A 97329-nucleotide genomic window follows, 5' to 3' on the forward strand; every position below is an offset into this window, starting at 1 on the left:
CCCCCCCCCCCCCCCCCCCCCCCCCCCCCCCCCCCCCCCCCCCCCCCCCCCCCCCCCCCCCACGGGTCGGCGGCCATCGTCCCTGTCCCCCACCGAGACACGAAGGTCTCCATGTTTCCCGCCGCTCCAGAGCAGGCCCCTCCGTCCCGTCCCCAGCGAGCCGCCCGGCCCGGAACGGAGGGCGGAACTGGGCGCCGTCGCGCCCCGAGCGGGCTGTTCGAACCCGTGCAGCTCATCCGTTCCTTCCCCGAGGCGCTGCGCAAGCTGCACCCTCGGGTCCTGATCAGAAACCCGGTGCTCTTCGTCGTCTCCGTCGGCGCGGTCCTCACCACGCTGTCCGCGCTGCTGCACCCGACCGTCTTCACCTGGGTGATCAGCCTCTGGCTGTGGCTAACGGTGATCTTCGCCAACCTCGCCGAGGCGGTCGCCGAAGGCCGCGGCAAGGCCCAGGCCGAGTCGCTGCGCAGGGCACGCACGGACACGGTGGCGCTGCGGCTTCTGCACTGGAGCTACGGCACCGATCCGCGCATCGCCCGCACCGAGGCCGTCGCAGCCACCGACCTCAAACCACTCGACGTCGTCCTGGTCGAGGCGGGCGATTTGATCCCGGCGGACGGCGACGTCATCGACGGTGTGGCGGCGGTCGACGAGTCCGCGGTGACCGGCGAGTCGGCCCCGGTCATCCGGGAGGCGGGCGGCGACCGCAGCGGTGTCACAGGCGGTACGACGGTTCTGTCCGACCGCATCCTCGTCCGGGTCAGCGCCCGGCCCGGGCACAGCTTCCTGGACCGGATGATCGCCCTGGTCGAGGGTGCGGCCCGGCAGAAGACGCCGAACGAGATCGCCCTGAACATCCTGCTGGCCTCGCTCACGATCGTCTTCATCCTGATCGTGGTCACCCTGCAGCCCATGGCCGCGTACGCGAACGCGGCCCAGTCGACGACCGTGCTGGTGGCACTCCTCGTCACCCTCATCCCGACCACGATCGGTGCCCTGCTCTCGGCCATCGGCATCGCGGGCATGGACCGCCTGGTGCAGCGCAACGTGCTCGCCATGTCGGGCCGCGCGGTCGAGGCGGCCGGTGACGTGAACACCCTGCTGCTGGACAAGACCGGCACCATCACCCTCGGCAACCGCGAGGCTGCCGCCTTCGTCCCCCTGCCCGGCATCGACCCACGCCAGCTCGCGGACGCCGCCCAGTTGTCGTCGCTGGCCGACGAGACGCCGGAGGGACGCTCCGTCGTCGTCCTGGCGAAGAAGGAGTACGGGCTGCGGGAGCCCGCCGAGGGCGAGTTGACGAATGCGCGCTGGGTGGCGTTCAGCGCACAGACCCGGATGAGCGGCGTCGATCTGCGCTGGGACAACGGCGCGGTGTGCGCGATCCGCAAGGGCGCCGCCCAGCAGGTCATCGAGTGGGTCCAGATGTACGGCGGCCAAGTCCCGTCCGAGGCACGGCACTTCGCCGACTCGGTCGCCGCCTCGGGCGGCACCCCGCTCCTGGTGGCGGTGCACGACTGGGACGGGCCCCGGGTACTCGGCCTGATCCACCTGAAGGACGTGGTCAAGGACGGCATCCGCGAGCGCTTCGCCGAACTGCGCCGCATGGGCATCCGCACTGTCATGGTCACCGGCGACAACCCGTTGACGGCGAAGGCGATCGCCCAGGAGGCGGGCTTGGACGACTACCTTGCCGAGGCGACTCCCGAGGACAAACTCGCGCTGATCCGACGTGAGCAGGCCGGCGGCAAGCTGGTCGCGATGACCGGTGACGGCACCAACGACGCCCCGGCGCTGGCCCAGGCGGACGTCGGCGTGGCGATGAACACCGGGACGTCGGCCGCCAAGGAGGCCGGCAACATGGTCGACCTCGACTCCAACCCGACCAAGCTGATCGAGATCGTGGAGATCGGCAAACAGCTCCTCATCACCCGGGGCGCGTTGACGACGTTCTCGATCACCAACGACGTGGCGAAGTACTTCGCGATCATCCCGGCGATGTTCACGAGCGCCTACCCGGGCCTGGATGCGCTGAACATCATGGGCCTGCACAGCCCGACCTCAGCGATCACTTCGGCGATCATCTTCAACGCCCTGATCATCGTGGCGCTCATCCCCCTCGCCCTGCGCGGCGTCCGCTACACCCCGTCCTCCGCGCACGACCTGCTGCGCCGCAACCTGCTCCTGTACGGCCTCGGCGGACTGGCGCTGCCCTTCGTGGGCATCAAGCTGATCGACCTGCTGATCTCGGGGGTGCCCGGCCTTGGCTGAACCGCGCCCGGTGGCATGGCTCGCCCGTCAAGGTCCCGTAAGCGCACGTCAGGAGCCCGTCAGAGAACGGGATTCCGGCTTGCCGGTGCCGTGCCGAACCGCTTCCATGGAATACGTGAACAGCGCCTGGCTTCTCTTCGACCGGCCGCCGAGTCCCGCTCGGCCGCTGAGTCGTGCGCCGCGCTGTCCGGAAGCGCCCGCCTCTCGCTGACGCGCTCTCCGTGACCCGAGGGGCGCCGTGATCCCCATCCGGCGCCCCTCGTCTTTCCTTTCTCACCGCATGCCCACCGCCCCGCCGGGGCCACTGGGCATGCCCGCAACCCCGGATGGGATCATGCCCGAGTCCACCCTTTCATCCCTTTCTGGCCGCACCGTCCTGGTCACCGGCGCCACCTCCGGCATCGGCTACGAGACCGCCCGGCACCTCGTCGAGCGAGGCGCCACCGTGCTGCTGCACGGACGTACCGCCGAGGAGGCCCTCACAGCCGCCGACCGCCTCGCGGCGACAGCGGGGATCGACGCCCCGCAACTGCGCGCGTACGGCGCGGACTTCGCCCGCCTCGACGAGGTCGAGACCCTCGCCCACAAGGTCGTCGCCGAACACCCGCACCTGGACGTGCTGGTCAACAACGCGGGCATGGCCGCGCCCGAGCGGCACACCGTGACCGCCGACGGCAACGAGATCGCCTTCCAGGTCAACTTCCTCGCCCACTACCTCCTGACCTGCCTGCTGGAGCCGGCGCTGACCAGCGACCCGGGCGGCCGTGTGGTCAACGTGTCGTCGGCGTTGCACCGCACGGCCTCGATCCAGTGGGCCGACCCCAACCGCGCCCGCCGCTACTCCCGGCTCGCCGCCTACGCCCAGTCCCAGCTCGCCCTCACGGTGTTCGCGGCCGACCCGCGCGTGACCGCGGTCTCCGTCCACCCCGGCGTCTGCGACACCGCCCTGCTCCCGCTCTACGCCCACGAGGGCACCTCGCCCGCCGAGGGCGCCGCCCACCTGGTCCGGCTGTGCGACCCGGCGGTCGAGATCGTCAACGGCGCCTACTACGACCGCGACCAGCGGGTCGAGCCGGCCCCGGCCGCCACCGAGGACCGCACGGTCAGGCGCCTCAACAAGCTGGCTGACCTGCTGGTCGGCCGTACCGCTTGAACATCGATCCACAGCAGGGGAGTTGATGCGCATGTCGAAGCGCGCTCGCAAGAAGAAGGACCGCCGCAAGAAGAAGTCCAACCACGGCAGCAAGGCCGGCCAGCACTGACTGAGCACGGCGGAGCGGGTCGGGCGAACAGCAAGGCTCCTCACTCGACCCGCCCCGCCCTCACTCCCTATTCCCCCCCGAGGCACCGATGATCGAAATCCTCCCCCGTGACCTGCCCGCTCCCAGCCGGTGGTTCCCCACGGGTTCCCCGGGCCCCACCGCCATCGCCGAGCACGTGCTGACCACGGGCAACGGCCGCTGGTGGGCCGACCGCCCCGTCGAGCCGCGCGTCATCGCCGCATCCTGCGCCGGTCACGTCGTGCTGCGCGGCGTGCCCGACGCGCTGGCACCGCAGACGCTGGCGCCCCTGGCCGACAGCCGCGTCGACGCGCCGTCCCGCTTTCTGCCGGCGCTGGACTCCGCCTTCGAACGCCTCACCCCTTGGGAGCGCATGACCTGGACCCTCCAGGCCGAACCGCTGCCCGCCAAGCTCCCGATGAGCGTGACCGTAAGGCGCTTGGAGGCCACGGACACCGAGGCGGTGCACGTGCTGGAGCCGGAGGCGTCCTGGCTCTCGGCGAGCTGGGGCGGACCGCGTGGGCTCGCCGTCGGCGGACACGCCTGGGCGGCCGTCAGCCGGACCGGCCGGATCCTGGCGGTGGCATGTACCTACTTCCGCGGCACCCGCTACGAGGACGTGGCGGTCTACACCGTCCCCGACCGCAGACGCCACCACCTCGCCCTCGCCTGCGTCACCTCGCTCTGCGCGGACATCACGGCACGGGGTCACCTCCCCAGCTGGAGCTGCTCGGTCCACAGCCGCGCCGACCGCCTCCTCGCCTGGACGGCGGGCTTCCGCCTGGTCCACGAATACGTCCACTACGCGGTCGGGAGCCCCGTCGTACGCGATCGCCCACTCAACGCATGGGAACCATCCGAGGCAGGCAGAGAACCGACATGACCAGAACCCCGCTGTTCGCCCTCCGCATCCTCGACGGCCGCCACGAGATGACCGTCACCCGGCTCAAACGCGCGGACGACTCTTTCACCCTGCACTACACGGTCACGCCCCCGCTGCCCGATTCCGGCAGCGAGCCACCCCTCGTCCCGGTCCTGGAAGCCCGGGACGACCTGGACAACACCTACGACGACCGCGGCGGCGCCTACGGCACGGCCCCGGCAGCGATAGGCGGGCTGGCGGCCCCTCGTGTCTCGCCGTCGGCGGGTGGGGTGCGGCTGCAACCGGGTGAGGCCAGATCCAGTGAGTCAGCAGCTCCAGAACTTCGACTCCGCAATCCACGAGGAGCGTGCGGCCCTGTTTCGAGAAGGGCCGGCTCTGCTTGCTGATGCTCCGCCGGAACGGCGCGCCCTGCTGGAGGAGTGGCATACGCATCGGGCCATCCGGCCTCTCAAGCGCCGTCGCTTCCCAAGCTGCGAGCGCGAGTTCGATTCTCGTCGCTGGCTATTGCTCGAGAGTCGGGGCGGTGTGGGGAGGCAGGGCCGTGGCTCGCTCACGGGCCTGGATGGCTTCTGGTTCGGCGTCGGCTTGTTCGTAGGCGTCGGCGGCGGCGAGCCAGTGGTGTCGGGCCTGGTCGAGGTGGCCGGCGTTCTCGTGGGCGTGGGCGAGGTGTTGGTGGGTGGTGCCGATGGTGTGCCAGTCCTCGAACTCGTGCTGGATGGTGAGGGCTTTGGTGTAGGCGTCGACGGCTTCGGCGGTGTTGCCGGTGGCCTGCAGTGCGATGCCGGTGTTGCGCCAGGCCTTGGCTTCGCGGTCACGGTTACCGGCTGTGCGGAACAGTTTCCGTGCCCGGGTGTGGGCGTCGATGGCGTCGTGAGGGCGGCCAAGGTCCATCAGGGCGAATCCGGTGTTGTTGAAGACGTAGGCCTGCCCATTGCTGTCGCTGAGGGCACGAAACAGCTCGCCCGCCTGTTCCAGGACAGGAAGTGCCTCACTGGGGCGGCCTGCGACACGCAGTGCGGAGCCGAGGAAGTTCCAGGCGAAGGCCTCTCCGGTCCGGTCGCCGACTGCTGCCAGCAGGTCGCGGGCACGGGTGAGCGCATCGATGGCTTCGACCGGCCGGTCCGCCGAGCGCAGCGCCAGGCCGAGGTAGTTGCAGGCTTCGGCTTCGGCCGCGCGGTCGCCGATAAGGCGGGCCGTGTCCTGTGTGTGGCGGCTGACGGTGACGAAGTCGTCGTAGTAGCGGCGGAAGTACAGGTAGGTGCCCAGCAGCAGGCCCAGCCGGACCAGGAGGGTGCCGTGGCGTGCCTGCGCCGTGCCGTGCATCGTGGCCAGCAGATTCGCCCGCTCGGTGTCGAGCCAGGCGATGGCCTGCGCCCGGCTGCTGAACACCTGTTGGGACACGGGCGTGTCTGTCCACCAGCGGACCAGGTCGACGGCGGCGGCCGTGCGGTGAACGTAGTGCTCCAGCACTCGCTCCCGGGCGGCCGCGGCCTCTTCGGCCAGGACGTCATTGCTCTCGGCAACCTGGGCCGCGTAGTCCCTCACGAGATCGTGCATGCGCCATCGGTGCCGGCTGCTGCCGCGCTGTATGAGATGCGCGCGCTCCAGCGCAGCGAGGTCTGCGCGCGGCGAGTCGGCTTCGCCCAGCAGCGCGGTGATGGCCTCAAGGCCGGTCTCCGGCCCCGGCGCGAGCGCCAACAGCCGCAGTAGCCTGGCCTGCTGGGCCGGAAGAGCGCGATAGGAAAGCTCGAAGGTGGCCCGCACGCTGCGCTCCCCGTCATCCAGTTGGTCCAGAAGGCTGCGCGACGCGGTCAGGTCGCGGCCGAACTCACTCAGGGACATGCTGTGGTCCGCGATCAGCAGGGCCGCGGCGATCTGCAGGGCAAGCGGCAGGCAGCCGCACAGCGCGGCCAGTGCGGATGCCTGCGAGGCATGGCCCGCCATCCGCGCATCGGCGGGATCTGCCGCATGCAGTGCGCGGTCGAGCAGTTCGCAGGCGCCCTGCGTCGACAGTTCGTCCAAGGCGAGCAGGCGAGCGCCCAGGGTGGGGAATTTGTGTCGTGACGTGGTCAGCATGCGGTGGCGAGAGTCGCCGGGCAGCAGCGGTCGCACCTGGCTGACCGACGAGGCGTTGTCCGCCACCACCAGTACCGGTCCGCTCTCCCGCGCGCGACGGGCGAGCGCCGCGCGGTAGAACGCGGAACGTTCCTCCGCTTGTACCGGGATGTGCTCCGGCCGGGTGCCCAGCGCCCGCAGCAACAACTGCAACGCTTCATCGGCGCCGATCGGCGACTCGTCGTAGCCGTGCAGATCGACAAAGAGCGTGCCGCCCGGAAACCACCCCCGAGCCCGGGCCTCATGGGCGGCCTCCACCGCGAGGGCTGTCTTGCCGATGCCACCCAACCCCGACACCGCGGCTACCAGCACGGCCTGAGGCCCCGGCTGCACAGGATCCAAGGCCTCCAGGAGCCTGCGCAGTTCGTCATCGCGGCCGGTGAAGCCAACCGTCCTGGCAGGCAGAGAATCGACAGCAGTGGGCGCAGGCACATACGGCTGATAGTCGGCCCTGCCGATCACCGGCCCTGTGAACTGCCCGCCTCTGAAGTCGAAATGGTCGTCGTACTCGACACTCATCACGCCCCCCGGCACCCCCGACTGCCTCCACGGTACGCCGACGCGTGTCGATGCCCGAGTGAGATCCAGGACCGCGCGCAGCATCCCTCGCCACCTTGCGGGCCTCCAGGGTGACCACATCTGCGATGTGGACGTCAACGTCCAGGGCCGAGCGGGTCCCCGAAGACGACCTTGTGTTCCAGGCACGGAACAGCAGCAGGCCGGCTGCGGCACAGCACCCGAGTACAGCGACCAGTTGACCCTCAGCAGCCCTCAATGGCCGGCTGACCAGGCCAGCGTGGATGATCTGCGACCAGACACTGACCATCCCCTCCTACCGGCTCCAGTAGCTGTAGCAGGGCAAGGACCCGAACGCGGGCGGCGACTACAACAGCCTGCCGTGGCGGCTCGGCCTGGCCGCTCCCCTGCAGGTGGCCGAGACGAGCAGGGCGAATCCGAGCGCGAAGCCCAGCATGGTGTACACCCCGCGCGGCCAGAAGATGTGGCTGTCGATGAAGGACCAGCCGGAGACGAGGAGCACGGCTGTGCCGGGCAGAACCCGGAGGCCGTGTCGGGGAAACAGTGCCACCGCGGTGGCCAGCACGGCGGCGATGAGGGCGTAGGCGCCCACCTGGCCGAGCGCCTCACCAATGTCGTAGAGCGGATGTTTCAGCGGTCCCAGTTGCGCGGTCTCGTGGGCGTGTTCGACGGTGGTTCCGGCGGCTATGCCGGCGACGGCGTCGAGCCCGGTGTAGAAGGCCGCGTAGACGAAGGCGGCCACCCAGGCCACCACTGTGGCCACGCCGGCGAGGTCTCGGCGGGGGCGCTGCCACAGAGGTACCAGGAGTCCGATCGTGAGCAGTGGGAAGACCGGCAGGAGCGCGATGTGCAACTGCGTCCAGTCCGCGGCCGTCGCCCGGGAGAGTCCGTGAGGGTGGGCGAGGCCGACCGCGGCAAGGAGCAGCGGCACGGCCGTGACAAGACAGGTCCGCCGAAAGGTCGCCATGCGGTGATCGTAGGGAGGCGCAGGATCGGATCCGGGCTCTCGTGCGGCCACGTAAGGGGTTCGTAAGGTGGCGGGAGGGTGAGCGAAGAGTCCCGTGCGCTGTGCTCGGCGTCGGTCTTGCGCCCGGGCCTGTCCGCGGTGTGCGATGGCCGCGGACAGGCCCGGTCTGGGCGGACCTGCTCAGCTCAGCAGGGTCACTGGCAGGTCTTGCCGGTGTTGATGCACTCGACCATCTGGTTCATGAGCTGCTCGTCGAAGACGTTGACGAAGTCGCCGTGGTCGGTGATCGGCTTGTGCAGCTGCTCGGGGAACCCGTCCACGGAGAAGAACGGGCGCGACTGGCCGTTGTCGTTCAGGCTGGGCGCGTCCACGTCGTACACCAGGCGTTGCACCAGCTGCGGGATGGCCTGGAAGCCGTTCGGGCAGGCTCCGGTGCGCGGGTCGGCGAACGCAACGTGGTCGCGGTGGTTGGCGCTGTCGATGTTCTGGCCGTCCCAGCAGCTCTGGAACTTGGACGTGCGCACCACGCTGCTGCCCTCTGGACAGATCGGGTACTTGTCCGTCAGCTGCCGGTCCTCGAAGCCGGTGCAGCTCCACGCGGCGTTGGCATTGGCCGTTCCGTTGGTGAAGGCCTTGGCGTCTCCGGTGATGATGCGCAGGAACTTGGGCATCGCCACGACCTGGCTGCTCGGGTTGCCGACATACTCCAGAGTGACCTCTGAGGCGGTGAGGATCTTGCCGACGTTGCCTTCCGCGCCACCGCCGGGCTGGTTGGCGTCGAACTCCTGGGTGCCGTCCTGCAGGCGGAGGACCGGCCAGTAGTACGACGACTTGTCACCCTGGTTCTGGCAGGTGGTCTCTCCGGCCGCGAAGTCCTGGTTGTCGGCGAAGGCGTCGTTCGCCTGGTTGCCCACGTAGTCGTGTGTGTGGTGCGCCCCATTGTCCACACCGGGAGCGACGATGATGTTGTCGGAGTTGTAGAGCTTGTTCTCGTTCACGCCGCAGTCGGTGGTGAACTTCCCGAGCGAGGCGTTCTGCTGCTTCTCAGGGCTGCTGACGTTGGGCTGAACGGTGGTGATGTCCACGAAGTCGGAGGCGGCCGGACCATTGCCGGCAGGACCGTTGCCGGCCTGACCACCGCCGGCGTTCTCCCCCTGCCCGTTCCCTTGGTCCTCACCGTTTCCCTGGTTCTGGCCCTGGCCGTTCTGGCCCCCGCCGCCCTCACCGGTGCCGGAGGCCCGGAGCGTGCAGGCGGCGAGGGACTCCAGTCCCTGCGGCCGGTCGGCCACCCGGCCGATGGCGATCGCGATGCGGTCGATGGTCGCGGTCCGCTTGGCCTTCAACGGGCCCATGACCGCGTTGTCGGCGAAGCCGGCGTCCTGCTGTATGGCCCGGGTCGAGTTCTGCAACCGCTGGTAGGCCTCCGCGACTTGCTGGTCCAGCTGTGCGAGTTCCCGGTCGACCTCCGCCCTTGCCCGGTCGGGCACCTGCCGCAGCCGGGTACCGACGTCGGGACAGTCGATGGTGGCGGCCCCCGCCGCCATGGCTTGGCCGATTCGATCCTGGGGCGAGCTCTTGGTGGTGTTGCCGCCTCCGCTCTCACCGGCCTGGGCGTACACATTCGCGACTATCAGCCCTCCTGCCCCCAGGGCCGTCGCCGCCACCGCGGCAACAGCCCGGCGGGTCGTCTTCGATCGCTTGCGTGTGTTGCGTCGCATGGGGACTCCTCCGAGTTCTCCGATTCAAGTGCCGCTTCAGTGCTGCTCCTGAGCACCCCGCGGCTGAGCATTCGATGCCGATGCAGCAAAGCCGGACGGCGGGGCGAGGGCGATCACCGCGACCATGACGCGCAGGTCCACCTCGCCGGACTGGGAGACGACGGCCGAATCGGCCCAACGCCGACGCCTCCGGGCGCCGACCGGCAGAACCTGGACGGTCAGCGACAACGCTCCGTGTTTGCGCATGTGGCTGATGACTCCCTCCAGTCCTCAAGTTCCGTCGCTCTACCGCGGCTTCGTGATCAGAGTTACGGACGGGACGCTCACGAAGGCGAGGACTCGGGGGGCGTGTCAGCCTCTCGTAAGGATTGGCAGCGCCGCCCCGTGTGCCACGCCGGGAGAGCGAGCGAACGCGCTCGACGCACCCAGCTCGCGGGAACTCCTGCTTCCCAGCGGGGGTCCGTGGCAGGCGAGGCCGGGGTCACCGATGGTGTTGGCGCCCGGGCCGGAGTTGCCGGCGGGGTCCGGGAGGCGTTCCTCCAGATCGTCGACGCCCTCCGGCTCAGAGGGTCGCGCGCAGATGGCTGACGGCTCCAGCCGTAGATCGTGATCTTGCTGTCGTCGCGGCCCGGTGGAGTGGTCCGTGCGGGGGGGGGATCGTGTCGGCAGAGCACGCATTGCGTGCCGCAGTGCGCTCTGCCGGGGCGGCTACTGCTCGGATGGCGACTGTGTGAATCTCAGGATATTGCCGTACGGATCGATGACCTGCAGTGTCGGCCCTCCGGGCGCGTCCGGATCGATACCGGGACGTACCGGCACATCCGGTCGGGCGAGCAATTCCTTGTGCAGGGCGGACACATCGCGCACCGGGATCCAGACCACGCTGTTGAGGGCGCCGTCGCCGTGGTGTTCGGAGAGGTGCAGCACGGCTGACGAGCGCGATACCTCACGTACAGTGGCATCCCGGGCTCGAACCGGTGCTCCCGGTCCAGGGCGAAGCCCAGGTAGTCGAGGTGGAACGGCAGTGCCTGTGCGACTGACATGACGCGCAGGACCGGCACGCCCGGGCTGATGTCCGGCGCGGCAGGGCTCCAGGCGCGGCTCGTCAGGGCGGCGAGCACGTTCCAGTCCTTGGTGCCGAGCTGATGGGCGATCAGTTCGAGCGCGAGGCTGTGCGGGATGTCGACACCCGCTTTGCCGAGGTCTTCGCGCAGGAGCCTGGCGAGCTTCTTGGCCCGGTCAGCGGTAGGGGACGTCATCGCGTCGGCTTTCCACGCGGCCCATCCTGCCGATGCTCGCATTGTCGGCCGGCGCCGCGTTCAGTGAGCCGAGGCGAGGCGACCCACGGTGCATTCACCCAACCTTGAAAGGCGTGAGCGGCCGGCTGCACCAGGCCGCCACCGATCGCACCGGGTGGCCCGACGCGATGGCACCACTGGCGTAGCGCCTCGCCCTCACCTGGTGACTCTGCGGCAGGTCGCGGTTGGGCTTCGTCGAAGAATTCAGCATGTGGCTGGTAGCCCCCCGACACACCGGTCAGGGGGCTTTGGCAGGTTGACCTCAGGGGCGGTACGGCGTGTGGGTGATGGAGGAGATCTTGAGGTAGCGGGCGCCGTCAGGGGTGGCCCAGGTGGAGGAGTCCGGGTTGCCGGGCCAGTCACCGCCGACCGCGATGTTGGCGATGAAGCGCAGGCCCGTCCCGGCCGGAGCCCTGTACCAGGTGGTGCCCGTGATGGCGCCGTCCACGGCGAAGTCGATGTGGTCCGGGAACCAGCTGAACGAGTACGTGTGGTACGAGTTTGTCCAGCCGGAGGAGTTCGTCTTCGAGAACTGCTGCTGGACGTTATTGACGTCGTGGGACGTTTGGTAGACGACGCCCGGGTTCTGTCCCACGATTTCAGCGGCGTCGAACTCCGGCAGCCACGGATTCAGGTACGCCGCCCAGACGGCTGGCAGCAGTCCGCGCCCGTTGGGCATGTTCGCAGTGAAGCTGTATGTGCCGTACCCGTACAGCGCCGTCGACTCCACGCGGCCTGAGTGGTAGACCCCACCCCCGGCGTTGTACGCCTTGATCACCAGAGTGTTGCCCTCGTACCAGACGCAGTCCGGCCGGTACGTCTGCAGCTCGTTGTTGGCGGTCCACCTTCCGTTGATCTTGTTCCAGGAGTTGACGGTCACTGGAGTGCCCCAGGAAGCGGCCCGTGCGGTCTGCGCACCCAGCATCAGTGCGGGGGGTACGGCCAGTGCGGCACCGAGTATGCGTCTGCGGCTCGGCCTGCGAGGTGGGGGGGTCATCGCGGCTCCATTGCTTGGATGAACGAAGGGGGGTGGGAGCGATCCCATGCTCTACCTGTGGCTGGACTGTAGGATTTAGTTCGATCATTGACAAGATGTGCCGCGTAAATAACCGTCCGCCTTTGGAAGTTGAACGAGGCATGTGGCGGCCGATTACACCTATGTCCGACAAGCCCCATGCTCAGGCCGCCGATCCTCCAATTCGAGCCCTACCGCATCGACCCGTCCCAGGCGACTGGAGAGCCTCCACAGTCCGTCTCCTGAGCCGGCGGCGCCCTGGCGTATTCGTCACGAAGGCGCGGTCAGAACCCTCCAGTTGGTCACTTTGAGCATTCCAGTTGACCGCTCGCACAACGGCCCTCGGCTCCCGCAGGGTGACCACACATGCTCGTAGAACCCACGTGCGTCCCCTACCCCAGCGTGAGCATCGCCTCGGCGACCTCGGCGACCCCTGCAGCGGGGATCGCAGTGGCGGCCGCCTCAAGGATGAGCAGACGCGCCCCGGGGATCTCGCGCGCGATTGCCTTGCCCTTGCCGTCGGGGAAGAACCGGTCGCGATGGCCGTGGACGACGAGTGTGGGGACCTCGATCTCGGGCAGACGCTCCCGCCAGCGGGGTTTGCAGTCGAGCTTGGAAAACACCACGCCCAGCTGGTTGGCCATGTGGACGGCGGGGGCGGTGCCGGGCGTGCGGTCCCAGATGCGCGCGGCGAGCGCACGCGCGGCAATGGGGTCGTCGCCGCGGATCTCCGCACCGGCGGCGGCGAACTCCGCCACCGCCTCGCGGTCGCCCCAATCGGGCATCGGAAGCTTGAACAGCCGGCTCATCGTCGCCCGGTCGTGGTCGGGGAGGTCGTCGTCGGGCGGGCCAGGGGCGACCGGGCGGGTGCCCACCAGGGTGAGCGCCGAGAATGCGCCCGGATGGTCGAGCACGGCCACCTGGGCGACCATCCCGCCGACGCCGATCCCCGCAAGGTGCGCGGGTTCCCCGCCGAGCGCGTCGGCAAGGGCCGCCGCGTCGGCAGCGAGGTCGCGCAGGGTGTAGGCGGGCGCCTGTGGATCCGTCGTCGTCGACTCCCCGCTGTCGCGCAGGTCGTAGCGCACCACACGGCGCCCACCGGCCGCCAGGCGCTCGCACAGCGCGTCGGGCCAGGAGAGCATCGTCGTCCCACCCGCGAGCAGGACGAGTGGCGCGTCCTCGTCACCGAACGACTCGATGCCCAAGGCGATCTCATTGGCGTGGACAGTGGTCATCCGATCACCCCAGGACGTCGTAGGTCAGGTGCGTCGCGGTCGATGTCGAGATCACGCTCCGCTGGACCAGCGTGAGCGACGCTCCGCCGGTGAACAGTGGTGTCCCGGCGCCCAGCACGACGGGCGCGAGGTGCAGCGTCAGCGCGTCGACCAGCCCGGCCTCCAGCGCCGAGCGGACCGTGGCGCCCCCGCCCATGAGGATGACGTCGAGGTCCTGGCCGCTGTCCGCCGACGCCGACTCGGCTCGCTCGCGCGCGGCGGTGACGGCGTCGGACAGACCGGTGGTGACGAACGTCCAGTCGAGGTTGGCTGTCCGCACCGAGTCGGGCGGCGAGCTCGTCACGACGACGAACGCGGGCGCGCCGACCTCGCCGGCGCCGTAGCCGACCTTGTCGTCCCAGCCTTTCGGCCCGTCGACCACGTCGAAGAGGTGGCGGCCGAGGACGACGGCGCCCGAGCGGGCGGTCGCCTCGCGCAGGACCCGGCGGTCGTCGGGGTCGTCGGAGAACGCCCACGTGTGCAGGGCCTCGCCGCCGGTGCCCAGACCGTTGAGCGGGCCGGGGTCGGGCCCGGTGACGAAGCCGTCGAGAGAGACCGAGATATCAGCGATGATTCGAGTCATGTCAGGGTAGACCCGACCCGCCACCCAATCTCATCGCTCACACACGAAGCGTGTTCCAGACTCGAACCCGGATGGCACGGCACCCGAAGCGGCATGTCGGGCGTACAGCAGACGTTCGCCCCCGGTGTGCCTCAGAGGCGCATATGTACAGGTCAAAGGGTATGACCACGCCGACGCTCGAACCATGTCAGGCACCCAGGGGAGCGGTGAAGTCGACATCGGCGGCAGGCAGGACACGGATGTTGCGCGCCGGGAAACTGATGTGCCGGTAGATGGCGTTGTGGTGCATGACGGCCCGATCGGACGAGACGAACCCGTCGACGTCCGGACGGGCAGAGGTGGTGTGCCCGTCGGCAACGAGCACCACGTCATAGCCACGGCTGAGTGCCTGCCGTGCGGTCGTGTCCACGCAGAACTCGGTGGCGAACCCGGTGACGACCACCTCGGTGACGTCGAGTGCCGTAAGGAACGGGCCGAGGTCGCTGCCCAGAAAGGCGTCGGCGGTGCCCTTCCGGACGATCTTCTCGCCCTCGCCGGGAGCCAGTTCGGGCACGATCCGCCACGCTTCCGTGCCTGGCTCCAGTCCAGGGCCGTCGTGCTGGACGGTAATGACGGGCACATCGGTGGCCCGAGCGCGTTCCCGGAGCAAGGCGATCGTGGCGACGGTCTCCTTCGGCCGGTGAGAGATGGCCACGGCGGCGTTCTGCATGTCAAGGACGAGGAGCGCGGGTACATGAGGCATAGGGGCACCGTAATGGGGTGCGGATGGGCTGGGCGGGGGACCTCGGCCGGCGCATGTTGCCCCATTGAGTCGTTCGTAGGGTTTCGGATTGAGTCGTTCGTAGGGTTCGGAACACGACGTTCTTCGCAGTGCAGCCTTCCCGCCCCGTGACGAGCGGGTGGCGGGCGGCCCCGCGCACCGCCTGCCCCGGCCGCGCCTTGGGCTCAGCGGCCCATCAGCGGCCGAGTGCGTTCTCCAACTGCTTCTTGCTCATCGAGGACCTGCCGTGGATGTCACGCTTCTTGGCCTCCTGGTACAGCTGATCCTTGGTCGGTCCCTGCGAGCCGCTGTGCGAGCGCTGCCCACCACGCTGGGACGCCGACTTCGGGTCACGGGTCGAGGTTTTGCTCGCGGACTTCGACTCGCCCGACCTGGCCCGTTCCTTGTTGACCGTCCGTGCGGCGATCTCCTTGGCCCGCTTCGTGGACTCCCCGCGTTCCTGAGCACTTTTCTTGACGTGTTCGTACTGGCGCTCCCGCTTGGAGCTCGATCCAGCCGGCATGGTGCCTCTCCTTCCTCACACAGATCTCACGGACCTTGGTGAGGTATCCCCATCGAACCTCACCAGGCAGCGATGGTCAGTCGGTCCTGATCACGGGTGCTCGGTCCGTTGATCCGGGGCACTCCTCCACCTTCGCCGCCGCCCTGTCCTGGAGCGTGGCGCCGCCTTTTTGTGTGACGTTCGGGTCGACGAGTTCCCTGAAGGGCTCATCCGAAGCACACGCACCCGGCGTGCCTTGCGCCGACCTGGGGACCTTTCGACGACCGCTCGGCCGGGTGAGGGAAGAGCGGGGCGCGGTGGGCGCTCGCGTCGGGCTCATTGCGGTGTACTGCGGTAGGAGGTGGACCGATGGCCGGGCGAAGACGCGGTGTGGCGCTGTGTGTCCTGCTGGCCGTCGGCGTCGTCGCGGGCTGCGGCACGGTGCAGGAGCGGCAGGACGACGTACGCGACACCGCGGCCGCGTTCGAGCAGGCCCTCGGTGAAGGGGCATACGACCGTGTGTGCGCCGTTCTCGCGCCGGCGACCGTGGAGGAGTTGGAGCAGTCGGCCGGCAGCCCGTGCCCGCAGGCGGTGAGCGAGGAGTCTCTGGCGCCGGGGGGTGCCGTACGGCGGACGGATGTGTACGGCAACCAGGCACGGGCGGTGCTCTCCTCGGACACCCTGTTCCTGTCCCGCTTCACCGCCGGCTGGAAGGTCGTGGCCGCCGGCTGCGCGCCCCAGCCGCACGAACCGTACCGGTGCCGGATCAAGGGCGGGTGAGCTGGTGAGGGTCATGTTCACTTTGATCGTCGCGATCATTACGGTCGGTCTCGTCTACCTGGCGGCCCTGGGACTGATGCACCGATGACCGAGCACTCGTCCCGGACCACCCCGCCCACCCACCGGGGCCTGCTGGGCTTCGTGCGGGACAACGGGCTCGGGCTCTTCTTCACCATCGCGTTCCTGCTGGCTCTGATCGGTCAGGCGATCGCCGGACACGCCGACTTCAACAACCAGATGGCCACCGACCAGCTCCAGCAGATCTCTCTCGGCAAGTACGTCACCACGTCCGACTTCGCAGTCGACGTGGCCGAGAACTGGCAGTCGGAGTACCTGCAGTTCTTCCTCTATGTAGGCGTGACCGTCTGGCTGCTGCAACGCGGTTCCCCGGAGTCCAAGGAACTACACAAGGGCGGCACAGAGTCCGACGAGGACCAGCTGGTCGGTGAGTACGCCAAGGAGGGCTCGCCCAAGTGGGCCAGGGCCGGCGGATGGCGTCGCGCGGTGTACTCGCACTCCCTGCTGCTGGCCATGGGTACGATCTTCCTGCTGTCCTGGCTGGTCCAGTCGATCACCGGCGTGGCCGCCTACAACGAACAGCGGCTGCGGGAGCTGCAGGCCCCGCTGAGCTGGGCCGACTACCTCGGTGCCGCGGATTTCTGGAACCGCACCCTGCAGAACTGGCAGTCCGAACTGCTCGCCGTCGCCTCAATGGCCGTGCTGTCGATCTACCTGCGGCAACGAGGCTCCCCGGAATCGAAGCCGGTCGGAGCCGCCCACGGCGCCACCGGCGTGGAGGGGTGAGGCTACGGAAGGAAAGTCCGGTGTGCGCCCAATTCACATATGGGGCAGCGCAGGCCCGAATACCTCCGGCGACGACGTGGGGACCGGTCACCCACGGGTACTCGGGAGGCTCAGCGTTGGTGAAAGGTCCGCCGCCCGATGCGCGGAGGGACATTCCATGACTCGGCATGTCAGCGACGTCATGACGAGCGCCCCTACCACCGTCGAACCGCAGACCTCGGTGACGGTCGTGGCTCGGATGATGCGGGACGAGGACATCGGCACCGTACTGGTCACCGAGGGCGAGCGGTTGCGCGGGCTGGTCAGTGACCGCGACCTGGTGGTGCGCGCGATGGCCGAGGGCGGCGATCCCAATGAGACGACGGTGGCCCAGGCGTGCAGCGACGATCTGGTCACATTGGGGCCCGACGACACTCTGGACCGCGCGGTAGAGGTGATGCGCGAGCATGCGGTGCGCCGTGTCCCGGTCGTGGACGAAGGAAGGCACGCGGTGGGCATCGTCTCCATCGGCGACCTGGCCATCGAGCGCGATTTCGGGTCGGCCCTCGGCGACATCAGCGCTGCGAGGCCCAACAGGTGACGCGTCCTCGTCCGGCGTCCGGATGGCGCCTCAATACCCGGAGGCTTCCGAGGGCTCCTGAAGGCCCTAGGTAATCGGACCGGACCTTCCTCCGACACCGAGACGCCGTGGGCGGCGCCCCCCACGGCGTGCGAGAGGGGCGCGCACGATGACGACTCCTGACCCCGAGCCGAAGCGAACCCCGGGACTCGAACCCGGCGGCGAGGTGCCCCCGGGTGAGAACCCGCCCGCCGAAGGAGGCACTTACGGCATCTCGCACCCGGAGCCGCCCGAACTGCGCAAGGGATGGGGGCCCATGCCGCTCGTCCTGATCATGGTCGTGGTGGCGTTGGTCGCGATCGGGCTGATCGCGATGGCAGTGGCCCTGTAACGCCTCCCGCGCGGTACCCGTGACACAGGACGGGCCCTGCCCCGCCAGGACGCAACCGCGGCCGACCGCGAGCCATCGCCCGGGCGCGCCCCGGCACAGGGGCCGGGGCCAACAGCTCCTCCGCTGGCGGTGTACTACACCGTCCGTCACGTCCGTCCCGTCCGTCACGACAAGGCGGACCGTGTGCGTACCCAGGGCCGCCGGTGTGATGCGGCCCGTACTCAGCACGGATCGGCCATTTCGCCGCGTTGCCGAGGAGCCGGTCGGCCCATCGCTCCTGCCGGTGTCCGGTCGCACGGACACCGGACACGGCCTCGCCCGCCGGCCACGGCCTCGCCCGCCGGCCACGGCTCGTCCTCCGGCAAACCGGCGACGGCCTCGTGGCGTACGGCCTGTTGGTGCACCATGTGCACCTCGACGTGCTCGTGCAGAAGCGCAGGTGCCCCTGCGCGGTGGAGGTGACAACGACGTCCGTCAGGCGAACGGGCTGCGCGCCAGCTCGGCGAGCAGCTGGGCCGGGTCCGCGAACACAGCGTCGGCGCCGGCCTCTTCCAGGTCCGCGCGGGGAATGCCGCCGCACAGCAGCGCCACGCACCGCACGCCCGCACGGGTGCCCGCCCGCATGTCCCACACCGTGTCGCCGACGAACACGGCACGCTCCGCCGGTACGCCGGCCAGTTCCAGCGCCCGTTCTACGGGCTCGGGAGCCGGTTTGCCCTCGGAGACGTCGTCAGCGCTCGCTGTCGCCTTGATGGCGTCGTCCGCGTCGATCGCCCGCCGCAGCGCGGACAGTTCGTCGTCGCTCGCCGAGGTGGCGAGGACGACCGTCCAGGCGTCGTCGGCCAGCCTTCGCAGCAGACGGCCCGCGTCCGGCAGCGCGGTCAGCCGCTCGAAGTACTGGGCGTAGAGGACCTTGTGCGCGGTGCTGAGGTCCTCCGCCTCGCCGGGGTCCAGGGCTGATTCTTCTCTTCCGCCGAGCAGACGGGCGACGAGGTCCTCGGATCCGAGCCCGACCGCACGGTGGATGGCGTGCGTCGGCACCCGGTGCCCGGCCCGGCGGAACGCCTCCCACCAGGTGACCACGTGCAGATGATTGGTGTCGACGAGGGTTCCGTCCACGTCGAACAGGGCTGCCCGTTCCATGACACTCAGACCTCTCGTTTCTTCAGCGGCCGCACTGCGGGACCATGGAGGATGCGGCCGTCGGGGGCGAAGCGGGAGCCGTGGCACGGACACTCCCACGCCTGCTCCGCGTGGTTGAAGGCGACGAGGCAGCCGAGGTGGGTGCAGCGGGCCGAGACGGCGTGGAGCTGACCGCTGTCGTCCCGGTGGACGGCGCACTGGTGGCCGCCCACACGCAGCACCTTGCCGTCTCCGGGGGCGAGGTCCTCGGGGGCGGAAGCGGTGACGGGCGGCAGCCGGTCCCCGACGAAGTGCTTGGCCACGTGGGCCTGGTGCTTGAGGAAGGACACGCCTTCGCGGACCACGGAACCCAGTCGCCGCGGGTCGTACAGGCCCGCCCACTCGGGCTCCCGGCCCTCGACGAGGTCGGCGATCAGCCGGCCTGCCATGATGCCGCCGCTCAGGCCCCAGCCGCCGAAGCCGGTGGCCACGTACGTGTGGTGGCTGCCGAGGTGGAGTGGTCCGACGAGAGGTACGGAGTCGGTGGAGACGTTGTCCTGGGTGGCCCAGCGGTGGGTGGGGGTCAGGCCCGGGAAGTGGCTGAGGGCCCAGGCGGCCAGCCGTTCGAAACGTTCCTCGACGTCAGCGATGCCGGGGGCGCCGGGGGTGAAGTGCTCTCCGGTGGCGATCAGCAGACGCTTGCCGTCGGCGTAGGGGGCGCTGCGCACGGACCGGGTGTTCTGCTCGGGCGTGATGTACATCTCGCGGGGTGCCCGGTCCGCGTCGAGGGTGCCCGCGACGACCAGTTCGCGGCGTGGGGAGAGCCGAGTGAAGAACAGGGCCCGGTCGAAGACGGGGTAGTGCGTGGCGACGACGACCTCACGCGCCCGCACCGTGACGCCGGTGTCGGTCGCAAGGACGCAGGGTTCGCCCTCGGTGAGGCCGGTGACGCGTGTCCCCTCGTACACGGCACCGCCGCGGCGACGAAGGTCGTCGGCCACGGCACGCAGGTACTTCACGGGATGGAACTGCGCCTGACCGGTCAGCCGTACCGCACCCGCCACCGGGAAGGGAAGCTCCGTTTCGGTGACGAACTCGGCCGGCAGGCCCGCCTCGCACGCCGCCTCGGCCTCCGCCCGCAGCAGTGTCACGTGCTGCGGATTCTCCGCGTATGTGCAGGCGGCCGCTTGCTCCCACTCGCACTCGATCTCCAGGTCGGCCACGATCTCGGCGGCCCGGCGGATCGCGGTGGACTGCGAGTCGGCATACAGCCGCGCGCCCTCGCGGCCGCGGGTACGGCGCAGGTGGTCGTAGGCCAGGGTGTGCAGCGCGGTCAGCTTGGCCGTCGTGTGGCCGGTGACCCCACAGGCGATCCGGTCCGCCTCCAGTACGGCCACTTCGTGGCCGCGCTCGGCCAGCTCCCAGGCGGTGCTGAGCCCCGCGACGCCGCCACCGATCACCGCGACCTCGACGGCGAGATCCCCGGACGGCGGGAAAGCGGGCTCGCCGCCCGGGGCGCTCTCGATCCAGTACGACCCCCGGAGTGCTTGCTCGGTGTTCATGGCCGCCGAGTTCCCGTCTCGGTGAGGTGACACGCATCGGCATGTTCGAGGCCGACCCGACACTCCCGTCCCTCTTCGGCTCGCTTGCCCAAAATCACGCGCGGGGGCCCGGCACGAACGGGCAACAGCCCCCTCAGTGGCCTTCGGCCTTCCGGTCCGCGGACCTGAGCAGCGTGAGAGGAGCGATCGTGAAGGCTGCCGTTTACGAAGGACCGCGTAGCGTCACCGTCACCGTCAGCGTCAGCGACATGCCGGACGCGAAGATCGAGCACCCCTGCGACATCCTCGTCGTGATCACCACCGCCAACATCTGCGGCTTCGACCTGCACATGTACGAGGGACGTACGTCCATCGAGACGGGCCGCAGCATGGGGCACGAGAACCTCGGCGAGGTCGTGGAGATGGCTCCGCCGTCAGCAAGGTGATTCGCCGGGAGGAGGCCGTACCAGGACGGTCAGGCCGAATACCTGCGCGTTCCGTCCGGCGACTTCAACACTCTGCGTCCGGTTGAGGACGCCACCGAGCGGCAGCCAACGGGCCGGGACGGGGGCTGGACCAAGGGCTGGACCAAGGTGGCCCCGCACCCCGAGGGCCACGGCAGGGACAGCCGGGTCGGACCGCTCCCGCCAGGAGCGGCGCCCAGCTGTCCTGTGCCCCGAAGCGAGGGGCCGGACGGGCCCGTACGGGTACTCGTGCGACACCGCCGCCCGCGGGCGGAGAGAGAAGCGAGAGGGCACGAGCCATGAAGACACCGATGCCGGGCACCCGGCCCCGGATCCGCAGGGTCCGCACGGACCTGCTCGGGATTTACCTCAACGACCATCTGGCAGGTTCCACGGTCGGAGCCGGACGCTCCCTGTTCATGGCCCGATCACATCGCGACCCGCCATACGCGCAACCGCTGCAGCACCTCGCCGACGAGATCGCCGAGGACCGTGCGAGCCTGCTGCGCATCATGCGAAGCCTGGACGTGCCGAAGCGCCGCTACAAGGTCGCGGCAGCCGGCGCGGCCGAGCAACTGGGGCGTCTCAAGAGCAATGGACGCCTGTACCGGCGTTCGCCTCTGACGCTGGTGATCGAACTTGAGTTTCTCCGGCTGGGGGTGAAGGGCAAGGAACTCGGCTGGCGCACGCTGCGCGCCCTGGCCGAGGCGGACGGCCGCATCGACGAGCAGGAGCTCGACGGACTGATCGCACGGGCCGAACAGCAGGTGAACACGCTGGAGGAGCTGCGTGTCAGAGCGGTCCGGGACGTATTGCTCACCGACTGACGCGGAGCGGCGAGACCGACGGGTCGGACGACAGCTTCGGGGAACTCGGCGCATCGACCCCTTTGGAAGAGAGAAGGGACTGAGCACCCCCAACCCTCAGCGAACCGAACACCGACGCAGCGACAAAGGCGGTGCCACACCGCAACGCAGCGGTGAGCTCAAAGCGCGCCAGACCGACGACATGGGCGGCGGCCATGTCCATGGCACGGACAAAGGGAAACAACGGCGGTGGAGAGGCGGCGGAGTGCCCGCCTCCGGACCAGCGTCCCGATCATCCGTGAGGCAGCGGCGCCGCCCGGTCTCTTCGAGAACGGCGAGGAGGAACAGCATGCCGGCCGGATCGAGTTCCAAGCGGGAACGGCAGTACGAACACATCAAGAAGAGCGCCCAGGACCGGGGAGAGTCCGCCGGACGAGCCAAGGAGATCGCCGCGCGGACGGTCAACAAGGAGCGGGCGAGGTCGGGCGAGTCGAAGACCGCGAGCAAGACCTCGACCCGTGACCCCAAGTCCGCGCCCCAGCGCGGCGGGCAGCGCTCGCACAGCGGCGCGCAGGGACCGACCAAGGACCAGCTGTACGAGGAGGCGAAGAAGCGCAATATCGACGGCCGCTCCTCGATGACCAAAAAGCAGCTGCAGAACGCTCTCGGCCGTTGAGGATGAGGCGGATGCGGCCCAAGGTCGACCGGATCGCGCAGCCCTGGGGCGACCGCACCCCCTATGGCCGCGGTGAAGCCTGGCCGGTGCGGGTCGACTCGTATCTGCAGCCCGGCGCCACGGCCGACGCCGTGGAGCGCTGGGTTCCCACCGCCTCTCTGCTGCACTCCAACGGAGACGCGATGGACGTCGCGGTCGCCCATGACCGGATCGTCGGGGTGCGCGGCCGGCCGGACGACCGGGTCAACCACGGCCGGCTCGGACCGAACGACCTGTTCGGCTGGCAAGCCAACCAGGCCGAGGACCGGCTGACCACTCCCCTGGTCCGGGACGGCGGGCGACTGGTGCCCAGCGGCTGGGACACGGCCATGGACCGGATCGCCGCCCGGACCAGAGAGCTGCTGGACGAGAACGGCCCCGGCTGCATCGGCTTCTACACCACCGGCCAGCTGTTCCTGGAGGAGTACTACACCCTGACGGTGGTCGCCCGCGCCGGCATCGGTACCAACCATCTCGACGGCAACACCCGCCTGTGCACCGCCACCGCGGCGGAGGCGCTGAAGGAGACCTTCGGCTGCGACGGCCAGCCCGCCTCCTACACGGACGTCGACCATGCCGACGTCATCGCCCTGTTCGGACACAACATGGCCGAGACCCAGCCGGTGCTGTGGATGCGCGTACTGGACCGCCTGGAGGGAGCCGATCCACCCCGTCTCGTGTGCGTCGACCCACGTCCCACCCCCGTCGCCCGCCGCGCGGCCGTCCACCTCGCAGTCCGCGCGGGGACCAACGTGGCCCTGCTCGACGCCCTGCTGCACGAGATCATCCGCACCGGACGGATCGACCGCGACTTCATCGACGCGCACACCGTCGGTTTCGACGAACTCGCCGAGAGCCTCTCCGACTGCACTCCCGCCTGGGCCGCCGACATACCGCAACTGCTCGCAAGCCTGTGAGCCGGAGCCGCGGAGCGGGGCACTCCTGGGCGACCACTGGGATGGTGTTCAGCCCTGTTCCGGAGGAGCCGGTCACCCGGGGTCACGACAGGGTGCCCTCCTCGCAGACCCGGCGGGCGACCTCGCGGAGCTTGATGCTGTTGAAGAGGTTCAGCGCGCCGAGGTCTTCCTCCTCGGTGAACAGGAAGCCCATCATGCTGCCGATGCCGAGCTTGCGTGCCTGGGGCGCGTAAACGGGCCAGCGCTGGTGCTCGGCGGTGAGGTCGGCGATGCGGAAGACCCGTTCACCTCTACTCATCACGTCTGGACAAGCCTCATACCCGCTCTTCACGCGAGGCTCGCGATCACATCGCAGACGCGGATACCCATCGTGGGCCGGAAGAGACTCCGGTGCTGCTGCGAGCCGGTGGCATCAGGCCCCAGGGCGGGGGTGGTGGTCGTTCGTGAACATCGACCGGCGTGGGTGGAGGCCCTGGCCGCAACAAAGGGGGCCTCGGGCCAGCCGCAGAGCGGCTGGCCGCGACGCCCATCATGGGGAAGGAAAGGCCGAGGCCCCGCTTTGCCGTCGAGGCGCCGACCGGTGGGCCGGAGGGGCCTGGCGGGAGTCTCCCTCCGGCATGTGAAATCAGCCGCTCAAGCGGCTGCGCAGCAACGCCTTCCCCAATTCTGCGCCCTTACGGCTGTCAGCCTGCGCCTTGGTGAACAGCTCGACCAGTTGCTCGTCCTTGGCCCGCTCGGCGTCCTTGATGTAGGTGTCCAGCCGGAGGGCGTTCTCCAGGCAGCTCTCGACGTACCAGAGAAGGTTGTAGTCCTTGTCCTGGGTTCCGGTGATGCCGCCGGTCTCCGTGGCGCTCGCCATCGTCTCATCACTCCGTTCCGTTGTGTCGAAGCGGGCGCTCAGCCCGCTGGCCCTTGTCGTCCGGACTGGTCGTCGAGTACCCCCGTGGGACACGACGACCCTTGGGAACCGGTCACGATGACAATCGCCGCGACCGGTGCGGCACGCCAGAAACGGTGCCTGAATGTCGCCGTACGTCACGACGGGAGCGGAGAGCTCCAAGGAGGCCGCCATGAGGCCGCTGGAGAAGCATGACCTGTGCAGCGGCACGCGCTCGCGATCACGCCATGCCCTTGGCCTCTCCGAGGTGAGCCTTTACGTCCCGCTCGGCGTGCCTGGCAGGCACCGCATCCCCGGCGCTGTTGTGAAGTTCTGCTGCCCTCGCCGCATCCTGGGCCGCGTCCAACTCTTCCTTGATCTCCCTGGCTTGGCTCGCTCCACGACAGTCTGTTCGCGCTGAACCGATCTCGGCCCGGGTCCTCCGGTTGTACCTTGCGGCTGCGTCCGTGTCAGGCCGCTGACCGTCGGCTGCCAGGGCTTTCTCATTGAGCTCGATGGCGGTCTGGATCCTGGAGCGGCAGACAGAATCGGCAGCGCGAGATTGCAGGGGTGCATCCCACGGCTTCACCACCGGCGCGTGGCTCTCGTCCAGCGGAGCCGCGACGGGAGCGTGACTTTCGGATGCCGCAGGTGATGCGGCACCGCCACCTGCGATGGCGACGGCGATTCCGATGGGGAACAGCAGCTTCTTGGCACGTGGCATGGTCATCCTTCTTTGAGACGTAGGCGGAAGGGATCAGGCTCAGGTCGTCCCGCACCGCCAGTAGCCGAAGTCACCCATCTCGCCGCCTGTCGAGATACCCGCGGAGACGCAGATCTTCGCTTCGCGCGTGCGGCGTGTTGACGCCTGCGAAGGCCGGCGAGTTCGCGAGTGCCACGCACGCGACCGCGGCCGCACACGCCCCTAAAACCTTGGTCCGGGTTACGTTCACGCTGATTCCCCTCTGGCAGAAATTGACCGACACAGGAAATGCGAGATTCACCGAATACGCGGCATCCGCTGTGTCATCCACCAGGATCTGACCGAATTACCTTTCGGTCCCGCTCACCGGCGCATGCATTTCACGGTAAGGGGGCAACAGCACGGAGTCGCTAGCGACGAGTACACACACTTGGCAACGCGTCTACTTACTGATCTTCCGCGCAACCCAGAAGACCATCAACCGGGTTGATCCTGCGGGGCCGTTACTGCGACAAAGCCCCTTACTCAAGGTGTGCCACAGCGATGGCGTGTCTGAATTCGCCGCGAAATGAGCACAGCCGCTCGTCGTTGATGCTGCCCGCCGTGTGCTGGCGCCCGGCAGCGGAGATCCTCATAGAAGCGTCTGACCCGCGCCCCTCGTTCCGACTCGGCCGCATCCAAACGGGGTTTTGATGATCGAGAAGGTGTTCCGGAGCGACGACGTTCCGTCGGCCGACCGCTTCGATATCTGGCGCCAACGGCTGAGCAGAGACGTCTCCCCTCTCGGCTCCGTCAGCTACCTGCACCGCATCTTCCAGGGGGAGGGCATCACCGTCTCGTCCTGGATCCGTGAGCAGCGTCTGGCGAACGCCCGCCGCGATCTGGCCGATCCCACGCTGCGCAGCACTCCCATCCACATCATTGTCTCTCGCTGGGGTTTCCCACGAGCCGCGGACTTCAGCCGGGCGTTCCGCAACGCTCACGGCATACCGCCAAAGGATTACCGGGACCACACCTCAACCCGACTCCCACCTCCCGCCCGTGACACTCGCCAGGTAAACCCGCCCCACCGCCACTAGGGCCTGTCCTGCGGATCGTGTGACCGTTCCGGGTTCCGCCTCCTTGGCATGGACGTGGGGCTGGGGATCTATCGAACTCGGAGTGGGCGCGTCTGCGTCCCCATCTACCGAAGTCCGGTCAGCGCGGCGGACGTTGGGGAAGCAATCGCAGGGTGATAGACGGGATCCTCTTCCGGCAGCACACCGGGATGCCGTGGCGGGATCTGCCTACGCGTTTCGGTAAATGGCAGACCGTGTACGAGAGACAGAGACGCTGGTTGGCGGACAGCACCTGGGACAAGGCCTTTGCGACCATCCTGGCCAACGCCCACGCGGAAGGCCGTATCGACTGGTCGATGATGAGCGTGAACTCCACCTCCTGGCCCCGATGAGGGGCTGGGACGCTCACGGGGCAGCCTGACTTGCAAGATCCACCTTGCCAGGGCCAACCGCAAACGGCGCGGGAGCCACGGCAGGCGCCCCACCGGGTTCGACAAGCGTGCCTACGGCTTCAACGACACCGTGACCGTCACACTGATCCGCCTCTGGCTCCGGGCGTAGATCCATTATCCAGGTGCGAACAGGCACCTGTCACCGTCCTCCGGAATGATCTTTACGCCTGATATGCACCTTTAGGGTTGCAGCCGATGAGCACAACGCACCGACGCAACCAAGGAGTCGAGAGTGGAGCACGACGTCGCCGCGCTGACCGTGGAACTCACCGACATGGCCGCGGCCGATCACCAGTCCTCAATCCGCGCGAACAGCGATGACCCGGCCGAGCAGTTGGTGTGGCGCCGGCTGACCGCACGGCACGGCGACCGACTCGGCGAGATCATGAACGAGTACGGCTGGCCGACGGCAGCACTGGTCGGCGAGGAAGCCGCACGCGCAGCGTGGCTGATCGCCCAGCACGCCGACCGGCAGCTCGACGTCCAGCGTCGCGCCCTTCAGCTGATGGAGCAGGCGGTGTCCGCAGGCTCGGCCAGCCCGCGGGAGCTGGCCTTTCTGCGCGACCGCACGCTGGTCAACGAGGGCCGCAAGCAGATCTACGGCACCCAGATCGCCGGCGTGAAGGACGGGGTACCGATCCCCTGGCCCTGTGAAGCGCCGGAGGGCATGGACAGGCTTCGTACGGAAGTCGGCATTGAGCCCTTCGACGAGTACGTCGCCAAGTTCGCCATGCCCTGACGCCCCGAGTCGCGTCCCGCGGATCATTACCCGGGCTCACCTGCGGTTGGCGCAATGATCCGCCGAACAGGCCCTAGTGGCCGACGCCGTTGTTGCATCCCATGGTCGAGCCCATGTGGGTGTCCTGCCCGCCGGCGTTGCCCTCGCCGTTGAGCGCGTTGCCCAGCAGTCCGTTGAGGATGCCGACCTGGCCCAAGACGTCGACGTTCAGGTCGTGCGACTTGCAGTTGGAGCTCTGCAGGGCGCTGAGATGGCCCCCGTCCTTGCCGTCGTGGCCACCCTGGTCGGCAGCGGCGGTGCCGGCGCCTACGAGTCCGACGCTGCTGAGGGCGACCACCAGGACGGCAGCCTTGCGAAGCTTGTGCATGTCATCTCCGGTGAGGTGAGGTGTGGTGAGGAGCGTTCGATCCGTGGCGAATCGACTCCGTACAGTCACGCGATAGGTAATATGAAAAGTGCTGAAATACCCCAGAGACGCGCCACGAGTCGCCGTCAGCGCGTCGAGTTGCACCCGGCTGGATCAGTGATCGCGGGTCCGTACGTGCACATGGCCGGCGAGCGGATAGGAGGGCGGCGCCGCGGGGAGGCGCGCGGCCAGGGCATACCGGCACTTCTGCGCGACGCGGCATGATGCCGTGTTGTCGATCTGATGCAGGAGTTCCAGGCGCGTCAGTGCGGCGTGGGCGGGAGCCGCGGCATGGGGGAACGTTGAGTCGTCGGGGAAAGCCGCGTCATCGGGGAATGCGGCGTCATCGGGGAACGTGGCGAAGGCCCAGTCCGTCAGCGCCTGCAGTGCTCGGGGCGCGATGCCGCGGCCGCGTGCCTGCGCCGCGATCCAGTAGCCGACCTCGGCGGACGAAGTGCCCGGTGTGACGTTCTTGAGGACCACACGCCCCGTCAACTGGCCACCAGGGCCGCCGTTTTGGTACTCGACGACGGCGAATCCGTAGCGGAGCCCCGTCTCCCAGCCCTGTTGCTGCTCCCGAATCCACCGCGCGGCGTCGGCCTCGTCGTGCACGGCTGAGCTCGTCCATCGGCTCAGGGCGTCATTCCGGGCGTCATTCCGGTGGAGCTCGACCAGGGCGGGAGCGTCCGCGGGCTGCCAGGGACGCAGTACGAGAGCGGGGGCGGATTGGGTGGCGGCTGCCTCCAGCCGTACGGCTCGTGCAGTGATCCTGCCCGGTCGTTGTGTCACTGGGCCGACCGTATCCGCAGAGCCGTGACGGACCAGTCGATCACGGGGGCGAGGCGTTCCGGTGCCGGCCAGTCGTTGATCAGCGCGAGCAGTTGGAGGTAGCGGTCCCTGCGTGGATCGCTCGCGGCTTCCAGGCGGTGCAGCAGCCACTGGTGCGGCTCGGCGTCGTCGGGGCGGTCGGAGGTGAGCGCGCAGCGGGCGGTGAGCGCCGCGACGACGGGATCGGCCTCGGGTGACTCAGGGCTGATGCCGCCGGCCACGGCCGCTCCCGCGAGGTCCCGGGCCACGGCGACGATGTCCGGGCGCGGTGGCGTGGGGGCTCTGTCGGGCAGCCGTGCCGCATGCTCCTCGGCCAGGCGCCGCACACTGGCCCGGAAATCCGGGTCCAGGGACAGCTCGGCCAGCTCCACCCACGCCCTGACCTGCTCGTCCGTGGGGCTGTCGGGGAGCTCGGGCGTCATGGAACGCCGGGCCGCTGCGTGCTGAGGGCCCTCGCCGCGGTGGAGGCCCTCGAAGACGGCGTCGAGGAAGCCGTCGATCAGGCGTCGGCGTTCGGCCGCGGACAGCGTGGCCAGGTGGTGCATGAGTTCCATCTCCTCAGGGGTGGGCTCCCGCTCGGCGGCAACCGTCAGCACCGCCCGCCGCAGATGCAGGACTCTGATCTGCGCGTCCAGCGCGGCGGCGTGCTCCGCGGCGACCTCGCCGAGGGTGAGCTCCTGATCCACGACCCGCCGGATCATGTCGAGGCCGAGTCCCAGTTCCCGCAGCGTCCTCACGAGGGCGAGGCGAGCCACGGCATCCGGGGCGTAGCGCCGGTAACCGGCGTCGGTGCGGTCGGCGGGCAGCACGATGCCCCGATCGGAATAGAACCGGATCGTCTTGACCGCCAGCCCGGTTCGCCGGGCCAGCTCACCGATCGAGTAGAGGATGCCGCCGTCCATGAGCCCACCTTCCGGTCTCCCCCTGCGGGAGACTCAAGTGTGCACTCCGGCCAACGGTGAAACCGCAGGTCAGCCGCGTCCGGTCAGATGAGGTCCGCCAGGGCCCGGCCGTCGGTCAGGACGAGGTTTTGCCTGCCGACCTGCCGGCGCATGTACAGCCGGCCGAGATCGCCGATCTTGTCATCGGCGAGCCCGAAGACTTCGCCCCGTCGCAGACCACACCCGGCACCCTCGATGACGACGGCGGTGACAACCACGGCGAGGCGAGGCCGTAGAGCAGGCGCTGTCGGCGCTCCTCCGGCTCCTCGGAGGCCCCCGGCGGACCGGGCCGGGCCCAGGGGGTCGTCGATCGGGCGGAAGACGGCCGCCCGGTCGTCGGGGAACGCGGTTGCTCGTTCCTTGAGGTACCGCCGCACCTGTCACGTCGCCCGCGGCGCACGTCCGTGGTGCGATGGAACCGGGGGCGGAAAGGAGAGCGATCATGCCCGCAGCGAAGCGAACGAGTGCCGCCTCCTCGGCGTCGGTCCGCCCCCTGGTTGAGCCGGATCTGGATCGGGCCGACGAGATCTTCAGGGTTGCCTTCGGGACCTTCCTCGGGGCCCCTGAGCCGGAGACGTTCTTCGGGACCGCCGACTATGTCCGCACTCGCTGGGCGGCAGATCCACACGCGGCCTTCGCAGCGACCGTCGAGGGCGAGGTCGTCGGATCGAACTTCGCCGCCAACTGGGGCAGCGTCGGGTTCTTCGGCCCGCTGACCGTACGTCCGGATCTGTGGGACCAGGGCATCGGCAGGCGCCTCATGGAACCGGTCATGGCCTGCTTCGACACCTGGGAGAACCGCCATCTCGGCCTGTTCACCTTCTCGCACAGTCCCAAGCACCTTGAGCTCTACCGCCGGTACGGTTTCTGGCCCCGATTCCTTACAGCCATCATGAAGAAACAGGTCACCGTCAGTGCCGCGGTCCCCGGCCGAGTGCTGTACGGCGAGCTGACCGCCGCTGAGCGGACCGACGCACTGAGCCTCAGCCGCGCACTGACGGAGGCCGTGTACGAGGGCCTGAGCCTGGAGCACGAGATCATGGCCACACAGGCGCAGGGGCTGGGCGACACCATTCTCATCGAGGGCGCCGACTCCGGCCTCGACGGTCTGGCTGTCTGCCATTGCGGAGCGGGGTCGGAGGCCGGTGAGGACGTGTGCTTCGTCAAATTCGGCGCCGTACGCCCTGGCCCGGACGCCGGGGACCGGTTCGAACGACTGCTGAATGCGTGCGAGCAGCTGGCCACCGAGAAAGGACTGAGGCAATTGGACGCCGGAATGAACCTGGCCCGCCAGGATGCCTACCGGCGCATGGTCCACCGCGGTTTTCGTACCTGGCTGCAAGGCGTGACCATGCACAAGCCCAACGAACCTGGCTACAGCCGCCCGGACGCCTACGTGATCGACGACTGGCGCTGAGTCCACCGCCATACCCGGCATCGGGTCCCCGATGCCGTCAGGAGCCGACTGACACCAGGACTACGCTGAACGACCTGTCGCTGACCGCCCGTCACCCTTCCTACGTGCCGGGGCACCTGGCACCAGCGCTTCCAGGTCTACGGCCGGCACGGCTGGCGTACCTTCCGCGCCGTGGCACCCCGACCGGAGCCGAGGCCCTGGCCGGGGAATCCACGGTCCTGCGCTGTCTGCGCCTCCCAGTCTTTCTTGGGGGGCCGCCCTGCCCCAACGCGGGCACACCGAGACCGTGTTGACGGCCAGATCTCTCTGCCGGCCTTGTGCGGGGAACCGGGCTCACCCTGGCCGACCGTTACGGCGTGTTGGACGCATGTCGTGCTCGACCTGTGGTGACCTCGGCGCGTCTCAGCCCGTCGTCCAGGGGCGGAGCTTTTCGGGGTTGAGCACTGCCCAGATGTGGGTGATCTGATCGCCCGCGATGTCGAACGCGTACACCGCCACGGTGCGGCCGTCTTGCTGAGCGACCAGGCCGGGCCAGCCGTTGACCGTGCGCTCCACGACGGCCAGGCTGCCGGATGCCTTGGCGAAGAGGTCGGTCAGGTAGTGCGCGATCCGCTCGCCGCCTTCGATGGGGTGGAGTGAGGCACGGGTGAGGCCGCCGCCGTCGGCGATCACTGTGGCGTCGGGGTCGAGGAGACCGATGAGGGCACTGATGTCCTTGGCCTGCCACGCCTGTTTGAAGTCCCTGACGATGCCGGCCTGGTGAGCCGCCGGGGCCACCGGCGTCCGGGAGGCGCCGATACGGCGGCGGGCGGAGGAAGCGAGCTGACGGCAGGCCGCGGGGGTGCGGCCGACGATCTCGGCGACTTCCGCGAAGGAGTAGCGGAAGACGTCGTGCAGGATGAACGCGACGCGTTCGGCCGGGGTCATCGATTCGAGCACGACGAGAAAGGCCATGTTGACCGACTCGTCGAGGGTCACCCGGTCGGCCGGGTCGGCCATGGCGCTGCCTGTCGGCCCGGCGGTCCATTGGGTGGTTTCGGGCAGTGGCTCGGGGATCCATTCACCTACGTAACGCTCGCGCCGGGCCCGTGCCGAGCCGAGCAGGTCCAGGCAAATGCGGCCCGCGACCTTCGTCAGCCAGGCGCCGGGGGACTCGATGGCGTCCTGCTGCTCGCGCGACATGGCGTACCAGCGGGCGTAGGTCTCCTGGACGGCGTCCTCGGCTTCCGCCAGGGAGCCCAGCAGCCGGTAGGCGAGATTGATCAGCTGACGCCGCTCGCTCATGATCGCGCTCAGGCTCTGATCGTCTCCGGTGGTCACGGTACGTACACCCCTTGCCCTGCGTCGGTCTGATCTGCACTCACCGGACCGACGAGACAGCGCACCGAAATGTGAGGCCATCGTCTCGCCTGACATTTCAGGGAGCTGCGCCGTCGTACTGCTGACACCGGCACAGCATCCCCGGTGCATGCGAGAGGGAGGAAACGATGAGCGACTTTCAGGCGATCGCGGACCGGGTCGAGATCGAGGCGCTGCGCGGTGAGTTCACCGACGCGGTGATGATGCGTGACTACGACCGTGTCGCGTCGCTGTTCACACCGGACGGCGTGTGGCGGATGCCCGACATCCCCGCCGAGATGTCCGGCCAGGAGCAGATCCGCGCCTGGGGCCGACGGGTACCGGAGTTCGTGGACTTCCTGGTGCAGAACACTCATCCGGGCATGATCCGGCTCGACGGCGACACCGCGTCCGGCCGTGCGTACATGTCCGAGGTCGGGCGCGGCCGCGACGGCCGGTCCGGGGTGAACTACGCCATCTACCACGACCGCTACCAGCGCACTGCGGACGGCTGGAAGTTCACCGAACGCGTCTATGAGATCCGGTACCTCGATGAGAGTCCCCTGACGGGCTCCGTGCCCACGACGCGCGGCGCGGACGCCCGCTGACGGATTCGCCTCACCGCAAACAGAACAAGCCGCACCACAGACAGGACAGGAGAATCGGGCATGATCAGGATTGGCATCATCCTCGGCAGCACCCGCCCGGGCCGCAACGGCGAACAGGTCGCCACGTGGGTCCATGACACCGCATCGCGCCGCACCGACGCCGAGTTCGAGCTGATCGACCTGCGTGACCATCCGCTCCCGCACCTGGACGAGCCGCGGGGGGCCATGCATGGCCACTATCAGCACGCGCACACGCGGGCCTGGCGGCCAGGATCGCTTCGTTCGACGGGTTCGTCATGGTCACCCCCGAGTACAACCGCTCCACTTCCGGCGTGCTCAAGAACGCCCTCGACCACCTCTATGCGGAATGGAACAACAAGGCGGTCGGGTTCGTCTCCTACGTCGTCGTCGGCGGCGCCCGTGCGGCCGAGCAACTACGGCTGATCTGCGGCGCGGTGCAGATGGCCGGCGTCAGCCAGCAGGTCACGCTGTCGCTGATGACCGAGTTCGAGAACTACGCCACCCTCAAGCCGTCCGACCACAGCGCCACCGCTCTGGACACACTGCTGGACCAGATCGTCGCCTGGAGCACGGCACTCGCGCCGCTGCGCGCCGCGTCCCGGGCCGCCGCCTGAACCACGCCCAGGAGCTGCGGTATGGCCCGTGGCGGTCCGCGCCCGGTTCCCCGTCCGGAGCGGGCCGCCGCCGCTGGCTTCCCGGGGCTCTGATTCAGAAAACGGGCTTCAGGAGGCGACCGCATCCCTGAGTTGGCCTCTGGAGCTTCATCAGTCGTCTTCGCGGTCGGCCATGGCTGCCTCATAGGCCTGCAGAGTCTGGACGAACATCTGCCGCTGTTCGGGGGTCAGGGGATTCAGTGCCTGACGCCAGGCATGCGCGCCCCGTGCCAGCCAGCTGTCGATGGTCGGCCGTTTGCTGTCGGTGATGCTGACGATGCGCCGACGCCGGTCCGCTTCGTCCTCGCGCCGCTCCAGGATGCCCTTCCGGCTCAACTCGCCGACCATGAGGCTGACGGTGGTCGGGGCGACCTCCAGACGGGCGGCAAGATCGTTCACGGTCATCGGCCCGTCGAACAGCAGACAGGACAGCAGCGACAGGTGCCGCGGCGCGAGCGACAGCGACTGGAGCTCCTCAGGTACCGGGATCCGCTTCGCGCGTCCAACCATGCGAGGCATCAGGAGCAGCAGCGCCCTGATCGCCTCGTCGACTCCCGGCCCGGGTCCGTTCGGGTTCGTCTTGCGTCGGCCCCGGCCCTCGATTGACATCGACCATCCCTCCATTTACCTTCCATCACAAATATACTTTACTTACAAAGCAACGTCGCCTTCATGGTAGCGAACCATCCGAACGGAGCTGTGATGCCGCACTTCGAGGTACGGATCCACGAAGAGGAGCTCGACGGCGAAGTCGAGCCGAAACTTGTCCTTGCCCTGACCGAGGCGCTGGTCAGGGTGTACGGAGAGCGAGCACGCCCCATGGCGGTGGTTGAGCTGTTCGGTATCCCACGCCACCGCTGGGGCATCGGCGGCGTGCCCGCCACGGTGAACGCACCGATCGTCTCGCTGAACGTGCGTGAAGCGGCATTGAACCTACCGGGTATCGACCAGGCCCCCACACAGCTGATCACGGCTGTCACCGATGCCATGGTCGAGGTCTTCGGCGAATCCGTCCGACGGCATGTGACTGTGTACGTCGTCGGCGTTCCCGCAGGACGCTCCGGCGTCGGCGGCGAAGTCGATCCGCCCCCGGCGAACTGAGCAACAACCGTGCGTCACGTCCGGACCTGTTGCCGCTCGGCTGCGGCCCACGCGTTTGGCCGACGGACCCGGGCAGGCGCACGAACGAGGCCGACAACGGCCGGGATTGACTCCCACCGGCTCGCGCATGCCAAGTCCCAACAGGGCACCGGCTGACCGATCACCAACTGTGCCTACCCCAGCGGGAAAGAGGCCCGCTATCGCCAACGCGTCCCGCCGTGGACCAGCAAGTCGACCGCCAAGACCTGCGCGACGACGGGAAGAGTGGTGAGCAAGTCGGCCTCAGCCTTCTCCACGAGAGCCTCGTCCTGGCCCTGGGCGACGGTCAGATGCGGGACGACGCCGTCGAACTGCCCTCCGAGCAGCGGGTCTTCCGGGCATCGCTCATCACGCACCGCAGGCTCATCCTCCGGGATCCTCACGATCAGCCCCGACTTCCCTGCCTGGAACACCCGCGAGTCGTCGCCCTCCATCGCAACCGTCTATCAGCGGGGCACGATCGCCGGCGACCCGATTGTCACCGCCATTCCAAGCAGGACCGGCACGACCCAACCGCCACCCCGTGGCCCGGGATGAGAACCGAGGCGTCTTCCGGGCCTTCCCGATGCGGGGTTCCACATCGTTACACCTGACTTCCGGGGTCGGCGAACCCTCACACACCCCTTCACCGAAGGTCCGCGCGTCGCTCGGGAGCGGGGCCGCCGAAGCCGGATCAGGGGCGCAGGGTGACGCCGAAACGGGTCTTCATCCGGCGCAGTTCCCACAGCGAGACGGCGGTCACCGACAGCGGCCCGCCCAGTGTGGAGCAGAACTGGACGACGGGCGGGCCCCCCGGCAGGCCGTCGCCGATCAGGCTGAAGGCCGCGAACACCCACACCAGCGTCAGGGTGAGGACGGGCGGCAGCATCGGGTGGACCTGGGCGCTGTTGAAGGCACTGCGGGCCGAGTACAGCGACGCCATGAAGAAGAAGGGAAAGCCCCACACGATCACGATCAGCGAGGCGACGGCCAGGGCGTACTCCCACCAGCTCTTCCCGTCGTCAGCGTCGACGGTCAGGGCCGTGGGGACGAGGATTCCGCTCATCACGACCAACGTCAGCACGTACCAGCCGACCGCCTTGAGCGGAACGCGCAGCCGGGAGCGCAGATGCGGCCTCAGGTGCGGGGGCGCGTAGTAGATGAATCCGATGATGACCAGGGGCGCGGCGATGATCAGCACGAACGGGGCGACGATCAGTTGGGCGGCACCGCCGTACGCCGCGTCCTCCCAGCGGTTCGGGTTCACGTTGTAGGCGAGGATCAGGGCGATGGTGGCGGCGGCACCGAGCACCGTGCGGGCCAGTTGGACGCGGTCCACGATGCGGTCCTCGATCCGGCCGTCCCCCTCCTGCGCGAAGAGCCTGGTGGCAACGCGGTGCGCGGAGCGCAGGATCGCGCCGACGAGCCCGAAGGGAGTGCCGAACGACAGGCAGCCGCGGCGCCGTCGGGCGGCGGGCCTTGTGGGCTGAAGGCCGTAGGGGTACGGAGGCTGGTTCGGGTACGGGCCCGGATTCGGTGGTGGCGGACCGTACGGGCCGCCCTGCGGTGGTCCGTAGGGAGCGCCCCAGCCGCCCTGGCCTCCCGGTCCGTTGCCGCCAGGCTGACCCAGGCCGTTTCCCGGCCCCCATCCCCCCGTAGCCATGCCGCTCCCCGTTCATTCTCGGCCAGTTGCTGTGTGTCCTGTGGTGCCATGGCGCAGTGTAGTGACACTTCGGGTGACGGAGGCCGTGCTCGTTGCCGGTCGTGCCAATTTGCCCGTCGTGCCAGATAGATGCTGCCCGTAAGCCTCCCGCGAAACGTCGAGGCCGGTCAGGGGGCGCCAACCGGGCCAAGGTCGGGGGTGCCGCGGGGTCACCAGTCGTGGTGGCCGGTTCCGACTCGTAGGCGTACCACGACCCGTCCCGTCCCAGGCGGAGTTGGACGTGCCCGCAGCGGTGGGTGAGGTGGTCGCGCCAAGACGGAGGGCCGGCAGGCCGACGGCGAGGAGGAGTCGGCGGGCGCACTGCCCCGAAATCGATGCCATGGCAACCGGATCAAGATGCTCAAGCGTCGGGCAGGCGATGTCCAGGATCTGCGCGTCGTCGTAGGCGACGATGAGGACGCGCCGTTGTTCGTCCCTGCTCTGAGACGCGCACACCTTGAGGGCTCACCTGCCTCGCTTCGTGACCGGACCGAGGGCCTCGGACAGCCCCGCTCCGGCGCTTCCGGCCGCCGGGGCCTGTTCGATGCCGAGCGGACCCAGGGCGTTCTGGACCTGGGCCGTGCACTGCGCGTGGGACTCCTCGTGGTGCGGTCACTCGCTGCAACGGTGATGCCGATGTCCTCGCGCAGTGCCCTGGCCGCGCCCAGCAGCCGCCCGGCCCGCTGATGGTCGCCCGCCGCTGCGGTGATCCAGGCGAGCTGCCGGACCATGTCCGCCACGCCGGTGCTGTCGCGGACGCCCCTAGTGTTTCCACGGCGGACAGGGTCCGCTCCTTGGCCTCGATCTGCTCGCCCAGTTCCCACACGCGCCGGCCCAGCACCCTCAGCAGGCGCGCGCGGGCCCATCGCTCCCCGTGCCGCTCGGTATCGGCCGGCGCCTGCGCAGTGGTCATGGCCGCGCGCGGGGCTGCGCCCAGGGTCTGCGCGATGCCGAGCGCGCACCGCCAGCTCATCTCGCAACTGACACGATCGCCCCGCAACCGTCCGCAGGTACGCTCCTGGCCACCCCGGGCCCAAGTGGAGGTCGACGTGGAACTGTTGCGACCTCGCCCGGGCCCTTGCCGACCTGGTCCGCCACCAGCGCGGATACCTGCTGCTGGAGTGGATCCGGCAGGCCGAGCAGGACGCACAGCGGATCTCGACCGGTTGCCAGGTGGCATCGTGGATCAGCACACCACGGAACGTGCGATGCGGAATCCGACGTCATCGACCCGAAACGTGGGGTGACTGCGGCGCCTTACGGAGGCCCGGCAGCTCCAGTGCTCGTCGAACCAGCCGCCGCCTCGCAGAACTCGGTAGGTGCCGTACACCTCGGCGTCGTAGATGTCCCAGCACCACTCCCACACGTTGCCGAGCATGTCGTGAAAGCCCCAGAGATTGGGGCGCTTGACTCCCACCTCGTGGATGGTCTCCACCGAGTTGCCGCGATGCCAGGCGATCTCGTCGAGGGAGCCATAACGCGGTCCCGCGGTACCGGCCCTGCAGGCGTGCTCCCACTCCGCTTCGGTCGGCAGCCGGTACCCGTCGGCCGCTACGTCCCATTCAATGTCTTCGCCGCCGACCTGCCGGTAGGCGGGCGTGAGCCCCTTGCGCTGCGACAAGGCGTTGCAGAATTGGACCGCGTCCCACCAGGAGACGCCCTCGACGGGCAGGTGGTCCCCGCAGGCGGTGCTTGGACGCTCACCGGTTACGTGTGCGTACAGCACCTGGGTGATGGGGTACGTCGCAAGCTGGTAGGGGTCCAGCTCGACCGCCCAACTCCGCTGTGTCCGCCGGTCCGACAGTGTGACCTGCCCGGCCGGAACCCGGATCATCTCAGGCCCTGCGCTCGCATCCATGAACAGACGATCTTACCGGCGCTTTCACGAAACTGCGGACCGAGCCAAATTCAGGGTTCTGTCAGCGTTCGTGTGAACGACGGCAAGGCCAAGCGTCGGCATCGCCGGGAACCCGCTCGTCATGGGGGATGGGTGCTTACCGGCCGAAGACGTGTCCGTTCCGGGGACAAAGCCGTGTTCGGGCAGGTCAGAGCTGGTGATCGGGGTCGTCTGCTCATGATGGGAGGGCAAGGTTGTGCATGCGGGCGGACGGCCTGGACCGCGTGGTGGAGGCCGTCGCCTTGCTGACGGAAGTCGCGCGGAACCTTGTCATTGCGATCCCGCAGCTGAGATAGACCTCCGTCGCCGAGCACGGTCAGCCCAAAAACCCGGCAATACCAAGGAGATGCCCAGCTCACAGCCCTGTGCGACACGCGGCAGGGGGCGTCCTCCGCCGCGCGGGTGAGGAAGGCGTCCGCGGTGACGCCGTCGCAGACCCGGTTGTCGAAGGTCAAGGAGAGGTGCACGACCTTGCGCACCCTCACCTGCCCAACGGCCACGGGTCGTCAGTCTGCGCAGCTCGTCGGCCAGTTCGCCGGGGGTGAGCAGGTGGGCGTCGCGTGCCACGGGAGTGCGCAGGCGCTGGTCGGTCTGATCTCCGGCGAGACACGCCTGACAGTGCTTTCGGGCATACGCCACGGCCGTCGCGAAGTTCTGCCGATGAACCGAACCTCCGCCGCGACACCACGGCCGACGGATGCTGAACCGCCGCAGCCTTGCGGTGCGTGCCTGGTCTTGGAGCCGGTGGCGGTGGTGCCGCCACCGGCTGGTCGGATCAGCCGCCGGCCGTCCGGACCGGCTCCGCACGCCGGTGTTCATGGGCCTCGGCAAGGAGGAGGTAACTGCCGGCGGTCCAGGTGTAGGCGCGGTCCCTGAGGCCCGTGCCGGTCAGAGCGTCGAAGTTCTCCGCGAAGCCGGAGGTCTCGCACAACGCGCGGAAACGGGCGCTGATCTCGTCCGCGAGCCCGCGGTGGCCGGCGCGGCGCAGGCCGTCCTCGACGAGCACGGTCGATGGCGCCCAGATCGGACCGCGCCAGTAGCCGTCGGAGAGGTAGTGCGGTGAGGTGGGCAGTTCGGTGGCCAGGCCGTGTGGAGTCAGGTGGGCCTCGATCCGGGCGGCCAGTACGCCGCTTACGCCTTCCGGCAGGTGTTCACCCAGCGCGATGGGCATCAGGTCCAGGAGACTGGCGCTGCTCCAGGTGTCCTGGGTGTTGACCGAGCGGGCGACGAACCGGTCGCCGGACCACAGCTCGTTGAGCATCGCCGCCTGTGTCGAGGCGGCCGTCCGCCTCCAGCGGCGGGCGTCACCGTCCAGCCCCAACTCCTGTGCGAGGTGGGCGAGTTCATGGAGCTGCAGAGTCAGAAAGGCGGCCAGGTCGGCGCTGACGATCAGACGTTCGGGGTCGAAGGTGGTGGCGTTGTCCCAGCCGCTGTCGTTGCCGTGCTGGTAGTGGGGCAGGGTGGCGCCGGGGGCGCGCCGGGCGGTGAGCCAGAAGTCCGTCCAGCGGGACAACCTGTCGTATCCCTCGGCCAGTTGCGTCAACGAGAGGGGCGTGGGGAGGCGTCGGCGCAGGTGGCCGAGGGCCCAGCCGTGGATGGGCGGTTTGACGAAGTTGTGCAGGACTTCGGAGTGGGTGACCGAGTCGGGCAGGGCACCGGACTCGTCCTGGTGGTCGAAGGGCAGGGAGAACTGGTCCCAGGCCAGTTCCGGCTGTCCGGGGGCCAGCGCGAGGGCGTTGAAGCAGTGGTCCCAGCTCCACACCTTGTCCATCCAGTGCTTGGACATCAGCACTGCGGACCGGGTCACGAAGCCCTTCGGACGGACGGTCGCCGACCACAGCACATAGGCGGCGAGTTCGGCCGCGGGCGTGGCCGGCGAGCGCCAGGGCGCGACGGTGTCGGTGAAGGCGGCGAAGGCGGCGCGGGCCGTGTCCGCGACTCGGTCGAAGGTCGCCGTGAGGTCGTAGGGACGGCGCGCGGTCTCGTACTCCTCGACCGCGACCTCCCACACTCCGCCGCCGTCGGTGCCGACCGTGACACCGCGGTCACCGCTGCCGAGAGCCTGTGCGCCGGTCGTCTCGGTCACGGTCCCGGACAGTACGGTGAGCCGGTAGCGCCGCCCGGTCTCGTACGAGGTGAACACATACGCAGCGGTGCCGGGTTCACGGTAGAAGTACGTACCGCTGAACGGGGTGAGCGCTCGCGCGGCCGCGAAGACGCCGACGCCGAGGCCGCTCCCCCGAAGGCGTACGGTGTCGGGCGACTCGTAGGCGAGGTCGACCCGCCCGGCCGGGCCGGCCCAGCTGAGCAGGGCCGGTGTCGCCCGAACGCTGGTTTCGGCGCGCCGGCCGGTCGCCGCGTCCAGGGGGACCAGACGCAGGACGGCGTGCATGCCGGTCTGGTGCGAGACCAGGTGGAGGTCCTCCGCGTACGTCTTCTCCGCCACCACGGGCGAGATGTCGAACCAGGAACCGTACGTGCTGAACGGAATGTCGCGGACGGAGAAGGCCGGGCCGGAGCGGGCGGCGGTCATGAAGGGCTACTCGTTTCTTCAACAGGAGGAAGGAAGGAGGCAAGGCGGTGACGTTACGTCGGTCAGTCCTTGACGGCGCCGGCGGTCACGCCGGCGGCGACGTAGCGCTGGGCCAGGACGAGGATGACCGCGGCGGGCAGCGAGGCCACGACGGCGGTGGCCATGATGGAGTTCCACTCCTGGTTGTTGTTGCCGATGTAGTGGTAGATGCCGAGAGTGATCGGCTCGTGGGCGCCGCCGTTGACGAGAGTGCCGGCGAAGACGAAGTCGGACCAGGACCACAGGAACGCGAACAGGGACACCGTGACGACGGCGTTGCGGCTCAACGGCAGCACGATCGACCTGAAGGTGCGCCAGGTTCCGGCACCGTCCATGGTCGCGGCCTGGAGCAGCTCGCCGGGGATGCCGGACATGAACGCGGTGAAGATCAGCACCGCGAACGGGACGGCCAGGGTGGAGTCGGCGACGATCAGACCGGGAACGGACTGGAGCAGGCCGAGCTGGAGGTAGATGGCGTAGAAGCCCATCGCCATGATGATGCCGGGGATCATCTGGGCGGCCAGCAGGACGAAGTTCAGGATACCGCCACCGCGCGGCCGCAGCTTGGCCAGTGCGTAGCCGGCCGGTGCGGCCAGGGCCACGGTCAGGACGACGGTGCCCAGGCCGGTCAGGAGGCTGGTGCCGAGGTAGGGCAACTGCTCGTCCAGTACCGTGCGGTAGCCCTCCAGGGTGCCGTGGGCGGGGATCAGCTCCGGTGGGCTCTTGCGCATGTCCTGTTCGGGGGTGAGGGACACGTTGAGCATCCAGTAGACCGGGAAGAGCATGATCGCGGTCAGCAGGACACCGACGGCCGTCTTCCACCCCGTACGGCTGGCGCGTCGGTTCAGGACCAGCTGCGGACTCGTCATGACAGCGCCTGCTTTCTCTGCACCCGGAGGTAGACCAGACCGAAGACCAGGGCGGCGACCACGAGCAGGTTGCCGACGGCCGCACCGGGGCCGAAGGCGGGCACCAGGTTGCCGAAGCCGAGGTGGTAGGACCAGGTGGCGAAGGTGGTGGACGAGTCCGCCGGGCCGCCCTTGGTCATGATCCAGATGATGTCGAAGACCTTGAGCGTGTAGATCAGCCCGAGGAGCAGGGTGATCGCGGAGACCGGGCGCAGCAGCGGGAACGTGATGCGCCAGAAACGCTGCCAGGCGTTCGCCCCGTCGAGGGCGGCCGCTTCGTACAGGCTCCCGGGGATCGACTGGAGGCCGCTGTAGAGCACGACAAGGTTGAACGGTACGCCGATCCAGATGTTCGCGATGATCACCGAGGTCAGCGACCAGTCAGGTGAGGTCAGCCAGTTCACCGGGCCGATCCCGACCGCACCCAGGGCGGCGTTGACGATCCCGGAGTCGCTGTTGAGCATCCACGACCACGTCGACGCCGACACGATCAACGGCAACAGCCACGGCACCAGGAACAGCGCCCGCAGCGTCGCCGACAACCGGAAATGCTGGTGGAAGAAGACCGCGAGGGCGAGCCCGATGCCGTACTGCAGGACCAGGCACACGACCGTGAACACCACCGTGTGCTGCAGGGCGGGGGTGAAGGTGGGGTCGTCGAGGACCTTCTGGTAGTTCTCCAGTCCGGTGAAGGGTGCGTCGCCCTGGACGAAGGAGCGGACCGTGTAGTTGCGCAGGCTCAGGTCGATGTTGCGGTACAGCGGATAGGCGTAGAACAGGACGAGGTAGAGGGTCACCGGGGCCAGGAAGGCCCAGGCGGCCCACTGCGGAGAGGTCGGACGGCGTCGTGCTCGCGCGGGGGCCGGGGGCGGGTCGGGGATGGCCGCCCCGCTCCGGGCGCGCGCGGACCGGCGGTCCGGCAGTTTTGTCGTGTGGTTCATCTGTGGACCGGAAATCTCTGGCTACTTGGCGGCGGACTGGGCCTTGCCCAGCGCGTCCTCGGGCGAGGCGGCCCCGCTGAGGGCAGACTGCACGGCCTTCCACAACTGCTCGGAAATCTTGGGGTACTTGGTGCCCAGATCGTCGCTCGTGCGCCCCTTGGCCGCCTTGACCGCGTCCGCCCACGGCTTCAACTCCGCGTTCGCCGCCACCTGCTTGTCCTGCACCTCGCCGGTAGGAGCCACGTACGACAAGATGGTGTCGGTGTCGTACAGGTTCTGGCTGCTGGTCAGGCAGGACACCAGCTTCTGGGAGGTGGCGTAGCGGCCGCTGTCGCCCTGGGCGGGCAGGGTGACGAACTCACCGCCGGTCGGGGCGGCCGCGCTGCCGCCGGCGGCGCCGGGTATGGGCAGGACGCCGTAGTCGAAGCCGGCCTTCTTCGCGTTCGCGAGCTGCCAGGTGCCGTTCTCCGCGAACGCGTAGTCACCGCTCGCGAACTCCTGCCAGCTGGTCGTCTGGGTGTTGTTGATGACGGAGTTCGGGGCGTAGCCCTTCTTCAGCCAGTCCTGCCACAGGGACAACGCGGAGACGCCCTGGGCGGAGTCGAGTTCGGTCAGCTTGGCGCCCGATCCCCAGAACCACGGCAGGAACTGGAAGCTGCCCTCCTCCGTCCCGATCGCCGAGAACGTGACGCCCTTCTTCCCCGCCTTCTTCACCTTCGCCAGCGCCGCCGTGAGCGACTTCCAGTCCTTGACCGAGGCGATGTCCACCCCGGCCTCCTTCAGCACTTCCTTGTTGTAGTAGAGGGCGAGCGTGTTGGCGCCGATCGGCGTGCCGTACGTCTTCCCACCCGCCTGGCCGGCCGCGAGCAGGTTGGGGTCGACCTTCGAGGTGTCCAGCTTGTTGTCGTCGGTCGTGGTGAGTACTCCGGCCTCGGCCAGGGTCGACACCACCGGGTTGTCGACGATGAGAACGTCCGCGGAGTTGTCCTGCTGCGCGGCCAGCAGCGCCTTGTTGGCCAGGTCACTGGTGTCGAACGCGGTCCGCTTGACCTTCACCCCCGCCTTGGTGCCGCAGGCGTCCAGCAGCTTCGCCCAGGCCGAGCTCTTGTCGAACTGGGGGTACGGGTCCCAGATGGTGTACGTGCCGCTGTCCGCACCCTTGGTGTCGCTACTTCCGGAGCCGGAGCCGCAGGCGGTGATGCTGGTGGCGACAGCCAGTGCGGTCAGGGCTGCGGCGGTCGGACGGCGCCGTCTGGAGAAGTTGCTCATCGTGAGTTCCTCTGTTTTTGGCATGCGGGTGCCGAGGGCACGGTTACTGAGGGGCGGGCACACCGAACTGCGCTGAACCGAACTACGCCGAGGTGCGCTTCGAACATTCGGCGGACCGAGATGAGAGAGCGGGGTTTTCCGCCGGGCGTGGTGAGGTGTCAGAACGACGTATCGGGCCGGGTGTTGATGGTGGGTGTGGCTCCGGCGGGCCCGGTGCTGGCCCGCAACGAGATCGGCGGCGTGAGCAGGTGGTGCCGGGCAGGCGCCTCAGGATGGTCGAGCCGTTCGACGAGCAGGTCGACGGCACGCCGGCCCATCTCCTCCGCCGGCACGTCGGCCGCGGTGAGCTGCGGGGTCACCGTCTCCGCCCACCGGCTCGCCACCACCCCGGTGACCGAGAAGTCGCGCGGCACATGGCGGCCCGCCATGGCCAGACCACGGTAAATGCCGCCCAGGGCCGCCTCGTTCAGCGTGACCAGGGCCGTGGTGGCCGGGTCGTCGTGCAGAATCCGTTCCACGCAGGTCTGGCCCGAGGCGGCGTCGTCCCCACAGCAGTACGTCCGGACCGTCAGCCCCCGCTCGGCCGCCGCCTTCGTGAATCCGTCCAGGCCACGGTGCGCGGACTCGTAACCGGACCGCAGCAGTTTCTCGGGACGGTTGACGAGAGCGACCCGGCGGTGGCCGAGATCCGCCAGGTGGTGAACGCACGCCGCCGCCAGCGCGGTGTGGTCCAGGCCCACCCACCAACCGTCCTCGGAATGAGCCGTACGGCCGATGGCGACGGACGGGAAGCCCAGCGCGGCCAGATGGTCCACCCGGTCGTCCTCCAGTCTGATCTCCATCAGGATCGCGCCGTCGACCCGCCGCTCCCCCAGCAACCGCTGGAAGGAACGGTCACTGTCCACGCCGCTCGGTGACAGCAGCACGTCGTAGTCGTGGGCCGCGGCGGCCTCGACGACACTGCCGATGAAATCCAGCTGCATCCCGGTGTAGTGGTTGCCGGCCGGCGGGAAGACGAGGCCGATCGTGCTGGTCCGTCCGTTGGCCAGGGCACGGGCGCTGGCGCTGGGCCGGTAACCCAGCTCGTCGACGACCTGCTGGATCTTCCGACGCGTGTCCTCGGACACGGGGCGCTTGCCGCTCAGCGCATAGGACACGGTGCTCCGCGAGACACCGGCCCTGCGGGCGATTTCACCGATGTTCACGGCGACTCCTTGCTCGAACCGGTTCGACACCCGGAGACAGAAGCGTCTGTCGGTCGTGCGGATGCGGGGTGGGCTGAGGGGCGACCCCGGCCTGTCGAACCGGTTCGCGTAAAGGACGCTAGGAACTGCCCGTACGTCTGTCAACACTTCCGACCCATTCCCTCGACGCCGGCAAGGATCCCCGAGACCTTGCGTCCGGGGGATTGCTGGCCCGGTTTCTCCAGTGCTAGCTTCGCCGAACCGGTTCGATGAAGTGATCCTTCCGGCAGCGAAGCGCCGATTTCCCGATTTCCCGGCAGCACAGGGGTCGCCATTCTCGCTCGCCTCGAAATTGCCCTTGCCGCCGGAGTCCGGGATCGAACCGGTTCGAGTTGCCCGCCTCAGAGCCTTCGTACTCAGACCGGCACGTGGACGAGGCGTCGACCGAGGTGGGCCGACAAGGACCCGTTACTCAAGGATTGAGGACGCAATCCATGCCATCCGCTGACAGATCCGCCCGGCGCCGAGCCCCGGCCGCCGTGGCCGTCGCTCTCGGCGCGGGCCTGCTGACCGCACCCGCAGTCCCGGCGCAGGCGGCCGACGCGCCCCGGCCGACCGCGCGCTACACGTTCGACCAGGACGATCTCGCCTCCGGCAGGATCACCGACAGCTCCGGACACGGTCTGACGGCGACCCTGGTGAACGGCTCCACCGCCCAGTTCGTGGCGGGCACGGACGGTGGCAAGGCCCTGGCCCTGCCCGGTGGGGCGCCCACCTCCGACGGTGCGTACGTCCGGCTGCCCCGCGAAGTGATCGGTGACGCGACCGACCTGACGGTCTCCGCCCGCGTGAAGTGGAGCGGCGACAAGGCGTCCTGGCAGCGGATCTTCGATCTCGGTACCAGCACCACCAAGTACCTCTTCAGTACCCCGTACAACGGCGACGGGCTGTTCCAGACGTCCGTGACCACTGGCGGAGGCGGAGCGGAGACGCAGGTCCGCGGCTACGCGATGCTTCCCTCGGACGCGTGGCGGACGGTCACCGTCACGCTCGACACCGGCGCCGGCCGGCTCACCACCTACCTCGACGGAGTGGCGATCGCCTCCGCCGCGACCGGCATCAAGGCCAAGGAGCTGCTGGAGGGTTCGGCCACGGCCGCCGGTTACATCGGCAAGTCCTTCTGGCCCGACCCGCTGCTCAAGGGCGCGGTCGACGACTTCACCGTGTGGCATTCGGCGCTGAGCGCGGAGCAGGTGGCCGGTACGGTCGGGACCGTGCCGACCGTCCAGGAACTCTCGAAGACGTCCTTCGACGTCCGTACCACGGCAGGGACCGCCCCGTCCCTGCCGGGCGCCGTCCGCTCCTCGTTCTCCGACGGCTACGACCGCGACACACCGATCACCTGGGATGCCGTACCGGCCGAGAAGTACGCGAAGCCGGGGACGTTCACCGTGGCCGGAACGGCGGCCGGGCGGGCCGTGAAGGCGACCGTCACCGTGGTCCGCGAGGGACAGCTCACCGTCGACCTCGGCTCGGACACCGGCGCGTTCCACGGCGGCGCCTCCGGCACTCTCTATGGCGTGTACGGACCGGACGTCCCCACGAACAACCTCATCGAGGGCATGGGCCTGCGCACGGTCTCGACGAAGGCGCAGGACGGCCCGCAGCACCAGGGGGCCGACGCGCTGGAGGTGGTCAAGCCACTGGCTGACTCCACCAACGGTGATGTCTACATCTACATGACCGACATCCACCGCGGCTTCCCCTACCAGTGGCCCGGCGACACCCCCGCGGAGAAGCTCAAGCTCTACAAGGAGAAGCTCGCCAAGCAGGTCGACCAGGTCCTGAAGCTGCCGAAGGAGTACCAGGACAACATCGTCTTCGTGCCGTTCAACGAGCCCGAGGGCAACATGTTCGGCACCGGTGAGTGGAGCTACAACAAGGTCAGCTGGCTGAACGACCCCGACGACTTCTTCGCCGCCTGGGACGACGCCTACAAGCTCATCAAGGGACGGATGCCAAACGCCCGTATAGCCGGCCCCAACACCAGCGTGCTCTACGACCAGGTGAAGGGCTTCCTCACCCACACCCTCGCCGCGGGCACGCTGCCCGACGTGATCACCTGGCACGAGCTGAGCCACCCGGAAGCGGTGCGCGAGAGCGTCGTCAAGTACCGGGCGTGGGAGAAGGACCTGTTCAAGGGCACCGACCGCGAGGGCACCCGACTCCCCATCAACATCAACGAGTACGCCTTCAACTACCACACCTCCGTCCCCGGCCAGATGATCCAGTGGGTGTCCGCGATCGAGGAGTCCAAGGTCGACGCCGACATCGCCTACTGGAACATCGACGGCAACCTCTCCGACTCCGCGGTGCAGTCCAACCGCGGCAACGGCCAGTGGTGGCTGCTCCACTCGTACGCCTCGATGAGCGGCCACACGGTGAAGGTGGCTCCGCCGTTCCCCGGCGAGAACTACACCATGCAGGGTGTCGCCACGCTCGACGCGAAGAAGAGGCAGTCCCGGCTGATCTTCGGCGGCTCCACCGGCAAGGGCCACATCACCTTCGCGGGTGTCCCCAAGAAGGTCTTCGGGGACCGCGTGCACGCCTGGGTGCGCGAGATCGACTGGAGCGGACAGGTCGGCGACAACTCCGGACCGAAGCTGCTGACGGAGACGAACCTGAAGGTCAGTGACGACGGCAAGGTCGTCATCGACTTCGGCGACGGCGCGCTGCCGAAGCTGAAGGAGTCCTCGGCCTACGAGATCGTCCTCAGCCCGGCCGGAAAGGCGAAGGGCACGCAGTCGCCGCCGGTCCGCTGGCAGGGGTCGTACGAAGCGGAGGACGCCGCCCACTCCGGGTCCGGCTACACGAAGAACGGCCCCGAGGGCTCGCCGCGCGACGTGTCGAAGTTCTACACCTCCGGCGGCTACGACGTGGGTGGCCTGCGCACCGGCTCGGACGTCACGCTCGACTTCACCGTCGACGTGCCCGAGGACGGCACCTACGACCTGAGCGCCTTCGCGAACTCCCTCAACACCTTCGACAAGGTGAAGGAGCAGGGCCCCACCAACGTCTTCCTGCGTGTGGACGGCAATGCGGACAGCGAGCAGGAGCTGTACCTGCCGCTCGGCTACAAGTGGGTGGTGTGGGACCACACCGACACCAAGGTGAAGCTCACCAAGGGCAAGCACACGCTGACGCTCGCCGCGAAGAGCCTCGACGGCAAGCGGGCCACGAACGGCGACGCCATCGTCGACCGGCTCACCCTCTCCCTCCCCGAGGCTTCGGCCGACACCCAGGTGTACGAGGGCGAACTGGCCTGGCTGGGCGGCGGTGCACAGCCGGTCTACGACCTGCCGAAGGAGTCGGCGACCGGCTCGGGCGCAGCCCGGCTCGCCAAGGGCCAGACCGCCACGTTCTGGGTCTACTCACCGGCCGATCGCGAGGCCACCCTCAGCGTCGACACACTCGGCGGCACGGGCGCCCGGCTCTCCGCCAACGGGCGCGAGGTCCTGCGCCTGGCGAAGGACAGGAGCAGCGTGGCGGTCTCCCTCTCGGGCGGCGTCAACAAGGTGACGTTGACCGGGGGTTCGTCCACCACCCTCGTCGACCGCCTCACGGTCACACCCACCGAGGGCACCCTGCCGGTACGTACGTACGAGGCGGGCGACGCCGAACTCGCGGGCTCGGCCACGCTCACCCCCCTCACCCTGGCGACCGGCGGCACGGCGATCACCGGCATCGGCGGCGACCCCGGCAATGGCAACACCGCGACGTTCACCGTCGCCGCGGACCGGGACGGCCTGTACGCGCTGCGCATCCGCTACTCCAACCCCGAGCAGGCCGAGGCCACCCACTACAACCCGGATCCGCTCGCCCGCCACGCCGACATCACGGTCAACGGCGGTGAGACGCGGCGCGTCGGCTTCCCGCACAGCTTCCACCAGAACAACTTCTGGGAGCTGACCGTTCCGGTCCAGCTGAAGAAGGGACAGAACACCATCGCCTTCCGCTCCGAGGAACTGCCGAACTTCGACGGCACCACCTACGCCTCGGACACCTTCCCCGGTGTACCGCTCCGCTCCCGCTACGCACCGCTGATCGACCAGATCACCGTCGCCCCTTATGCGCGCGAGGTGCGCTGAGATGATCACCACCGGCGGCAACGTGCCGCGCGCGGACGCCGGGTAGCAGGGCATCGCGTCCCACCCCGTCCGGCAGACACACGCCCACTTCGCCGCCGGCGCCGCAAGGAGACGCCCGGGTTCGTCATGGTCGACGGATCCGGGCGCCTTCCTGCTCGCGCGCCCGATGCTGCAGGTCAACCCGAGGATGGCGTCCCGGCTTTCCGAGATCGAAAGAGATCTGATGTTCCGTCGGAAACGTGCGGAAGAGGAGCGATGGCTGGGTGAGACCGAGGGGATCGACATGACCCCGACGTTCGTCCGCAGCAAGCCGGCCGACGTCGCGCGGCTCACCAGCCGACCGCCGGTAGCCCTCGGATTCCCGACTCCCGGAACCCGCCGCCAATGACCGCATGAAGCGGGGATGCGCAGTGGCGGGCGACGTGCCGAACGTCGGCGGCAGATGCCGCCAGGAACAGCCGCTGGTCAGCGCGTACACCACTGCCGTGAACACGGCCCGCCCGTCACACGGAGCGGTCCCAGCATCTTGCGGACGAGCAGCGAACGACGACAGCAACGGGGCGGCCAGCTCCCAGAGTTCATCAGGAACCGGACCCTTCGATAGATCAGCGCCCGCGACCGGCATCATGCCGCACGAACATCAAGTCACGTGAGACAACCTCTAAGCCTTGATTGATGCGGCCGACCTGGCGGCCTGCTCGATCTTCGCGCAGTAGGCTGCACGGGCTTCCTCGTCGATCTGCTGCTCGTTCTCGGCGCGCACGCCGGTCCGGCCGTCGAGGCCCTCACGCAGGATATCGGCGTGCCCGGCATGCCGGATGGACTCGCCGAGGACATGGACCATGATGGCGAACAGGTTCGTGTTGGGATAAGGCTCCGGCCACCACGGCACGTGGCCGGGGGCGTCGAGGGGAAGCTCGTTGATCGTCGCGTCCGAGTGTTCCCACGTGCGCCGGTAGAACCCGATGATCTGATCGCGGGTCTCGTCCTCGGCCGCCCACTGATCGCTGCCGTCGGAGTCCTGCCACCGGGACAGCGATTCCGGGGAAGGGCGGTCGAAGACCTCGCCGAAGTACCTGGCCTCGACGGTGGCCACGTGTTTGACCAGGCCGAGGAGATTGGTCCCGGTCGCCGTCAATGGTCGGCGGGCGTCGTATTCGGACAAGCCGTCGAGTTTCCAGAGCAGCGCCTCGCGGTCCCGCCGCAGTCTCCCGTGCAGGTTGTCCTTCGCGAATTCATCGATCATGCGGCATGAGCCTGCCATGGGCTGCTCGTGGTCTCAAGATCCCGTACGCGGTCCGCAACGCCTGGCAGAGCCGAGGCCTGGCCATGGGCCGCCGCCCTGACCTGCCTCAAGAAGCTCGCGATACTTGCCACGTGAGACAACCTCTGAACAGTCTCCTACGTCGTGAGCCCGAAGAGGTGTTGTGAGAATTGCGCTAGTAGCGAGGCCGAGGCTGCGGTAATCGGACAGCCAGAACAGCTCGCTCTATGCCCAGCGGCATCGCCCTGACCGTTTCGCTGGACTCGGCCTCTTTCCGGGCGATGCCCAATCCGACCCGCTTCCGTCGAAGCCCTGTCCGCAGATCTGCGCGGTCGTGTGATCGGCTGCGTGAAGGAGCTGTGCTTGAAAAGGCTCGCACCACAGGGCCTCAGGGGCCGCCGCACTCGCGGCAAGCCTTCAGCCATCCCGAGGTGTCCGTGACATCACCCCTGGCTGACAGTCCATGTAATCGGGCCAGGGCCACTGCGCACCCCGTGTTCAGGGCATCAATGGCGGCGGTCTCATCCGGTGTCAGCGCGAGGCCGAAGACGTCGAGGTTCTCGGCCATGCGTACGGCGTGGACTGGCCTCGGGACAGCGGACAGACCGTGCTCGACGTGCCAGCGCAGGATCACCTGGGCCGACGCCCTGCCATACCTCGCGGCCATTTCGGTGACCACCGGCTGGGGCGCGCGTCTTTCGCCGAGCCGGAGCTGCTCTCGGATCAGGCCAAGAGATCCACCGGCTGCGGCAGCCCTCATCGCCACAGCCTCGCCGCTGGCGGGAGTGGGCCAGTCCATGGACGGATTCGCAGACCAGGCGAGCGCGGATGACCTCGTCGTCGGTGAGCAGGTCGGGCGGGCGCGTCCGGCCAGTGCAGACCCTCCTCGGGCATGCAGATGCACGCGCAAGGCTGTCTCCTCCTGCGCGAACAGTCAGGTGCGTATCCGGCCGTTGGCGCCGTAAGGCGGCTGCGGTCGCAGGCCTCGCAGAACGGGCGGGTGACGGAGGCGACGACGCCGACGCGGTGCGGGCCGCCCTCGACGACCCAGCGCTCGGCGAGGGCTGATCTCCACTCGTCCGTGCACCTCGGATTCAGGTCGAAGCGGGTGCGCAGCGAGGCCTGGATGTCACCCGCGGTCACCACGCCTTCGCGCTTCCAGCCGTGCTGGGCGTCCAGGTGCATCTGCTTGATGAAGCGCAGTTCGTAGTCGTGTTCCACCGCCCAGGCGACGAGGTCTGGGGCCTCGCCTTCGTTCAGCCCCGGCCGGGTGGGGCTTGGCCAGCCAGTGCAGAGCCCCCTCGGGCATGCACTGCTTACATCGCGGATTGCAACGGTCGGTCAGCGAGACCCTCAGGTCGGTGGCCACTCGGCCGTAGATGTCGATGAGGACGTGGGCCCCTCCCGCGCAGCGGATGGCCTGCTGCGAGAGGCAGTTGACCTTTCACAGGGCGAAGTGGATAGTGTCACTATCCAAGTTGCGGCGGACAGCCGGCGCTGTCGGCGTGCCCAGAGGGGCGGCGCCGCCGCAAAGCGGCGACTGCCGAGTTCGGGGAGCGTATGACAGAGCCGGGGCAGGGCAGCGGTCAGAGTGGGCACGGAGCCCGGCAACCGGGCAAGGGTCCGGACATTGAAAGGCCGTACGGGCCGCCGCCGGGTGACCCGTGGCCGGGAACCCCAGCATCGCCGGACCGACCACCTTTCTTGGACGGGCAGTTCCCTCCGCCACCACATCCGCCGATGCCCAGCCACTCCCCTGGGCCTGTCCCGCGGCGCAGGCGCCTGTTACTGCTTGGCGCAGGCGCCGGAGGACTCGTCCTCGCCCTGCTCGCCGGGCTGCTGTTCCTGGGCGGCGACGACAGCGAGAGCCCGGTCGCCGACGGCAAGAAGTCCGCGAAGGTCGACCCTCGGACGCTCCAGCCCTACCGCCTCGCCCTCGCCGGCCTCGCCGCTGCCCCCGGGCTGCGCTACAAGGACGACGTGCCCGGCGGCATGATGAAGCGCGAGGTCACCGTCACTGCCGCGGGCAGTCGCTTCGGCAGCAGCGGCTTCAGGCGAGACGAACTCGACCGAGAGATACTCAGCGTCGGTGGCAAGACCTTCACCCGCTGGCGCGTGGACCCCGCTGCCACGAACGGCGCCAAGAAGCCGAGCATCTGGGATGCCGGAGAGGGCCCGGACTCCGCACTCACCGACGAGCTGACCAAGCACCGGCCCGCGCCATCGGAATTGGCGAACCAGTTCTTCGCGGCCCTGGGCGAACTTGAGGACAAGCCCCCCGCCGACGGCTACCGCTCCAGTTCTCGCACCGTGGACGGCGCCGAAGCGCAGGCCCTCGACACGCCGGCCGGACGGCTCGTCATCACCCGCAAGGAGCCCTACCGGGTGCTGAGGCTGGAGCCTCCGAGCGGGTTCGTGCCCGGCGCGGCATCCTCCACGTCCGTGGATCGAGCGTCATACACGACCGCGCGCATGGCGGCCGACGACGACGGTGGCCAGAGCGAGGGACCCTTCGATGGCGCGGACACCCTGGCCCTGGACGTGGAACCGGTCACGGAATCCGACGCCCCCGCCATGTACGACACCCTTGAGGAGCAGACCAAGGAACTTGGCAAGGCGGGCGACAGCGGCATCTCCTTCGCACTGAACGGCTCCGGCACCGTCCAGTGCAGCTCCGGCGGCTGCACCGCCACCGGCAACTTCTCCGGACAGATCACCAGCGACGCCAAGTCCCGGCTGGTGAGCGGCCAGGTCACCGCCGTGATGACCTCCACCTTCAGCATCGACGGGCAGTCCGGTGGCAGTTGCACAAGCGCCGCCGGCACCTTCCCGGTCAGTGGCTCCACTGTCTCCGGCAGCCTCACCTGCTCCAGCCCCGGCGCCGGCGCAACCTTCGCCTCTGTCGAGTCCCGCAAGAAAGCCGAAGCCCAGGCCCGCTCCCGCGCCAGCGGCGGACGCCCCGTGCAGTACTCGATTCCGCTGAGTGCCAACTCACTGATCAGCGCTCGCGCGCTCGCAACGGTCGAGGTGAAAAGGCTGGTCCAGCGGGTAGGCAAGGAGCGCAACCGGCCCGAGTGCTCGACCTCGCACAGCTTCCCGGCCGGCACCCCGGTGCTGCTCGCGGACGGCTCCCGGCGGCCCATCGAGGACGTCAGCCCCGGCGACCTCGTCATGTCCACCGATCCGGTACGGGATCTCCGTGGAGCGCAGCGGGTGACCCGGCAGATCGTCACCAGCACCGACAAGGACTTCACCAGGCTCGAACTCACCACCGAGGACGGCCCCGCGACCGTCACGGTGACCGACAACCACCCCTTCTGGTCGCGAACGGCGAGCCGTTGGAAGAACGCGTCGCAACTGCGGGCCGGTGAGAAGCTGGCAGGGGTCGGCACATCCCCCGAGGTCACCGCGACAGCCGATCTCAAGGGCACCCGGCCGACGTACGACCTGACCGTCGAGTACATCCACACGTACTATGTATTCGCTGGACAGACGCCGGTTCTGGTTCATAACAGTGGAGGATGCCTTCCTCCCCTCCGGGACTGGCACAGTCAGCGGTTCCAGTTCGGGAATCATTCCTTCTTGCTCGATAAGAAGGGAATGGAACACATCCTCACTCGCCATCACCCGAAGTATTGGGATGGCTCCGTGAAGAAGAACCAGTCCTTCTTTGATTCGGGCATGAGTGTTGCTGACGTCCAGGGTGCCATCGGTCAAGTTATGCGCCAGAACCGCGATACTCTTCTTCGGCGAGGCAGTCAGGGCATGTACCAGATTTACGGGAACGTCAACGGAATCGATTACGTGCTCGGCATGAACAGAGGCCGAGTGGGCCAGTTCTATCGGAAATAACAATCATTGAAGGACCTTGAGTGTGGTTGAGATCGAGACGTTCCTGAAGGGTGCGGACGGCACGTTCGTGCAGGTGGAAGCCTGCCGTACCCCACCGCCCGACCTGGACTACATCGAAGGTGCCATTCGGCTGACCGTTGACGGATCGGAAGTCATCGGCACTGAAGAGTGGGACTACGTCGACCAGCTCTGGTGTTACATTGCCGAGATGGTGACGAAAACGCAGTCGTCAGGATATGCGGAGACATACTTCCCGGACCAGCCGATCAAGCTCTCTTTCCAGGTCACAGGGTCACGTGTCTCAGTGGCTGCCAAAATTGGCGACGAAGTCAAGACTGCGAACGCCCCGTACGAGGAATTCCTGAAGGCTGTCAAAGCGGCTGGGGCGACCTTCTTCGCGAAGATGTCCGAGCTGGCCCCGTCCAATTCATATATTGAGGCACAACGGGGACTGTCAGCTTAACCATCCGAGGACAACGTCAGTGGACGACGTCGACACGGGTCCGCTTTCGGAATCAGCCGGCTGGGCATGGGCCGCCTGCCGCACTCGTGGCGCTGCACCGACTCGGCCGCCGGTGAAGTGTCCGGGGAACGCTTCGGACCGGGACCACAGAAAGCGGCGCATGTCCGGGGGCCCGGAGTGCGCCGAGCGGCGCCGCCCGTGTCCGTCGGCAGGCGCGTCCGGGAAAAAGTGGCAGGCAGCCACCACGGCACACCTCAAAACGTTTCTTTCCATGCACACACATCCGGGGCGCAGAACAATCGCAGCGTCAAGAACGGCCGCAGGGGAACGGCGCACAACCCCACGAAATGGAAGTTTGCATATTATCTGAGCTTCTCAAACGCTCTTGCCATGGGCTCACGTTCTGCAGCTAGCTGGGTGCTGCGTCCACTTCCTGGCCCGGGTTCCCGATGAACCGTGGGCCGTCAGGGAGGTGGGCGAGAAACCCGCACGTCAGGAGTGGTCATGAAGAAGGCATATGAGGCGCCGACGCTCGTCCGGCTCGGTACTTTCCGGAAGGAGACGGGGCTCCTCGGGAGCGCCGGCAACGACCGGCTGATCCTGAGCAAGAACTGACGACCGACGGTCCTTGACTCGACGTCATGACTGAACTGCACGAAAGTGCGGGGACGGGCCCCGGCGACGCGCACTTCGTGGTCTTCACCGACCATGCGGACGCGGCCGCCGTGGCCCGCTCCTTCGCCCGCCCCGGAAGCCGGAGCCTCGCCCATGCGTCAGGCCGGCCCTGGCTGGTCGGCCACTGGCACGACGACGAAGTCGTCACGGCGCACGTCGGCACCGCCGCTCTTGCCGTCGTCGGCTGCTGCCCCATCGACGCCGACGAACTACGGCGCCGGGCAGCACGGTTGCGTGATCTCGCGGAGCTCGACGCTCTGGCCCGGTCCCTGCCCGGCAGCTTCCACCTCGTCGGCGCTCTCGACGGACAGATCAGGATTCAGGGCACGGCCTCCGGACTGCGGCTCGTGTTCCACGCGGAGTTCGACGGCGTACGGGTGGCCGCCACCCGTGCCGACACGCTCGCCGCCGTCCTGGGCCTCGACCCCGACGTCGAGGAGTTGGCGGTGAGGCTGTTGTGGCCCGCCCCGTACCCGCTGTTCGAGACGTCCCTGTGGCGAGCGGTCTCCGCTGTGCCTCCACAGGACGCCCTGGTCATCGCCGCGGACGGGCGTACCGTTCGGCACACCCGGTGGTGGACGCCACCGCAGCCGGTCCGGCCGCTCGCCGAAGCGGCGCCCCTGATCCGGACAGCGCTTCAAGAGGCCGTGGACGCACGCACGCAGCAAGGCGGCGTCGTGAGCTGCGACTTGTCCGGCGGCCTGGACTCGACCTCCGTCTGCTTCCTGGCCGACCGCTCCCCCGCCCGTGTGGTGGCCAGCACGTGGCCGGGACGCGATCCGGCGGACACCGACCTGCACTGGGCCCGGCGAGCGATCGGGCACCTACCGGACGTCGAGCACGTGGTCTGGGATGCCGACGCCTCGCCACTGGTCTACGAGGACCTGCTCGGCATCGACGACCTCCTCGACGAGCCCACCATCGGCGTCATGGACCGCTCCCGGGTCCTGCACCATCTGCCCGGACTCGCCGAACGCGGCAGCAGGTTGCACCTGACCGGCATCGGCGGCGACCACGTGGCATGGTGCTCCGAGGCGTACTACCACCGGCTGCTGCGCACCCGTCCACTGTCCGCCCTGCGTCAGTTGCGCGGCTTCCGGGCGCTATGGCAGTGGCCGCTCGGCGATACGGTCCGCGCGCTCGCCGACTCCCGGCCGTACCGGAAGTGGCTGGCCGACGCGTCCGGGCAGCTGCGTGGCCCGTTGCCCTCGTCCGTCGCGACGGGGCTCGGCTGGGGCATGGCCCCGCGTCTGTTCGACTGGGTGACCCCCGAGGCGGAGCGGATGGCCCGCCGGGCACTGCTCGACGCCGCGGCGACGGCCGCGCCCCTGCATCCGGACCGTGGCCTGCACAGCGACCTGGAACAGATCCGCTCGTGTACCCGCGTCATCCGGCAGTGGGATCGAATGGCGGCGCGCGTCGGCCTGCCGATGGCCTCGCCCTTCCTCGACGACCGCGTCATCGAGGCATGTCTGGCCGTACGTCCGGACGAGCGCGTCACGCCCTGGCGGTACAAGCCCGTACTGAGCACCGCGATGCGCGGGATCGTGCCCGAGGACTGCCTGCGGCGGAGCAACAAGGCCACGGCCTCCATGGACGCCTCCAACGGACTGCGCGAACACCGGGCCGACCTGCTGGCCCTGTGGGAGGACTCGCGACTGGAGGCGCTGGGCCTGGTGGACGGCGCCGAACTGCGCCGCCTCGCCCGGCGCCCCGCCTCCAAGGGGCTGTCCGACGCCATCCTCTACTCCACGATCGCCGCCGAGGTGTGGCTGCGGGGAATCGCCCGCGACCACACCCGTGTCCCACGCCCCTGACCCGATCCCCGCTCCAGACAACGTCAGACACGTCAGAAAGGCCCTCACATGGCCCTGCGGTTCGTCGACACCATCTCTACGGCCGAGACCGACTACGGCACGGTGCTGCTGGACGAACGCGCCGGCGAATACTGGGAGTTGAATCCGACGGCCACCTTGGTGGTACGGACGCTCCTTGACGGCGGCGAGGAGTCGGAGGCGGCCGCCGCCCTGGTCCGGGAGTTCGACATCGACCAGGGACAGGCCCTGCAGGACGTCGAAGCGCTCGTACGGCAGCTGCGCAGTTCGGGGCTCGCCTCATGACGACACCCAGCGCCCTCGAACGGCCCACGGACGTGCCCCTGTCCCGACGCCTGGCCGCCCGCCTCGTTCTGCTCCCCGCCGTCGCCCTCGCTCTCCTGCCGCCCCGCCGTATCCGCACCGTGCTCGGCATCCTGCGGCGCGGTGCCACGCCCGCCACCACCGCGCAGGCTCAGAACGCGCGCGACGCCATGTGCGCGGCCAGCCTGCACTGTGCCGGGCCCAAGGGGTGCTTGCCGCGCTCCCTGGGAGCGGCACTGCTGTGCCGGCTCGGCGGGACCTGGCCGACCTGGTGCACCGGCGTACGCGTTGTCCCACCCTTCACCGCGCATGCCTGGATCGAGGCGGAAGGCCGTTCCGTCGGCGAGGGTGTGCCGGAGGGCTACTTCGCGCCGCTGGTGACCGTCGGCCCGCCGCCACGACCGACGGACCGATGACCGGCAGCACAGCGCCGGAAGACGGCCGGGCCGCGGTCGCCGACGGCAACGGCAACGGCAACGGCAACGGCAACGGCAACGGCAACGGCAACGGCAACAACAAGTCCACCCGGGCGGCGGTGGTCACGATGTACCGGCTCACCGCCGGGCACCGGAGCGCCATCGCCGTCGCCATCGCACTGACCCTCGCGGCCTCCGCCCTGGGGCTGGCCCAACCACTCGTCGCCAAGCACGTCGTGGACGCGAGCAGCCGCGGGCTGATCATCTGGCCGCTGCTGGCGCTCCTCGGTGCGCTGTTCGTCGCCGAAGCGGCGACGGGATCCGTGGGGCGCTTCCTGCTGGAGCGGATGGGCGAAGGCATCGTGCGGCAGCTCCGGCACGGGCTGGTGGGCCGACTGCTCCGGCTGGAGATGAGGGAATACGGCCGACACCGGGGCGGCGACCTCATCTCCCGGGTGACGACCGACACCACCGTGCTCCGGGAGGTCGTGTCGCAGGCACTCGTCGATCTGGTGACGGGAAGCCTTGTCGCCGCCGGGGCGGTCGTCCTCATGGCCTGGCTCGACCCCCTGCTGCTCCTCCTGGTCGCCGTCACCGTGGCCGGCGCGGCCCTGATCGTCGCCTCACTGCTCACAGGCATCCGATGCGCGTCCGAACGCATGCAGGACTCGGTCGGTGCCGTCGGCGCCGACCTCGGGCGCGCCCTCGATGCCCTGCCGATGGTCCGCGTGCACCGTGCCGAGGAGCGCGAGGCGGCGGGCATCGGCGCACGTGTCGAGGCGGCTTACAGCGCGGGGGTACGCACCGCGAAGCTCGCCTCGGTGATGAGCCCCGCTGTGGAACTCGCCGTGCAGGGCTCCTTCCTCATCGTGCTGGTGGTGGGCGGCCTGCGCGTGGGCGGCCACGCCGGCTCCCTCGGCGACCTCGTCGCCTTCCTGCTGTACGCCTCGTACCTCGTCCTGCCGTTGTCGTCCGTCTTCCGTGCCGTGAGCCTCATTCAGCGCGGAATGGGCGCCTACCAGCGCATCGAAGAGGCCCTGTGTCTGCCCGTGGAGCCGACCGCACCGCTGGTGCCGACGGTCCACGCACTCACGCCGCCGCTGACAGGTCCGCTTGCCACCCCTGACCAGCCCGCCCTCGCCCTGCACGACGTCCGCTTCGGCTACGACCCGCAACGGCCGGTCCTGCGCGGCGTGTCGTTCACCGTGGCACACCGTCAGCACGTCGCCTTGGTGGGCCGGTCGGGAGCCGGCAAGAGCACGGTGTTCGCCCTGGTGGCGAGGTTCTACGAGCCGGACGCCGGGACCGTGTTCTTCGACGGGCGGCCCGCCACCGGACTCACCCGAGACGCCTGCCGCCGACGCATCGCCGTCGTCGACCAGAACGCCCACGTCGTCCACGGCACCCTGCGCGACAACATCGCCTACGCCGCGCCCGATGCCACGGAGGCCGAGATCCGGCGCGTCATGGAACTGGCCCGGCTGGAAGAGGTCGTCGACCGGTTGCCCGGCGGTCTGGCGGCCGCCGTCGGCGAACACGGCAGCACCCTCTCCGGCGGTGAACGCCAACGCGTCGCCATCGCCCGCGCGTTGCTGGCGCGCCCCTCATTGCTCCTGCTGGACGAGCCCACCTCCCACCTTGACGCGATCAATGAGTCGGCGCTCATCAGCGTCATGAAGGATGTCGCCCAGGAGTGCGCCGTGCTGGTCATCGCGCACCGCCTGTCCACCGTGCAGCACGCCGACCACATCGTCGTGCTGCACGACGGCCGCACAGCCGCCGGCGGACGCCACGAGGAGTTGCTGGCCGACAGCCCCCTCTATCGGGAGCTGGCCGCGAGCCAGATGCTCCGTCCGGGCGGGGGCCCCGCGAGCGGCGAGGGCGCGGGAGCGACCGGTTGATGCAGCATCACCTCAGATCGGCGCCGATAGGTCGCCGCGAACGTGGCGGACCTGAGCGAGTTCACGGGCACGGAGCACCAGCCGCCCGCGGGGGTCGAACTGGTTGCCTGCTCCCTCTGCAAGAACACTGACCACTTGACGGTCACAGGCCGTTGGGACAACCCACTGACCTTCACATGCTCCCGCTGTGACACCACCACCGTCTTCGATGAGCCTCACAAGAACCGTGGCCAGGACGTCGGCCGCAACCTCATGCGGCGGCTGGTCCTCACTGAGGCCGACCCTGACTCCCGGGCCCGCAGTCTGCTGCAGCACGTGAATGCCTTCCACGACAGCGAGCGCCAGCGGCGCGAGTACGGCTGCTATCGGGGACCCTACGGGGGCAAGTTCGGATCTCAGAGCGCGTCAGTCTGGAGGCCGGCGTTGCACGTCAACACGCACTATCTCGATGTTCACGTCCACCGACAGCACTGCGATGTCCACGATCGACGGGAACCGTGTCACACAAGTTGAGCCAGAACCCGAGTTGCGACGGCACCTGCACGCCTCACCGAGCAGCGCGTGGTTGGCGGCGTGTTCGAGGTTCATGAGCAATGACAGCGGCCGTGGGGCGGCTGACCTGGATTCGCATCCTCTGTTTCGAGGGCTGTGCTCGATCACAGCCTGGTGGCCAGCCAGGTCGTCACGGCCGCGGCGGCGATGAGCCCGACGTTGAGTGCGATCCGGCGGTCTTCGCCGGTCAGGTGCACGGCGATCGCACCGGCCTGCAAGAGGACGAAGCCGCTGGCCGCGGCCAGCGCAAGCGAGGGTGCGATGCCGGTCAGCGGTGGCAGGACCAGGCCGATCGCGCCGAGTATTTCGACGGTCCCCAGCGTCCTGAGGGCGGGCAAGGGTATGCGGTCGACCCAGGCCATCATCGGGCGGAGTTGATCGCGGCCGCGGATCACTTTCAGCGTGCCTGCGTAGACGTAGAACAGGGCGAGCAGTCCCGCGACGATCCAGTATGCGAGGTTCATGACTTCCGTTCATGGGTCACCGGTTCCCGGGAACCTGTCGATTGCGTCGACGGCCAGAAGAGCCCGTGAGAAGGCCCGGTCCGTCGTCCGCGGGGGCCGGACCCGCCGAAAGACGGGCGCGCCACGGCCCCGCCGGCCGGCCACGGGCCCGCGGCCGAAAGGAGGGCGGCCGGGCCGTTCCATGCGTCGACTTCAGGCGGGGTCGGCGGCGGGGTCGGTCGCGTAGCGGCTCATCGCGTCGATGTTGGCCTGTCGCGTCAGCGGCCTGCCGTCGGCGAGCACCTCCTGGAGGTCTCGGAAGTACTGCACGTACAGGTCGGGGGTGAATGTGCTGAGCATGACGGCGGGCTGATCGGCCGGATTGGCGAAGGTGTGAGGGGTTCCGGGCGGAACCATCACGAGCGTGCCCGTGGTGGCGTCGTAGTCCTTGTCCCCGACGGTGAACCGGACCGTGCCGGAGAGGATGTAGAAGCCCTCGTCGTGCTGGGCGTGGCGGTGTTGCGGCGGTCCCTGGGTGTGTGGGGCGAGGACGGACTGGGCGATCGCGAGGCGGTGCCCGGTGTGGCTGCCGTCCTCCAGAACGCGCATGCGCGTAGTGCCCAGAACGATCGTCTCGCCCTCGCCGGGGCCCACCACCAATACGGCGGGGTCGGCCAGCGGCTCGCTGGTCCTGGCTTCGTCGGTCATGCTCACGAGTGCACCGCGCAGACCCCGCCAGTGTCCAAGACCCTTCCCGCAGCGCCGATACCCCAGGGGTATTGTTGCAGCGTGGAGCTACGGACCTTGCGCTACTTCGTGGCGGTCGCCGAGGAACTCCACTTCGGCCGGGCCGCCACCCGACTGCACATGAGTCAGCCGCCTCTGAGCCGGGCGATCAAGCAGTTGGAGGCCGAGGCCGGGACTCTGCTCTTCGCCCGCTCGCCCACCGGCGTCACCCTCACTTCGGTGGGCACGGTGCTGCTCGACGAAGCGCGGGCTCTACTCGACCATGCCGACCGCGTCCGTGAACGCGTGCGCGTGGCTGCCGGCGTCGCGCCCCTCACCGTCGGCATCCTGGGGGACGGTACCGACCCGGGAGTGACCAGGCTGGCCGCCGCCTACCGCCGAAGTCATCCCGGCATCGACATCCGCATACGCGACACCGACCTGACCGACCCGACGTGCGGGCTGCGCAACGGACCGGTCGACATCGCCTTGACCCGGGCGCCCTTTGACGAGACTGCCCTGACGGTGCGTACGCTGCGAACCGATCCGGTCGGCGTGGTCCTGCGCGCCGACGATCCGCTGGCCCGCTGCGACCGGCTACGGCTGGCCGAGCTGAGCGAACGCCGTTGGTTCCAGTTCCCACAGGGCACCGACCCCATCTGGCAGTCGTACTGGAACGGCGGCAGGCCCCGCGAGGGCCCGGTCGTGCGTGCCGTCCACGAATGCCTGCAGGCCGTACTGTGGAACGGCACCGTCGGCCTGGCCCCGCTCGGACACGACCTGCCCGCAGAGCTGGCCGTGGTACCCCTGATCGACATGGCACCGAGCCGAGTGGTCGCGGTGTGGAACGAGGGTGACACCAACCCCTTGATCCGATCCTTCGTCGAGATCGCGACTGCCACGTACTGCCACTGAGCACCGGCAACCGGCGCTGTCCCTTCCCATGAACAACTCGAACGCCGCGGCCTCGGAACTGCCTCCCGATGCGCAACTCGTGAACAGAGCCACCGGCTCACTCTGGACCTGTGACTGAGTGCAGTTAGTTCTGACCGCGCTTGCGTGACGACTACGTCAGAAGCAGACAGGGCGTTACGTCGTCGAGCTTGGTCGTGTCGCGGAAGAACGGTCAGACCACAGCCTTCAGTTGGCCGTTGAGCCCTGGACTCGTCAGCCGAAGTGCTGAGCCATGCCAAGTCTCGCGCGCACCCGCCGGCTGACGGGATCTGACGGTGCTTCCGCGAAAGGGCCAGCCAGCTGCCGCCGCTTCCGGGCCGAGCCCGCAGAGCCCCGACCCGAATATGGCCCCGAAGGCACAACACTGACTCAGCGTCGTCCAGCAGAGGTGGCCGAACTGCAGGTCCTGCACCCGAAGAACGTCAAGGTTCTCGGGCCGGGGCGGCGGGCATGCCTCAAGCGGGCCGGAGATCCCGGAGGTGATCCAGCCAACCTGGGTGATACTCGCTACTCGGCGGCTTCTTCATCCGGTGGTCGTTACGCCGGATCGATGCGGGAGACGCTGCCACCCAGATCGAGCACGTACAGCTCGCCGTTGCCTCCCTGCACGAACGAGACGATCTGGCCGCCGTCGACTCCGAGGTTGCTCACGCCGGTCACCTTGCCGTTCTCCATCTGCAGAGTGCGGACGGTGCCGTCGCAGTAGTCGCTGAACACGTACTGACCCTTGAGGTCCGGGATCGCCTCGCCTCGGTAGACGTATCCGCCGGTCACCGAGCAGCCCAGCCCGTTGCGGTCGTACTCGTGGATCGGCGGTACGTGGTTCGCGGGCTCCGTGCCGCCCCGGAAGGGATGGTTGCCCTCCATCTGGGACCAGCCATAGTTCTCGCCGCCCTTGCTGTTTGCCGGGGCCCAGTCGATCTCCTCCCACGCGCTCTGGCCGACGTCCCCGATCAGCAGGTCGCCCGTGCCTGTGTCGAAGGAGAACCGCCACGGGTTGCGCAGCCCGTACGCCCAGATCTCGTCCTTCGCGTTCGGGTCGTCCACGAACGGGTTGTCCGGCGGGATCGCGTACGGCTTGCCGCCGCTCGGATCGATCCGCAGTAGCTTGCCCAGCAGCGTGTCGAGGTTCTGCCCGTTGCCGTGCGGGTCGCCGCCCGAGCCGCCGTCGCCGAGCGCGATGTAGAGGTAGCCGTCGGGGCCGAACGTGATGTCGCCGCCGTTGTGGTTCGCGTAGGGCTGTGTCTGGGTGAGGACGGTGCGCCGGGTGTCCGGCTGGATCTTGCCGTCCCGCATCGCGAACTCGTCCACGGTGCTGGTGCCTTCGAGGTTCGTGAACGAGATGTAGAAGTGCGCGAACTCCTTGTCGAACGCGACGCCCAGCAGGCCGCGTTCGCCGTTGGTGGTGGTCTCGCTGGATATGTCGAGGACGGGCTCGCCGAGCCCCTCATCGCCCAAGACCCTTACCCTGCCCGCGCGTTCGGCTATCCAGACCGTGCCACCCGGACCGGCGGCGCCGGCGGTTGGATTCTGGGCCGTGGCCACTTTCTTGAGCACGACCTTCGCGGCCTGACGTGGGGCGCCGAGCTCGTCGGCAGACGCCGTGGTCAAAGCGAGGGAAGCGACGAGGCAGAGGGTGCCGATGATCGCCGAGCTTCTGGTGCGAACTTTCACCGTAATCCTCCTAGAGGCGGCGAACGGGGGAGATCACCCGGCTGCTAGGGACAGAGATAGGTGGGTGTCATCCACGCCGGCACGCGAACCTGGGGGGTGGGGGGATGGTGCGCTATTGGCCACAGGTGAGGCTACCGGGACAGGGGTTGTTGAAATAGACCACACTCCGCCACTCATTTACCTCTCAGACAACGTAGGCGCCATCTTTCCGTCGACGTTGATGCCAGACAGCGCCGCTCAGGCGGTGTCGCGGTCCACGGCACCGCTCCAACGCGGCCATCAGATACCGGCGGACACTGCTGGTGGTGGCGAGCCAGGACCCGTCCGGTGCGATGCCCACCGCGTTCACGGAGCCCGTGTGGCCCGTAAGGACGGCCGTGCAGATCCCCGAAGTACGGTCCCAGATCCTCACCTTCCTGTCGTCGCTGGTGGTCGCGAGCCAGGAGCTGTCCAGTGCGATCGCCACCTCTTTCACCGGGCCGGTGTGGCCCCCTGGCGTTCGTGAGGAAGTCAGAGCAAAGCCGTGGTCCCAGATCCTCACCGACTTGCCGTTACCAGCGGTGGCGAGCCAGGAACCGTCCGGCGCAATTACGGCTTGGGTGTGGCGCTTGCCCTGGGCGCGTTTGCGGTCGTGGAATCGGCGCGACTCCTCGCAGTGCCGGATGCTGAACAGTGCAGAGCTGTAGAAGACTCTCTGCAGACGGCGGTTGTAGCGCTGGGGACGCCGAAGGTTGCCGCTGGTTTTCCCGGCGTTGCGGGGAACGGGTGCGACGCCACTGAAGCCGGCGAGGCGGTCGGCGGTGCCGAAGACCGTCATGTCACCACCGGTGGCCGCGAGGAACTCCGCGCCGAGAACGATGCCCAGGCCGGGCATGCTGGTGAATCACGCTGAAGGTGTGGTGGTCGCGAAACCGGGCCTCGATGGCCGGCCGCTTGGCGCCGGTCCTTGTCCTGGGAGACGGCGGACACAGCCCCAACCACGGCGGCGTCCTGCTGCCTGACGCGCTGCGCTGGCTGTGGCGGCCCAACGGGGATTGATCGATACACGCGTCATCCAACCCGGCGCCGGCTGCGGTGAGGTGAGCTGCACCCCCCTGGTCGCATAAAGGACAGGCCCAACGCGAACACCTCTCCCTGGGTGAGCAGTTCGGCGGCGCGGGAGCGGGCGGCGGCGTTGTCGCTCTGCCACACCGGACCGAGGCCGAGGATCGTGACCTGCCAGGCGTACCAGTAGTCCAGGCCGTGGAAGCCCAGGATCTCGTTGAGCGCGGCGATCCGGGCGGTGTCCCACCGCTTGTCCGGCTCCCCCTCCCCCGCGGCGGACGACGGCGTCAGGAAGGTGGCGAACAGGTTCTCCTTCGCTGCGAAGGCGAGGAAGTCGCCGAGCCAGGCGCGGGTCCGGTAGTCCTCGATGAACCGCCTCTTCCCGCGCTCCTCGAACCAGTCGACGGTGGCACGCAGCAGACGGCGTGTTTCGGGGTCGAAGTGCGTCGGGTCGTACGTGTGCGGGTTGAACAGCAGCTGGTCAGCCATGATGAGGATGCCTTTCGGCTGGTGGAGGGGTGGGAATCGGGAGTTCCGACGGCTGGACCGGCCGGATCGGGAGGACCCGGAGGCACGGCGGTGGGGGCCACGGCGATCAGCCGCCCGGACCGAACCGGGCCAGCGTGGCAAGCACGTCGTCCAGCCAGTCGATCATCATCCGCTCGTACGCGATCCCGCCGCGCAGCACGACGTGCTGGAGTTCGCGCTCCGCGGCGAGCGGCGCCTCTGGACCGGCCGCACCTGCCTCGGGCCCCGTGAAGTCCCGCGCCTCTCCTGCGAGATAGTGCGCCACCCGGTCCCGGTGCGCCTGCCGGTGCCGCTCCACCTCCCGGATCAGGGCAGCCGGGTCGTCGAAGGCGGCACCCCGGATCTTCACGGCCAGGTCGTGGCGGACGCTCTCCGGCTCGATCGGATCATGCAGCCAGGAGGACAGCGCGGCCCGGCCGAGGTCGGCGACGCTGTACTCCTTCTTGTCCGGCCGACCCTGCTGCGGGACATCCCTGACGTCGACCCAACCGTCGTTCTCCATGCGCTTGAGCACGCGATAGATCTGCTGGTGGGTCGCGGTCCAGAAGTAGCCGGGATCCGTCTATGCAACTCGTTGCACAGCAAGCCTGACCCGCTTCGATGCGACGCGGCTCACCCCCGGACAGCCTCTGTTTCCCAGCGGCAGAGCACCCTGCATCGCTCCGCGGCATCCAGCCGCTGCCTCCCGTCCAGGGCTCCGCCATCGCCGTCCTCGGAACCGTCCTGACCGCTGTCCACCGCACCGGCCTGCCCCCGGACCGAGCCTCGGGCCAGGCGAACGGGCTGCCGCCGAGGAGTCGTTCGCCGCAGCCGAGGCTCTCGGGACACATCTGCCGTCCCACACCACGGATGCCGTACTGCACGCAGCCGGAGGCGTGCTACGGACAACCATGGTGAAGGCGGTTCGGTGTCGCCGGTGACACCTGACCGGTTGAGGTCATGCCGTGCGGGGACCCCGAAGGCGAGGGCGAGTCGGGTCCCCGCCACGGGGCGGGCCGTCCGGAACGGCGTCGTGGTCACTGACGTCGGTGGCGTCAGCTGCGTGCCACTCCCCCCTGAGCCCCACCCCGGACCCGCTGATGCCGGCGCTGCGCTGCAGCCGGGTCACGGCGACCACGGCGAGGGCCGCGCGCAGGGTGCACAGGCCGCGCAGGCCGTCGAGGCGCTGGCCGGTGAGCTGCGTGATCCGCTGCAGTCGACGGTCCAGCGTGTTGCGGTGGATGCCCAGGCGCTCACAGGCACGATTGCGGACACCGTCGGCGGCGACGAGGGCGGTCAGGGTGCCCCAGAGCACGGGGTGCTCGTGCAGCGGCTCCACCATGGCGAGCAGCCGCTCCGAGACGGCCGGGGTTTCCGCGGCGCCGTACTCCACCAGTACGTCGTCGAGTTCATACACGCCCGGCGGACAGGCAAGGGCGAGCAGCGTGGCGCAGATGCCGTCCGCAACCGACACTCCCCCCATATCCGGCACTGGCCGCACCCCCGGTACGTGGGGGGTCAAGTCCTGCCAGTGCACCGCGATCCATACGTCGCCCGGAAGGTCGCCATGCGCCTTGCGCGCCACGGCGACCGACTCCTCCTGATCGGCCGCGGGCAACACGACACGAGCGCCTTCTTCGGAGGCCAGCACCATCGCGGCGGCATGGTTTCGGAACGCCTGGTCGATGTCGGCGAGCGTGCAGGAGGGCGCGTGCACGGCCAGCACCGCGCGGGCGCCGGCGGCACGCCCGGGGATGCGCTGCGCGGGGGCCTGCCCCGATGGCACTGGGGTGGTCTCGCGGCCGCTTTCGGCCTGAAAGAAGCCACAGTTCAGCTCCCGGCCCACCCGGCGGCCGGCGTCACCCAGCCTCAGCACCATGACCTCGTGCGTCAGAGCGTCCTGGCCATGTCCGCCGACCGTGCAGCGATTGATGAGGTGACGTGTCATGCCGCGCACCATGCTGAGCAACTCGTCGACAGACCCGATGCGTTGCGCCCACGCCCTGCCTTCGGCGCGGATACGAGCGGCGCTCTGCTCGCTCCAGTCCCCCTGGCCGGACACCACCTCGGTCAGGGCCGAGAAGATTTCCCATCGGACTCTACGGCGCACTTCATCGACGTCATCATCCCCCTCTGACGCGGCCAGTGGGTGAAGGTCAGGTATCGCCCCTGCACATGTCGTCATGTCCGGACAGCCAAGTCCACGAAGTTCAGAGTTACATCAAAGTCCGGTCAGAGGGCGATCGGAATACAAAGCCAAGGGATCATCCCTGTGTCATCATGACCATGAGGGCATGCGACCTCCATCTCCCCTGATCAGGCCGAAGGCTTCGACGGCAACGGGTTCGACCGACTTCATGGTGCGCACACGATGAACAAGAGCGACACGTCCGCGAAAACGACTGTGCTCGTCGTGGAGGACGAGTCCAGCATCGCCTCCATGCTCACCATGGCGCTGCAATTCCTCGGATTCGAGGTGGTCACCGCCGACCGGGGGGCCGAGGCACTCGCTCAAGCCGCTCAGCGCGCCCCGGATGTGATCCTGCTCGATGTCGTCCTGCCCGACATGGACGGTTTCGATGTCTGCCGGCGCCTCCGGGAGGCGGGTGTCAGCGCCCCCGTCCTGTTCGTGACCGCCCGGGACGCCGTGCGGGACAAGGTCCGCGGCCTCGAACTCGCCGACGACTACGTCACCAAACCGTTCGACCTCAGCGAGGTGGTGGCACGGATCCGGGCCGTCATGCGCCGCGGACGCGAGCTGACACCGTCCAGCGGCCCCAGGCTGCGGGCGGGGTGGGTGGAGCTGGACCAGAACACCCGCGAGGTCTGGCAGCACGGCCGCCCGGTGCAGCTGTCCTCCACGGAGTTCGCCTTGCTGCGATTTCTGCTGGAGAACGCCGACCACGTCATCTCCAAGGCGCAAATGCTCGACAACGTATGGAGTTACGACTTCCAGGGTGAGTCGGCCATCGTCGAGACCTACATCTACTATCTGCGGCGCAAACTCGGCGACACCGAACAGAGGCTGATCCGCACCGTTCGTGGGGCGGGCTATTTGCTGCGCACGACGCCTTCCGCACATGTCACGGAGGGCTGAGGCGATGCCCACCGAAGCCGGCGCCGCCCCGAGCCGCCGCAAGAGCCGGGCGGGCCGGTCCGACACGGGCCGTAGGTGCTTGTCACACAGGTCCGATACGGCTGGCAAGTCCCTGTCGCGCAGGCTCACTCGGGGCTTCTTCGCGACCACCGCGTTCGGCGTGCTCGGCGCCGGCGTCTCCTGCGTGCTCACGCTTTCGTACTGCCTGCGGGAGCACACCGACCAGCAGATCGTCCAGAACCACCGTTTCCGGCTGCAGGCGCTGCGGCAAGGGAATGGTCTGCCTCCGGCCATGGATGGATCCGCATCCGTGGTGACCGATGCCAGGGGTGCCGTACAGCTTTCGACCGGGGTCATGTCCCTCGTCGGAAACCTGCCGATCCCGGCTGCGGAGTTGCGCGAACGGGCCGCCGCCAGCCGTCCCGCGGCGGTGGCGCACCGGCCGGCCCGAGCCATGGTGAGCCGCCTACCGGGCGGTACCTATCTCGTGACCGCCCGGTCGACAGTCTCGAACGAGGCGACCGTGAAGACACTGGTGGGCATCGAGACCGCCATCAGCATCCCTCTGATCGCCGTGCTGCTGCTCGCCGCCCTTCGGAACAGCCGATCGGTCCTGGCCTGTCTGCGCGACCTGTCGCGCAGCGCCCGGCGGATCGCGGAGGGCGGTGGTGAGCCGATGGAGCGCGTGCCGGTCGTGACGCAGCCATTGCGGGAGTTGCAGAGCACGGCCGACACCCTCAACTACCTGCTGCGCCGCATCGAGGAAGGGTCCGTACGACATCGGCAGGAGGAGAGCAGGCTGTGCGAACTCGTCGGCGCCGCCAGTCATGAACTGCGCTCTCCGCTCACCGTCATCACCGGGTATGCGCAACTGGCCCGGCTAGGGGGGCTGGACGACCCCCACCGCCTGGACCAAGCGATGGAGCAGGTCCAACAGCAGACCTGGCGCATGACCCGCCTGGTCGAGGATCTGCTGCTGCTGGCCGGGGCGGGTCACGGCAGAGTGCTCGAACAGCATCCGGTGGACCTGGCCGAACTCTGCGTCCGGGCGGTGGCCGGCGCTGAGATCACCGGCGCCCGGCGCTCCCTTCGCTGTGTGGTGGAGTCCCCCACGCATCTGGTGGCGGGCGACCGGCACCGGCTGGAGCAGGCGATCGGCAATCTGCTCGCCAACGTACGTGTCCATACCTCCGAGGACACTTCGGCCGAGGTCCGGCTGCACTTGGACGGCGACCGGCATGTCATCGACGTCATCGACGACGGCCCCGGTGTCCCGGAGACCGCGCGGGAGCGCATCTTCGAGCCCTTCTTCCGCGCGGAGACCGCCACGGCGCCGGGCTCGACCCCCAGCCCGGGCCGCGGACTGGGGCTGAGTGTGGCGGCGGCGGTGGTCCGGGCACATGGCGGTCACCTCGGACTCGAACCGTCCGAGCGGGGCGCGTGGTTCCGTGTCAGCCTGCCCGCCCTCAAAGAGCGGCGCCGCGTCGGCACAGCGCCATCGGTGGCGCTTCCCTGAGCCGAACCCAGACGGGGGCACCCTCTCACCACGTCGGCCGGAGAGGTGTGGCACTGCCGGTGAAAAACCAGGGATTCCCCTAGATCTCAGAAGCCGGGCCCGTCGGAAGCAACCCGCGGCGTCGTAGCCCGCCACGAGGTGGAGCAGAGCAAGTCGGCGGGCCACTGGAGAGGTTCGGGACACCGGAGGAGGCCTTGAGCAGCGTCTTCGGCCTGACATCGAGGTGGTGTTCCGTCCTTCCGACATATGCGCATCTGGCTGTCAATGGCAGTAGCGCTGCGAAACACGCCAGTCATACTGATCGCCCCTGGTATGAACCGACCTTGGGTATGGTGCCGCCAAGTAAGGCTTCTTCTCGCGTTGCTTCGATACCGCGACGCTGATCGGACGGTTAGTGCACCATCAACGGACTCAAGGGGACAGCGGCGTATCGACATCCCGTCCCTTGAACGCAGCACGCCTCCGGCGCGGTTGTGTGGTGATCGGGGCCCTGTCCCTTGTGGTCTCCTTCCTGCTGCGATCCGGATCCGCCCTGCGAGTCCCCGTTCCACAGGGGCTCTTCAAACTGACGCTGATACTCGTGCCGTTGCTGGCGGCTCTCGGGTTGGGCGCCCAGCTGCGAAGGGAGCGCGAGACCCGACGCAAGACCGAGCGGCGGCTGCTGGAGTTCCTCGCCACCGCAGGGCACGAGTTGCGCACTCCGCTCACCGCGATCTCCGGCTACATCCAGTTGGCCCGGATGGGCGGCCTGGCCGATCAGGAGAAGTTCGACCTGGCCCTCTCCCGCATGACGGACGAGACCCGCCGCATGTCGGCGCTCCTCGACGAGTTGGTCCTGCTCACCAGGATCGACCTGGGCCAGCCCTTACGTCGGGAACCAGTGAACCTGGCACGTCTGTGCCGTGAGGTAGTGGCCGATGCCAGGGCATGCTCCCCGCATCATCCGATCCGGCTGACGATACTGCCGGGCAGCCACTCGGTCACCGGTGACAGGGACCGCCTGTACCAGGCCGTCGCCAACCTGTTGGCCAATGTGCGTCATCACACCCCCGAAGGCACGCGCACCTCAGTAGGCCTGGGCACCGAGGACAGTTACCGGGTCATCGAGGTGATCGACGACGGTCCGGGCATACCCGTCGAGTTGCGCGGCTCGGCCTTCGAGCGGTTCGTCCACGGCAGGCAGGCGGCTGCCGGCCGCGTTCCGGACGATGACGCGGGTGGTGGAAACGGCCTGGGACTGAGTGTCGTCGCGGCCATCGTCGCCGCGCACGGCGGCGAGGTGACCCTCGAATCCGCCTACCGCGGGGCGTGGTTCCGCATTCGGCTGCCCGCCTGAGCCCCGGCCACTTTTCATTCACCCTACGGCGAATTTGCCAGGACTTTCCGCGCGAAGACACGGCACACGAGGCCAGGCGCCTGCAAATCCAGGAGGCAGGAGCCCGCAAGCAATAGAATATCTCGCGCACCCCGCCCTCGCCCGCAAATTATCCCGATCCTAGGGCATTAATCGAATGCAGGGAATTGAACGAAGTTCAATCCACCATTGAGCCGCCTCCAGGGGGATTCACCAGCCCCCTCTTCACGCATACTTCACACCTGGTCGATGCACACCTCCACCCGCCGACCGAACCCCGACCGACTTCCCGACTCGCACCAACGGGACGGATCGGGTGAACCAGACATAAACGTGCGCCGCAATAGCTGACATACCGATTCCTTGGACTCGGCGCGACGCCGACCAGGACATTCAATCGGTGACAGCCATTCACATGACAGACACAGTTGAGAAGCTGTATCGGCTACAATCCTGGACGTTATCTAACCGAACGGAACCGAGGCGCCTACACCCGCTCGTGCATTACGCCGACCACTTCCCCGCCCCATCTCGCCCAGAGCCCATCAAGTGTCCGTCCCCCACAGAACATTCGGTGGCACCGTGAACCTCGTTTTGGCTGCCTTGCCGGCGCATCACCCGCCGCCCCCGGGCGCGGCTCCGGCCGAACCACCGCCGGGCGCGACCGCCCTGCTCTCGGCGCTGATCGGCCTCATGCCCCGGGCCGGGTCGGGCCCGGCTCCCGCCGTGATGCTGACGGGACCCGCCGGCATCGGCCGCAGCACACTGCTGCAGACCTTCTGCGAAACCGTCAGGTCCTGGGCACCGGTGCTGCGCGCCGGCCCCCTTGACGGAACCTGGTACGACACAACCGGCGCCGCACGGACCGACGCAGCCGTCGTTCAGGCGCCGCTGGACGGCGGGGCCCTGTCGTCCCATCGGCTCCACGAGACGGTGGTGGAGCTCTGCCGACGCGGCCCCGTGGTCCTCGCCATGGACGACGCGCAGCTGTGCCGCCCGCGCTCCCTGCGCGGCCTGGGCTACGTGCTGCGCAGGTCCACCGGACTGCCCCTGCTGCCGGTGATCACGGTCCCCACTCTTCCCGCCGCCACCGAACACCCCGCCGTCACCTCGCTGCTCGCCCACCACGCCTGGACGCCCCTGCAGTTGAAGCCGCTGACGGAGACGGACGTCGCCGAACTGCTCACTCAACGGCTGGGCCGCCGACCCGACGCCGCCCTGCTGCGGCGGTGCATGGAGCACTCGGAGGGCATACCCGCAGCGGTTCACGCATTCGCCGACCGGTGCGTCGGCACAAGTGCCGCGGGGGACACGGGGAGAGGAGCGGGCCCGACCACACGGACGGGCCCCGGCGCGCTGCCCGGTTCTGCCTCCGCGGTGCTGTCCGCGGTGGCCGCACTGGGCTCCGCCGACCCGGAGTTGGTCAGCGAACTGATCCGGATGCCCGTCTCAGCCGTACAACGGGCCATGGGCCACCTCACCGAGCGCCGGATTCTGTCCCCCGAGGCTCTGCGAGCAGGCACCGACGGATCCGCCGGTGACGTACCGCACGGCATATCGAGTGACGACCTCATTCCGCTGTACTCCCGTGCCGCGCGCCTGCTGGAGGATGCGGGGCGCCCACCGACCCAGGTGGCGGACGTCGTCCTGCGGATCCGGTACGGCGCCGAGCCCTGGATGCTGGAGGCGCTGTACAGCGCGGCCCTGGACGCCGACTCGCCCGGTGGCGCCGTGCGTTACCTTTCGCACGCACTGGACATGGGTGTCGACCAGGACACCCGCACACTGCGCCGGATCCGGGCCCGGCTGGCGGAGACACTCACCACCACCGAACCCTCCATCGCCCTCCACCATCTGAGCACGTTGCTGGCCACCAGCACCGATGGGCGGGAACTCGCCGACATCGCCTTGCGGTACGCCGACACCCTCGTCGTCCTCGGGCTCGGTGACGAGGCGGCCCGACTGCTCGCCCAGGTCCTGGACCGCCCGGCCGGCTCCGGGGCGGTCACCGTCCCGGAAGACTGTCGGCCCGCCCTGGAATCGGCCCTGCTGCTCTGCGGATCGTTGCGGCCCGCATCCGTACGCTGGCTCAGAGAGCGCTCTCAGCAAAGCATCGAGCCAGCCGCCGACAGCCCCGGCAACCGACGCCTGCGCCTGGCCCGCACAGCGTTGTCGATGCTCAGCGGCCGGCCCGTCGCCCTGCCCGACACCCCCGTCCCGATGGCCGCCTGTGCCGCCGGCACCCCGCTGGACGACCTGTCGTTGATCGCCTCCGCCGTCGTGGCGCATCTCACCGACCACACCACCACGGCGCTCGACACCCTCGACCGGCTCTTGCACCGCCCGGTCCGCCGGGGACTCGACCCGAGCCGGGTCCAGGCCCTCATGGTCCGGGCACTCGTGCTGTGCGGCACGGGTGACCTGCCCGCGGCCGAACACGACAGCCGACGGGCCCTGGAACTGGAGAGCCGAAGCGGCGACGGCCCGGTCGTCGCTCCGGCCGTCACCCTCGCCTATGTGCTCGCCCAACGCGGCGAGGTCGCGGCCGCCGAGCATGTGCTCCACGAGATCAACGGCCCGGACCTGCAGCCGCTGTTCTACGTCCACCCCATGTACTGGTGGGCCACGGCAGCCGTCCGGAGAGCCCACGGTGACCTGCGCGGCGCCCTGGTCGCACTGCGCTCCAGCGGCCGGGCGCTCGGCCCGGGAGGCTCGGAGTCACCGGTGCTCCTGCCGTGGTGGCTGGAGGCGGCCGACCTGCTGACCGAACTCGGCCGCCCTGCCGAAGCGCGCCGAGTCGCCGCCCGGGGCGGTGAGCTCGTCGCGAGCTGGGGCACCGCGCGCAGTGCCGGACTGGCCTTGCTGGCCCGTGGTCTGGCCACGCCCGGCCGCGCCGGACACCGGCTCCTCGACAAGGCGTGTGCCCAACTCGCCGAATCCCCCGCCCGGTTACTGCGGGCGCGCGCCGAATACGCACTGGGCGTGGCCCTGCTCGACGACGGCGACCCGCTGGCTGCCCGGCCCCGGCTGCGGACCGCGCTGGACCTGATGATCGGCTGCGGGGCGGGCAACGCCGCGGAAGGCGTCCGCCTCCGTCTCGCCGAGGCGGGCGGCCGGCCGCGCCGGCTCACCGGCCGCCCCGGTGACGCCCTGACCGAACGTGAGCGCCGGGTCGCCGCCCTGGCGATGGCCGGCCGTTCCAACCGGGAGATAGCGGAGGAGCTCTACATCACCCGACGCACGGTCGAACTCCACCTGACTCACACCTACCAGAAGCTCGGCGTGAGCGGCCGGGAGGAACTCGTGGGCGTGTTGCAAGACACACCCGGGGTCGGTGGGTCCCAGCCGGGCGGTGTGGAGCGATGAGCAGCGCACCGGGCATCCCATCAGCCCCCTGCAGTCGTGCCCTGCGCGAGCGGGCCGCCCAGGACGACTTCGCGCCGCTGTACGGGCGGGAGGCCGAGGAGGCGGCGCTGGTCCACATGACGGTTCGGCTCCGCGGCGGCACCCCCGGCGTGACGGTGATTCACGGCAGTCCGGGCAGCGGACGCACCCGACTGCTGCGGCGCGGCCTGGCCCTCGCCCGGGCCCTCGGTGTCCAGGTCCTCACCGCACAGGGCTCAGCCACGCCCTCCCCCGATCCCTACACATTCGTACGGCAGTTGCGGCTGCCTCGGCCCACGACGACCGGCCCGTCCTTGGCTGCTGGGGCACCCACGGAGGGCTCCGTGCAGGGATGGTGCCGCGCGCTGCTGTCAACGGCGCACCGGCCGACGCTCCTCGCCCTGGACGATGTGCAGTGGGCGGACCCCGAGTCGGTTCAGGTGATCGCGGGGCTGCTGCGGCGGCTCGCCTCGGCGCCGCTGGGGGTGCTGCTGACGGTGACCAGCGCCCGCGGAGAGTTCCCCGATGCCTGCGCCGAACTCATTGATCAGGCGGCCGCGTTCAAGGGCGGAACAGAGCTGCGGCTGGAACTCGGACCGCTCGGCGTCCCCGAGGTGCGCGCGATGTGCGCGGCGTCGGGACTGCCCGTTCCGGCGGCGTCGGACGGCATCTGGTGGGAAGGGGCCGCCCGGCTCAGCCACGGCAGTCCTTGGCTGCTGCGGCGGGTCCTGAATGAGCTGCGCCGGGAGCCGGGCGAGCTGCACGCCACCGGGCTGAGGACGGCGTTCACCGCTGGAATCGCCGCGGCGCGGGCGGCGCGGGCGGCTGAGTCGGCGGCGAAGCTGGCCGCGGGACCGCTCGCGCTGTTGAGGGGGCTGACCGTTTGCCGGGGGTTGGTGGCGGTGGACCGGGTGGCCGCCCTCGTGGGCCTCGACGAGACCGAACTGCCGGGCGCCCTGCGGACGTTGCGGGTGCAGGGCCTCATCGACTTCGGCGATCCGCCGCGGCTGCGGCTGACCGACGGTACGGCCACCGTGCTGGTCGGTATGGACGGCGACGAGCGCAGGCGGCTGCAGGTGGAGGCGGCCCGCTGGGCACACCGTTGCGACGCCGACGAGGAGGTGCTCGCCGCGCTGCTGCTGAACACCGTGGCGTTGGGCGAGCCCTGGGTACCCTCGGTGCTGCGTCGCACTGCCCGGACCCGGCTGGAGCGGGACCACCACACCAAGGCGGCGGAACTGCTGGAGCGTGCGCTGCGCGAGCCGCTCCCCCCGGCCGTGCGCGCCGAGGTGCTGCTGGAGGCCGCCGAGGTGTACACGATGGCCGCGCCCGAAGCGGCGGACCACCGCATCGCCGAGCTGCTGTCCGGAACGCAGGCCCGTCCGCGCGTGCGCACAGCCGCACGGGACCTCCTGCTCGCACGCGGCGAACCCAGTTCGGCACTGAACGTGCCGGTCGTGGTGTACGGGAACGACCGCGCGGCATCCGCGGACGTACCGCGGGACGTCCGGCTTCGGCCGTCGGACGTCGTGCAGCGTCCTGGATCCACGGCACAGGACGCGGGGGCGGCACTCCACGGTCCGCCGGACCCGGATGTCGATCCGGCCGCCCTCGCCGCCGCGGCCTGGCGGCGGACGATGCGGTGCGACGACGTGGCCGAGGTACAGGAGATGTGCCGACAGGTACTGCGGGCACCGCTGGACGGAGCGCTGCTCCCCCGGTTCACCGCCTGTTGCGTGCTGTCCCTCGCGGACGCGCACGGCACGGCGCGCAGCGCGCTGGATGCCACACTCGCCGAGGCGGGGCACCGCCGCAGCCCCGCGCTGGTGGCGTTGGGACTGCTGGTGCGCGCAGACCTGAACCTGCGGGCCGGTGATGCGGACACCGCCGCCCACGACCTCGCCGCCTGCCGCTCCCTGGCACCGCCGGAGGTGTGGCATCCCAGCCGGCTCGCCATGCTGCGGGCGACGCAGATCCGGCTGCTGGTCGTGCGGGAGCGCTACGAGGAGGCCGACCGACTGGCCGGTGAGAAGCTGCCGCTCGGTGCCGAGGAGAGCAGCGCCTGGGGTCATGTGCTGTATGCCCGCGCGCAGCTACTGCTCTGCCGGGGGCACCCTCGGCAGGCGCTGGCCGCGGCCGAAGAGTGCGGTCGGCGGCTGGCGGCCCTCGAATGGGGCAACCCGGCGCTGATGGCATGGCGTTCACTGGCGGCCTTGGCCCTTCGGGGCTGCGGTGACCATGATCGGGCGGCGGTTCTGTTCGCCGAGGAGTCGCGGTTGGCGGAGCGTTGGGGTACCGACTCCACGCTCGCCTGGACCGAACTGCGACAGAGCCTCGGCTCACTGACGCCGCAGGCGGCCCGGCTGACCGCACGCGATCTGCGTCGGCTCGGCCCGGCGCCCGCGGCCCGGCGTCTCGTGCAGGGCGTCGTGGCCCGGGAAATGGCCGGATCCCGTCACGGGGCACGGGCGGACACCGCAGCGCCCGCATCGGTGCCCCGGGACGGCCGAAATCCGGTGAATCCATAACCGATCCCACACAACGCACGTCTTACTCACCCCCCATGCTCCACCAGACCGTGCAAGGAGGCCGCTGGCATGTTGCATGAGCGGCAGAACGAATTGAAAGTGGCAGCCGAGGCCCTCCGGCTCGCCGTGCAGGGCAGCGGATCCCTCGTCGTGATCAGCGGGCCGCCCGGCATCGGCAAGTCGGCTGTGCTCAACGAGATCGGTGAACTGGCCACACGACTGACCGTTGGCTCGGTTGCCGGGTCGGCGGCACCGGCACGGCCTCTGGTGATGCGGGCCTACGCGGCCCCCGCGGAACGCGACTTCCCCCTCGGTGTCGCCCGGCAGCTGCTGGAACCCGTCGTCAAGTCGGGCCCCTTCGTGCGCAGATGGTGCTCAGGGCCCGCCCGGCCCGCGCTCGCATTCCTCCAGAGCGACCCGGAGGCGCCCAGGCAGCACACCCCGACGACCACGCGCGCCCTGCTGTCCATGGTGGAGAACATCAGCCACGACCGTACTCCGGTTCTGCTCGTCGACGATCTGCACTGGGCGGACGAGGGCACGCTGGACTGGCTCGACGACCTGGTGCAACAGGTGGCGCACCGGAGGATCCTGGTCGCGGTGACCGTGTGCGAGGGAGAACCCGCGGCGGAGCCACCCGTCATCCGCCCGGTCGCGGCCGCCGAGTACACCCTGCTGCCGGCCCCGCTCGCCGCGACATCGGTCGACGCCCTGATCCTGGACCACCTGGGCGCTCCTGGCGACGCCGAGTTCACGGCCGCGTGTCACGATGTCACGCGCGGCAACCCGCGGTATCTCGTATCGCTTCTCCAGGAGTGCCGGACCCACGGCATCGCCCCGGTGGCGGCTGCGGCGCCGCAGGTGGCCGGGCTGGTGCCGCCGGCGCTGCGGCGGCGCCTGCTGCTGAGTCTGCGGGAGCAGCCGCCGTCCGTGCTGGCCACGGCCCGTGCACTGCTGATCCTCGGAGACGACGCCGACCGGCAGGTGCTGGGAGAACTGGCCGGCCTTGACCCGGTGGACCGGGACGACAGTCTGCGGCGGCTGCGCCGGCTCGGGTTGATCACCTGGCAGGACGGCCTCCGGCTGGCGCATCGGGCGGTTCACGAGGCGATCGAGGACGTCACACCACCGGCCGAACGCAACCGGCTGCACCTGGCGGCCGCCGCCCTGCTGCGCTACCGGGGCAGCACGCCCGAGGAGGTGGGCGGCCATCTGCTCGCCACCACCGCCCCATTGGACGACGACGCGGTGGCGGCACTGCGGCACGCGGCCGGCACGGCCATGCATCGCGGCGCCCCCAGGACGGCCGCCCGTTATCTGCGCCGGGCACTGCGTGACGCCCTGCCGCACAGCAAGGCACGGGCCCGGCTGCTGGTGGAGCTGGCGACCGTGGAGCGCAGTTTCGCTCCGTCGGTCGCCGTCCGGCACATCGCCCAGGCGTTCCCCCTGCTGCCCAGCCCGCTGGCCCGAGCCGAGGCGCTGACGGCGCTCACTCCGGTGTCGCCCGGTACCACGCTGCTGTCGCTCGGCGACCTGTTGCGGCAGACGGCGCAGGAGTTGGCGGCTTCCGAGGAGCTTCCGGCCGACCGGGGCTCGCTGGAGCTGCGCCTGGAAGCCCGACTGCGTTACTTGTGCGAGAACGATCCAGCGGTGCTCGCCTCAACCCTGGACCGCTTGGCCTCGTTGGGCGAGCGGCCGGAGATGTCCGGCAGCGGCCAGCGGGAGCTGCTGGTGACGCTGCTGCACTCGGCGACGGCGTCCGCCACGTTGACCGCCGCAGAGGTGGGGGCGCTCGCGCGCCGTGTGCTGGACCACGAGCCGGCCTCCGCGGCACATGTACACACGATGCTGCCGCTGATGGTGTCGGTCGCTCTCTCCGCGGACTCGGTGGCGGGGCTGCCGCCCTGGCTGGATACGGCCCTGCAGGACGCGGTGCGCCGGGGAGGACGACTGGAGGAGTCGGTGATCCTCAGCGAGCAGGCACTGGTGCTGCTCGCCCAGGGCCGGCTCACGGCCGCCCGAGAACGGGCGGTGAAGGCCTGCTCAGTGGTGGAAACGGAGGAGGTGAGCACACTGTCGGCACTCGCCCTGGTCATGGTGACACTCAGGACCCGGGAACCGGAACTGATCGGTTCGCTGCCGGAACCGACCCGCGGACTGTACGAGAACTGCAGGCTGCCGGGGCTTTTCACCCTGGTGCGGGGACTCAAGGCGGAGCAGCAGCACGAGCCGGGCATGGCCGTGGAGCACTTCCTGGACGCCGGGTACGCGCTGGAGCGATCCGGATGGCGCAATCCGATGCTGGCACCGGCGGAGTACTGGGCGGCGCGCGCGCTGCACCGGATGGGTGAAGTGAACCGGGCCGAACAGCTGAGCGCACAACACCTTGAGCAGGCGCGGGCCTGGGGTGCCCCGTCGGGCGTGGGCCGCGCGCTGGCCTTGCAGGCAACGGTGACGGGCAAGGCCACGGCACCGAGGTTGCTACGGGAGGCCGCCCAGGTGCTGGAGGGATCCGCCGATCTGCACGCCCGGTCGATGGTGCTGCTGCAGCTCGCGGAGGCGGTGGCATCGCGCCATGCCGCCGAGGCGGAGGCGGCGCTGCGCACGTCGTACGAGCTGGCCGTGGAGTGCGGGGCGCCCCAGGTCGCAGCCCGTGCACAGGAGATGCTGGGGCCCGCAGCGGTCGCCGTCACGGCGCCGGCACGGCTGACGTCGGCCGAACGGATGGTGGCTCAGATGGCCGTGCAGGGTCTGACCAACCAGGCCATCGCCGACACCCTCGGCGTCTCGCGGCGGGCCGTGGAGAAACATCTGACGAGCTGTTACCGCAAGATGTCCACGTCCGGCCGTTCGGGCCTCGCCGACGCCCTCGAGGAAGCGGGGCTGCTCGACCCGGCGGGCGAGCCGCCGCCCGGCGATGAGATCCGTCCCCAGGGAGTGGTCTGACGAGGATCTCCGGGCGTCCGCGAGGAGCCGTGGTCACGACGCCCCGCGCCAGCTCACCGGCGACCGGTAAAAGGGGCGGCGTTCCGGACGGCTCCAGCGGGCGTCGCCACGGCAGGGGCCGGCCGGATGCCGATCGGGTTGGCCGGCGGCGGCGCGGGCCAGCAGGACCGCGGTCAGCGCGGCGAGTTCCTCCTGGCTGGCCGTGCCCCGCTCGACCCGTACCAGGGCGGTGTCGTCGGACGTGCTCACCTGCTCTCCTTCCTTGTGTCGGGTCGTGCTCCCGGCAGGGCGCCGGTCAGGCGCCCTGCGGCGCGGCCTGTGCCGCGAAGTGGTCGTCGAGCACCTTCAGCACGTCCGCGGCACGGCTGTTGAGGTAGAAGTGGCCGCCGGGCAGGATCCGCAGGTCGAAGTCCGCGCTGGTGTGCTTCTCCCAGTCCTGGGCCTCGTCGAGGGACGTCTTGGGATCGCTGTCGCCGACGAGGGCGGTGATCGGGCAGGCAACCGTGGCGCCCGGTGCGCTTCGGTAGGTCTCGACCGCCCGGTAGTCACCGCGCAGCGCGGGCAGGATCATCCGGATCAGTTCGTCGTCGTCCAGCAGCCGGTCGTCGGTGCCGCTCATCGCCTTGACCTCGGCGACGATGCCGTCGTCGTCGCGCCGGTGGACGTTCTCGTCGCGGTAGCGGGAGGGGGCTCGCCGGCCCGAGGCGAACAGCCGTACCGGACCGCTGCCCTCCCGCTCGAACCGCCGGGCCACCTCGAAGGCGACGAGCGCGCCCATGCTGTGTCCGAAGAAGGTCAGCGGACGGTCGTCCCAGCCGCGCAGCACCTCGTACACGTGGTCCGCGAGCGTGGCGATGTCGTCGATCAACGGCTCGTTGCGCCGGTCCTGGCGGCCCGGGTACTGCACGGCGACAACGTCGACACGAGGGGCGAGGGCCGTGGAGACCGGCAGGTAGTAGCTGGCCGAACCGCCCGCGTGGGGGAAGCAGACCAGACGGTGGGCGGCGTCGGGAGCCGGGTGGAACCGTCGGCACCACAGGCCGTCGTCGGCGGGGGAAACGCTCACGCTGCTCGTCCGTCCTCTGTTAGCCGATTCCAGTGGTCTTGAGCACTGGCTTGTTCGTGCGGATGTGCCGCCACTATCCGGCACCGCCGGCCCCGGACGGCCATGCCGGTCGGAAGTCTGGGCGTTTCCCCTGTACTTCGCCCTCAGGGCCTGCGGCGCGTTGTGCGGTCGGCCGGGGCGGTGACATAAAGCTGAGCGCCGGACGCGTATTCGAGGCTCCGGACGCGCAACGAGGAGTCTCCATGCCCAGCACCACCGATCCGCGGCCCGCGACCGGCGAGACAGCGAAGCGGTGAGCCGTGTCCCGGGCGGCAGGCTCTTCGCGGTCAGTGACCTGCACGTCGCCTACGAGCAGAACCGTGCCGTCGTACGGGACCTGCGCCCCCGCGATCCCTCCGACTGGCTGATCGTCGCCGGTGACATCGGGGAGCTGGTCTCGGACATCGAGTGGGTGCTGCGACTGCTCGCCGAGCGGTTCGCCACCGTGGTGTGGGTGCCGGGCAACCACGAACTGTGGACCCACCCGGACGACCCGGTGACCCTGCGCGGTGAGGCCCGCTATCGCAGGCTGGTCGAACTGTGCCGGTCCCTGGGGGTGTTGACCCCGGAGGACCCGTACGCGCAGTGGCCCGGCCCCGACGGGCCGGTGGTGATCGCACCACTGTTCCTGCTCTACGACTACTCGTTCCTGCCGTCCGGTGCCACCGGCCCCGCGGACGCGCTCGCCCGGGCGGAGGAGGCCGGGGTGGTGGCCACCGACGAGTTCCTCCTGCACAGCGACCCCTACCCGGACCGCGCGGCCTGGTGCCGGGCGCGGCTGGCGTACACCCGAGAGCGGCTGGACGCCTGCCCGCCGGATCTGCCGACCGTGCTGGTGAACCACTTCCCGCTGGTCCGCGAGCCGACCCGCATTCTGCGGTACCCGGAGTTCGCGCTGTGGTGCGGGACCACCGCCACGGACGACTGGCACCGGCGTTACCGGGCGGCCACCGTCGTCTACGGCCATCTGCACATCCCCCGCACCACCTGGCACGACGGGGTGCCGCACCGGGAGGTGTCGCTGGGCTATCCGCGCGAGTGGCAGGCGCGCGGGATACCCGATCCGCTGCTGCGCGAGATCCTTCCCCGGCGAGGTTCCCGATGACGTCGCTGATGCGTCGGCTGCTGCCGGACCACGTGGAAGTGACCGAGGTCCTCGGCGAGTTGGTGGCGCCCCCGCTGTTTCCGGAGGAGGCGGCGGTGGTGGCGCGGGCAGTGGACAAGCGCAGGCGGGAGTTCGCCACCGGTCGCCGGTGCGCCCGGCTGTCGCTGGCCGCACTGGGGATCGAGGCGGTGCCCCTGCTGCCAGGACCGCGCGGTGAGCCCGGCTGGCCCGCGGGGGTGGTCGGTGCCATCTCCCACTGTGACGGCTACCGGGTGGCGGCGGTCGCCCGAAGCACCGACCTGGTGGCGCTCGGCATCGATGCCGAGTCGGCCGCCGCGCTGCCGGACGGCGTCCTGGAGGCGGTGTCGCTGCCCGAGGAACGCGCCGACCTCGCCCGGCTGCGGCGAACGGTGCCGGAAGTGCCCTGGGACCGGCTGCTGTTCAGCGCGAAGGAGTCGGTGTACAAGGTCTGGTTCCCGCTCACCCGCAGGCCGCTCGGGTTCGAGGAGGCCCGGGTGCGCTTCACCCGTGAGCCCGATGCCGCGGGCGCGGCACGGGGCACGTTCTCGGTCCGGCTGCTGATACCGGTGCCGCCCGCTTTCGCGGGTCCGGTCGGCGGTGGCGCCGAACTCACGGGGCGGTGGCTGGTCGACCAGGGCCTGGTGCTGACCGCGCTGGCACCCGCCGTGCGCCCCGCGGGAGACGGCCCATGCGCCGGTGTGCCGGGGGACCGGTCCATGGCCGGCGCATCCGGGGCGTCGGCGCGTCCCGGCCCACCCTGCCCGCCGTAGTGACCCCACGGTCCGCGGCGGGCGCCGTGGGCCGACGTCGATCCGATGGAGAGGCAGCGATGCCCCAGCTCAACGCGACCGGTCCCCAGTCCGATACCGAAGCGGTCCTCGCCGCGCGGTTGGCCGCCTCGGCGACGGCCACCGGCGGCGAGGCGATGTCCGACGTCCAGTTCTTCGACTGGCTGGACGAGCGGCGCCGCAAGCACAGCCAGGAGGTGCGCCGCACCACCTTCGCCGACCTGTCCGGTTGGGGCTTCCACCCGGACACCGGCGACCTGGAACATCACAGCGGGCGGTTCTTCGCGGTGCGCGGGCTGCAGGTGCGCACCGACTTCGGGCCGGTCCCGGAGTGGAGCCAGCCGATCATCCGGCAGCCGGAGATAGGCATCCTGGGCGTCGCGGTCCGCGAGATCAACGGGGTGCTGCACTGTCTGATGCAGGCGAAGACCGAGCCCGGCAATGTCAACGGGGTGCAGCTGTCCCCGACCGTGCAGGCCACCAAGAGCAACTACACGCGGGTGCACGGTGGTTCACCGGTGCCGTATCTGGACTGCTTCCGTGAGCCGCGGGCGCGGGGCCATCGCGTACTCGCGGATGTGCTCCAGTCCGAGCAGGGCTCGTGGTTCTTCTGCAAGCGCAACCGCAACATGATCGTCGAGGTCGGCCCGGAGGTGGAGGCGGGCGAGGACTTCTGCTGGCTGACGCTGCGTCAGGTCAATGCTCTGCTGCACTACGAGAATCTGGTCAACATGGACGCACGTACGGTCCTGTCCTGTCTGCCCGACTGGCATCACGGCGCCGGACCGGCTCCCGGCATCCACTCGGACGCGGCCGTCCGCAGCTGGATCACCACACAGCAGAGCGAGCGGGAGGTCAGCGCCGAGCTGTTGCCGTTGCGCGAGATCGAGGGACGCGGCTGGTACCTCGCCGAGGACCGCATCTCGCACGAGCGGGGCCTGTTCTTCAGCATCGTCCCCGTGGACGTCGTCTCGAACCGGCGTGAGGTGGCGTCCTGGTCGCAACCGCTGCTCGAACCGCACGGTCTGGGGGTGGCGGCGATGCTGGTGCGCCGGATCGACGGCGTGATGCACTGCCTGATGCATGCCCGGGTCGAGCCGGGCTATCTGGACGTCATCGAACTCGGCCCCACCGTGCAGTGCACCCCGGGGAACTACGCACATCTGCCGCCGGGGGCCGGCCCCCTCTTCCTCGACCTGGTGGAGGCGGCCCGTCCGGAGCAGGTGCTGTTCGACACGGTGCTGTCGGAGGAGGGCGGCCGGTTCCTGAACGCCCAGAACCGCTACCTGATCATCGAGGCGGACGACAGCGTCCCCACCGACGTGCCGGACGACTACCACTGGGTGACGCTGCGCCAGCTCGGGGAGCTGCTCAAGTACAGCCACTACGTCAACATGCAGGCGCGGACCCTGGTCGCGGCCCTGCGCACCGTCGCGGGCATCGCCCCCGGCCTGCCCGTGGCCGGTGTCGGCGCTGCGGGAATCGCGGGCACCGCCCAGGGGAGGGGAGAGGTCCGTGCGGATCATCGGTGACGGCTTCCTGGCCCGCAATCTGGCGGCCTCGTTCGGCGACCGCTTCCCGGAGGTGACGGCACTCGCCTCCGGCGTCTCCAGCACGGCCACGGCCGCCTTCGACGAGTACGACCGCGAGGCCCGCGTCCTCTACGACGTGCTGGACGAGTGCCGGCGGCACGGCCGCCGACTGCTGTTCTTCTCCACGGCCTCCTTCTCCATGTACGGCTTCCCGCCCGGCCCGGCCGCCGAGACGGACCCCGTACGGCCGCCGAACGCTTACGGGCGGCACAAGTTGGCCCTGGAGAGCGTGGTGCGCTCCTCCGGTACCGAGCACCTGATCCTGCGGCTGAGCCATGTCGTGGGCCGCCATCAGCGGCCGCACCAACTGCTGCCCACCCTCGTCAGGAACATCGTCGAAGGCGAGGTGACGGTCCTTCGGGGCGCGCACCGGGATCTGCTGGACGTGCGGGATCTGCTGCACGCGGTCGAGCGGCTCCTCGAGGACGGGGTCAGCGGCGAGATCCTCAACCTGGCCTCCGGAGTTCCGCAGCCGGTGGAGTCGATCGTGACGGCCATCGAACAGCGCCTCGGCGTCACGGCCCGCCGCATCCATCGCCCGGGCTCGCCCGCGATCACTCAAGCCTCCGTGGAACGTCTGCGCCTACGGGTGCCGGACTTCCGCACCGCCACCGCGGACCAGGACTATCTGAGCGCCCTGTTGGATGCCTATCTGCCCTACTACACCGCTTTGCCGGCGGACTTGGGGGCACAGCCCGGCCGGTGACGGCGCCGTCGACTACGAGAACCCCTAGACAAATCCCCCGAACACAGGTCGGAAGACACTCCTCCGCTTAGCGTGAGCCCCATGATTGAGCTTGCCGGAGTGACCAAGCGGTACGGCGAGAAGGTTGTGGTCGACGACCTCACCTTCACGGTCCGGCCCGGCTGCGTCACCGGATTCCTCGGACCCAACGGAGCGGGCAAATCCACCACGATGCGGATGATGCTCGGTCTGGACCGCCCCACCTCGGGCCATGTTCACATCGACGGCCGGCCCTACGCCCGGCTCAAGGAGCCGCTGCGTCAGATCGGTGCGCTGCTGGACGCGAAGGCGATGCACGGCGGACGCAGCGCGTATCAGAACCTCAGGTGCCTGGCGCTCAGCAACGGCATACCCCTGACCCGGGTCGACGAAGTGCTTCATGAGGTCGGTCTGGACTCGGTCGCAAGGAAACGGCCCAAGGGCTTCTCCCTGGGCATGGGGCAGCGGCTCGGCATCGCCGCGGCGCTGCTCGGAGATCCGGAGATCGTGATGCTGGACGAGCCGGTCAACGGCCTCGACCCGGAGGGCATCCACTGGATCCGCACCCTGATGCGACGGCTGGCCTCGCAGGGCCGCACGGTGTTCGTCTCCAGCCATCTGATGAGCGAGATGGCGCTGACCGCCGACCACCTGGTCGTCATCGGCCGCGGCAAGCTGCTCGCCGACACCAGCATGGAGGACTTCATCGACCGCAACTCCCGGTCGTCCGTGCGCGTGCGCACGCCCGAACCGGAGAAGCTGCGGGACGCGCTGTCCGCCGCCGGCATCACCGCCACCGAGAACGGCTCCGGTGCCTTCGAGGTGACCGAGGTCCCGTCGGAGCGCCTCGGCGAACTCGCCCTGGCGCACGGCATCCTGCTGCACGAGCTGAGCCCGCAGCACGCGTCCCTGGAAGACGCGTTCATCGCGCTGACCGGTGAGGCGGCCGAGTACCGCACCGGTCCGTTCGCCGCGGCCGCCGAGTCGCCCGGCGGCGGGCCCGCACCGCAGACCACCGGCAAGGAGTCCTGACCCATGTCCGCACCCATCGCGACCCTCCGCTCCGAGTGGGCCAAGCTCACCACGGTCCGCTCCACGGGGTGGACCCTGTTCGCCGCCTTCGCCGTCACCGTGGTCTTCGGCACGCTGGTGAGCGCGCTGTCGAACTCCCAGTACGACGACCTGTCGCAGCAGGAGAAGCTCTCCTTCGACGCCGCCGGCACCAGCTTCGCCGGCGGCGTCCTGGGCCAGCTGGCGATGATCGCGTTCGGGGTCATGGTCGTCGGCGGCGAGTACAGCAGCGGCATGATCCGCAACTCGCTGGCGGCGGTGCCGCGGCGCGGTGTCTTCTACTTCGGCAAAGTGACGGTCGCGACCGGTGCCGCGCTCGTGGTCGGCATGGTCACCAGCTTTGCGACCTTCTTCGCCGGGCAGGCCGCGCTCGGTTCCCACAGCACCACGATCGGCGCGGACAACGTGCTGCGCGCGACACTGGGCGCCGGGCTCTACATGACGCTGATGGCCGTGTTCTCGATGGGCGTGGCCACCATGCTGCGCAGTTCCATGCTGTCCATGGGCATTCTCATGCCGTTCTTCTTCCTCGTCACGCAGATCCTGACCTCGGTGCCCGGCGCCAAGGATGCCGCGCATTACCTTCCCGACCAGGCCGGTCTGGCCATGGCGCGGGTGGTCGAGAAGTCGGATGTGCCGTACGGGCCCGGTGGCGGCCTCGCCATCATGCTGCTGTGGGTGGCCGCGGCCGTGCTCGGCGGGTATCTCGTGCTGCGTAACCGGGATGCCTGAACAGCCCGTCCAAGTCTAGGAAATTGCTGGTGTTCCGCGAGGCACACTGAGCAGCAATCCACGGCTCAGGGAGCACTTCATGACCGACATCAGGTCAGTTCAGGTCGCTGACGGCGTTTCGTTCTTCGTTCCGCAGACGGAGGGCGCACTGTTCTCCGAAGTCGACTTCATCTACAACGAGATATTCGTCGAGCGCACGTATCTCAAGCACGGAATCCAGCTTTCCGATTCCTCGCGGATCGTGGACGCCGGAGCGAATGTGGGATTGTTCTCCCTCTTCGTCAAGCAGGAGTTCCCCGGCGCGAAGATCCTGGCGTTCGAGCCGATCCCGGCCATTCACCAGGCGCTGCTGGAGAACCTGGACAGCCACGGCGCGAAGGACGTGGAGGTGGTGCGCTCGGCGCTGGGCCGTCGGTATGAGGAGCAGGTCCGCTTCACGTTCTACCCCGCCCTGCCCGGCAACTCCACGCGGTACCCCGAGCAGAAGAAGGTCGGGCAGGAGCTGACGGTGGAGCAGATCGGCCAGGAAGCCCTGGACCGCATCATGGCCGGCTTCGAGGTGGAGGCCGAGGTGAACCGGCTCTCCGACAAGCTCCGCACATGGGCGCCCGAGGGTCCGATCGACCTGCTGAAGATCGACGTCGAGGGCGCGGAACTCGAGGTCATGGAAGGACTGGACGCGGCGGACTGGCAGCGCGTGCGCCAGACCGTCATCGAGGTGCAGGACCTCGACGGCCGCCTGGACGCGGTGCGGGACATCCTCGACGCACAGGGCTTCTCCGTGACGGTGGAGAACGCCGCGCACCTGCCCGAGGTCTTCCGCTATTCCATGGTGTACGCCAGGCGCGAGCACTGACACTCCGGGGCCGCCCCGCTGCCCCGGCCACCACGAACAGACCCGGCACCTCGTCCTCGCGGTGCCGGGTCTTTCGCTGCCTCCATGGGTGGGCCCCGTTCAGGTGACCGGCTGCTCCTGGGCCCAGGCCGGCAGTTCGAGAATGGTGAGGACGGCCGAGGTCGACACCCAGCCGGACGCCGACGTGGTCATCAGGATGTGGTCGCCCGGGGACAGCAGCCCGTTGACCAGCAGGTGGTTGAGGGAGACCGCCATGTCGCAGGCGCCCATATGGCCGTACTCCTTGCCGAAGTCCCAGGTGGAGCGGGACATCGGCAGGCCCAGCGGCTGCATCTTCATCTGGTCGATCATGCGGGAGTCGCTGTTCGCGGCCACCACCCACCTCAGGTCCGACGCGTTCAGCCCCGCGTCCACCAGCGACCGGTGCACGATGTCCAGCTCGAAGTCGCGGATCATCTCCATGCACTTGTCCAGGGGCATCACGTGCTGGTTGAAGTAGGACAGCAGTTCCATCGTGCCGGACGCCTTGCGCTGTTCCCCGCGGAACGGCAGCAGCGACTCCTCGCCGCGATGCCACTGTTCCAGTTCCGGCTGGGTCCCGGAATTCACCGCGCGCAGCGCCGCGAACCCTCCTTCGCCGCTGAGCAGGACGGCGGCGCCACCGTCGCTGGCGGTGAATCCGGTACCGAACCCCGTCCACCGGTCGATCAGCGGACTGGTGAAGTTCTCCGCCGCCGTCACCAGCACGGTCTCGGCGCCGGCGGCGCCCGTCAACTGACCGACGGCGACCTCGATACCGGCCAGCAGGCCGTTGGAATGCTGGCGCACGTCCGTGCTGGCCACCTCGCTCACGCCCAGCTCACGCAGCACATAGCCGGGCGGGTAGAACCCCTCGGGGCCATGCTGCACGGCGGTGCAGTGGACGTGGTAGTCGAGGTCGTCGAGGTCATTGGCGGACCGGCGGAACGCCTGCCGGGCGGCCAGCACCGCCATGTCCAGCGCGGGCAGGTCGTCCGCGATGTACGCGGCGGTCAGGCCGGTGCCGTACTGGACGGAGTACTCGTCGTAGAGCCCTTCCCGCACAGCCTGCTCGACGCTCACCCACCGGTCCGGGATGTAGGCCCCGACCGTGTCGACATAGACGCCGTCCGTTTTCATCTGTGCTTCTCCTCCTTGGGTGTCGGGCTACTGCTGGCGTGCGGTGCGGTGGCCGGTGTCACGGGCGCAGGAGTTCGTCCTTGAGGTGCGCCGCCAGCCGTCCGGGGGTGTCGACTTCGAACAGCAGGGCGGCGGGCAGCCGCAGTCCAGTGGTCTCACGGAGCCGGTTGCGCAGGGCGAAGGCGGTGAGCGAGTTCAGGCCGATGTCCCGGAAGGCGCGGGTGGCCTCGACGGCCTCGGGCGACGGGTAGTCGAGCACCGCGGCGACGTCCCTACGGACGATGTCCATGAGGACGGCTTCGCGCTCGGCGTCGGCCAGACCGGCGAGGCGGCGCCGGAGCATGCTGAGGGTTCCCGCGCTCCCCCGCTGCCCCACTCGTCGCCGGGCCGCTGGTCCGGCCAGGCCCCGCAGGGGGGCCGGCAGGCTCTCGTCGCCGGATCCGCCGACGAGGGCGGCGGCGTCCGGACGAAGCAGCACGGCGGTGGGGGCGTCGAGGGCGCAGGCCGCGTCGAAGAGGTCAAGGCCCGCGGCTCGGGGCAGCCGTGCCACACCCGCGAGTGCGCCGCTCGCCACGCCCTCCCCGATGTCCCACGGTCCCCACGCCACCGACATCCCCGGCAGCCCCGCCGCACGGCGGCGCAGGGCGAGAGCGTCGAGGAAGGCTCCCAGTGCGGCCTCGCCGCCCCGTCCGGCGGCGCCCAGCGTGCCCGCGGCGGACGACAGGAAGACCAAGGGGGCCCCGGCGGCGGGTGTCCGGTGATCGGCCAGTTCGACGAGGTTCAAAGCCGACCGCAGCTCCTCCGCCAGGAGTTCCTCCGCCGTCTCGCCGTCCTCCGGTAGCTGCGCCGTGTGCACGACGGCGGTCAGCGGGTGCCCGGCGGGCACCGACTCCACCAGCGCGGCCAGCGCCGCCCGGTCGGCCGGGTCACAGTCCGCGACGGTCACGTCGGCACCCAGCGCGGTCAGTTCCGCCGCCAGCTCGGCGAACCCGTCGCCGTGCGCCGGGGCCGCGAGCAGCAACCGCCGCGCGCCTCGCTCGGCCACCAGGTGCCGCACCACCGTGGCGCCGGCCGACCGGGTCGCGCCGGTGACGAGGACGGTGCCCGACGGGTCCGTCAGGACTCCCGCGCTGCCTTCCGAAGTCTCCACGGGGGCGAGCCTCGGCACGTGCACGGCGCCCCGGACGAGGGCCAGTTGCGGCTCGGGCGTGGCGAGCGCGGCCGGCAGGGCACGCCAGGTCGCGCGGGTGCCGTCCAGGTCGGCCACGACCAGTCGGCCGGGGTCGACCAGCTGTGCGGAGCGGATCAGGCCCCATACGGCCGCCGCCGCCGGGTCCGGTGCCCCCGCGCCGTCGACGGCGGTGAGGGAACCACGGGTCAGGAACACCAGCCGCGCGTCGGCGAACCGCTCCTCGGACAGCCAAGTGCGGGCCAGTTCGGACGCGTGGCCGACGGCTTGGGCCAGGGCGGTGTCCGCGAGCTCGGGTGCACAGCCGACCAGCACCGCGTCGGGCACGGCCACCCCGGAGTCCACCGCCTTCGTGAGGGCGCCGAGGGTGGGGTACGCCTCGGTGTAGACGCCCGCCTTCATCAGGGCCGACCGGGCGCCGAGCGGATCGGGGCCGACGAGCGCCCAACGGGGTTTGTCCTTGGGGTTCTCGCACGCCGTCCGGGTCCAGCGCAGCCGCAACAGCGGGCCGTGCTGGGCGGTGCGGGCACGGGTGAGCCGTGCGGGGTCGGCGGGACGGAACTGGATCGCGCCGATCGCTGCGACAGGCAGGCCGGTGTCGTCGGCCGCGTCCACGGCGACGGTGTCGGGGCCGGTCCGGGTCAGCCGTACGCGCAGTGTCGAGGCGCCCTCGGCGTACAGCGCCACCTGGTGCCAGGACTCGGGCAGCGGCGGGCGGGCGGTGTCCTGTGGGGCGGTCTCGTCCGTCGTGGTGAGGGCGAGGGCGCGCAGGGCGGTGTCCAGCAGGGCCGGGTGCAGGCCGTAGTGGGCGCTCTCCGGCCGCTGCTCGGCGGTCAGCGCGACCTCGGCGAACACATCGTCACCGTGCCGCCACAGGCCCAGCAGGCCGTCCGTGTGCGAGGTGGGCAGGCCGGCGAGGTCGACCGTCTCCGCCTCGGCGGGCGGCCAGAGTTCCAGGTCGAAGGAGGCCGGTCCGCCGCCGGAGCACAGCGCCGCGCGGGCGTGGCGGGTCCAGGGGGTGCCGGGCAGGGCGCCGGCCGGCCGGGAGTACACCGCCAGCGGGCGTTCCCCCGATGCGCCGGGCTCGCCGACGGTCACCCGCAGCCGGACTTCGCCGTCCTCGGGCAGGACCAGTGGTTCCTCCGCGGTCAGTTCGGTGATCCGGTCGCAGCCGACCCGGTCACCGGCCTGGACGGCGAGTTCGACCAGGAGCGACCCGGGCGCCGTGACGGTGCCGGCCACGGTCCGCGCCGCGGCCCACGGCTGGCCGGCCCGCGACAGGCCTCCGGTCAGCAACAGTCCGCCCGTTTCGGGGAGTTCGACGACCGAGTCGAGCAGCGGGTGCCCGTCCGCCGCCGGTCCGGCCGATCCGGCGGACGACCTGTCGCCGTCCGGACGGGGAACGGCGGGCATCCAGTAGTGGCGGCGGTGGAAGGCATACGTGGGCAAGGGCACCCGGCGGGCTCCGGTGGGCGCGAACACGGCCTCCCAGTCGATCTCGACGCCCCGGACGTGCAGGTGCGCGAGCAGAGCCGTCAGGTCGGGCACGTCCGGGCCGGCCAGCGGCAGCAGATCCGCCTGTTCGCCCGTCCCGGGGTGACCGGTACCCGGCTCCGTGCCGCCGGCCGGCTGCTCCCCGCCGAGGACGACCACCGTGCGGTGCCCGCTGTCGAGCAGCGCCCGCAGCGCCTCCTCGAAGCGGCCGGAGCCCTCGGCCAGGTCCGCGGCCCACCGTACGGCGTCGGTCTCCTCCCCCGCGTCCAGCCATCCGCCGGTCGCCGCGGAGTGGAACGGCACCTCGGCGGGCCCGAACCGGACCGAGGGCACGCTCTCGTCCGTCGTACGGCTGTGGTGGACGGCCAGCCGGGCGCCGGCCTCCGGGGACAGCAGCCCGCCGGCGCAGGCCGCCGCGATCTCGCCGTAGCCCTCACCGGTCACCGCCGCGGGCTCGATGCCGTACGAGCGCAGCAGTGCGGTGATGGCGACGGTCACCGCCCAGCCGAGCGGCCTGGCGATCTCGGGCCGCTGCTGCCAGTCGGCTTCGGTGCGGCCGGCCAGGACGTCGGCGGGGGTCCAGCCGGCCAGGGGGGACAGGGCCCGTCCGCAGGCCGTGAGTGTCTCGGCGAACACCGGGGCGGAGCCCGCCAGAGCGGCTGCGCTCGCCGTCCATCGGGCGTCGGGCGCCGGGAAGGCGAGTACGACGGGTGGCCGGTCCGAGCCGGTCCTGGCGGCGCTGATGACGGGGATGTCGGGCTCGGTGCCGTCCGCCAGCGCCTTCAGGACGCGCAGGGCCGTGTCGTGGTCGGTGGCGGTGAGCACGGCGCGGTGTTCCAGTGCGGACCGGGTGGTGGCCAGCGACAGGGCCACGTCGTGCAGCCGTGCCGTCGGCTCCTCCGCCAGGAAGGCGTGCAGCCGGGCCGCCTGCCCGCGCAGCGCCACCGCGCTGCGCGCGGACAGCGGCAGCGGGATGCGGCCGGGCAGCGTCGGGGCCCCGGTCCGCGTGCCGCCGGCGGTGTGGGCATCGACAGGGGTGTCGGCACCGCCGGTGGCGTCTTCCCCGTCCCGGGGCGGCTCTTCGATGATCACGTGCGCGTTGGTGCCGCTGATGCCGAAGGACGACACGCCGGCCCGGCGCGGGCGGTCGCCGCGCGGCCAGGCCACGTCCTCGTGCAGCAGTTGCACCGCGCCCGCGGACCAGTCGACGTGCGGGGTGGGCCGGTCCGTATGCGGGGTGCGGGGCAGCAGGCCGTGCCGCATCGCCATGATCATTTTGATCACCCCGCCGGCCCCGGAGGCCGCCTGGGTGTGGCCGATGTTGGCCTTCATCGAGCCCAGCCACAGCGGCCGTTCGCGGTTCTGCCCGTAGGTGGCGACGAGCGCCTGGGCCTCGATCGGGTCGCCGAGCGGGGTGCCGGTGCCGTGTGCCTCCACGGCGTCCACGTCGGCCGCGGTGAGTCCGGCGGAGGCCAGCACCTGGCGGATCAGCCGCTGCTGGGCCGGCCCGCTGGGGGCGGTCAGTCCGTTGGAGGCGCCGTCCTGGTTGATGCCGCTGCCCGCGATCCGGGCGAGCACGGTGTGGCCGCGCCGCCGGGCGTCGGAGAGGCGTTCCAGGAGCAGCAGGCCCACACCCTCGGCCCAGTTGGTGCCGTCGGCGTCGGCCGAGAACGGCTTGCACCGGCCGTCGGCGGCGAGGGTGCGCTCGCGGCTGAAGGCCACATAGGGGTCCGGCTGCGACATGACCGCCACCCCGCCGGCCAGTGCCAGGTCGCACTCCCCGGCGCGCAGCGCCTGCGCCGCCAGGTGCAGGGCGACCAGCGAGGACGAACAGGCGGTGTCCACCGCCACCGAGGGTCCCTCCAGCCCGAACGCGTACGACACCCGTCCCGCGGCCACATTTCCGGCGGTGCCCATCTGCATGCCGGACGCGTAGTCGTGGTAGGTCACGCCCGCGAACACGCCGGTGCGGCTGCCCTTGAGGGAGACGGACGCGATCCCCGCCCGCTCGAACACCTCCCAGGCCGTCTCCAGCAGCAGCCGCTGCTGCGGGTCCATGGCCAGCGCCTCTCGGGGCGAGATACCGAAGAGTTCGGCGTCGAACTCGCCCGAGTCGTACAGGAATCCCGCCTCGCGGACATAGGTGGTGCCGGGGCGGTCGGAGTCCGGGTCGTACAGCGCGTCCAGGTCCCAGCCACGGTCGGCGGGAAAGGGGCCCAGCCCCTCGGCGCCCGTGGCGACCAGCCGCCACAGCGCTTCCGCGGAATCCGCTCCGCCGGGGTAACGGCAGCCCATGCCGACGATCACCACCGGGTCGTCGTCGGGTACGGCGGCAGCGGGCCGTGCCAAGGTGCCGTCGCTGTCGTTCTGTTCGGCGTCCAGCCCCAGTGCCGTGACCAGGTGGCGGGTCAGGGCGCTGGAGGTCGGGTGGTCGTAGACGAGGGTGGCGGGCAGGCGCAGTCCGGTCTCCTGGCCGAGCCGGTTGCGCAGGTTGACGGCGGCGAGGGAGTCGAAGCCCAGTTCCTTGAACGGCTTGTCCGAGCCCACCAGGTCGGCGCTGTCGTAGCCGAGCAGGGCGGCGACCTGGCCGGTGACCAGCTCGGCCACCGCCCGGCGCCGACGCGCGCGGGGCAGTGCGGCGAGCCGGCGGGCGAATCCGCCGCCCTGCCCGGCCGCGGTGGCCGCGTCCCGGCGGACGGTGACCCGCAGCAGTCCGCGCAGCAGCGACGGCAACTCACCGTTCTGCGCGTGGGAGCGCAGGGCCCCTGTGTCGAGCCGCATCGCCAGCAGCAGCGCCCGGTCGGCAGCCGTGCCGCTGTCGAACAGGGACAGTCCGTGCTCCGCGGAGAGCGGGATGACGCCCCGGGCGGCAGTCCGGGCCGTGTGCGTACGGTCCAGGGTGGCCGTCATACCCGCGGACCGCTCCCACGGTCCCCACGCCAGTGACGTCATCGGCAGGCCGGCGGCGCGGCGGTGCTGGGCGAGGGCGTCGAGGAAGGTGTTGGCGGCCGCGTAGTTGGCCTGTCCGGGATTGCCGAGCAGGCCCGCCGCGGAGGAGAACACCACGAAGGCGGACAGGGAATGATGCTTCGTCAGCTCGTGCAGGTGTGCCGCGGCGGAGACCTTGGCGGCGAAGACCGTGGTCAGGCGCTCCGGGGTGAGGGAGGTGAGCAGGCCGTCGTCGAGGACACCGGCGGTGTGCACGACCGCGGTGACCGGGTGCTCGGCCGGCACCGAGGCGAGGAGCGCGGCCAGGGCGGCGCGGTCGGCGACGTCGCACGCCATGACCGTCACCTCGGCGCCGAGCGCGGTCAGTTCCTGCCGCAGTGCGGCCGCCCCCGGTGCGGCGGGCCCGGACCGGCTGACCAGCAGCAGCCGTCGTACGCCGTGCCCGGTCACCAGGTGCCGGGCGGCCAGGGCGCCCAGTCCGCCGGTGCCGCCGGTGACCAGAACCGTGCCGTCCGGCCCGAACGCCGCGGCCGTCTCCTCCGTCTCCTCGACCGGGCGCGCCGCGCGGACCACCCGGGGTGCCAGCAACGCGTCGCCGCGTACGGCGATCTGGGGCTCGTCGTCGCGTACGGCGGCCGGGGGAAGGGCGTCGGCCGTGTCACGGTCGATGAGCAGGAAGCGGCCGGGGTGCTCCGACTGGGCCGTACGCACGAGTCCCCAGACCGGGGCGTGCGCGAGGTCGGCTACGCGGTCGTCGGCGCCGGCCGCCACGGCGTGGTGGGTGAGGACCACCAGCCGGGCGGCGTCGAGGCGCTCGTCGGCCAGCCACTCCTGCAGGGTGGTCAGGACGGCCGCGGTGGCGTCCTGGGCCGCGGCGGCGAGGCCCGCGCTGTCGGCGGGTCGGCCGGTGGAGCCGACCGGCAGCAGCACCGTCGCGGGCAGCGCGGCACCGTCGTCCAGGGCGCTGCGCAGGGCAGCGAGGTCGTGGTGGGCGCGGACCGGCAGGCCCTGCGCGGTCAGGTGAGCCGCGAGACCCGCACCGTCCGCTCCCAGGACCGCCCAGTCGCCGTCCTCGCGCCCGGCGGCGCCGGCGTCGGTGGTGCGGTCGGACAGCGGCGCCCACTCCAGCGTGTACAGCCCGTCGACCGGCCCGTCCGTGGCGAGGTCCGCGACGGGGACGGCGGTCAGGGCGACGGAGTCGACGGTGGCCAGTGGCCGTCCTTCGGCGTCGATCAGGGTGAGCCGGACACGGTCCGTGCCCGCGCCGGTGACCCGCAGTCGCGCGGCTCCGGCTCCGGTCGCGTGCACGGTGACACCCTGCCAGCCGAGCGGCAGCACGATCCGGCCTCCGCCCGCCTCGGGCACGGCGGACAGGGCGGTCTGCACGGCCGCGTCGAGGAGTACCGGGTGGAGGCCGAAGGCCCCGGGGTCCTGGTCGCGCAGTTCGTCCGGGACGGTGAGGTCGGCGAAGAGGTCGCCGCCGCGACGCCACAGGGCGCGCACACCGCGGAAGGCGGGACCGTAGGAGTGGCCGTGCAGCGACAGCAGTTCGTAGAGGCCGTCCACGTCGACCGGCTCGGCGTCCTCGGGAGGCCAGGCTCCGGTGGCCGGTGCGTCCCCGGCGGGCCGGTCGGCCGTGCCCAGGGTGCCCTCGGCGTGGCAGCGCCAGGTCTGGTCGCCCTCGTCGTCGTCCGGCCGGGAGTGGACGGTCACCGTGCGCCGTCCCGTGTCGTCGGCGGCGCCGACCAGGATCTGCATCCGCACCGCTCCGCGCCGGGGCAGCGGCAGCGGCTCGCGCACGGTCAGCGACTCCAGGACCGTGCAGCCGGCCTCGTCGCCGGCCCGGACGGCCAGTTCGACGAGGACCGACTCGGGCAGCAGCGTGGTGCCCGCCGTCTCGCGGTCGGCGAGCCAGGGCCGGGACCGGGCGGAGAGCCGGCCGGTGAGCAGGATGCCGCCGGCGTCGGCGAGTTCGACGGCGGCGCCGAGCAGCGGGTGCCGGGCGGCGCCGAGGCCCGCGGCGTGGATGCC

General features: G+C 69.7%; 77 protein-coding genes and 12 pseudogenes. 42 read left to right on the top strand and 47 right to left on the bottom strand.

Annotated features, from left to right (window positions below):
* Positions 1–111: 111 nt before the first annotated feature.
* From kdpB to POF73_RS31875, 4 genes are all read left to right on the top strand, one after another.
* Positions 112–2268, top strand: a complete 2157-nt coding sequence (gene kdpB, locus POF73_RS31860; protein WP_272122481.1) for a potassium-transporting ATPase subunit KdpB — start codon at positions 112–114, stop codon at positions 2266–2268.
* Between the two features lie 334 nt (positions 2269–2602).
* Positions 2603–3421: an SDR family NAD(P)-dependent oxidoreductase gene (locus tag POF73_RS31865; protein WP_272122483.1), complete on the top strand. Its 819-nt coding sequence runs from the start codon at positions 2603–2605 to the stop codon at positions 3419–3421.
* Positions 3422–3618: 197 nt separating this feature from the next.
* Positions 3619–4431, top strand: coding sequence for a GNAT family N-acetyltransferase (locus tag POF73_RS31870; RefSeq protein WP_272122485.1), 813 nt, complete (start codon positions 3619–3621; stop codon positions 4429–4431).
* Positions 4428–4817 carry a hypothetical protein gene (locus tag POF73_RS31875; RefSeq protein ID WP_272122487.1) on the top strand — a complete coding sequence of 130 codons (390 nt, stop codon included), beginning with the start codon at positions 4428–4430 and terminating at the stop codon, positions 4815–4817. Before POF73_RS31870 ends, POF73_RS31875 begins: the two co-directional genes overlap by 4 nt.
* A 115-nt stretch (positions 4818–4932) precedes the next feature.
* Here the strand turns inward: POF73_RS31875 and POF73_RS31880 are convergent, their stop codons facing one another.
* The 10 genes and pseudogenes from POF73_RS31880 to POF73_RS31925 form a co-directional block, all read right to left on the bottom strand.
* Positions 4933–7065, bottom strand: a complete 2133-nt coding sequence (locus tag POF73_RS31880) for a tetratricopeptide repeat protein (protein ID WP_272122489.1) — start codon at positions 7063–7065, stop codon at positions 4933–4935.
* Positions 7066–7429: 364 nt separating this feature from the next.
* Positions 7430–8050, bottom strand: a complete 621-nt coding sequence (locus tag POF73_RS31885; protein ID WP_272122492.1) for a hypothetical protein — start codon at positions 8048–8050, stop codon at positions 7430–7432.
* Between the two features lie 194 nt (positions 8051–8244).
* Complete coding sequence (locus tag POF73_RS31890; protein ID WP_272122494.1) at positions 8245–9768, bottom strand: DUF1996 domain-containing protein; 1524 nt, start codon at positions 9766–9768, stop codon at positions 8245–8247.
* A gap of 36 nt (positions 9769–9804) precedes the next feature.
* Positions 9805–10014, bottom strand: coding sequence for a hypothetical protein (locus POF73_RS31895; protein ID WP_272122496.1), 210 nt, complete (start codon positions 10012–10014; stop codon positions 9805–9807).
* A gap of 462 nt (positions 10015–10476) precedes the next feature.
* Positions 10477–11069, bottom strand: a pseudogene (locus tag POF73_RS46350) (glyoxalase superfamily protein).
* 259 nt (positions 11070–11328) lie between these two features.
* A complete protein-coding gene (locus POF73_RS31905; protein ID WP_272122499.1) occupies positions 11329–12063 on the bottom strand; it encodes a glycoside hydrolase family 16 protein in 735 nt (244 codons plus the stop codon).
* A gap of 410 nt (positions 12064–12473) precedes the next feature.
* Positions 12474–13316 (bottom strand): alpha/beta fold hydrolase, encoded by an 843-nt coding sequence (locus POF73_RS31910; RefSeq protein WP_272122501.1) that lies wholly within the window; start codon positions 13314–13316, stop codon positions 12474–12476.
* A gap of 4 nt (positions 13317–13320) precedes the next feature.
* A complete protein-coding gene (locus POF73_RS31915; protein WP_272122503.1) occupies positions 13321–13938 on the bottom strand; it encodes a dihydrofolate reductase family protein in 618 nt (205 codons plus the stop codon).
* Positions 13939–14125: 187 nt separating this feature from the next.
* Positions 14126–14680, bottom strand: coding sequence for an isochorismatase family protein (locus tag POF73_RS31920; protein ID WP_272122505.1), 555 nt, complete (start codon positions 14678–14680; stop codon positions 14126–14128).
* Between the two features lie 214 nt (positions 14681–14894).
* Positions 14895–15221 carry a plasmid stabilization protein gene (locus POF73_RS31925; RefSeq protein WP_272122506.1) on the bottom strand — a complete coding sequence of 109 codons (327 nt, stop codon included), beginning with the start codon at positions 15219–15221 and terminating at the stop codon, positions 14895–14897.
* Between the two features lie 348 nt (positions 15222–15569).
* Between POF73_RS31925 and POF73_RS31930 the strand changes: the two genes are divergently transcribed.
* The 4 genes from POF73_RS31930 (at position 15570) to POF73_RS31945 (ending at position 17734) form a co-directional block, all read left to right on the top strand.
* Complete coding sequence (locus tag POF73_RS31930; protein WP_272122507.1) at positions 15570–15980, top strand: hypothetical protein; 411 nt, start codon at positions 15570–15572, stop codon at positions 15978–15980.
* An 84-nt stretch (positions 15981–16064) separates the two neighbouring features.
* Complete coding sequence (locus tag POF73_RS31935; protein ID WP_272122508.1) at positions 16065–16784, top strand: DUF6766 family protein; 720 nt, start codon at positions 16065–16067, stop codon at positions 16782–16784.
* Between the two features lie 157 nt (positions 16785–16941).
* Positions 16942–17364: a CBS domain-containing protein gene (locus POF73_RS31940; RefSeq protein WP_272122509.1), complete on the top strand. Its 423-nt coding sequence runs from the start codon at positions 16942–16944 to the stop codon at positions 17362–17364.
* Between the two features lie 148 nt (positions 17365–17512).
* Positions 17513–17734 (top strand): DUF6480 family protein, encoded by a 222-nt coding sequence (locus POF73_RS31945; RefSeq protein ID WP_272122510.1) that lies wholly within the window; start codon positions 17513–17515, stop codon positions 17732–17734.
* Between the two features lie 474 nt (positions 17735–18208).
* Here the strand turns inward: POF73_RS31945 and POF73_RS31950 are convergent, their stop codons facing one another.
* Both POF73_RS31950 and POF73_RS31955 read right to left on the bottom strand, forming a co-directional pair.
* Entirely contained in the window at positions 18209–18877 is a 669-nt protein-coding gene (locus tag POF73_RS31950) for an HAD family hydrolase (protein ID WP_272122511.1), read from the bottom strand.
* A 5-nt stretch (positions 18878–18882) separates the two neighbouring features.
* Positions 18883–20418, bottom strand: a complete 1536-nt coding sequence (locus POF73_RS31955; RefSeq protein WP_272122512.1) for an FAD-dependent oxidoreductase — start codon at positions 20416–20418, stop codon at positions 18883–18885.
* Positions 20419–20606: 188 nt separating this feature from the next.
* Here POF73_RS31955 and POF73_RS31960 point away from each other — a divergent pair.
* From POF73_RS31960 to POF73_RS31975, 4 genes and pseudogenes are all read left to right on the top strand, one after another.
* Positions 20607–20948: pseudogene (locus POF73_RS31960) on the top strand (alcohol dehydrogenase catalytic domain-containing protein); the annotation flags it as partial.
* A gap of 212 nt (positions 20949–21160) precedes the next feature.
* Positions 21161–21688 carry a hypothetical protein gene (locus POF73_RS31965; protein ID WP_272122513.1) on the top strand — a complete coding sequence of 176 codons (528 nt, stop codon included), beginning with the start codon at positions 21161–21163 and terminating at the stop codon, positions 21686–21688.
* Positions 21689–22016: 328 nt separating this feature from the next.
* Positions 22017–22343 (top strand): plasmid stabilization protein, encoded by a 327-nt coding sequence (locus POF73_RS31970; RefSeq protein ID WP_272122514.1) that lies wholly within the window; start codon positions 22017–22019, stop codon positions 22341–22343.
* Positions 22344–22354: 11 nt separating this feature from the next.
* Positions 22355–23275 (top strand): annotated as a pseudogene (locus POF73_RS31975) (molybdopterin-dependent oxidoreductase); the annotation flags it as partial.
* Between the two features lie 163 nt (positions 23276–23438).
* Here the strand turns inward: POF73_RS31975 and POF73_RS31980 are convergent.
* From POF73_RS31980 to POF73_RS31990, 3 genes and pseudogenes are all read right to left on the bottom strand, one after another.
* Positions 23439–23588 (bottom strand): annotated as a pseudogene (locus tag POF73_RS31980) (antitermination regulator); the annotation flags it as partial.
* A 336-nt stretch (positions 23589–23924) separates the two neighbouring features.
* Entirely contained in the window at positions 23925–24158 is a 234-nt protein-coding gene (locus tag POF73_RS31985) for a hypothetical protein (RefSeq protein WP_272122517.1), read from the bottom strand.
* 259 nt (positions 24159–24417) lie between these two features.
* The gene (locus POF73_RS31990) at positions 24418–24900 is read right to left on the bottom strand and encodes a hypothetical protein (protein WP_272122518.1); all 483 of its coding nucleotides are present in this window, start codon (positions 24898–24900) and stop codon (positions 24418–24420) included.
* 767 nt (positions 24901–25667) lie between these two features.
* Between POF73_RS31990 and POF73_RS31995 the strand changes: the two are divergent.
* The 3 genes and pseudogenes from POF73_RS31995 to POF73_RS32005 all read left to right on the top strand — a co-directional run.
* A pseudogene (locus POF73_RS31995) lies at positions 25668–25958 on the top strand (helix-turn-helix transcriptional regulator); the annotation flags it as partial.
* 92 nt (positions 25959–26050) lie between these two features.
* Positions 26051–26498, top strand: a pseudogene (locus POF73_RS32000) (transposase).
* A 123-nt stretch (positions 26499–26621) separates the two neighbouring features.
* Positions 26622–27128 carry a DUF6624 domain-containing protein gene (locus tag POF73_RS32005; RefSeq protein ID WP_272122519.1) on the top strand — a complete coding sequence of 169 codons (507 nt, stop codon included), beginning with the start codon at positions 26622–26624 and terminating at the stop codon, positions 27126–27128.
* Positions 27129–27201: 73 nt separating this feature from the next.
* Here the strand turns inward: POF73_RS32005 and POF73_RS32010 are convergent, their stop codons facing one another.
* The 4 genes from POF73_RS32010 to POF73_RS32025 all read right to left on the bottom strand — a co-directional run bounded on the left by POF73_RS32010 (position 27202) and on the right by POF73_RS32025 (position 29521).
* A complete protein-coding gene (locus POF73_RS32010) occupies positions 27202–27495 on the bottom strand; it encodes a hypothetical protein (RefSeq protein WP_272122520.1) in 294 nt (97 codons plus the stop codon).
* Positions 27496–27648: 153 nt separating this feature from the next.
* Positions 27649–28323: a GNAT family N-acetyltransferase gene (locus POF73_RS32015; RefSeq protein ID WP_443049668.1), complete on the bottom strand. Its 675-nt coding sequence runs from the start codon at positions 28321–28323 to the stop codon at positions 27649–27651.
* Positions 28320–29264 carry a MerR family transcriptional regulator gene (locus POF73_RS32020; RefSeq protein WP_272122521.1) on the bottom strand — a complete coding sequence of 315 codons (945 nt, stop codon included), beginning with the start codon at positions 29262–29264 and terminating at the stop codon, positions 28320–28322. Before POF73_RS32020 ends, POF73_RS32015 begins: the two co-directional genes overlap by 4 nt.
* Before the next feature lie 83 nt (positions 29265–29347).
* Positions 29348–29521, bottom strand: coding sequence for a hypothetical protein (locus POF73_RS32025; RefSeq protein WP_272122522.1), 174 nt, complete (start codon positions 29519–29521; stop codon positions 29348–29350).
* Positions 29522–29745: 224 nt separating this feature from the next.
* On the opposite strand from POF73_RS32025, the gene POF73_RS32030 reads away from it, so the two are divergent.
* Positions 29746–30720: a GNAT family N-acetyltransferase gene (locus tag POF73_RS32030; protein WP_272122523.1), complete on the top strand. Its 975-nt coding sequence runs from the start codon at positions 29746–29748 to the stop codon at positions 30718–30720.
* Between the two features lie 402 nt (positions 30721–31122).
* Here the strand turns inward: POF73_RS32030 and sigJ are convergent, their stop codons facing one another.
* Positions 31123–32004, bottom strand: coding sequence for an RNA polymerase sigma factor SigJ (gene sigJ, locus POF73_RS32035; protein ID WP_272122573.1), 882 nt, complete (start codon positions 32002–32004; stop codon positions 31123–31125).
* Between the two features lie 203 nt (positions 32005–32207).
* Here sigJ and POF73_RS32040 point away from each other — a divergent pair, with 203 nt between their 5' ends.
* Positions 32208–32666, top strand: coding sequence for a nuclear transport factor 2 family protein (locus tag POF73_RS32040; protein WP_272122524.1), 459 nt, complete (start codon positions 32208–32210; stop codon positions 32664–32666).
* A gap of 60 nt (positions 32667–32726) precedes the next feature.
* Positions 32727–33301, top strand: a pseudogene (locus POF73_RS32045) (NADPH-dependent FMN reductase).
* 150 nt (positions 33302–33451) lie between these two features.
* Here the strand turns inward: POF73_RS32045 and POF73_RS32050 are convergent.
* Positions 33452–33949, bottom strand: coding sequence for a MarR family winged helix-turn-helix transcriptional regulator (locus POF73_RS32050; protein WP_272122574.1), 498 nt, complete (start codon positions 33947–33949; stop codon positions 33452–33454).
* 93 nt (positions 33950–34042) lie between these two features.
* Here POF73_RS32050 and POF73_RS32055 point away from each other — a divergent pair, with 93 nt between their 5' ends.
* Positions 34043–34441: a tautomerase family protein gene (locus tag POF73_RS32055; RefSeq protein ID WP_272122525.1), complete on the top strand. Its 399-nt coding sequence runs from the start codon at positions 34043–34045 to the stop codon at positions 34439–34441.
* Positions 34442–34638: 197 nt separating this feature from the next.
* Here POF73_RS32055 and POF73_RS32060 read toward each other — a convergent pair whose 3' ends face one another.
* From POF73_RS32060 to POF73_RS46355, 3 genes and pseudogenes are all read right to left on the bottom strand, one after another.
* Positions 34639–34914: a hypothetical protein gene (locus POF73_RS32060; RefSeq protein ID WP_272122526.1), complete on the bottom strand. Its 276-nt coding sequence runs from the start codon at positions 34912–34914 to the stop codon at positions 34639–34641.
* 239 nt (positions 34915–35153) lie between these two features.
* Positions 35154–36122 (bottom strand): hypothetical protein, encoded by a 969-nt coding sequence (locus POF73_RS32065; protein ID WP_272122527.1) that lies wholly within the window; start codon positions 36120–36122, stop codon positions 35154–35156.
* 144 nt (positions 36123–36266) lie between these two features.
* Positions 36267–36479: pseudogene (locus tag POF73_RS46355) on the bottom strand (SWIM zinc finger family protein); the annotation flags it as partial.
* Between the two features lie 39 nt (positions 36480–36518).
* Here POF73_RS46355 and POF73_RS32070 point away from each other — a divergent pair.
* Positions 36519–36848 carry a hypothetical protein gene (locus POF73_RS32070; protein WP_272122529.1) on the top strand — a complete coding sequence of 110 codons (330 nt, stop codon included), beginning with the start codon at positions 36519–36521 and terminating at the stop codon, positions 36846–36848.
* Between the two features lie 499 nt (positions 36849–37347).
* Here the strand turns inward: POF73_RS32070 and POF73_RS32075 are convergent, their stop codons facing one another.
* From POF73_RS32075 to POF73_RS32100, 7 genes are all read right to left on the bottom strand, one after another.
* Entirely contained in the window at positions 37348–38019 is a 672-nt protein-coding gene (locus tag POF73_RS32075; RefSeq protein WP_272122530.1) for a formylglycine-generating enzyme family protein, read from the bottom strand.
* Between the two features lie 119 nt (positions 38020–38138).
* Positions 38139–38558, bottom strand: a complete 420-nt coding sequence (locus tag POF73_RS46070; protein ID WP_334313633.1) for a 2-oxo acid dehydrogenase subunit E2 — start codon at positions 38556–38558, stop codon at positions 38139–38141.
* 275 nt (positions 38559–38833) lie between these two features.
* On the bottom strand, positions 38834–40591 hold the full coding sequence (locus POF73_RS32080; protein ID WP_272122531.1) for an amylo-alpha-1,6-glucosidase: 1758 nt from the start codon (positions 40589–40591) through the stop codon (positions 38834–38836).
* A 62-nt stretch (positions 40592–40653) separates the two neighbouring features.
* Positions 40654–41499, bottom strand: coding sequence for a carbohydrate ABC transporter permease (locus POF73_RS32085; RefSeq protein WP_272122532.1), 846 nt, complete (start codon positions 41497–41499; stop codon positions 40654–40656).
* Positions 41496–42479 carry a carbohydrate ABC transporter permease gene (locus tag POF73_RS32090; RefSeq protein ID WP_272122533.1) on the bottom strand — a complete coding sequence of 328 codons (984 nt, stop codon included), beginning with the start codon at positions 42477–42479 and terminating at the stop codon, positions 41496–41498. The genes POF73_RS32085 and POF73_RS32090 overlap by 4 nt, the downstream gene beginning before the upstream one ends.
* Positions 42480–42500: 21 nt before the next feature.
* Entirely contained in the window at positions 42501–43748 is a 1248-nt protein-coding gene (locus tag POF73_RS32095; RefSeq protein ID WP_272122534.1) for a sugar ABC transporter substrate-binding protein, read from the bottom strand.
* Between the two features lie 158 nt (positions 43749–43906).
* Entirely contained in the window at positions 43907–44953 is a 1047-nt protein-coding gene (locus tag POF73_RS32100; protein ID WP_272122535.1) for a LacI family DNA-binding transcriptional regulator, read from the bottom strand.
* Positions 44954–45426: 473 nt separating this feature from the next.
* On the opposite strand from POF73_RS32100, the gene POF73_RS32105 reads away from it, so the two are divergent.
* Positions 45427–49080: a LamG-like jellyroll fold domain-containing protein gene (locus POF73_RS32105; RefSeq protein ID WP_272122536.1), complete on the top strand. Its 3654-nt coding sequence runs from the start codon at positions 45427–45429 to the stop codon at positions 49078–49080.
* Positions 49081–49204: 124 nt separating this feature from the next.
* Here the strand turns inward: POF73_RS32105 and POF73_RS32110 are convergent, their stop codons facing one another.
* From POF73_RS32110 to POF73_RS32125, 4 genes and pseudogenes are all read right to left on the bottom strand, one after another.
* A complete protein-coding gene (locus POF73_RS32110) occupies positions 49205–49708 on the bottom strand; it encodes a transposase (RefSeq protein ID WP_272122537.1) in 504 nt (167 codons plus the stop codon).
* Positions 49709–49741: 33 nt separating this feature from the next.
* Positions 49742–50326, bottom strand: a complete 585-nt coding sequence (locus POF73_RS32115) for a DinB family protein (protein WP_272122538.1) — start codon at positions 50324–50326, stop codon at positions 49742–49744.
* Between the two features lie 406 nt (positions 50327–50732).
* The gene (locus POF73_RS32120; RefSeq protein ID WP_272122539.1) at positions 50733–50912 is read right to left on the bottom strand and encodes a hypothetical protein; all 180 of its coding nucleotides are present in this window, start codon (positions 50910–50912) and stop codon (positions 50733–50735) included.
* 369 nt (positions 50913–51281) lie between these two features.
* Positions 51282–51610 (bottom strand): annotated as a pseudogene (locus POF73_RS32125) (GTP 3',8-cyclase MoaA); the annotation flags it as partial.
* A gap of 714 nt (positions 51611–52324) precedes the next feature.
* Between POF73_RS32125 and POF73_RS32130 the strand changes: the two are divergent.
* The 7 genes from POF73_RS32130 (at position 52325) to POF73_RS32160 (ending at position 59789) form a co-directional block, all read left to right on the top strand.
* The gene (locus tag POF73_RS32130; protein WP_272122541.1) at positions 52325–54196 is read left to right on the top strand and encodes a Hint domain-containing protein; all 1872 of its coding nucleotides are present in this window, start codon (positions 52325–52327) and stop codon (positions 54194–54196) included.
* 22 nt (positions 54197–54218) lie between these two features.
* Positions 54219–54659 carry a hypothetical protein gene (locus POF73_RS32135; RefSeq protein WP_272122542.1) on the top strand — a complete coding sequence of 147 codons (441 nt, stop codon included), beginning with the start codon at positions 54219–54221 and terminating at the stop codon, positions 54657–54659.
* A 504-nt stretch (positions 54660–55163) separates the two neighbouring features.
* Positions 55164–55274, top strand: coding sequence for a keywimysin-related RiPP (locus tag POF73_RS32140; protein ID WP_272122543.1), 111 nt, complete (start codon positions 55164–55166; stop codon positions 55272–55274).
* A gap of 26 nt (positions 55275–55300) precedes the next feature.
* Positions 55301–57151, top strand: coding sequence for a lasso peptide isopeptide bond-forming cyclase (locus POF73_RS32145; protein ID WP_272122545.1), 1851 nt, complete (start codon positions 55301–55303; stop codon positions 57149–57151).
* 48 nt (positions 57152–57199) lie between these two features.
* Positions 57200–57454: a lasso peptide biosynthesis PqqD family chaperone gene (locus POF73_RS32150; RefSeq protein WP_272122546.1), complete on the top strand. Its 255-nt coding sequence runs from the start codon at positions 57200–57202 to the stop codon at positions 57452–57454.
* Positions 57451–57888 (top strand): lasso peptide biosynthesis B2 protein, encoded by a 438-nt coding sequence (locus POF73_RS32155; RefSeq protein WP_272122547.1) that lies wholly within the window; start codon positions 57451–57453, stop codon positions 57886–57888. The genes POF73_RS32150 and POF73_RS32155 overlap by 4 nt, the downstream gene beginning before the upstream one ends.
* Positions 57885–59789, top strand: coding sequence for an ABC transporter ATP-binding protein (locus POF73_RS32160; RefSeq protein ID WP_272122548.1), 1905 nt, complete (start codon positions 57885–57887; stop codon positions 59787–59789). The genes POF73_RS32155 and POF73_RS32160 overlap by 4 nt, the downstream gene beginning before the upstream one ends.
* 656 nt (positions 59790–60445) lie before the next feature.
* On the opposite strand, the gene POF73_RS32165 is transcribed toward POF73_RS32160, so the two are convergent.
* Together POF73_RS32165 and POF73_RS32170 are read right to left on the bottom strand one after the other, a co-directional pair.
* A complete protein-coding gene (locus POF73_RS32165; protein ID WP_272122549.1) occupies positions 60446–60805 on the bottom strand; it encodes a DoxX family protein in 360 nt (119 codons plus the stop codon).
* A 192-nt stretch (positions 60806–60997) separates the two neighbouring features.
* On the bottom strand, positions 60998–61492 hold the full coding sequence (locus POF73_RS32170; protein WP_272122550.1) for a cupin domain-containing protein: 495 nt from the start codon (positions 61490–61492) through the stop codon (positions 60998–61000).
* Positions 61493–61573: 81 nt separating this feature from the next.
* Between POF73_RS32170 and POF73_RS32175 the strand changes: the two genes are divergently transcribed.
* The gene (locus POF73_RS32175) at positions 61574–62425 is read left to right on the top strand and encodes a LysR family transcriptional regulator (protein WP_272122551.1); all 852 of its coding nucleotides are present in this window, start codon (positions 61574–61576) and stop codon (positions 62423–62425) included.
* Between the two features lie 576 nt (positions 62426–63001).
* Here the strand turns inward: POF73_RS32175 and POF73_RS32180 are convergent.
* The 6 genes and pseudogenes from POF73_RS32180 to POF73_RS32205 all read right to left on the bottom strand — a co-directional run bounded on the left by POF73_RS32180 (position 63002) and on the right by POF73_RS32205 (position 67799).
* Positions 63002–64138 (bottom strand): PQQ-dependent sugar dehydrogenase, encoded by a 1137-nt coding sequence (locus POF73_RS32180; RefSeq protein WP_272122552.1) that lies wholly within the window; start codon positions 64136–64138, stop codon positions 63002–63004.
* 184 nt (positions 64139–64322) lie between these two features.
* Positions 64323–64727, bottom strand: coding sequence for a WD40 repeat domain-containing protein (locus POF73_RS32185; RefSeq protein WP_443049669.1), 405 nt, complete (start codon positions 64725–64727; stop codon positions 64323–64325).
* Positions 64722–65061, bottom strand: a pseudogene (locus POF73_RS32190) (IS110 family transposase); the annotation flags it as partial. The pseudogene POF73_RS32190 and the gene POF73_RS32185, both read right to left, overlap by 6 nt.
* A 184-nt stretch (positions 65062–65245) precedes the next feature.
* Positions 65246–65671: pseudogene (locus tag POF73_RS32195) on the bottom strand (acyl-CoA dehydrogenase); the annotation flags it as partial.
* A 106-nt stretch (positions 65672–65777) separates the two neighbouring features.
* Positions 65778–66263: pseudogene (locus POF73_RS32200) on the bottom strand (PadR family transcriptional regulator); the annotation flags it as partial.
* A 384-nt stretch (positions 66264–66647) separates the two neighbouring features.
* Positions 66648–67799 (bottom strand): helix-turn-helix domain-containing protein, encoded by a 1152-nt coding sequence (locus POF73_RS32205; protein WP_272122553.1) that lies wholly within the window; start codon positions 67797–67799, stop codon positions 66648–66650.
* Positions 67800–68060: 261 nt separating this feature from the next.
* Between POF73_RS32205 and POF73_RS32210 the strand changes: the two genes are divergently transcribed.
* From POF73_RS32210 to POF73_RS32235, 6 genes are all read left to right on the top strand, one after another.
* Entirely contained in the window at positions 68061–68786 is a 726-nt protein-coding gene (locus POF73_RS32210) for a response regulator transcription factor (protein ID WP_272122554.1), read from the top strand.
* A 4-nt stretch (positions 68787–68790) separates the two neighbouring features.
* Positions 68791–70302, top strand: a complete 1512-nt coding sequence (locus tag POF73_RS32215) for a sensor histidine kinase (RefSeq protein WP_272122555.1) — start codon at positions 68791–68793, stop codon at positions 70300–70302.
* Between the two features lie 445 nt (positions 70303–70747).
* Positions 70748–71638, top strand: a complete 891-nt coding sequence (locus POF73_RS32220; RefSeq protein WP_272122556.1) for a sensor histidine kinase — start codon at positions 70748–70750, stop codon at positions 71636–71638.
* Between the two features lie 612 nt (positions 71639–72250).
* Positions 72251–75022: a LuxR family transcriptional regulator gene (locus tag POF73_RS32225; RefSeq protein WP_272122557.1), complete on the top strand. Its 2772-nt coding sequence runs from the start codon at positions 72251–72253 to the stop codon at positions 75020–75022.
* Positions 75019–77568 carry an ATP-binding protein gene (locus tag POF73_RS32230; protein WP_272122558.1) on the top strand — a complete coding sequence of 850 codons (2550 nt, stop codon included), beginning with the start codon at positions 75019–75021 and terminating at the stop codon, positions 77566–77568. Before POF73_RS32225 ends, POF73_RS32230 begins: the two co-directional genes overlap by 4 nt.
* 69 nt (positions 77569–77637) lie before the next feature.
* Positions 77638–80514: a helix-turn-helix transcriptional regulator gene (locus POF73_RS32235; RefSeq protein WP_272122559.1), complete on the top strand. Its 2877-nt coding sequence runs from the start codon at positions 77638–77640 to the stop codon at positions 80512–80514.
* A 33-nt stretch (positions 80515–80547) separates the two neighbouring features.
* Here the strand turns inward: POF73_RS32235 and POF73_RS32240 are convergent, their stop codons facing one another.
* The gene (locus POF73_RS32240) at positions 80548–80763 is read right to left on the bottom strand and encodes an acyl-CoA carboxylase epsilon subunit (RefSeq protein ID WP_272122560.1); all 216 of its coding nucleotides are present in this window, start codon (positions 80761–80763) and stop codon (positions 80548–80550) included.
* Positions 80764–80809: 46 nt separating this feature from the next.
* Positions 80810–81580, bottom strand: coding sequence for a thioesterase II family protein (locus POF73_RS32245; protein WP_272122561.1), 771 nt, complete (start codon positions 81578–81580; stop codon positions 80810–80812).
* A gap of 292 nt (positions 81581–81872) precedes the next feature.
* On the opposite strand from POF73_RS32245, the gene POF73_RS32250 reads away from it, so the two are divergent.
* From POF73_RS32250 to POF73_RS32280, 7 genes are all read left to right on the top strand, one after another.
* Positions 81873–82724 carry a metallophosphoesterase family protein gene (locus POF73_RS32250; RefSeq protein WP_272122562.1) on the top strand — a complete coding sequence of 284 codons (852 nt, stop codon included), beginning with the start codon at positions 81873–81875 and terminating at the stop codon, positions 82722–82724.
* Complete coding sequence (locus POF73_RS32255; RefSeq protein WP_272122563.1) at positions 82721–83515, top strand: 4'-phosphopantetheinyl transferase family protein; 795 nt, start codon at positions 82721–82723, stop codon at positions 83513–83515. Before POF73_RS32250 ends, POF73_RS32255 begins: the two co-directional genes overlap by 4 nt.
* 59 nt (positions 83516–83574) lie before the next feature.
* Positions 83575–85065: an NDP-hexose 2,3-dehydratase family protein gene (locus POF73_RS32260; protein ID WP_272122564.1), complete on the top strand. Its 1491-nt coding sequence runs from the start codon at positions 83575–83577 to the stop codon at positions 85063–85065.
* The gene (locus POF73_RS32265) at positions 85049–85831 is read left to right on the top strand and encodes an NAD-dependent epimerase/dehydratase family protein (RefSeq protein WP_272122565.1); all 783 of its coding nucleotides are present in this window, start codon (positions 85049–85051) and stop codon (positions 85829–85831) included. Before POF73_RS32260 ends, POF73_RS32265 begins: the two co-directional genes overlap by 17 nt.
* A gap of 81 nt (positions 85832–85912) precedes the next feature.
* Positions 85913–86881 carry an ABC transporter ATP-binding protein gene (locus POF73_RS32270; protein WP_272122566.1) on the top strand — a complete coding sequence of 323 codons (969 nt, stop codon included), beginning with the start codon at positions 85913–85915 and terminating at the stop codon, positions 86879–86881.
* Between the two features lie 3 nt (positions 86882–86884).
* Positions 86885–87652 (top strand): ABC transporter permease subunit, encoded by a 768-nt coding sequence (locus tag POF73_RS32275; protein ID WP_272122567.1) that lies wholly within the window; start codon positions 86885–86887, stop codon positions 87650–87652.
* Positions 87653–87731: 79 nt separating this feature from the next.
* Positions 87732–88508 (top strand): FkbM family methyltransferase, encoded by a 777-nt coding sequence (locus POF73_RS32280; RefSeq protein WP_272122568.1) that lies wholly within the window; start codon positions 87732–87734, stop codon positions 88506–88508.
* Positions 88509–88607: 99 nt separating this feature from the next.
* Here the strand turns inward: POF73_RS32280 and POF73_RS32285 are convergent, their stop codons facing one another.
* A complete protein-coding gene (locus POF73_RS32285) occupies positions 88608–89666 on the bottom strand; it encodes a ketoacyl-ACP synthase III family protein (RefSeq protein WP_272122569.1) in 1059 nt (352 codons plus the stop codon).
* Between the two features lie 58 nt (positions 89667–89724).
* A partial coding sequence (locus POF73_RS32290; protein ID WP_272122570.1) for a type I polyketide synthase occupies positions 89725–97329 on the bottom strand: 7605 nt, incomplete at its 5' end.

The organism is Streptomyces sp. HD, from assembly GCF_028369295.1.
GTDB lineage: Bacteria > Actinomycetota > Actinomycetes > Streptomycetales > Streptomycetaceae > Streptomyces.

Coding starts and splice junctions, on each gene's coding strand:
- POF73_RS31990 (WP_272122518.1), bottom strand. CDS start 24,900: ATGCCACGTGCCAAGAAGCTGCTGTTCCCCATCGGAATCGCCGTCGCC.
- POF73_RS32150 (WP_272122546.1), top strand. CDS start 57,200: ATGGCCCTGCGGTTCGTCGACACCATCTCTACGGCCGAGACCGACTAC.
- POF73_RS31930 (WP_272122507.1), top strand. CDS start 15,570: ATGGCCGGGCGAAGACGCGGTGTGGCGCTGTGTGTCCTGCTGGCCGTC.
- kdpB (WP_272122481.1), top strand. CDS start 112: ATGTTTCCCGCCGCTCCAGAGCAGGCCCCTCCGTCCCGTCCCCAGCGA.
- POF73_RS32140 (WP_272122543.1), top strand. CDS start 55,164: ATGAAGAAGGCATATGAGGCGCCGACGCTCGTCCGGCTCGGTACTTTC.
- POF73_RS32145 (WP_272122545.1), top strand. CDS start 55,301: ATGACTGAACTGCACGAAAGTGCGGGGACGGGCCCCGGCGACGCGCAC.
- POF73_RS32275 (WP_272122567.1), top strand. CDS start 86,885: ATGTCCGCACCCATCGCGACCCTCCGCTCCGAGTGGGCCAAGCTCACC.
- POF73_RS32075 (WP_272122530.1), bottom strand. CDS start 38,019: ATGGATGCGAGCGCAGGGCCTGAGATGATCCGGGTTCCGGCCGGGCAG.
- POF73_RS32040 (WP_272122524.1), top strand. CDS start 32,208: ATGAGCGACTTTCAGGCGATCGCGGACCGGGTCGAGATCGAGGCGCTG.
- POF73_RS31905 (WP_272122499.1), bottom strand. CDS start 12,063: ATGACCCCCCCACCTCGCAGGCCGAGCCGCAGACGCATACTCGGTGCC.
- POF73_RS31875 (WP_272122487.1), top strand. CDS start 4,428: ATGACCAGAACCCCGCTGTTCGCCCTCCGCATCCTCGACGGCCGCCAC.
- POF73_RS32065 (WP_272122527.1), bottom strand. CDS start 36,122: ATGGCTACGGGGGGATGGGGGCCGGGAAACGGCCTGGGTCAGCCTGGC.
- POF73_RS31890 (WP_272122494.1), bottom strand. CDS start 9,768: ATGCGACGCAACACACGCAAGCGATCGAAGACGACCCGCCGGGCTGTT.
- POF73_RS32255 (WP_272122563.1), top strand. CDS start 82,721: ATGACGTCGCTGATGCGTCGGCTGCTGCCGGACCACGTGGAAGTGACC.
- POF73_RS31940 (WP_272122509.1), top strand. CDS start 16,942: ATGACTCGGCATGTCAGCGACGTCATGACGAGCGCCCCTACCACCGTC.
- POF73_RS32105 (WP_272122536.1), top strand. CDS start 45,427: ATGCCATCCGCTGACAGATCCGCCCGGCGCCGAGCCCCGGCCGCCGTG.
- POF73_RS32010 (WP_272122520.1), bottom strand. CDS start 27,495: ATGCACAAGCTTCGCAAGGCTGCCGTCCTGGTGGTCGCCCTCAGCAGC.
- POF73_RS32020 (WP_272122521.1), bottom strand. CDS start 29,264: ATGGACGGCGGCATCCTCTACTCGATCGGTGAGCTGGCCCGGCGAACC.
- POF73_RS31920 (WP_272122505.1), bottom strand. CDS start 14,680: ATGCCTCATGTACCCGCGCTCCTCGTCCTTGACATGCAGAACGCCGCC.
- POF73_RS32120 (WP_272122539.1), bottom strand. CDS start 50,912: ATGGCCGAGAACCTCGACGTCTTCGGCCTCGCGCTGACACCGGATGAG.
- POF73_RS32090 (WP_272122533.1), bottom strand. CDS start 42,479: ATGAACCACACGACAAAACTGCCGGACCGCCGGTCCGCGCGCGCCCGG.
- POF73_RS32110 (WP_272122537.1), bottom strand. CDS start 49,708: ATGATGCCGGTCGCGGGCGCTGATCTATCGAAGGGTCCGGTTCCTGAT.
- POF73_RS32230 (WP_272122558.1), top strand. CDS start 75,019: ATGAGCAGCGCACCGGGCATCCCATCAGCCCCCTGCAGTCGTGCCCTG.
- POF73_RS32270 (WP_272122566.1), top strand. CDS start 85,913: ATGATTGAGCTTGCCGGAGTGACCAAGCGGTACGGCGAGAAGGTTGTG.
- POF73_RS32115 (WP_272122538.1), bottom strand. CDS start 50,326: ATGATCGATGAATTCGCGAAGGACAACCTGCACGGGAGACTGCGGCGG.
- POF73_RS32070 (WP_272122529.1), top strand. CDS start 36,519: ATGCTCAAGCGTCGGGCAGGCGATGTCCAGGATCTGCGCGTCGTCGTA.
- POF73_RS31915 (WP_272122503.1), bottom strand. CDS start 13,938: ATGACTCGAATCATCGCTGATATCTCGGTCTCTCTCGACGGCTTCGTC.
- POF73_RS31970 (WP_272122514.1), top strand. CDS start 22,017: ATGCCGGCCGGATCGAGTTCCAAGCGGGAACGGCAGTACGAACACATC.
- POF73_RS31895 (WP_272122496.1), bottom strand. CDS start 10,014: ATGCGCAAACACGGAGCGTTGTCGCTGACCGTCCAGGTTCTGCCGGTC.
- POF73_RS31935 (WP_272122508.1), top strand. CDS start 16,065: ATGACCGAGCACTCGTCCCGGACCACCCCGCCCACCCACCGGGGCCTG.
- POF73_RS31870 (WP_272122485.1), top strand. CDS start 3,619: ATGATCGAAATCCTCCCCCGTGACCTGCCCGCTCCCAGCCGGTGGTTC.
- POF73_RS32285 (WP_272122569.1), bottom strand. CDS start 89,666: ATGAAAACGGACGGCGTCTATGTCGACACGGTCGGGGCCTACATCCCG.
- POF73_RS32060 (WP_272122526.1), bottom strand. CDS start 34,914: ATGGAGGGCGACGACTCGCGGGTGTTCCAGGCAGGGAAGTCGGGGCTG.
- POF73_RS31925 (WP_272122506.1), bottom strand. CDS start 15,221: ATGCCGGCTGGATCGAGCTCCAAGCGGGAGCGCCAGTACGAACACGTC.
- POF73_RS31965 (WP_272122513.1), top strand. CDS start 21,161: ATGAAGACACCGATGCCGGGCACCCGGCCCCGGATCCGCAGGGTCCGC.
- POF73_RS31985 (WP_272122517.1), bottom strand. CDS start 24,158: ATGGCGAGCGCCACGGAGACCGGCGGCATCACCGGAACCCAGGACAAG.
- POF73_RS32080 (WP_272122531.1), bottom strand. CDS start 40,591: ATGACCGCCGCCCGCTCCGGCCCGGCCTTCTCCGTCCGCGACATTCCG.
- POF73_RS31910 (WP_272122501.1), bottom strand. CDS start 13,316: ATGACCACTGTCCACGCCAATGAGATCGCCTTGGGCATCGAGTCGTTC.
- POF73_RS32215 (WP_272122555.1), top strand. CDS start 68,791: ATGCCCACCGAAGCCGGCGCCGCCCCGAGCCGCCGCAAGAGCCGGGCG.
- POF73_RS31880 (WP_272122489.1), bottom strand. CDS start 7,065: ATGAGTGTCGAGTACGACGACCATTTCGACTTCAGAGGCGGGCAGTTC.
- POF73_RS32165 (WP_272122549.1), bottom strand. CDS start 60,805: ATGAACCTCGCATACTGGATCGTCGCGGGACTGCTCGCCCTGTTCTAC.
- POF73_RS32210 (WP_272122554.1), top strand. CDS start 68,061: ATGAACAAGAGCGACACGTCCGCGAAAACGACTGTGCTCGTCGTGGAG.
- POF73_RS32170 (WP_272122550.1), bottom strand. CDS start 61,492: ATGACCGACGAAGCCAGGACCAGCGAGCCGCTGGCCGACCCCGCCGTA.
- POF73_RS32085 (WP_272122532.1), bottom strand. CDS start 41,499: ATGACGAGTCCGCAGCTGGTCCTGAACCGACGCGCCAGCCGTACGGGG.
- POF73_RS32050 (WP_272122574.1), bottom strand. CDS start 33,949: ATGTCAATCGAGGGCCGGGGCCGACGCAAGACGAACCCGAACGGACCC.
- POF73_RS32160 (WP_272122548.1), top strand. CDS start 57,885: ATGACCGGCAGCACAGCGCCGGAAGACGGCCGGGCCGCGGTCGCCGAC.
- POF73_RS31945 (WP_272122510.1), top strand. CDS start 17,513: ATGACGACTCCTGACCCCGAGCCGAAGCGAACCCCGGGACTCGAACCC.
- POF73_RS32155 (WP_272122547.1), top strand. CDS start 57,451: ATGACGACACCCAGCGCCCTCGAACGGCCCACGGACGTGCCCCTGTCC.
- POF73_RS31885 (WP_272122492.1), bottom strand. CDS start 8,050: ATGGCGACCTTTCGGCGGACCTGTCTTGTCACGGCCGTGCCGCTGCTC.
- POF73_RS32260 (WP_272122564.1), top strand. CDS start 83,575: ATGCCCCAGCTCAACGCGACCGGTCCCCAGTCCGATACCGAAGCGGTC.
- POF73_RS31950 (WP_272122511.1), bottom strand. CDS start 18,877: ATGGAACGGGCAGCCCTGTTCGACGTGGACGGAACCCTCGTCGACACC.
- POF73_RS32055 (WP_272122525.1), top strand. CDS start 34,043: ATGCCGCACTTCGAGGTACGGATCCACGAAGAGGAGCTCGACGGCGAA.
- POF73_RS31865 (WP_272122483.1), top strand. CDS start 2,603: ATGCCCGAGTCCACCCTTTCATCCCTTTCTGGCCGCACCGTCCTGGTC.
- POF73_RS32280 (WP_272122568.1), top strand. CDS start 87,732: ATGACCGACATCAGGTCAGTTCAGGTCGCTGACGGCGTTTCGTTCTTC.
- POF73_RS31955 (WP_272122512.1), bottom strand. CDS start 20,418: ATGAACACCGAGCAAGCACTCCGGGGGTCGTACTGGATCGAGAGCGCC.
- POF73_RS32235 (WP_272122559.1), top strand. CDS start 77,638: ATGTTGCATGAGCGGCAGAACGAATTGAAAGTGGCAGCCGAGGCCCTC.
- sigJ (WP_272122573.1), bottom strand. CDS start 32,004: ATGAGCGAGCGGCGTCAGCTGATCAATCTCGCCTACCGGCTGCTGGGC.
- POF73_RS32030 (WP_272122523.1), top strand. CDS start 29,746: ATGCCCGCAGCGAAGCGAACGAGTGCCGCCTCCTCGGCGTCGGTCCGC.
- POF73_RS32095 (WP_272122534.1), bottom strand. CDS start 43,748: ATGAGCAACTTCTCCAGACGGCGCCGTCCGACCGCCGCAGCCCTGACC.